At 65.5% G+C, this 114844-nt stretch carries 111 protein-coding genes (1 of these 111 cut by a window edge); 69 read left to right on the forward strand and 42 right to left on the reverse strand.

The genetic code is table 11. From position 1 onward, the window contains the following. The 29 genes from fliE to J6500_RS18265 form a co-directional block, all read left to right on the forward strand. Positions 1–118: flagellar hook-basal body complex protein FliE (fliE, locus tag J6500_RS18125; protein WP_225714209.1), on the forward strand; the 118-nt coding region annotated here is incomplete at its 5' end. A gap of 17 nt (positions 119–135) precedes the next feature. Next, positions 136–924 carry a flagellar basal-body rod protein FlgG gene (gene flgG, locus J6500_RS18130; protein ID WP_225714052.1) on the forward strand — a complete coding sequence of 263 codons (789 nt, stop codon included), beginning with the start codon at positions 136–138 and terminating at the stop codon, positions 922–924. A gap of 34 nt (positions 925–958) precedes the next feature. Further along, on the forward strand, positions 959–1411 hold the full coding sequence (flgA, locus tag J6500_RS18135; RefSeq protein WP_249781549.1) for a flagellar basal body P-ring formation chaperone FlgA: 453 nt from the start codon (positions 959–961) through the stop codon (positions 1409–1411). After that, a complete protein-coding gene (flgI, locus tag J6500_RS18140; RefSeq protein WP_225714054.1) occupies positions 1411–2547 on the forward strand; it encodes a flagellar basal body P-ring protein FlgI in 1137 nt (378 codons plus the stop codon). Before flgA ends, flgI begins: the two co-directional genes overlap by 1 nt. Positions 2548–2614: 67 nt before the next feature. Then, complete coding sequence (locus tag J6500_RS18145; protein WP_225714055.1) at positions 2615–3361, forward strand: MotE family protein; 747 nt, start codon at positions 2615–2617, stop codon at positions 3359–3361. Next, positions 3358–4053 carry a flagellar basal body L-ring protein FlgH gene (gene flgH / locus J6500_RS18150; RefSeq protein ID WP_225714056.1) on the forward strand — a complete coding sequence of 232 codons (696 nt, stop codon included), beginning with the start codon at positions 3358–3360 and terminating at the stop codon, positions 4051–4053. Before J6500_RS18145 ends, flgH begins: the two co-directional genes overlap by 4 nt. Positions 4054–4095: 42 nt before the next feature. Continuing rightward, entirely contained in the window at positions 4096–4539 is a 444-nt protein-coding gene (locus J6500_RS18155; protein ID WP_225714057.1) for a flagellar basal body-associated FliL family protein, read from the forward strand. Next, the gene (fliP, locus tag J6500_RS18160) at positions 4536–5270 is read left to right on the forward strand and encodes a flagellar type III secretion system pore protein FliP (RefSeq protein ID WP_225714058.1); all 735 of its coding nucleotides are present in this window, start codon (positions 4536–4538) and stop codon (positions 5268–5270) included. Before J6500_RS18155 ends, fliP begins: the two co-directional genes overlap by 4 nt. Positions 5271–5515: 245 nt before the next feature. Beyond that, on the forward strand, positions 5516–6424 hold the full coding sequence (locus J6500_RS18165) for a flagellin N-terminal helical domain-containing protein (protein WP_225714059.1): 909 nt from the start codon (positions 5516–5518) through the stop codon (positions 6422–6424). Positions 6425–6662: 238 nt separating this feature from the next. Beyond that, positions 6663–7574, forward strand: a complete 912-nt coding sequence (locus J6500_RS18170) for a flagellin N-terminal helical domain-containing protein (RefSeq protein WP_225714060.1) — start codon at positions 6663–6665, stop codon at positions 7572–7574. 283 nt (positions 7575–7857) lie between these two features. After that, positions 7858–9483, forward strand: a complete 1626-nt coding sequence (gene fliF, locus J6500_RS18175; protein WP_225714061.1) for a flagellar basal-body MS-ring/collar protein FliF — start codon at positions 7858–7860, stop codon at positions 9481–9483. Further along, positions 9480–10142, forward strand: a complete 663-nt coding sequence (locus J6500_RS18180) for a hypothetical protein (protein ID WP_225714062.1) — start codon at positions 9480–9482, stop codon at positions 10140–10142. Before fliF ends, J6500_RS18180 begins: the two co-directional genes overlap by 4 nt. 6 nt (positions 10143–10148) lie before the next feature. Continuing rightward, positions 10149–11465, forward strand: a complete 1317-nt coding sequence (locus J6500_RS18185; RefSeq protein ID WP_225714063.1) for a MotB family protein — start codon at positions 10149–10151, stop codon at positions 11463–11465. Next, positions 11462–12649: a chemotaxis protein gene (locus J6500_RS18190; protein ID WP_225714064.1), complete on the forward strand. Its 1188-nt coding sequence runs from the start codon at positions 11462–11464 to the stop codon at positions 12647–12649. Before J6500_RS18185 ends, J6500_RS18190 begins: the two co-directional genes overlap by 4 nt. Continuing rightward, positions 12646–13935 carry a flagellar hook-length control protein FliK gene (fliK, locus tag J6500_RS18195; protein WP_225714065.1) on the forward strand — a complete coding sequence of 430 codons (1290 nt, stop codon included), beginning with the start codon at positions 12646–12648 and terminating at the stop codon, positions 13933–13935. Before J6500_RS18190 ends, fliK begins: the two co-directional genes overlap by 4 nt. Further along, complete coding sequence (locus J6500_RS18200; protein WP_225714066.1) at positions 13886–14467, forward strand: transglycosylase SLT domain-containing protein; 582 nt, start codon at positions 13886–13888, stop codon at positions 14465–14467. The genes fliK and J6500_RS18200 overlap by 50 nt, the downstream gene beginning before the upstream one ends. A gap of 79 nt (positions 14468–14546) precedes the next feature. Then, a complete protein-coding gene (locus tag J6500_RS18205) occupies positions 14547–15770 on the forward strand; it encodes a flagellar hook protein FlgE (RefSeq protein ID WP_225714067.1) in 1224 nt (407 codons plus the stop codon). A gap of 34 nt (positions 15771–15804) precedes the next feature. Beyond that, on the forward strand, positions 15805–17283 hold the full coding sequence (gene flgK / locus J6500_RS18210; RefSeq protein ID WP_225714068.1) for a flagellar hook-associated protein FlgK: 1479 nt from the start codon (positions 15805–15807) through the stop codon (positions 17281–17283). Then, the gene (locus J6500_RS18215; protein ID WP_225714069.1) at positions 17280–18326 is read left to right on the forward strand and encodes a flagellar hook-associated family protein; all 1047 of its coding nucleotides are present in this window, start codon (positions 17280–17282) and stop codon (positions 18324–18326) included. Before flgK ends, J6500_RS18215 begins: the two co-directional genes overlap by 4 nt. Before the next feature lie 54 nt (positions 18327–18380). Continuing rightward, on the forward strand, positions 18381–18728 hold the full coding sequence (gene flaF, locus J6500_RS18220) for a flagellar biosynthesis regulator FlaF (protein ID WP_225714070.1): 348 nt from the start codon (positions 18381–18383) through the stop codon (positions 18726–18728). Further along, the gene (flbT, locus tag J6500_RS18225) at positions 18728–19138 is read left to right on the forward strand and encodes a flagellar biosynthesis repressor FlbT (protein ID WP_225714071.1); all 411 of its coding nucleotides are present in this window, start codon (positions 18728–18730) and stop codon (positions 19136–19138) included. The genes flaF and flbT overlap by 1 nt, the downstream gene beginning before the upstream one ends. 14 nt (positions 19139–19152) lie before the next feature. Further along, a complete protein-coding gene (gene flgD, locus J6500_RS18230) occupies positions 19153–19569 on the forward strand; it encodes a flagellar hook assembly protein FlgD (RefSeq protein ID WP_225714072.1) in 417 nt (138 codons plus the stop codon). A 3-nt stretch (positions 19570–19572) separates the two neighbouring features. Continuing rightward, positions 19573–19839: a flagellar biosynthesis protein FliQ gene (gene fliQ, locus J6500_RS18235; protein ID WP_225714073.1), complete on the forward strand. Its 267-nt coding sequence runs from the start codon at positions 19573–19575 to the stop codon at positions 19837–19839. Positions 19840–19923: 84 nt separating this feature from the next. Further along, positions 19924–22005 carry a flagellar biosynthesis protein FlhA gene (gene flhA, locus J6500_RS18240; protein ID WP_225714074.1) on the forward strand — a complete coding sequence of 694 codons (2082 nt, stop codon included), beginning with the start codon at positions 19924–19926 and terminating at the stop codon, positions 22003–22005. Further along, on the forward strand, positions 22002–22766 hold the full coding sequence (fliR, locus tag J6500_RS18245; protein ID WP_225714075.1) for a flagellar biosynthesis protein FliR: 765 nt from the start codon (positions 22002–22004) through the stop codon (positions 22764–22766). The genes flhA and fliR overlap by 4 nt, the downstream gene beginning before the upstream one ends. 45 nt (positions 22767–22811) lie before the next feature. Further along, positions 22812–23174, forward strand: coding sequence for a hypothetical protein (locus tag J6500_RS18250; protein ID WP_225714076.1), 363 nt, complete (start codon positions 22812–22814; stop codon positions 23172–23174). 13 nt (positions 23175–23187) lie between these two features. Continuing rightward, positions 23188–23634, forward strand: a complete 447-nt coding sequence (locus J6500_RS18255; RefSeq protein ID WP_225714077.1) for a rod-binding protein — start codon at positions 23188–23190, stop codon at positions 23632–23634. A gap of 55 nt (positions 23635–23689) precedes the next feature. After that, positions 23690–24169 carry a flagellar biosynthesis protein FlgN gene (locus tag J6500_RS18260; protein WP_225714078.1) on the forward strand — a complete coding sequence of 160 codons (480 nt, stop codon included), beginning with the start codon at positions 23690–23692 and terminating at the stop codon, positions 24167–24169. After that, on the forward strand, positions 24166–24624 hold the full coding sequence (locus J6500_RS18265) for a hypothetical protein (protein ID WP_225714079.1): 459 nt from the start codon (positions 24166–24168) through the stop codon (positions 24622–24624). Before J6500_RS18260 ends, J6500_RS18265 begins: the two co-directional genes overlap by 4 nt. A gap of 184 nt (positions 24625–24808) precedes the next feature. Here the strand turns inward: J6500_RS18265 and J6500_RS18270 are convergent, their stop codons facing one another. After that, positions 24809–25579 (reverse strand): response regulator transcription factor, encoded by a 771-nt coding sequence (locus J6500_RS18270; protein WP_225714210.1) that lies wholly within the window; start codon positions 25577–25579, stop codon positions 24809–24811. A gap of 813 nt (positions 25580–26392) precedes the next feature. Here J6500_RS18270 and J6500_RS18275 point away from each other — a divergent pair. Beyond that, a complete protein-coding gene (locus J6500_RS18275; protein WP_225714080.1) occupies positions 26393–27340 on the forward strand; it encodes a hypothetical protein in 948 nt (315 codons plus the stop codon). Positions 27341–27344: 4 nt separating this feature from the next. Here J6500_RS18275 and J6500_RS18280 read toward each other — a convergent pair whose 3' ends face one another. From J6500_RS18280 to J6500_RS18390, 23 genes are all read right to left on the reverse strand, one after another. Beyond that, entirely contained in the window at positions 27345–27923 is a 579-nt protein-coding gene (locus J6500_RS18280; RefSeq protein WP_225714081.1) for a MarR family transcriptional regulator, read from the reverse strand. Between the two features lie 240 nt (positions 27924–28163). Beyond that, a complete protein-coding gene (locus tag J6500_RS18285; RefSeq protein ID WP_225714082.1) occupies positions 28164–30524 on the reverse strand; it encodes a xanthine dehydrogenase family protein molybdopterin-binding subunit in 2361 nt (786 codons plus the stop codon). Positions 30525–30539: 15 nt separating this feature from the next. After that, positions 30540–30701: a 2Fe-2S iron-sulfur cluster-binding protein gene (locus tag J6500_RS18290; RefSeq protein WP_249781550.1), complete on the reverse strand. Its 162-nt coding sequence runs from the start codon at positions 30699–30701 to the stop codon at positions 30540–30542. Positions 30702–30720: 19 nt separating this feature from the next. Then, positions 30721–30885: a (2Fe-2S)-binding protein gene (locus J6500_RS18295; protein WP_225714216.1), complete on the reverse strand. Its 165-nt coding sequence runs from the start codon at positions 30883–30885 to the stop codon at positions 30721–30723. Positions 30886–30902: 17 nt separating this feature from the next. Next, positions 30903–31790 (reverse strand): FAD binding domain-containing protein, encoded by an 888-nt coding sequence (locus J6500_RS18300; RefSeq protein WP_225714084.1) that lies wholly within the window; start codon positions 31788–31790, stop codon positions 30903–30905. Further along, positions 31787–32800: an ABC transporter permease gene (locus J6500_RS18305; protein ID WP_225714085.1), complete on the reverse strand. Its 1014-nt coding sequence runs from the start codon at positions 32798–32800 to the stop codon at positions 31787–31789. Before J6500_RS18305 ends, J6500_RS18300 begins: the two co-directional genes overlap by 4 nt. After that, the gene (locus J6500_RS18310; RefSeq protein WP_225714086.1) at positions 32793–33809 is read right to left on the reverse strand and encodes an ABC transporter permease; all 1017 of its coding nucleotides are present in this window, start codon (positions 33807–33809) and stop codon (positions 32793–32795) included. Before J6500_RS18310 ends, J6500_RS18305 begins: the two co-directional genes overlap by 8 nt. Continuing rightward, positions 33806–35344 (reverse strand): sugar ABC transporter ATP-binding protein, encoded by a 1539-nt coding sequence (locus J6500_RS18315; RefSeq protein WP_225714087.1) that lies wholly within the window; start codon positions 35342–35344, stop codon positions 33806–33808. Before J6500_RS18315 ends, J6500_RS18310 begins: the two co-directional genes overlap by 4 nt. Before the next feature lie 65 nt (positions 35345–35409). Then, positions 35410–36513, reverse strand: coding sequence for a TMAO reductase system periplasmic protein TorT (gene torT, locus J6500_RS18320; protein WP_225714088.1), 1104 nt, complete (start codon positions 36511–36513; stop codon positions 35410–35412). Positions 36514–36614: 101 nt separating this feature from the next. Further along, positions 36615–38576, reverse strand: coding sequence for a hydantoinase B/oxoprolinase family protein (locus J6500_RS18325; protein WP_225714089.1), 1962 nt, complete (start codon positions 38574–38576; stop codon positions 36615–36617). A gap of 3 nt (positions 38577–38579) precedes the next feature. Next, a complete protein-coding gene (locus tag J6500_RS18330; RefSeq protein WP_312018225.1) occupies positions 38580–40604 on the reverse strand; it encodes a hydantoinase/oxoprolinase family protein in 2025 nt (674 codons plus the stop codon). A 172-nt stretch (positions 40605–40776) separates the two neighbouring features. Beyond that, positions 40777–41736, reverse strand: a complete 960-nt coding sequence (locus tag J6500_RS18335) for an AraC-like ligand-binding domain-containing protein (RefSeq protein ID WP_225714091.1) — start codon at positions 41734–41736, stop codon at positions 40777–40779. A gap of 109 nt (positions 41737–41845) precedes the next feature. After that, the gene (locus J6500_RS18340) at positions 41846–42811 is read right to left on the reverse strand and encodes a LysR family transcriptional regulator (protein WP_225714092.1); all 966 of its coding nucleotides are present in this window, start codon (positions 42809–42811) and stop codon (positions 41846–41848) included. Between the two features lie 217 nt (positions 42812–43028). After that, positions 43029–44006, reverse strand: a complete 978-nt coding sequence (locus tag J6500_RS18345) for a 5-oxoprolinase subunit C family protein (RefSeq protein ID WP_225714093.1) — start codon at positions 44004–44006, stop codon at positions 43029–43031. Next, on the reverse strand, positions 43996–44871 hold the full coding sequence (locus J6500_RS18350; RefSeq protein WP_225714094.1) for a 5-oxoprolinase subunit B family protein: 876 nt from the start codon (positions 44869–44871) through the stop codon (positions 43996–43998). Before J6500_RS18350 ends, J6500_RS18345 begins: the two co-directional genes overlap by 11 nt. Positions 44872–44914: 43 nt before the next feature. Beyond that, a complete protein-coding gene (locus tag J6500_RS18355; RefSeq protein ID WP_225714095.1) occupies positions 44915–46315 on the reverse strand; it encodes an acetyl-CoA carboxylase biotin carboxylase subunit in 1401 nt (466 codons plus the stop codon). Between the two features lie 16 nt (positions 46316–46331). Continuing rightward, complete coding sequence (locus tag J6500_RS18360) at positions 46332–46574, reverse strand: acetyl-CoA carboxylase (RefSeq protein WP_225714096.1); 243 nt, start codon at positions 46572–46574, stop codon at positions 46332–46334. A gap of 43 nt (positions 46575–46617) precedes the next feature. Next, a complete protein-coding gene (gene pxpA / locus J6500_RS18365; protein ID WP_225714097.1) occupies positions 46618–47346 on the reverse strand; it encodes a 5-oxoprolinase subunit PxpA in 729 nt (242 codons plus the stop codon). Positions 47347–47429: 83 nt separating this feature from the next. Beyond that, entirely contained in the window at positions 47430–48617 is a 1188-nt protein-coding gene (locus J6500_RS18370; protein WP_225714098.1) for an ABC transporter substrate-binding protein, read from the reverse strand. Between the two features lie 29 nt (positions 48618–48646). Further along, positions 48647–49720: a branched-chain amino acid ABC transporter permease gene (locus J6500_RS18375; protein WP_225714099.1), complete on the reverse strand. Its 1074-nt coding sequence runs from the start codon at positions 49718–49720 to the stop codon at positions 48647–48649. A gap of 3 nt (positions 49721–49723) precedes the next feature. Continuing rightward, positions 49724–50638: a branched-chain amino acid ABC transporter permease gene (locus J6500_RS18380; RefSeq protein ID WP_225714100.1), complete on the reverse strand. Its 915-nt coding sequence runs from the start codon at positions 50636–50638 to the stop codon at positions 49724–49726. Position 50639: 1 nt separating this feature from the next. Further along, complete coding sequence (locus J6500_RS18385; RefSeq protein WP_225714101.1) at positions 50640–51362, reverse strand: ABC transporter ATP-binding protein; 723 nt, start codon at positions 51360–51362, stop codon at positions 50640–50642. After that, complete coding sequence (locus J6500_RS18390) at positions 51359–52132, reverse strand: ABC transporter ATP-binding protein (RefSeq protein ID WP_225714102.1); 774 nt, start codon at positions 52130–52132, stop codon at positions 51359–51361. The genes J6500_RS18385 and J6500_RS18390 overlap by 4 nt, the downstream gene beginning before the upstream one ends. A 102-nt stretch (positions 52133–52234) precedes the next feature. On the opposite strand from J6500_RS18390, the gene J6500_RS18395 reads away from it, so the two are divergent. Then, complete coding sequence (locus J6500_RS18395; protein WP_225714103.1) at positions 52235–52516, forward strand: LysR family transcriptional regulator; 282 nt, start codon at positions 52235–52237, stop codon at positions 52514–52516. After that, the gene (locus J6500_RS18400) at positions 52494–52973 is read left to right on the forward strand and encodes a LysR substrate-binding domain-containing protein (protein WP_225714104.1); all 480 of its coding nucleotides are present in this window, start codon (positions 52494–52496) and stop codon (positions 52971–52973) included. Before J6500_RS18395 ends, J6500_RS18400 begins: the two co-directional genes overlap by 23 nt. A gap of 10 nt (positions 52974–52983) precedes the next feature. On the opposite strand, the gene gspD is transcribed toward J6500_RS18400, so the two are convergent. After that, positions 52984–55347, reverse strand: coding sequence for a type II secretion system secretin GspD (gspD, locus tag J6500_RS18405; protein ID WP_225714105.1), 2364 nt, complete (start codon positions 55345–55347; stop codon positions 52984–52986). A 330-nt stretch (positions 55348–55677) separates the two neighbouring features. Here gspD and J6500_RS18410 point away from each other — a divergent pair, with 330 nt between their 5' ends. The 10 genes from J6500_RS18410 to J6500_RS18455 all read left to right on the forward strand — a co-directional run bounded on the left by J6500_RS18410 (position 55678) and on the right by J6500_RS18455 (position 63847). Then, entirely contained in the window at positions 55678–57354 is a 1677-nt protein-coding gene (locus tag J6500_RS18410) for a GspE/PulE family protein (RefSeq protein WP_225714106.1), read from the forward strand. 4 nt (positions 57355–57358) lie between these two features. Then, positions 57359–58570, forward strand: coding sequence for a type II secretion system F family protein (locus tag J6500_RS18415; protein ID WP_225714107.1), 1212 nt, complete (start codon positions 57359–57361; stop codon positions 58568–58570). Positions 58571–58587: 17 nt separating this feature from the next. Next, the gene (gspG, locus tag J6500_RS18420; protein WP_225714108.1) at positions 58588–59097 is read left to right on the forward strand and encodes a type II secretion system major pseudopilin GspG; all 510 of its coding nucleotides are present in this window, start codon (positions 58588–58590) and stop codon (positions 59095–59097) included. 5 nt (positions 59098–59102) lie between these two features. Then, positions 59103–59567 (forward strand): type II secretion system protein, encoded by a 465-nt coding sequence (locus J6500_RS18425; protein WP_225714109.1) that lies wholly within the window; start codon positions 59103–59105, stop codon positions 59565–59567. Then, positions 59542–59952, forward strand: a complete 411-nt coding sequence (locus tag J6500_RS18430; RefSeq protein ID WP_225714110.1) for a prepilin-type N-terminal cleavage/methylation domain-containing protein — start codon at positions 59542–59544, stop codon at positions 59950–59952. Before J6500_RS18425 ends, J6500_RS18430 begins: the two co-directional genes overlap by 26 nt. Further along, positions 59949–60656, forward strand: a complete 708-nt coding sequence (locus tag J6500_RS18435) for a PulJ/GspJ family protein (RefSeq protein WP_225714111.1) — start codon at positions 59949–59951, stop codon at positions 60654–60656. Before J6500_RS18430 ends, J6500_RS18435 begins: the two co-directional genes overlap by 4 nt. After that, positions 60656–61564 (forward strand): type II secretion system minor pseudopilin, encoded by a 909-nt coding sequence (locus J6500_RS18440; protein ID WP_225714112.1) that lies wholly within the window; start codon positions 60656–60658, stop codon positions 61562–61564. The genes J6500_RS18435 and J6500_RS18440 overlap by 1 nt, the downstream gene beginning before the upstream one ends. An 86-nt stretch (positions 61565–61650) precedes the next feature. Further along, positions 61651–62628, forward strand: coding sequence for a PilN domain-containing protein (locus J6500_RS18445; protein ID WP_225714113.1), 978 nt, complete (start codon positions 61651–61653; stop codon positions 62626–62628). After that, positions 62625–63194, forward strand: a complete 570-nt coding sequence (gspM, locus tag J6500_RS18450; RefSeq protein ID WP_225714114.1) for a type II secretion system protein GspM — start codon at positions 62625–62627, stop codon at positions 63192–63194. Before J6500_RS18445 ends, gspM begins: the two co-directional genes overlap by 4 nt. Then, the gene (locus J6500_RS18455; RefSeq protein WP_225714115.1) at positions 63191–63847 is read left to right on the forward strand and encodes a hypothetical protein; all 657 of its coding nucleotides are present in this window, start codon (positions 63191–63193) and stop codon (positions 63845–63847) included. Before gspM ends, J6500_RS18455 begins: the two co-directional genes overlap by 4 nt. Positions 63848–63956: 109 nt before the next feature. Here J6500_RS18455 and J6500_RS18460 read toward each other — a convergent pair whose 3' ends face one another. Then, complete coding sequence (locus tag J6500_RS18460) at positions 63957–64448, reverse strand: prepilin peptidase (RefSeq protein WP_225714116.1); 492 nt, start codon at positions 64446–64448, stop codon at positions 63957–63959. Positions 64449–64553: 105 nt separating this feature from the next. Between J6500_RS18460 and J6500_RS18465 the strand changes: the two genes are divergently transcribed. The 4 genes from J6500_RS18465 (at position 64554) to J6500_RS18480 (ending at position 69950) form a co-directional block, all read left to right on the forward strand. Continuing rightward, positions 64554–65474: an EfeM/EfeO family lipoprotein gene (locus J6500_RS18465; protein WP_225714117.1), complete on the forward strand. Its 921-nt coding sequence runs from the start codon at positions 64554–64556 to the stop codon at positions 65472–65474. Further along, positions 65471–66847, forward strand: coding sequence for a cytochrome c peroxidase (locus J6500_RS18470; RefSeq protein WP_225714118.1), 1377 nt, complete (start codon positions 65471–65473; stop codon positions 66845–66847). The genes J6500_RS18465 and J6500_RS18470 overlap by 4 nt, the downstream gene beginning before the upstream one ends. A gap of 264 nt (positions 66848–67111) precedes the next feature. Then, positions 67112–69175 (forward strand): alkaline phosphatase family protein, encoded by a 2064-nt coding sequence (locus J6500_RS18475; RefSeq protein WP_225714119.1) that lies wholly within the window; start codon positions 67112–67114, stop codon positions 69173–69175. A 106-nt stretch (positions 69176–69281) separates the two neighbouring features. After that, positions 69282–69950: a hypothetical protein gene (locus J6500_RS18480; RefSeq protein WP_225714120.1), complete on the forward strand. Its 669-nt coding sequence runs from the start codon at positions 69282–69284 to the stop codon at positions 69948–69950. Positions 69951–69972: 22 nt separating this feature from the next. Here J6500_RS18480 and J6500_RS18485 read toward each other — a convergent pair whose 3' ends face one another. After that, the gene (locus J6500_RS18485) at positions 69973–71319 is read right to left on the reverse strand and encodes a cytochrome c peroxidase (protein WP_225714121.1); all 1347 of its coding nucleotides are present in this window, start codon (positions 71317–71319) and stop codon (positions 69973–69975) included. 365 nt (positions 71320–71684) lie between these two features. On the opposite strand from J6500_RS18485, the gene J6500_RS18490 reads away from it, so the two are divergent. Then, positions 71685–73472: an alkaline phosphatase family protein gene (locus J6500_RS18490; RefSeq protein ID WP_225714122.1), complete on the forward strand. Its 1788-nt coding sequence runs from the start codon at positions 71685–71687 to the stop codon at positions 73470–73472. A gap of 120 nt (positions 73473–73592) precedes the next feature. Here the strand turns inward: J6500_RS18490 and J6500_RS18495 are convergent, their stop codons facing one another. Beyond that, positions 73593–74228 (reverse strand): pyridoxamine 5'-phosphate oxidase family protein, encoded by a 636-nt coding sequence (locus tag J6500_RS18495; protein ID WP_225714123.1) that lies wholly within the window; start codon positions 74226–74228, stop codon positions 73593–73595. Positions 74229–74471: 243 nt separating this feature from the next. Between J6500_RS18495 and J6500_RS18500 the strand changes: the two genes are divergently transcribed. Then, a complete protein-coding gene (locus J6500_RS18500; protein WP_225714124.1) occupies positions 74472–75131 on the forward strand; it encodes a TetR/AcrR family transcriptional regulator in 660 nt (219 codons plus the stop codon). A 10-nt stretch (positions 75132–75141) separates the two neighbouring features. Here J6500_RS18500 and J6500_RS18505 read toward each other — a convergent pair whose 3' ends face one another. Next, the gene (locus J6500_RS18505; protein ID WP_312018224.1) at positions 75142–75279 is read right to left on the reverse strand and encodes a hotdog family protein; all 138 of its coding nucleotides are present in this window, start codon (positions 75277–75279) and stop codon (positions 75142–75144) included. Continuing rightward, positions 75270–77015: a phenylacetic acid degradation bifunctional protein PaaZ gene (gene paaZ / locus J6500_RS18510; protein WP_225714126.1), complete on the reverse strand. Its 1746-nt coding sequence runs from the start codon at positions 77013–77015 to the stop codon at positions 75270–75272. Before paaZ ends, J6500_RS18505 begins: the two co-directional genes overlap by 10 nt. A gap of 535 nt (positions 77016–77550) precedes the next feature. Here paaZ and J6500_RS18515 point away from each other — a divergent pair. Beyond that, complete coding sequence (locus tag J6500_RS18515) at positions 77551–78666, forward strand: branched-chain amino acid ABC transporter substrate-binding protein (RefSeq protein WP_225714127.1); 1116 nt, start codon at positions 77551–77553, stop codon at positions 78664–78666. 81 nt (positions 78667–78747) lie between these two features. On the opposite strand, the gene J6500_RS18520 is transcribed toward J6500_RS18515, so the two are convergent. Next, positions 78748–79152, reverse strand: a complete 405-nt coding sequence (locus tag J6500_RS18520; protein WP_225714128.1) for a GFA family protein — start codon at positions 79150–79152, stop codon at positions 78748–78750. Between the two features lie 135 nt (positions 79153–79287). After that, a complete protein-coding gene (locus tag J6500_RS18525) occupies positions 79288–79866 on the reverse strand; it encodes a TetR/AcrR family transcriptional regulator (protein WP_225714129.1) in 579 nt (192 codons plus the stop codon). Between the two features lie 81 nt (positions 79867–79947). Here J6500_RS18525 and J6500_RS18530 point away from each other — a divergent pair, with 81 nt between their 5' ends. The 4 genes from J6500_RS18530 (at position 79948) to J6500_RS18545 (ending at position 84788) form a co-directional block, all read left to right on the forward strand. After that, the gene (locus tag J6500_RS18530; RefSeq protein WP_225714130.1) at positions 79948–80262 is read left to right on the forward strand and encodes a monooxygenase; all 315 of its coding nucleotides are present in this window, start codon (positions 79948–79950) and stop codon (positions 80260–80262) included. A gap of 131 nt (positions 80263–80393) precedes the next feature. Continuing rightward, the gene (locus J6500_RS18535) at positions 80394–81443 is read left to right on the forward strand and encodes an aldo/keto reductase (RefSeq protein WP_225714131.1); all 1050 of its coding nucleotides are present in this window, start codon (positions 80394–80396) and stop codon (positions 81441–81443) included. Beyond that, positions 81440–82294, forward strand: coding sequence for an amidohydrolase family protein (locus J6500_RS18540; RefSeq protein WP_225714132.1), 855 nt, complete (start codon positions 81440–81442; stop codon positions 82292–82294). The genes J6500_RS18535 and J6500_RS18540 overlap by 4 nt, the downstream gene beginning before the upstream one ends. 157 nt (positions 82295–82451) lie before the next feature. After that, positions 82452–84788, forward strand: coding sequence for a Tex family protein (locus J6500_RS18545; RefSeq protein WP_225714133.1), 2337 nt, complete (start codon positions 82452–82454; stop codon positions 84786–84788). A 21-nt stretch (positions 84789–84809) separates the two neighbouring features. Here J6500_RS18545 and J6500_RS18550 read toward each other — a convergent pair whose 3' ends face one another. Then, positions 84810–86273 (reverse strand): catalase, encoded by a 1464-nt coding sequence (locus tag J6500_RS18550; protein ID WP_225714134.1) that lies wholly within the window; start codon positions 86271–86273, stop codon positions 84810–84812. A gap of 427 nt (positions 86274–86700) precedes the next feature. Here J6500_RS18550 and J6500_RS18555 point away from each other — a divergent pair, with 427 nt between their 5' ends. The 3 genes from J6500_RS18555 to J6500_RS18565 all read left to right on the forward strand — a co-directional run bounded on the left by J6500_RS18555 (position 86701) and on the right by J6500_RS18565 (position 89390). Next, positions 86701–87231, forward strand: coding sequence for a hypothetical protein (locus tag J6500_RS18555; RefSeq protein WP_225714135.1), 531 nt, complete (start codon positions 86701–86703; stop codon positions 87229–87231). Positions 87232–87340: 109 nt separating this feature from the next. Next, positions 87341–88033, forward strand: a complete 693-nt coding sequence (locus J6500_RS18560; protein WP_225714211.1) for a response regulator transcription factor — start codon at positions 87341–87343, stop codon at positions 88031–88033. Next, entirely contained in the window at positions 88020–89390 is a 1371-nt protein-coding gene (locus J6500_RS18565; protein WP_225714136.1) for a sensor histidine kinase, read from the forward strand. The genes J6500_RS18560 and J6500_RS18565 overlap by 14 nt, the downstream gene beginning before the upstream one ends. 115 nt (positions 89391–89505) lie before the next feature. Here the strand turns inward: J6500_RS18565 and J6500_RS18570 are convergent, their stop codons facing one another. The 3 genes from J6500_RS18570 to J6500_RS18580 form a co-directional block, all read right to left on the reverse strand. Then, positions 89506–89883, reverse strand: a complete 378-nt coding sequence (locus tag J6500_RS18570; RefSeq protein ID WP_225714137.1) for a response regulator transcription factor — start codon at positions 89881–89883, stop codon at positions 89506–89508. Continuing rightward, positions 89880–90746 carry a S1C family serine protease gene (locus J6500_RS18575; RefSeq protein ID WP_225714138.1) on the reverse strand — a complete coding sequence of 289 codons (867 nt, stop codon included), beginning with the start codon at positions 90744–90746 and terminating at the stop codon, positions 89880–89882. Before J6500_RS18575 ends, J6500_RS18570 begins: the two co-directional genes overlap by 4 nt. A gap of 97 nt (positions 90747–90843) precedes the next feature. Next, positions 90844–91857, reverse strand: coding sequence for an AraC family transcriptional regulator (locus J6500_RS18580; protein ID WP_225714139.1), 1014 nt, complete (start codon positions 91855–91857; stop codon positions 90844–90846). 255 nt (positions 91858–92112) lie between these two features. On the opposite strand from J6500_RS18580, the gene J6500_RS18585 reads away from it, so the two are divergent. The 3 genes from J6500_RS18585 (at position 92113) to J6500_RS18595 (ending at position 94528) form a co-directional block, all read left to right on the forward strand. Beyond that, positions 92113–92562, forward strand: a complete 450-nt coding sequence (locus J6500_RS18585) for a cupin domain-containing protein (protein ID WP_225714140.1) — start codon at positions 92113–92115, stop codon at positions 92560–92562. Between the two features lie 116 nt (positions 92563–92678). Next, on the forward strand, positions 92679–94172 hold the full coding sequence (locus J6500_RS18590) for a flavin-containing monooxygenase (protein WP_225714141.1): 1494 nt from the start codon (positions 92679–92681) through the stop codon (positions 94170–94172). 233 nt (positions 94173–94405) lie between these two features. Next, positions 94406–94528, forward strand: a complete 123-nt coding sequence (locus tag J6500_RS18595; RefSeq protein WP_225714142.1) for a helix-turn-helix domain-containing protein — start codon at positions 94406–94408, stop codon at positions 94526–94528. A gap of 60 nt (positions 94529–94588) precedes the next feature. Here the strand turns inward: J6500_RS18595 and J6500_RS18600 are convergent, their stop codons facing one another. After that, positions 94589–96043, reverse strand: coding sequence for a GH1 family beta-glucosidase (locus J6500_RS18600; RefSeq protein WP_225714143.1), 1455 nt, complete (start codon positions 96041–96043; stop codon positions 94589–94591). A gap of 271 nt (positions 96044–96314) precedes the next feature. Here J6500_RS18600 and J6500_RS18605 point away from each other — a divergent pair, with 271 nt between their 5' ends. From J6500_RS18605 to J6500_RS18635, 7 genes are all read left to right on the forward strand, one after another. Then, positions 96315–98987: a M1 family metallopeptidase gene (locus J6500_RS18605; protein WP_225714144.1), complete on the forward strand. Its 2673-nt coding sequence runs from the start codon at positions 96315–96317 to the stop codon at positions 98985–98987. A gap of 170 nt (positions 98988–99157) precedes the next feature. Continuing rightward, positions 99158–100807: an acetolactate synthase large subunit gene (locus tag J6500_RS18610; RefSeq protein ID WP_225714145.1), complete on the forward strand. Its 1650-nt coding sequence runs from the start codon at positions 99158–99160 to the stop codon at positions 100805–100807. 189 nt (positions 100808–100996) lie between these two features. Next, on the forward strand, positions 100997–102637 hold the full coding sequence (pgm, locus tag J6500_RS18615; protein ID WP_225714146.1) for a phosphoglucomutase (alpha-D-glucose-1,6-bisphosphate-dependent): 1641 nt from the start codon (positions 100997–100999) through the stop codon (positions 102635–102637). 21 nt (positions 102638–102658) lie between these two features. After that, the gene (locus J6500_RS18620; protein WP_225714147.1) at positions 102659–103615 is read left to right on the forward strand and encodes an NAD-dependent epimerase/dehydratase family protein; all 957 of its coding nucleotides are present in this window, start codon (positions 102659–102661) and stop codon (positions 103613–103615) included. Continuing rightward, a complete protein-coding gene (locus tag J6500_RS18625) occupies positions 103608–104483 on the forward strand; it encodes a dihydrodipicolinate synthase family protein (RefSeq protein ID WP_225714148.1) in 876 nt (291 codons plus the stop codon). Before J6500_RS18620 ends, J6500_RS18625 begins: the two co-directional genes overlap by 8 nt. Positions 104484–104595: 112 nt before the next feature. Continuing rightward, positions 104596–105687: a S1C family serine protease gene (locus tag J6500_RS18630; protein ID WP_225714149.1), complete on the forward strand. Its 1092-nt coding sequence runs from the start codon at positions 104596–104598 to the stop codon at positions 105685–105687. Positions 105688–105835: 148 nt separating this feature from the next. Next, positions 105836–108160 (forward strand): xanthine dehydrogenase family protein molybdopterin-binding subunit, encoded by a 2325-nt coding sequence (locus tag J6500_RS18635; RefSeq protein ID WP_225714150.1) that lies wholly within the window; start codon positions 105836–105838, stop codon positions 108158–108160. A 137-nt stretch (positions 108161–108297) separates the two neighbouring features. On the opposite strand, the gene J6500_RS18640 is transcribed toward J6500_RS18635, so the two are convergent. From J6500_RS18640 to J6500_RS18650, 3 genes are read right to left on the reverse strand one after another with little or no spacing between them, the layout of a single operon-like run. Next, the gene (locus tag J6500_RS18640) at positions 108298–109494 is read right to left on the reverse strand and encodes an acyl-CoA dehydrogenase family protein (protein ID WP_225714151.1); all 1197 of its coding nucleotides are present in this window, start codon (positions 109492–109494) and stop codon (positions 108298–108300) included. 11 nt (positions 109495–109505) lie between these two features. Continuing rightward, on the reverse strand, positions 109506–110651 hold the full coding sequence (locus J6500_RS18645; RefSeq protein ID WP_225714152.1) for an acyl-CoA dehydrogenase family protein: 1146 nt from the start codon (positions 110649–110651) through the stop codon (positions 109506–109508). Positions 110652–110656: 5 nt separating this feature from the next. Then, positions 110657–111514, reverse strand: coding sequence for an enoyl-CoA hydratase (locus J6500_RS18650; RefSeq protein WP_225714153.1), 858 nt, complete (start codon positions 111512–111514; stop codon positions 110657–110659). Between the two features lie 170 nt (positions 111515–111684). Here J6500_RS18650 and J6500_RS18655 point away from each other — a divergent pair, with 170 nt between their 5' ends. Genes J6500_RS18655 through J6500_RS18665 form a run of 3 tightly spaced genes read left to right on the forward strand, consistent with a single transcriptional unit; the run spans position 111685 to position 113694 of the window. Further along, positions 111685–112293 (forward strand): LemA family protein, encoded by a 609-nt coding sequence (locus J6500_RS18655; protein WP_225714154.1) that lies wholly within the window; start codon positions 111685–111687, stop codon positions 112291–112293. Between the two features lie 20 nt (positions 112294–112313). Further along, entirely contained in the window at positions 112314–113192 is an 879-nt protein-coding gene (locus tag J6500_RS18660) for a TPM domain-containing protein (protein WP_225714155.1), read from the forward strand. Between the two features lie 4 nt (positions 113193–113196). Next, positions 113197–113694, forward strand: coding sequence for a TPM domain-containing protein (locus tag J6500_RS18665; RefSeq protein WP_225714156.1), 498 nt, complete (start codon positions 113197–113199; stop codon positions 113692–113694). Between the two features lie 184 nt (positions 113695–113878). On the opposite strand, the gene J6500_RS18670 is transcribed toward J6500_RS18665, so the two are convergent. Together J6500_RS18670 and J6500_RS18675 are read right to left on the reverse strand one after the other, a co-directional pair. Beyond that, positions 113879–114493: a glutathione S-transferase family protein gene (locus tag J6500_RS18670; protein ID WP_225714157.1), complete on the reverse strand. Its 615-nt coding sequence runs from the start codon at positions 114491–114493 to the stop codon at positions 113879–113881. 133 nt (positions 114494–114626) lie between these two features. After that, positions 114627–114844: the final stretch of an MBL fold metallo-hydrolase gene (locus J6500_RS18675; RefSeq protein ID WP_225714158.1), read on the reverse strand. It continues 592 nt past the right edge of the window; the window shows 218 of its 810 coding nt (coding positions 593–810); the start codon falls outside the window, past its right edge; it ends in the stop codon at positions 114627–114629.

Raw genomic sequence — 114844 nt, forward strand, 5'->3', positions numbered from 1 at the left:
ATCGACGCGGCGCGTCGTGGAGGCGCTGATGTCGGCGGAGCAGGCGCTGCAAACCGCGGTCGCGGTGCGCGACAAGGTCGTGCAGGCCTACCAGGAAGTCGTTCGGATGTCGATTTGAGATGAAGGATTGAAGCTGTGAAATCGCTCGCCATCGCGGCCACCGGAATGAACGCGCAGCAGACCAACATCGAGGTCATCGCGAACAACATCGCCAACATCAACACCACCTCGTTCAAGCGGGCGCGGGCCGAGTTCACCGACCTGTTCTACCAGATGGATCGGATGCAGGGCGTTCCCAACGCCCAAGGATCGTCGCCGATCCCGGAGGGAACCAATATGGGGCTCGGCGTCCGTTCGGCCGCGGTGCGCAAGCTGCATATCCAGGGCGCGCTCACGCAGACCGGCAACACCTACGACATGGCCGTCAACGGCCGCGGCTGGTTTCAGATCCTGGGGCCGAACAACGAGACGCTCTATACCCGCGCGGGCTCGTTCAACACCAATCCGAACGGCCAGCTCGTCACGATGGACGGCTACCTGGTCGATCCCGCGATCACCGTGCCGCAGGGAACGGTCGAGGTTACCGTGAACCAGACCGGCGCGGTGTTCGCCAAGCTCGACACCGAGATCAACCCGCGCCAGATCGGCCAGCTCAATCTCGCCAACTTCGCCAATGAAGCGGGCCTCGAGCCACTGGGCGGCAATCTTTATCGTGAGACCCCGGCGTCGGGCACGCCGGTGGTGGGGCTGCCGGGCGACGCCGGCTACGGCAAGATCAACCAGCATTACCTCGAAGCCTCCAACGTCGATCCGGTCAAGGAGATCACCGAGCTGATCTCCGCGCAGCGCGCCTATGAGATGAACTCCAAGGTCATCCAGGCGTCCGACGAGATGGCACAGACGGTATCGAAGGGCATGCGCTAGTTCCGGTGCAACCATGTTGGGCAGGATGGGTTTGATGGCGCGCGCGATCGCTGCTGCATTGGCCGCGCTCGCTGTCGCGGGCGCAGCCGGTGCCGAGGAGCGGCGGCTTCCCGTTCCGGCGGTGACGATCCGGGCCGGCGAGGTGATCAAGGATGAGATGATCACCGAGCGCGCATTCGCGCCCAATCTGCTCGGTGTTGCGTTGTTCATCGATGCGCGCCCGACCCTGGTCGGGCGCATGGCGCGGCGCACGCTGCTGCCGGGCCAGCCGATCCCGAGCAACGCCGTCGAGGATCCCTGGGCGGTCGCAAGGGGCGCCATCGTCAAGGTCATCGTCGAGGACAGTGGCCTGTCAATCGTGACCTACGGCTCGGCGCTGCAATCCGGCGCGGTCGGCGCCCTGGTCCCGGTCCGCAATACCGACACCGGCGTGATCATCCGGGGCATTGTCCAGCCGGACGGCACCATAAAGGTCGTGGACGGATGATGACCCGCCTCTTGCTCGCGCTGGTGCTTGCCTGCTTCGCAGCCGGCGCCCAGGCTGCCGTCCGCATCAAGGACATCGCCGACATCAGGGGGCTGCGCGAGAACCAGATCGTCGGCTACGGCCTCGTGATCGGCCTCAACGGCACCGGCGACACGCTGCGCAATGCGCCGTTCACGGAACAATCGCTGCAGTCGATGCTCGACAATATGGGCATCAACGTGCGGAACGAGAACAACACGGGCGGCACCGGCAACACGACACGGCCGACGACGCTGCGCACCCGCAACGTCGCCGCCGTCATGGTGACCGCGGACCTGCCGCCGTCGATCGCACCCGGCGAGCGCATGGACGTGACGGTGTCCTCGCTCGGCGACTCCACCTCGCTGCTCGGCGGCACACTGGTGATGACGCCGCTGCGCGCAGCCGACGGCGCGGTCTATGCCGTCGCCCAGGGCGCCGTCACGGTCGCCGGCTACAGCGTCGGCGGCCAGGCGCAGAATGTCAGCCAGGGCACGCCGACGGCCGGGCGGATTCCGAACGGCGCGCTGGTCGAGCGCGAGGTGCAGGGTAGCTTGCACGAGATGGAGTTTCTCGTGCTCGAGCTGAAGAATCCCGATTTCGTCACCGCGACGCGCATTCTCGATGCCATCAATCGCTTTGCCGGCAGCCGCTACCGGGCGCAGATCGCCTTCGAGCGCGACTACAGGACGATCGTGTTGTCGAAGCCGCGCCACGTCGGCCCGGTCCGCTTCCTCGCCGAGATCGGCGAACTGACCGTCGAGCCGGATACGCCGGCACGCGTGGTGATCAACGAGCGGACTGGCACCGTCGTGATCGGGCGCGACGTCCGGATCTCGACCGTCGCGGTGACCCACGGCAATCTGACGGTCCGCGTCACCGAGCTTCCGGTGGTGTCGCAGCCGGCGCCGTTCTCGCAGGGCAAGACCGTGGTGGTTCCGCAGACCATCGTCGAGGCCAACGAGGCCGGCGCCCAGGTGGCGATCCTCAGCGGCGTCGACCTGCAGCGGCTGGTGCGCGGGCTCAACCAGATCGGCCTGAAGCCGTCCGGCATCATCGCGATCCTGCAGGCGATCAAGACCGCAGGCGCGCTCCAGGCTGACGTGATCGTGCAATGATGCGCAAGCGTCGTGCAAGCCTGGTCGCGCATGTAGGTCTTCCCGACCGAGATTCGCGCGCGGCCCGATGCTGAAACTGCAACCCGGAACAAAAGCCTTCGTCCTGCTTGCGATCGGCGCGCTCGTGAGCGCGTCATCCGCGCTGGCGCTGGACGATGCGAAGCCGTCGAAGCCCCTCGATCTGCTCGCCGGCTCGCGCCGCGCGGCGAGTGCGCAAAAGCCGCGCCCGCTGGCGGCCCCTGCGGTCGGCGACACCTCGATCAAGGCGACCGCCTGGGCCGCCGAAGACGCCGCGCCTTTGATCACCGGAGCTGTGCCGGCACCGGACAATCCGCCACCTGCCGCGCGAGCGGCCAAGACCGGCGGCGTTGCGTCGCCGAGGCCTGCGCCGGCTGCGGCCGTCCCGGCCGACAACGAGATCGCCCAGTTCTGCAGCAACGTCTCCGATCCCGCCGTCGATGCCCGGCTGGCCTGGCAATTGAAGGAATTGGAGAAAGCGGAGAACCAGCTCCGCGAGCGGATCGCGGAAGTCGAGGCCAAGCGGGCCGAATACGAGAAGTGGATGGCGCTTCGCGACGAGTTCCTGAAGAGGGCCGAGGCGAGCGTGGTCGAAATCTACTCGCGCATGAAGCCGGAGGCTGCTGCCACCCAGATCGCCGGCATGGCCGACGAGACCGCCGCGGCGGTGCTCGCGAAGCTGTCTCCGCGGAGCTCGAGCGCGATCTTCAACGAGATGGATTCGGCGCGCGCGGCGCACCTCGCCGACCTGCTCGGCGGCATGCGTCGCGTGGATGATGGAAAGTCGAGTCGATGAAGAAGCCGGTGCTGATCCTTGCCCTTTTGATGCTGTCCGGCTGCGCCCAGGATCCGTCGGAGGTGTTGCGCGGCCCGCAGCTCTCTCCGGTCGGCGACGGCTTGCGGACGCCGGCCTATCCGATCCCGGTGACGCCGCGGGTCCGCACGCCCGTCAGCTATCGCTCGACCTGGGACGATGGCACCGATCTCTACCGCGACCCGCGCGCCCGGCGCGTCGGCGATGTGGTGACCGTGGTCATTTCGATGCAGGACAAGGCCAAGCTCGACAACAAGACGGATCGCCAGCGCGACTCGCAGATCAAGTTCAGCCTCGACTGGCTCGCCAACATGGCCGGATGGGCCGACACCGGACAGGGCAACGCCAACCTGACCACCAACAGCCAGACCAAGGGCGTCGGCCAGATCGATCGTGCCGAGGACATCAAGCTGTCGGTTGCCGCGATCGTCACCGACGTGCTGCCGAACGGCAATTTGATGATCAGCGGCTCGCAGGAGTTTCGCGTCAATCTGGAGATGCGCGTGCTCAACGTCGGCGGCATCGTGCGTCCGCGGGACATCTCCCGGGGCAACACCATCACCTACGACAAGATCGCGGAAGCGCGGGTATCCTATGGCGGGCGAGGACGTCTGACCGACGTTCAGCAGCCGGGATGGGGACATCGGATCTATGACGCCGTGGCGCCGTTCTAAGCTTCGGGCCGGGCGCGCCGGATCGCGGAAGCGAGGCACGCTATGCGCTTGATCGCGGCCATATTGGTGCTGACCCTGATCGCGATCGGGGCCGGCGCCCTTTCGGGCTTCCATTTGCTCGGAGCCGCCGAACGCGCCGCCGATGCCAGGAAGAACGTCGCGCCGCCGCCGGTTGCGTCGGCCTATACCGGAACGGCACGCCTGCGCAAATTGTCTCCTGTCGTCACCAACCTCGCCGCACCCGCCAACAACTGGGCCCGTGTCGAGGCCTCCATGGTGACGGACAGCATGAACGACGAGGAGGCCGGCATCCTCGCCGCCCATATCAGCGAGGACATCGTCGCCTATCTCAGGTCGGCGACCGTCGCCCAGTTCGAAGGCGCGCGCGGACTTCAGCATCTCCGCGATGACCTGACCGAGCGCGCCAGCGTTCGTTCCTCGGGGAAGGTCCGCGAATTAATCATCGAGACGTTGGTGATCCAGTGAAAGTCGTCCTGCTTGCCGTGCTGCTGATCCTGCTGCCCGAGGCGGCGTCGGCCCAGATCCCGGACCTCAATTCGCTGCTGCCGGCGGGCGGCGGCTCGACCAGTGGCCGCATCATCCAGCTGATGGCGCTGATCACGGTGCTGTCGGTCGCGCCGGGGCTGCTGATCATGGTGACGAGCTTCACGCGGTTCGCCGTCGCATTGTCGTTCCTCAGGGCGGGTCTCGGCCTGCAAACCACTCCGGCGAACCTCGTCCTGATCAGCCTCGCGCTGTTCATGACGTTCTACGTCATGGCGCCGACCTTCGACCGAGCCTGGGACACCGGCATCCAGCCCCTGATGAAGAACGAGATCTCGGAGGAGGAGGCGTATTTGCGGATCACCGATCCGTTCCGCGAATTCATGCTGGCCCATGTCCGCGAGAAGGACCTGCAGACATTCGAGACCCTGGCCGCAGAGAGCTTCCGCAAGAAATTCGACGACAAGCGGATCGACATGCGCGTCATCATCCCGGCCTTCATGATCTCCGAGCTGCGCCGCTCGTTCGAGATCGGCTTCCTGATCATCCTGCCATTCCTGGTGATCGACATGATCGTGGCGACGCTGACGATGTCGATGGGCATGATGATGATGCCGCCGACCGTGATCGCGCTGCCGTTCAAGATGCTGTTCTTCGTCCTGATCGACGGCTGGAATCTGCTGGCGTCGGGACTGGTCCGCTCGTTCTCGTGAGCCTGCCGATCGAATCTCCCCACGACCGTTTGGTTACCAAAGCGCAAACGACTGTCTTTGCTATTTTGGCAAAGGCGTGCCGCCTCTTAAGCTGGCAATAACGTTCGGCTGGTACTTACCGAGCCCACGGCCGGTTGGACCCAACCCAAATCCAGTCCAAAGGCATGATGCCGCCCTGCCGTACCGGTGAAAGCCCGGTATGTCCCCTGATGAAAACGTAACGTGTACATAAAGGGACATCCTACATGTCAAGCCTGCTTACGAACTCGTCCGCGATGACCGCCCTGCAGACCCTGCGGTCGATCGGCTCGAACATGGCCACCACGCAGAACCGGATCTCGACCGGCCAGCGTGTCGCGACCGCGTCCGACAACTCCGCCTACTGGTCGATCGCGACCTCGATGCGCGCCGACAACGCCGCGCTCTCCGCCGTCTCCGACTCGCTCGGCCTGTCGGCTGCGACCGTCGACACCGAATACACCGCGCTGACCTCGGTGCTCGGCAGCGACGGCAAGAGCGGCCTCACCAAGCTGCAGTCGCTGCTGGTGGAAGCCAAAACCGCCGGCATCGACCGCAAGAAGATCCAGACCGAAATCACCCAGATCCAGCAGGACATGAAGAACACCGCCAACTCGGCGACCTTCAACGGGGTGAACTGGCTCAGCACCACCGCCACCACGCCGACCACGGTCAACCTGGTGTCGTCGTTCTCGCGCGTCGGCGGCACGCCGACCATCAACACGATCCAGGTGACCGTCGCCAACTACTCGCTCTACACCAGCACCCAGGCCGGTTTCCTGGATACGGTGAGTGGCGGTGCCTCGATCGACACCATCAATATCGGCGCGCTGACCGACTCGGCTGCCGACCAGACCACGCTCGATGGCTACATCGCGCAGGTCACCGGCGCGATCAATTCGGTCAGCCAGGCCGCGGCGGACCTTGGCGCCGTCAAGAACCGTATCGACAACAACTCGGACTTCGTCAAGTCGCTGATGGACTCCGTGACCAGTGGTATCGGTCAGCTGGTCGACGCCGACATGAACGCGGAGTCGACCCGCCTGCAGGCCCTCCAGGTCCAGCAGCAGCTCGGCGTCCAGGCGTTGTCGATCGCCAACCAGAACAGCCAGAGCCTGCTGTCGCTGTTCCGCTAAGCCGAGGCCGATAGACTAAGGTCGCGCTCTCCCGGGCGCGGCCTTTCCTTTTGCGGTACGGCCGAACCGCAGACCTGCGACGCAAGCCCCGCACAAGCTTCGATTCCTACCATCACCGGCACGACAGGTTGGGTCTCGATTCCTATCCGACCCAAAGGCATGACGCCGTTCTGCCGTACCGGTGCAAGTCCGGTATGTCCCCCGCCAAAAGCAAAACTCCATTCAAGGGACATCAAAGATGGCTTCCAGCCTGCTTACGAATACCGCCGCCATGACCGCGCTGCAGACCCTGCGCTCGGTCAGCGCCAACATGCAGATGACCGAAAACCGGATCTCGACCGGCCAGCGTGTCGCGACCGCGTCCGACAACTCCGCCTACTGGTCGATCGCGACCTCGATGCGCGCCGACAACGCCGCGCTCTCCGCCGTCTCCGACTCGCTCGGCCTGTCGGCTGCGACCGTCGACACCGAATACACCGCGCTGACCTCGGTGCTCGGCAGCGACGGCAAGAGCGGCCTCACCAAGCTGCAGTCGCTGCTGGTGGAAGCCAAGACCGCCGGCATCGACCGCAAGAAGATCCAGACCGAAATCACCCAGATCCAGCAGGACATGAAGAACACCGCCAACTCGGCGACCTTCAACGGGGTGAACTGGCTCAGCACCACCGCCACCACGCCGACCACGGTCAACCTGGTGTCGTCGTTCTCGCGCGTCGGCGGCACGCCGACCATCAACACGATCCAGGTGACCGTCGCCAACTACTCGCTCTACACCAGCACCCAGGCCGGTTTCCTGGATACGGTGAGTGGCGCTGCCTCGATCGACACCATCAATATCGGCGCGCTGACCGACTCGGCCGCCGACCAGACCACGCTCGATGGCCTGATCGCGCAGGTCACCGGCGCGATCAACTCGGTCAGCCAGGCGGCCGCCGACCTTGGCGCCATCAAGAACCGCATCTCGAACAACTCGGACTTCGTCAAGTCGCTGATGGACTCCGTGACCAGTGGTATCGGTCAGCTGGTCGACGCCGACATGAACGCGGAGTCGACCCGCCTGCAGGCCCTCCAGGTCCAGCAGCAGCTCGGCGTCCAGGCGCTGTCGATCGCCAACCAGAACAGCCAGAGCATCCTGTCGCTGTTCAAGTAAGTCCCGGCCTGCAAAAGGACCGTGCTCCAATGGAGCACGGTCCTCGCCGTGAGCGGCGAATGTAACGACACGCCTCCGAAAGCTCGGTATCATCCCCGGCGCAATGCGCCGCAAGCGGCCGCCGCGGTGATGCGCCGCGATGCAGTCCGGGCCCGTGATCGGATCCCGCAGACGTGCAAAACTGCAACTCCCGGCAAGCGAGCTGACGCCTCCGCTCCACGCGCAACCTTCAGACAAGGTTGGCGGCGGAATGTCCTCTGTAACCGCATTGGTACGAGGTCACATGCTCAGTCGCGCGCAGGTGCAGCAGCTGCTCAACAATCTGCTGGAGCTTGGGCCGCGACGCCTGATGGCCTTGGGGCTGATCGGCTTTGCGGTTCTCGTAACCGTGGTGGGCGGCGCGTATTATCTGAGCCGGCCCGAATTCGAAACCCTCTACACCGGCCTGACCCGCGAGGACGTGAGCCGCATCGGCGCCGCGTTGCGCGAACAGAACATCGCGTTCGACGTCAACGCGGCGGGAGATGCCGTTTCGGTCCGTCCCAGCCAGACCATGCAGGCCCGCATGCTGCTCGCCGAGAAGGGCCTACCGACCAGCGCCAATGCCGGCTATGAGCTATTCGACAAGATTGGCTCACTCGGCCTGACCTCCTTCATGCAGGAAGTGACCAAGCTGCGCGCGCTGGAAGGCGAGATCGCCCGCACCGTGCAGCTGATGAAGGGCGTGAAGGCGGCGCGGGTGCACATCGTGATGCCGGTGCGCGGCTCGTTCCGCGCCACGCAGCAGCCGCCGTCGGCCTCGGTGGTGCTGCGCACCGACGGTGCGATCGAGGGGCGCACGGCGCAATCGATCCGCCACCTCGTCGCCGCCGCGATTCCCGGCATGACGCGCGACAAGGTGACGGTGCTGGACGCCGACGGTTCGATGCTGCTTGCTGAAGAAGACGAGGCGAGTGCCGCGCCGACCAAGATGGCGAGCCTGCAGAAAATGGTCGGCCAGATGGTGCAGGAGAACATTCGCAAGGCGCTGACGCCCTATCTTGGCCTCGACAATTTCGAGGTCAGTGTCGCGCCGCAACTGTCGACCGACAAGCGGCAGATCAACGAGACGGTCTACGATCCGGAGGGGCGCGCCGAGCGTTCGGTCCGCAATGTCCGCGAGAAGGAGACGTCGCAGAACGCGGATCGCTCGACGCCGACCACGGTCCAGCAGAATCTCCCCGACCAGCAGGTCAACGCTGGCGGCACCAAGAATTCCAACGAGGAGAAGCAGCGCCGCGAGGATGTCACCAATTTCGAGGTGTCGTCCAAGACGACGACGACGGTCAGCGACGGCTATGCGGTCAAGAAGCTCTTCATTGCCGTATTGATCAACCGTGCGCGGCTGGTCGCCGATCTCGGCGACAAGACCAACCAGGCGATTATCGACAGCAAGATCGCCGAGATCAGCCAGCTCGCCGCCACCGCCGGCGGACTGGATCGGCAGCGGGGCGATCAGATCCAGGTCACGGCCGTCGACTTCGTCGAAGGCTCGCGCGAGCTGGCTCCGGTGCCGCCGATCGGCTTCGTGGAGATGCTGAACCGGCAGATGGGAAGCTTCATCAACGCGGCGACGATCCTCGCCGTCGCCGCGATGCTGGTCTGGTTCGGGCTTCGGCCGGCGGTCAACGGCATTCTGACTCACCGCGCACAGCAGGAGCAGGCCGAAGCCGTCGAGGCTGCGGCGCAGCTCGAAGCTGCCGCCCTGGCGCTGCCCGAGCAGGCAGACGGGGAGCTCAATCTGGTCGAGGACCTCGAGGGCAAGATGCAACGCACGCCGCAGAAGCGGCTGGAGCAGATCGTGCGTCTCGACCAGGCGCAGGCGGCTGCGATCCTTAAAGACTGGATGCGTCGGGAGGAGGCGGCATGAACGCGGCAATCGGAAAGCTCCTGGTCCAGTTCGACGCCAACGGCCGGGCGAAGCCCGCTGAGCGGCCGAAGCTCGCCGAGCCGGTGGTGAAGCCGAAGGAGGCGAGGCGCGAGCCGCCGCAGCAGCTTCAGCCGCAACCTCTCCCGCCACGGGCTGAAACGCCGCCGGTCAATCTCCTGGATGATGCCTACCGTCGCGGCTATGCCGCGGGGCTTTCCGAAGGTGACGCCAAGGTCGCGGAGGAACGTGTCCGCAGCGCGATCAGGCTCGGTGAAGAGCGCGCCAAATGGTCGGATCAGCAGGCGGCGGAAATCGTCAACGGCTTTGCGGCAGCCTGCCGGGAGATCGAGGTCAACATCGCCACCGCAGTTGCCCGGATATTGCACCCATTCCTCGCCGAGGCGGTGCGCGACAAGGCGGTTGCGGCGCTGGTCGAGCAGATATTCGCGTTGACCAGCCGCTCCCCGGCGCCGGTGTTTCGCATCACCGGGCCCAGCGACCTGCTCGACCTCGTCAAGGCGCAGCTCGATCAGGTCCAGCAAAGCGGAATCGAATATCAGGCTGCCGAGGTCAGCGAAATCCGCGTCGTTGCCGACCAGACCGTGATCGAGACGCAGATTTCGGCATGGACGGAGCGCCTGAAGGAAGCGCGCCGGTAGATCACGATGGACGACGTCAAACCAGAACTCGTGATCATCCGGCGGCGCAGCGCCTTCGAGGATGCGCCGCTGAAGGGCGGCGTCTGGAAGATCGCCTATGCCGACTTCATGACGGCGATGATGGCGTTCTTCCTGGTGATGTGGCTGATCAACGCGCTCAATCAGGACCAGCGTCAGATCGTGGCGAGCTATTTCAACCCGATCAAGCTTGCGGAGAACGCGCCGGCCCCGAAGGGGCTCAATGAGCCGATGAAGAAGGAGCCGTCGGCGGCCGAGGGCCAAGAGGGCAAGCGCTTGCCGGCGGGCACCAACGAGGAGCGTCGCGGCGATTCGCCGACCGCCGAGAAGCCGCCGTACTACGAGGAGAAGGTGCTGTTCCGCGATCCCTATGCGACGCTTTCCGAGATCGCTGCCGGGTCGAGCCGGGCGGCCGGGCAGCGCCGCGTCGGCGCTCTCGCCACCGCGGAAGAGGAAGGCTTGAAGGGCGGCGAAGCCTATCGCGACCCGTTCGATCCCGGTTACTGGAAGCTCGCCCCGCAAGCCGCGAATGACGCCGGGCGGGCGAGCGACGCCGAGCCTGATCCAAATTCCGCGACACCTGAGAATCCGGCAAGGGCCGATCGGGCTGAACCGCAAGCAGCGCGCTCCGCCAAGGCTGATGATCTCGGCTCCAGCGTTGCGGCGAACGCGCAGGCACCGTCTTCCGGGATGACGCCGCTGCTGCCGCCTGGGCAGGCGCCGTCATCGCCCAGCCGCGATGGCGGTGCCCAGACCAACGCGCAGGCGAACCTGCCGGCGAGCTTGCAGGCAAACTCCGCCGCCAAGGATGCGGACCAGCGCGACGCTGCTCAGCCGCCGCGGCCGACCGTCAAACAGCTGCAAGCCGCGATCACCGAGGCGCTCGCCGACATCAAGGCGGGAGCCGGACCAGCGGCGGAGGTACGTCAGGTCGAGGAAGGCCTGCTGATCAGTCTGACCGACGATGCGAGCTTCGGCATGTTCGCGGTCGGCTCCGCCGAGCCGCGTCCGGAGCTGATCCGCGTGATCGACAAGATCGGGCCGCTGCTGATGAAACGTCCAGGTCCGATCATTGTCCGCGGCCACACCGACAATCGGCCCTATCGCTCCGATGCCTACGACAATTGGCGGCTGTCGACGGCGCGGGCCCAGATGGCCTTTTACATGTTGGTCCGGTCGGGCGTCGACCCGCAGCGGATCGAGCACGTCGCGGGCTATGCGGACCGGCGGCCGAAGCTGCCGAGCGATCCCGCGGCTGCGCAGAACCGCCGCATCGAGATCCTGATCCGGGAGAAACGCCCGTGATCCGGCCGAGACGTCTTGCCAGCTTGCTGCTGCTACCGTTCGCCGCGGCTTCGGTGCACGCCGCCGCGGCGGAGCCTGCGCCGCTGTCAGGCGAGCCGTATGAGCTGGTTCGCAGCTTGCAGGCGGTCCAGGACGGCATCGCGCATGGCGATGTCGCCGCGCATAGCCGCCATCTCGCGCTGATCCGGCAAATCGGTGAAAAGCTGCTCGCTGCCGACGCGAGCGTGTGGAGCAAGCCGCAGAACGGCCAGGCCGTCGTCGTCTACCTGCTCAGCGGTGGCCCGCCGCAGATCGTCCGAAAGCTCCCGCGCGAGCGCATCAACATCGACGAAAGGCTGTTCAACGGCGCGCTCGCCTATGTCGAGGGACGGCAGGACGAGGCAAGGGAGCTGTTGAAGGACGTCAAGCCGCGCACGATCCCGCAGAGCATGGGCGGACAGATTGCGCTGGTGCAGGGCGCGCTGCTCGCTAATTCGGAAGCATCGGTTGCGATCGAGCGTCTCGACGATGCACGGCTGATCCTGCCCGGCACGCTGGTTGAGGAGGCAGCGCTGCGGCGCGAAATCCTGCTGGTCGGGCAGGCGGAGGATTTCGACAAGTTCGAGTTCCTGACGCTGGCCTATGTCAGGCATTATCGCAGCTCGGTTTATGCCGGTGACTTCTGGCAGCGATTCTCGACGGCGCTGGCGCAGTCCAGCCTTGCGCTGGACGAGCGCCGTTTCACGCGGATCGCGGCGCTGCTGGACCAGACCGATCGCGCCAGCCGTCTCAAGCTCTATCTCGTGATCGCGAAGGCCGCACTGGTCCGTGGACGGCTTGCGGTGGCGCGGCTCGCCGGCGAGCAGGCGCTGTCGCTCGCTCCGGATGCCGGTGCGGATCGTGAGCGGGCGCATTTCTTCCGTGCGGCGGCCCGGGTGTTTGCCGACGAATACGAAGGCGGCCTTGCCGAGCTGAAAGCGATCGATCGTTCCAAATTGCCGGAGCGCGATGCATTGCTGTTGAATGCGACGCTTCAGCTTGCGCTCGACATCCGCAGGCCGACGGCGGCATCGCCTGCCGTCGCCGCGAACAAGCCGCCGCCGACGCCGGCACGGCTCGATCTCGCATCATCGACGGCTACCCTTGCGCGTGCGCAAAAGCAGCTCGAGGACCTGGAGCTGCTCGCGAAGGACCGCCGGCCATGACGAAACTCAGTGGAACTTCGGGGCAGCCGTTCGCAGGGATCGCCGCAAGCATTGGCGCGCGCGGGACGTCCCGTCTCGACAAGAGCTCCGCCGTGGCGATGCCGGCGGGCAAGTCGTTTCACGACGTGATCCACAAAGTATCGGATCGCGCAACGCCGGCGCCGAACCAGCAGCCGGGCGACGACACGGTGAAGGCGCCGCCGCTGCGCTCGCGCCTGGCCCAGCCGGCCGAACGCGACGAGCCGACGCGCGAGCGTGTCGATCATGGCGAGGATAAGGCGCCGGCCAGGCATGAGGTATCCGAGCTGCCGTCGAAGGCGGAGATTCAGGGCCGGATCGACCTGCCCACCATCGCCATCGCCGGCCAGGAGCTTGCCGCCGTACCGGCCGTGAAGCCGCAGGCAGCACCTGTTGCAGACGATCGCAAAACTGCTCCCCCACAGATCGAACGGTCCGCCCGTGGTCGCGAATTGCCGGCTACGAGCGCTGCGAAGGCGTTGATGGCGGATATCGCCGAACCCGAAGCGCGCCCATCGCATCCATCGACGACCGCGCCGCAGGCAGCGACGCTGCCGCAAGGCAATGCACCCGCGCCAAGGACGATATCAGGCGCATCCGGCCTCGAAGCGGTCACGGCCCGTATCGAGCGTGCCGTCAAGTCATCGGCGCGGGAGACGCTGCCCGAAGCGACCAAGGTGACTGTGGTCCAGCAGGAGACGCATCTTCCACCTGTCGCGCAGTTCACCGCGAGCCAGCAGGTGGCGAAGGCGGTCGTCGCGGAACTGGAGGGAAGCGCGGCGCCGCCGGCATCCGCGGCGTCCAATCTCGCACTATCGCAGGACAACGCGCCGGACCAGCCGCTCAAGATATTGACGATCAGCCTCGAGCCGCCGGCGCTCGGCAACGTCACCGTGCGCCTGCGGCTGGTCGGCGCCGCCGTCTCCGTTCATCTTGCGGCGGATCGCAAGGATACCAGCCAGATGCTGGACCAGCAGCGCGACTCGATCCGCGAGCTGATGCAGTCCGCCGGCTACGTCGCCGACGTCGCGCCGGTCCGGCATGGCGCACTGGATGGATTCCAGGCCGGTGCGGGGCAGGCGCAGCCATCGCTTTCGGGACATCAGCCGGCGCCGAACGGACAGGGCACGGCAAATAGCTTCAGTGCGCCGTCCGACCAGTCGCAGAGCGGAGCGAAGCAGCCGCGGGACGAACGCCAGGCAGACCAGGAGACCCGTCATGAGCAGGATGTGGCGCCGCAGACTCGCCGCGGGCCTGTTTATCTGTAGTGCCACTGCCGCCGCAGCGGGCACCGACAACGCGCATTCCTGCGAGCGCGAGATGGCGCGCGCCGCACGGCTCCACGGCATTCCGCTCGGCATTCTCTACGCGGTCGGCCTGACCGAAACCGGGCGCCGCGGCGCGCTTAATCCCTATGCGCTCGGCGCCGAAGGCCAGACGGTGTTCGCCAAGAATCTCGACGAGGCGGTGGCGAGCTTCGAGGCGATGCGGCAGCGCGGCGTCAAGCTGATCGATCTCGGCTGCATGCAGATCAATCACTATTATCACGGCGACAAGTTCGCTTCGGTGCAGGCGATGTTCGATCCGGCCAGGAACGTCGACTACGCGGCGCGCTTCCTGAAGGAGTTGAAGCAGCGCGAAGGCAGCTGGACCATGGCGGTCGCCCGCTACAATGCGGGACCCAACAACCAGCCCGCGCAGAAGCGCTACATCTGCCACATCGTCGGTCACCTCGTGTCCAGCGGCTTCGGTGCGTGGACCGACAAGGCGCGCGCGCTCTGTCAGAAGGCGACGGCATGATGTTTCGCGCGCCGCAGGGCCAGCTTCGCGCAAGCAAGTGCGTGCATTGTCGTTGTAACCTACCAGAGGAGCTCCATCCATGAGCCTGTATGGCGTAATGCGCACCGGCGTTTCCGGCATGAGCGCGCAGTCCAACAAGCTGTCGACGGTTTCCGACAACATCGCGAACGTCAACACCACCGGCTACAAGCGAGCTTCGACCGAGTTCTCCTCGCTGATTCTGAAGAGCGGCTCGGGCAAATACGATTCCGGCGCGGTCGAGACCCAGGTCCGCTACGCCATCACCGATGCCGGCCATCTGCAATTCACGACGTCGACGACGGATCTCGCCGTGCAGGGCAACGGCTTCTTCGTCGTGTCCGATACCTCGGGCAACAACTTCCTGACCCGCGCCGGCGCGTTCGTTCCCGACAGCCAGGGCAACCTCGTCAACGCCGCCGGCTACCAGCTGATGGGCTACGATATCCGCAACGGCGCGCCGAACGTCGTCGCCAACGGCTACAACGGATTGCAGGTCGTCAACATCAATCAGATGGCGCTGCAGGCGCAGCCGTCGACCAAGGCCACAGTGGCGGCCAATCTGGATCCGAGCGCGGCGATCATCGCCGGACCTCCGGGACCGGGCGGATACACCTCGAAGACCTCGGTCGTCACCTATGACAATATCGGCAACGCGGTCACGCTCGACGTCTACCTGGCCAAGACCGGCCCGAATACCTGGCAGACCAGCATCTACAATGCGGCGACGGGAGCGGCGATGGCGGGCGGCACCAATACGTTCACCTTCGACGTCAGCGCGGCCGGCAAGGGTACGCTCGCGACGGCGAGCCCGAAGTCGCTGGCCGTGACGATACCCGGCGGCTCGGCCTTCACGATGGATCTCTCGGCCATGACGCAGGTTGCGGCGAGCTTCGACTTCAAGGCGACCGTGGACGGCAACGCGCCGTCGGCGGTCGAGAAGGTCGATATCGACGAGACCGGGCTGGTCACCGCGATCCTTCAGAACGGCGCCAAGCTGCCGAGCTACCGGATCGCGCTCGGCAATGTGCCGAGCCCCGACAACCTGACGCCGGAAGTCGGCAACGTCTATTCGACCAACCTGAAGTCGGGCAACGTGCAGGTCGGGTTTGCCGGCCAGGGCGGGCTCGGCTCGATCCAGTCCGGCGCGCTGGAGGAGTCCAACGTCGACCTCGCGGACGAGCTGACCTCGATGATCGAGGCGCAGCGCGGCTTCACCGCCAACTCGAAGTCGTTCCAGACCGGTGCGGACCTGCTGGACGTCGTCGTCAACCTGAAGCGCTGACTTCTCCAGCTTCGATTCCGGTCACGAGCACGCCATGTCCCTTACCGCCGCCCTCGACTCGGCCCGCGCCTCCCTGATGGCGTCGGGCGTCCAGTCATCGGTGATCTCGCGCAATATCGCCGGCTCCGGCCAGGTCGGCTATTCGCGCAAGATCACCATGCTGGACACGTTCCCCGGCGCCGGGGTCTATGTCGCGGCGATCCAGCGCGCCGCGAGCACCGGCCTGTTCACCAACGTCCTGACCGCGACGTCGGCCTCCGCCAAGCAATCCGCGATCTATGACGGGCTGCAGAAGATCGCGGCGTCCACGGTCGACGATCCGGAACTCGACCAGTCGCCGACCGCGCAGCTCAACAAGCTGAAATCAGCGCTGCAGCAATACGCGAACGCCCCCGATAACGCGACGCTGGCGCAGGCCGCCGTATCCGCCGCCAAGGACATGGCGAGCACGCTCAATCAGGCGACGCAGACCGTGCAGTCGGTCCGCGAGGGGGCCGACGCCGACATCGCGACCTCGGTCGCCGGCATCAACCAGCTGCTCGCCCAGTTCGACACCGTCAATACGGCCGTCGTGAAAGGCACGATCGCCGGCGACGATGTGACCGACTATCTCGATCAGCGCGACAGCATCGTTTCGAAATTGTCGCAGGAGATCGGCGTCTCGGTTTCGATCCGCCCCAATGGCGATGCGGCGCTCTATACCGATAGCGGGGTCGTGCTGTACGACAAGACGCCGCGCACGGTCAGCTTCGCGCCCACCAACGTCTATACCGCCGGCACCACCGGCAATGCGGTTTACATCGACGGCGTGGCGGTGACCGGCGCCAATTCGGTGATGCCGCTGAAGACGGGCAAGATCGCCGGCTTCGCCGAGCTCCGCGACAATGCGACGGTCACCTACCAGAGCCAGCTCGACGAAATCGCGCGCGGCCTGATTTCCACCTTTGCCGAAACCGATCAGTCCGGCGCGGGACTGCCCGATGTGCCCGGGCTGTTCACCTATCCAGGCGCACCGGCGATGCCGGCCAGCGCCACGGTGTTCACCGGCCTCGCCGGGACGATCAAGGTCGCGGCCTCGGTCGATCCGGCCGCGGGCGGCAACCCCAATCTGCTGCGCGACGGTGCGATCAGCGGCAGCCCAGCCTACAATTACAATACCGCCGGCAACGCCGGATTCTCCGCGCGCCTGCAGCAGCTGATCGGCGGCATGGACGCGCCGCAGCCGTTCGATCCGGCCGCCGGCGGCAAGCCGAGCGCGGGCGTGATCGACTTCGCCTCCTCGTCGGCGAGCTGGATCGAAAACCGGCGCAAGACCGCCGACGACGGCGTCCAGTACCAGAACACGCTGCTCGACCGCAGCACCTCGGCGCTCTCGAATGTCAACGGCGTGAACATGGACGACGAAATGTCGCTGATGCTCCAGGTCGAGCGCACCTATTCGGCGTCGTCGAAGCTGATCGCGACCGTCGACGACATGTTGAACAGCCTGCTTGCGGCCGTGGGGGCATCATGATGAGCGCGAACTACATCTCGACCTACATGCTCTCGTCGGCATTGAGGTATTCGATCACGAACAACCAGAGCCTGCTCAGCAAGGCCACCAAGGAAGCGACCACCGGCCGGTTTGCCGACGTCGGTCTGCAGCTCGGCGTCGGAACAGGGCGCGACGTCGCACTGCGCGCGGACATGAGCTTCATCGATCAGGTCGTGGACACCAACGGGCTGGTCAAGGGCCGTCTCGACGTAACCCAGAACCGCATCACGCAGCTCGGCACGACGGCGCAGGACTTCCTCAAGAACCTGATCGCCGCGCGCGATGCCGACAGCGGTGCGCGGATGATCCTGCCGAGCGCAGCCGCGAACCTGCAGGACCTGGTCGGCGCGCTCAACGCCTCCTACAACGGCTCCTATCTGTTCGGAGGACTCAATACCGAAAACGCTCCGGTCGCAACCTATACGGCTGGCTCGACCAGCAAGGCTGCTGTCGACGCCGACTTCCTCGCGACCTTCGGCTTCTCTCAGAGCGCCGCCGGCGTGAGCGGCATCACCCCGGCGCAGATGCAGAACTTTCTCAACACCAGCTTCGATGCGGAGTTCGCCAGCCCGGCCTGGAACAGCAACTGGTCGCAGGCCACCGACCAGGTGCTGGGCAGCCGCATCTCGACCACCGAGATCGTCGACACCTCGGTCAGCGCCAATCAGCCGGGCTTCCGCAAGCTGGCCGAGGCCTACGCCATGCTGAGCGATCTCGGCAACACTAACCTGAGCCAGGCGACGTTTCAGGTCGTGGTCGACAAGGCGATCAGCCTCGTCGGCGGCGCCATCAATGATCTTGCGGTGCTGGGCGGCAGCGTCGGCTCGATCCAGCAGCGGGTCTCGAACGCGACCGACAAGCTGAAGATCCAGCACGACATCCTCAATCAGCAGGTTGTCGACATGGAGAATGTCGATCCGACCGAGGCCTCGATCCGCGTCAACACGCTGCAGACCCAGATCCAAACGGCGCTCGCGCTGACTGCGCAGATGCAGAAGATCAGCCTCATCAACTATCTCTGAACCGGAGCTCTAGTCCTTGCCCCGTTATTCGATGTCCTGCGCAGAGTGGTTGAGATGACCTGGGAAGCTTATGAGGCGGTTGCCGAGGATTCCAGCTTCGAGGCGCGCGGCCGCGAGCGGATGGCGTTGAGCCAGGGGATCGACCGGCTGGAGCGGCTCGGCAAGGGGGGCCCGTTGAGTGCCGAGGATCGGATCGAGACCCTGCTCTATGTCAGGCGGCTGTGGGCGATCTTCATCGAGGATCTGTCGCATCCCGAGAACGGGCTTCCGGAGCAATTGCGCGCCGACATCATCTCGATCGGCTTGTGGGTCATCAAGGAAGCGGACCGTCTTCGCGAGGAACGCTCGAATGACGTGATGCACCTGGTCGAGATCAACCGCGTGATCCGAGACGCGCTCTGATGAAGGTATCCTTGCGCGCGGGTGAGCGGATCTACGTCAACGGCGCGGTGCTGCGGGTCGACCGTAAGGTCCAGCTCGAGCTCGTCAATGACGTGATGTTCCTGCTGGAAGCCCAGGTCATGCAGGCCGCCGACGCGACCACGGCATTGCGCCAGCTTTACTTCATCGTCCAGCTCATGCTGATGAATCCGACCGACGTCGCCGATGCGTCGGCACTCTACCGGCAGCATCACGCGGCGCTGCGGACGGTGTGCGAGAACAGACAGATGCTGGACGGCCTGGCCGCGATCGACGAGCTGGTCGGAGCCAACCGCTACTACGAGGCGCTCAAACGGATTCGGGCATTGTTCCCGGTGGAGCAGGCGATCCTGTCCGGCCCCGCGAACGATGCTCCATTCGAAGCTGCCTGATACCGGAGAGGCAAATGAACGTCCCCAGCGCGACCGACACCAATCGCACCCAGTCCACCTCGAACAGTTCCAGCGCGACCAAGTCGAGCAGCACGGTGGACTATAATACGTTCCTGCAGCTCCTGATCGCCGAGATGCAGAACCAGGACCCGACCAATCCGATGGATACATCGCAATATATGAGCCAGTTCGCGCAGCTGTCGTCGGTCGAGCAGGCCATGCAGACCAATTCGAAGCTCGACGCGCTGCTGTCCTCCTCGGCGCTGTCGCAGGCCGATGCGCTGATCGGGCGCACCGTGAGCTTCACCGACACCACGGGCACTGCGGTCACCGGCAAGATCGCGTCGGTCTCCATCAACACCGACGGCGCGGTCGCGACGCTTGAAAACGGTACCAAGGTCATGGTCGGACCGGGCCTGACCCTGAGCTAGGCCATGAACGAGAGGGACGCACTTGACATCGTCCAGGCGGCGATCTGGACGATCATCGTCGCATCGGGGCCCGCGGTCGGTGCCGCGATGCTGGTCGGCACCATCATCGCGCTGATCCAGGCACTGACCCAGGTCCAGGAGATGACGCTGACCTTCGTTCCGAAGATCATCGTCATCCTGCTCGTCGTGGCCGTCTCCGGTTCATTCATCGGCGCGCATCTGTCGACCTTCACCGAGCTGGTCTATTCGCGGATCGAGCACGGCTTCTGATCGGTTTGGACGCGGCCGCCGCCGCCACCCTCGCGTAAGCTTTGCCGGGCAGACTGCACAGCGGACCTATGCCGCCGGTGACTCATGGCCGATACGCTCACTGCCGCCCTTCCATCGCAGCGCCGTCTTGGCGCGGACGCCTTCTTCGCGGGCGGCATCGTGGTCATGCTCACGATCCTGTTCCTGCCGATCCCGCCGATCCTGATCGATCTGGGTCTCGCGTTCTCGATCGCGCTGTCGGCGTTGATCCTGATGGTTGCGCTGTGGATCCAGCGTCCGCTCGATTTCTCGGCCTTCCCAACCGTGCTGCTGATCGCGACGATCCTGCGGCTCGCCCTGAACATCGCGACCACCCGCCTGATCCTGTCGCGCGGCGGCGAAGGCGAGCATGCCGCCGGCTACGTCGTCGCCGGCTTTTCCAAGTTCGTCATGGGCGGCGACTTCGTCATCGGCCTGATCATCTTCGCCATCCTGGTTACGGTGAACTTCGTCGTGATCACCAAAGGCGCCACCCGTATCGCGGAGGTCGGCGCCCGCTTCACGCTCGATGCCATTCCCGGCAAGCAGATGGCGATCGACGCGGATCTGTCCGCGGGCCTGATCGACGATAAGGAGGCCCAGCGCCGCCGGCGTGAGCTCGAGGAAGAGAGTGCCTTCTTCGGCGCGATGGACGGTGCTTCGAAATTCGTGCGCGGTGATGCGATCGCCGGGCTGCTGATCACCGCGATCAACATTTTCGGCGGCATCGTGATCGGCGTCACCCACCACGGCCTGACGCTCTCGCGCGCCGCCGACGTCTATACGAAGTTGTCCGTCGGCGACGGCCTGGTGTCGCAGATGCCGGCCCTGATCGTGTCGCTGTCGGCCGGCCTCTTGGTCTCCAAGGGGGGGACGCGGGGATCGGCCGAGCAGGCGGTGCTGCGACAGCTTGGCGGATATCCGCGCGCAGTCTCCGCGGCTGCCCTGATGATGTTCGTGCTGGCGCTGCTGCCGGGGCTGCCGCTATTGCCCTTTGCGGTGCTCGGTGCCGTCATGGCGTTCGTGGGCTATTCGCTGCCGAAACGGCAGGCGGCCGAACGCCAGAAGGAAGAGGCGCGCAAGGGCGACGAGCGGGCGCAGACCGAGGCCAAGGAATCGGTCAAGGAATCGCTAAAGACGGCGGAGATCGAGCTTGCGCTGGGCAGCCAGCTCTCGGTTCACCTGCTGGGCGCGCGCGGCGAGCTCGCCCACCGCGTCAGCAAGATCCGCAAGAAATTCGCCAAGCAATACGGCTTCGTGATTCCCGAGATCAAGCTGACCGATAATCTGTCGATCGAGCCGAAGGGATACCAGATCCGGATCCACGATACGCGGGTGGCGCACGGCGAGCTCCGGCTTGGCGAGGTCCTCGTGCTCGCCGAGAAGGACCGCAAGCCCGACGTGCCCGGCGACGAGGTTGTCGAGCCAGCCTTCGGCATTAAGGCCCTGTGGATCGCCGACGCCTTTGCGGATGAGGCGAAGCGTCAGGGATTCAAGCCGGTCGACAATCTCTCGGTGCTGCTCACGCATCTGAGCGAGGTGATCAGGTCGAACCTTGCCCAGCTGTTGTCCTACAAGGACATGCGCGGACTGCTGGACCGGCTCGATCCGGAGTACAAGCGCCTGGTCGAGGACCTCTGTCCGTCGCAGATCTCCTATTCGGGATTGCTTGCGATCCTGAAGATCCTGCTGGCCGAACGCGTCTCAATCCGCAACCTGCATCTCATTCTCGAGGCGATCGCCGAGATCGCGCCGCACATCAGGCGCTCCGAGCAGGTCGCCGAGCACGTGCGGGTCCGGCTTGCCCAGCAGATCTGCGGTGATCTCTCGGACAGCGGCGTGCTGAACGTGGTTCGGCTCGGCAACCGCTGGGACCTCGCCTTCCACCAGAGCCTGAAGCGCGACGCCCAGGGCAACGTCATCGAATTCGATGCCGATCCGCGCTTGATCGAGCAATTCGCCACCGAAGCGAGTGCGGCCGTCCGCAAATTCACCGACAAGGGGACAAGCGTCGTGATGGCGGTAACGCCGGAGGCGCGGCCCTATGTCAGGATGATCCTGGAGCGGATCTTCCCGACCTTGCCGATCCTGTCCCATGTCGAGGTGGCGCGCAGCCCCGAGATCAGGCCGCTCGGAGCCGTGTCGTGATCGGCAGCCTTATCGGCAGTCTTGCGGACAGCGTGCTGGCGACGTTCATCGTGTTCTGCCGCATCGGCGCCTGCCTGATGCTGGTGCCGGGCTTCTCCAGCATCAACATTCCCGTTCAGGTCCGTCTGTTCGTCGCTGTTGTGACGACCTTCGCGCTGACGCCGATATTGGTTGCGGTGCTCCGACCGCTGCTGGCCGATGCCGCACCGCTCGCTCTGGCGTCGCTGATCTGCTCCGAACTCTTGATCGGCAGCGTCATCGGCATGGCCGGTCGCGTGTTCTTTCTCGCGCTGCAGACCATGGCGACGGCGACGGCAAGCGCGATCGGGCTCTCCAGCATTCCGGGAACGCAGGTCGGCGATACCGATCCGGCACCGGCGCTGGTTCCTCTGATCACGGCCGCGGTTACGACCATGTTCTTCATCACCGACCAGCATTGGCAGGTGCTGAGGGGTCTGATGAACTCCTACGACGTCTGGCGTCCCGGCACCAAGCTCGGCGGCGAGGTGGCGCTGGCGCAGCTCGTCAACCGCCTCTCCGAGGCATTCGTGCTGACGCTCCGGATCACCAGCCCCTTCATCGTCTATTCCGTCATCGTCAACTTCGCGGTCGGTCTGATCAACAAGCTGACTCCGGCGATACCGGTCTACTTCATCTCGGTGCCGTTCATCCTGTTCGGCGGATTCCTGCTGCTCTATCTGACCAGCGATGAATTGCTGACGCAGTTCATGATCGGCCTGTCGTCGTACCTCGCGGGATGACCGATGAAATCGCGCGCGGAAAAGCTCGGTCGAATGGTTTCGCTGATGAAGCTGCAGCTCCGGCTCGCGGAGTGGCAGCTGGCCCAGTTGCGGCAACGCGAGCACGATTTGCAGAACGAGGAGATCTATCTGGTGAACGCCCTCAACGATGCGAACCTGCCGGCCGGATCGTCGAGCGAGTCGATCTCGCGGCGTCTTGCGGTCACCGGCGTCAGCGCCCGTACGCTGCGGGCGGAGGCCGCGAGGCAACTCGACCAGGTCCACTCCGAAAGCCGCCGCGTGAAGCACCTCGAGCAGGTCGCAAGAGCGGCGGTGGCGGGCCGCCGGCGCGATGCGGAAGGGCTCACGCTCGAGGAGATCGCGGGCGTGCATCCGCCGATCCGTGGCCGGGCGTTCGGTAACAACTAGCCGGATCGAACAGATGATCGTGACACCGACACCGGACGTTGTCCTCGACGTGTTGGAAGCCGCCGATCCGGTGGCGCAACGCGCAGCCACCGCGAAGCTGGACGCGCTGAAGCTGTCGGATGTGGACTTTTCGAGCACGATGGCCGCAGAGGCGGGCAAGGCTACCGCGGCCAAAGGATTGCCGAATGCGGACGCGCCGACGCGGGTGATCAAGGCGGCCAACTCGGGCGAGGTTTATCGCAAGTTCGAGGCATTCGTGCTTCAGGTGTTCGTCGAGACGATGCTGCCGCAGAACACGCAGGACCTGTTCGGGAAGGGCACCGCCGGCGGCATCTGGCGATCGATGCTGGCCGAGCAGCTCGGCAATCAGCTTGCGCAGGGAAAGGGGATCGGCATTGCGCGGCAGCTTGCCGCCGCGCATCCGGCGGCCACGGACGGCGGACCGGACAAGGCCGGATAAATGGACTGGCTGACGAGAGAAGGATGATTCTCAAATGCACGCAGAGGGAGCAGCGATGAACATGCTGGCGGTGGTGGAACAGCAGGACGTGGAGATGGAGCACACGGCCGAGGCGGCATTGCCCGTGCTTCTGCCGGATGGCGGTGATGATGCCGCATCCGGCGTGGCCGACCTGTCGAGGCCGGACGACGCGCAGGGCGTGCTCGCCGCGATCAGGCGGCTGGAGATCGTGATCGAGGAGGAGACGCAGGCGCTCCGGGCCGGAAAGAAGATCGACTTCGATGATTTCAGCGCCCGCAAGAGCCGAAGCATGCTGGAATTCGTTCGCCTGATGCGGACGCAGCTGCATCCCGGCGGGGAGGCCGAGATCGCGGAGGAGCTGCAGAAGTTGCGCGGAAAGCTCGAGAGGAACCGCGCCGTTCTCGAGATGCACTACGATGCCGTCAGGGAGGTCGCCGAGATCATTGTGCGGGCGATCCGGGAGGCCGAGTCGGACGGCACCTATAGCGCCAGGACGCCGCAGGAGAGCAAATGATCAAATTGCTCCTGACCGGACTTTGGGTGTGCATCCTCACCGCGGGCGGCAGCTATGCGGTGGCCTATTGGAAGGAGAACCACGGCGTGTTGTCCGGCAAGGACGAATATCTCGAAGGCCTGCAGTACCAGAAGACGCGGGCGCTCAGCGTACCGATGGTCGAGAACGGCAGCGTGCAGGGCTACATCGTCGCGCGGTTCGTCTATACGGTCGAGGCGCGGACCATGCACCAGCTCTCCGTTCCGCCGGATCCGTTCGTCGTCGATGAAGCCTTTCGCAGGATCTATGCGGACGAGCGGCTGGATTTCAGGAAGCTCGCCCGCTACGACCTGTCGATCCTGACCGCGGCCATCAAGCAACGTGTCAACGAGCGCATGCACGCCGACGTGGTGCAGGATGTCATGGTCGAGGATTTCAATTACGTCTCGCGGGAGGAGTTCCAGGCGAAGCCCTAGTCTTAAAGGCATGCCGGTGAGTTTGCTTCGGCCCCTGCATCTGCCAGGCGCAGGGACCGAATCCGGTTCGGGTCAAGCCGTCGCTAAAGCGCGATGAGAGCGGGTCGAATCGTCATCGCGCTGTGGCTCTTGGTTTGCGCATGATCGTTCCGGAAAACCGCTTCGCACCTTTCCGGATCATGCGCTAGCTGCCGACAGAGTAGGCGGCGGGGCGCGCTTGCGGCCTGTTCATTAGGATGCTGACATCGCCGATTTCCGCCATCGGCATATCGCCGGCCGCGCGCACTGGAATGTCCAGCCGGTAACCGACGTAGCGCCGCGCGACGATGGCGTCGAAGCCGAGCCGGTCGCGCAGCTTCTTGCGCAGCTTGCTCACATGGCTCTCGATCACGCTCTCGTCGTAGGTCGATTCGAAGATGCCGTAGACCGCATTGAATATCTGCGTCTTGGTGATCCATTTGCCGTGATTGCTGACCATGTATTCCAGAATGCGCAGCTCGCGACGGGGCAGGCTGAGCGCCTGGCCGCCGATCTCCGGATCGCGGCCGTTGAAGAAGACCTGAATGCTGGTCTCGCACGGCCGCGGTGCGTCGCCGGCGCGCCGGCGCGCGATCGCCGCCGTTCGCGCCAGGATCTCGCGGAGGTGGATCGGAACATGCACCACGTCGTCCACGCCGGCCTCGAACAGCTCCAGCGTATTCTTGAGCATTTTCAGGGCGCTCATCGCGATGATCGGAGCCGAGGATCGCTTGCGCAGGACCCGCGGAAGACTTCCCCGCGCGTCGAAATCTCCGAGAAGAAAGGCGTCGACGGCTTCCAGATCCGCCTCGCTTGCGGATTGCAGCCAGTCTTCGAACTCACCGAAGGAGAAGCCGATCGACGAAACGCCTTCGCGAACGAGCCCTCCGATATAGCTGTTGGCCACGCTTTCGCGGTCATCAACGATTACATACATCAACATTCGCCCCTGTTTCGCACTTACCGACATCCGGCCGGGAAGAGTCCTGTGATGCCCCGGACGCATGAGCGGTCGTGCTGTTTGACGACATTCCCCCGCGAAAGGTTTGTTTTGATTGGATTTCGCGGGCAGCCCAACGCATTCAGTGCCTGCGGTCCGCAGGCCTGTTACTTTCACTCGATACTGGAAACGCTACGAAGTGAGGCTCGGCGGGTGCCCTTACGACGGCATCGCGGAGCAGATTGAGGAACGACCTAGATCAGCTGCGTCGAGTTGCTCATGTTTCCGAACACCGCTGGATCCCGTCGTTCTCTTCGCCAACTGGCAAGAGAATCACTTGATCTGACCGTGACAAATTGCCGAATCGCGATCAAGTGCGTGGCGCAAACATGTTGATTCGTTGGCTTTATGTTGTTGGTCTTTTCCGATTCATTCTTGATGTTTCAAAGCGCAATATTTGATTAGGCAGCCAAACTATATTTGCTGAATCTGCGTTCGATCTGTCACCGCAGCCGCAGAATCAAGGGCATCGCGTGCATGCGAGCGGAAGTCGCTGTTTGACTCCTCAGCGGGCTCTGCGACGGCGCCACGAGGCGCATGGTCGAATCACACGCCGCGAACGAGCTCGTGTTTGCACAAATCTCCACGGCTCTGTTGCATTGATGCCGCACTGCGGCACAGCCAGGCGGATGCGCTGGGTTCGCCCGCGCCGGAGGCTCGGAAGACGAGCGGATGATGACGCACCGGTTTCGGGCAAGCTTGGGATTCTAGCATCGTGCAGGAAGTCGAACCGAGACGGAGCATTTTCAAATGTCGTCCGATGGACAAGCTCGTCCCAATGGACCGGCAGACATGTCGGCCGCAGCGCAGCGTCGCGACGCGCGCGATCCCAGGGATCAGGACAAGCTTCAGCTGCAACGTGCTGCCGCGTCCGCGGCAGGCGGCAGGAGCGCCTCCGCTGCGGCCGATGAGGCGCTGGCCAAGGAGGCGCTGGAAGGGCTCAAGCGCATTCGCGCGAAGGCGCGGCTGGACAAGATGGCGATACCCAAGCCGGCGCCGGTTGCGGTGCGGCCGGCCGTGATCGTTGCCAAGGCGCCGGAGCCACGTCCTTCGTGGGTTGTGCCGCTCGCGGCCCTGGCCGTTTCCGTCGGTTTGGTGGTCAGCGTCTGCACCGGCGTGATCGCCTATCTGACCATGCAGCCGAGCCCGGGCAATGCCGCAGCCGCCGCCGAGATCAGAAACCTGCGCGAGACCGTCGCGCAGCTGCGCCGCCAAATTTCAGGCGTCTCCGACAATCTCGAGGGATTGCGGACGGCGGTTGATCTCTCGAGCAAGGCGACGAGCGATCGCTTTGGTCGCTTTGCCGAGAATCTGGACCGCATCGAGCGGGTCAATACCGCCTCGACAGCGAAGCTGGAAAGACTGGCCCAAGCCCAGACCCCCGCACCGGCTACTGTCGCATCGCAACCTGCGCCGCAGCCCACGACGGTGATGGCGTCGGCTGCCGCCACGGAGGTCACCGGCTCGATTGCGGCACCGGACCGCGCGCCGCCCAGGAAGGTGGTCAAGGGATGGTCCGTGCGCCAGGCCTATGAGGGCGTTGCGATCCTGCAGGGACCGTCCGGTGTGGTCGAGGCTATCCTCGGACAGCAGGTTCCCGGGCTGGGCCGCATTGAGGAGATCAAGGGAGAGAGCGGGCGTCTGGTGGTGCTGACCAGCGCTGGCGCAATCATGCCCGCGCGCAAGGTGCAACCCTGAGATCTCAGCGCTTGCGCTGTTCGAAGCTCGCGCATAGCAGCAGCGTCTCCGCATCGGCGATGGCGGCGCGGAACAGGCGGCAGGTAAAGTCCGCCGAGACTCCGCCTTCAGGGGATGGGCGGCTTTCCTTCAGGAACATGCAGCCTCGGCAAATGTCCGCACGATGCCGCTGATGCCCGGTATCGGACTGGTCGAGCGCGTGACGCAGCGTGTCGCGGAAGCCAACCCGGCGATCGTCGTCGAGCTGCGCGATGGCATTCACCAGAACGTTGAGGGGGTCGCGGGCCAGCAGCTTCTTGCCTTGCTGCGTCACGTCGAGCGTGACGGACCGCTTGTCCTTGGCGGAACGGCTTTTCTCGATGTATCCCCGTCCTTCCAGCTCGTTGATAATCAAGGAGGCGGTGCCCCGGGTTGTGCCGACATGGCTCGCCAGCGCAGAAGGCGTCCTGGAGAATCTGTTGGCACGTGCGAGAAAGCGCAGTGCCGTCCATTCGCGATCGCGCAGCCCGTGCCTTGTCTCCTCGAATAGGATAAGCCGCGCAAGTTGTCCGAGCAGCTCGATCGACTCGCGTGCCACGTCCATTGTCATGAGATCATCATCAAACCGGCTGCATCGCTGCAGCCACCCGCAATCGATTGGTGCATGGAAGAGCGGGCTCCCAGCGATCGCGTGTTGTCTGAGTTCGTTCGCGACACCGGATGGAACCCGGCAGCGGAACTAGAGCATCGCAGCAGAAGTTCGCGTAAACAGATCCACTAAAGTCTTCGAAGAGTTTGCATCAAATCCATGACGCGCCTGGGACGAACCCTTCCTGCAGTCAATTCACTTGCGACCATGCGGACGCACGAGGTTATCCGCCCATGCCTCGGCGATATGGGAAAAGGTCAGGTCCTGGTTTCGATCGAGCAGCAGCTCGAGCACGCGGGGCGGCGTCAGGGGAAGCTGCTGGACACGCTTGCCGGTGGCGTTGGCAACCGCGCATGCGATGGCTGCCCCGACATTGAGGATCGGCACCTCGCCGGCTCCCTTGGTGCCGAGCGGTCCGATCGACGGCGCGCCCTCATAGAAATCGATCTCGACCGGCACGACATCGAGCGCAAGCGGAACGCGATAGGTCTCGAAACCGCTCTGGCAGACGCGCCCGTTGCTGCCGATCGTGACTTCCTCGTGCAACGCGTAGCCCAGTCCCTGCACCACGCCGCCCTGGATCTGGCCGTGGATGGCGCGCGGGTTCAGCGCGCGTCCGACGTCCTGAACCACGCGATAGCTGAGCACCTCGACATGTCCGGTGTCCGGATCGACGGCGACCTCGCAGTCGTGGACCGCGAAGATGGGGATGTCGATCGCGTCGATGAAATGACCGGCGACGCAGCCGGGCATCGCCGGCACGCCGGCGCCGGTGAACGCGCCGGTGCCGGCGACCGGACCGCCCAGCGCCTGGGCGCGGGTCGCGACCTCCGCGACGGTGCGGCCGGAGCCGGGCGCGCCTGCGATCTCGATCCGCCCGTCGCGCATGACGAGATCGTCGGGGGCCGCCTCGAGCATCTCCGAGGCGACCTTCAGCAGTTTCGTGCGCACCTCCTGCGCTGCGGACAGGCTCGCCGCGCCGAGCGAGACCGTGGTGCGGCCGCCGCCGACGCCGACATCGTAGCCGGCCGCATCGGTATCGGCTGCGCGCACGATCACCTGGTCGGGCGCAATGCCGAGCGTGCCGGCGACGATCTGCGGCAGGCTCTGCATCATCGAACCCGATCCGATCTCGACGCCCGACGTCACCAGCGTCGCTGTGCCGTCGGCGTTCATGTTCACCGTCGCTGCCGACGGGCCGACGAAGACGAACCAGGTGCCGACGGTGGTGGCGCGGCCGTACAGCCGGCCATCGGTGCGTGCCGGCGGCGGGGCGGTTGTCCCGCGCAGCCGCTCCATCCGGTCGAGCATCGGGCCGAGCACGTCAGCCTCGAACACCTGGCCGGTGGCGCCGAGATCCTTGTCGCCGAGCACGTTGCGGCGGCGGAAGAGAAGCGGATCCATGCCGATCTTCGCTGCGATCTCGTCGGTGTGCCGCTCCAGCGCAAAGGTGTTATAGACGCCGTTGCAGCACCGGAAGGCGCCGTTCGGCGCCGTGTTGGTGTAGATCGCGCGCGAGACCAGCCGCACGCTGCCGAGCTTGTAGTTGCCGCCGAGCGTATGCGCGGTCATCGTGGTCAGGAAAATCTGCTCGCCGCCATAGGCGCCGCAATCCATCAGGACGACAGCCTCGCGGCCGACGATCTCGCCCTCGCGCGTCACCGCCGAGCGGATGCGGATGTCGGCATTCTCGCGGAACAGGCAGGTGAGCATTTCCTCCTCGCGCGAATTGGCGAGGCGCACCGGCCGGCCGCTGGCGCGGGCGAGCAGCGCCGCAAAAGGTTCGACCGCCATATCGAATTTGAGCCCGAAGCCGCCGCCGACCGGCGGCACCGTGACGCGGATCTGCGACGCCGGCACGCCGAGAATGCGCGCGGTCGCGTTGCGGATGCTCCAGGGCACTTGCGTCGACGTCTCGATGTGGAAGCGGCCGTCCTCGTAGCTCGCGACCACCGCACGCGGCTCGAAGGCGACGTGGTTCTGGCGGCCGACGCGAAAGCTGCTCTCGACGATCTCGACGTCGGGCCGGGCAAACGCGGCATCGACATCGCCGCGAACCACGGTCGCCTCCCAGGCGACATTGCCTTCGCGGGCGCCGCCTTCGAGCAGGACCTCGTAGTCGCGCCAGCCGGGATGCACCAATGGTGCTTCGGGTGCGAGCGCATCCGCCATGGTCAGGACTGCGGCCAGTGGCTCGATCTCCACCTCGATCGCGGCAAGCGCGGCCTGCGCTTGCGCTAGGGTGACCGCCGCGACCGCGGCGAGCGGCTCGCCATCGTAGCGGATCACGTCGCGGGCGAACAGCGGATGGTCGGCGATGCCGATCCCGACCATGCCGGGTGCATCTGCTGCGGTCACGATGGCGCGCACGCCCGGCATCTGCGCCGCCCTGGACGTGTCGAGACGAACGATCCGTCCCGACGGCACGCCGGCGCGCAGCACGCCGGCGTGCAGCATGCCCGGCAGGTAGCGGTCGATGGTGTAGCGCGTGCGGCCGCGCAGCTTGTCGGCGGCATCGCGCCGGCGCAGGTCCATCGTCGCGGAAACGTCGGACATGTGTGCGTCTCCCGGTTAGGTCTCGGCCAAAGCGAGCAGCGTCGCATCGACGATCCGCTCATATCCCGTGCAGCGACAGATATTGCCGGTCAGCGCCGCGCGAATCTCGTCGCGCGTGGCCTCTCGCCGGGTCGCCAGCAGGTGCGTCAGGCTCACCACCATGCCGGGAAAGCACATGCCGCACTGCACGGCATCGCTAGCCTCGAGCGCCGCTTGGATGCGGTTCAGCTTGCCGCCGATGGCGACAGACCGGCTTTGCACCGGTCAGATGCAGTTCCTCGCGCAGCACGTCGACGAGCGGAGTTAAGGGATCGGCAGTGGAGGCGACGCGGTCGCCGTTCACGATCAGGTTGAATCCCATGTGCCTCTCCGGAACATTCAGGAGCTGAGAGCTGCGATCGTCGCGCGGCGAACAAGGCCGGGCAGCACGCTGACGCGATACCAGGCCGGCGCATCCACGCCGTCGCGGCCGACGAATTCGCCGGCAAGCTCGGCAGCGGCGCGCGCGGCTGCCGCGGCGTCCAGCGGACGCCCGACCAGCGCCGCCTCGAGGCGCTCCCACCGCCGCGCGACCGGCTCGACAGAGCCGACCGCGATGCGCGCCGTCCGGACGCGGCCCGCTGCATCGATGCTGGCCGCAAGGCTCACGATGGCCACGGGATAGTCGCCGGCACTGCGCAGCGGCAGGCGGATATGGGCGCTCTTGCGCTCCCCCCGAGGCACGATGATCCGCGTCACCAGGCGGCCCGGTGCGAACGATGATCGGCTCCTGAGAAAATCCGCCAAGCTAACACGCTCGCGGACATCGCGGCCCGCGATCTCCACCTCGGCATCGAGGCAGAGCAGGGCCGGCACGCAATCCGCCGCGGCGAATTCCGAGGTCGAGAGATTGCCGCCGATCGTCGCCATCGAGCGGATCGCGGGATTGGCGGAGCGGCCGGCGGCATTTGCGAGGACAGCGAATTCTGGGAGACCGGCAAGGGCCGTCGCGAGCGCAACGTGCGTGACCGCCGCCCCGATCTCGACCGCATCGTTGCCGATCCGAACCGTCGTCAGTTCGGCGATCCTGCCGATGGCGACGTAGTGCGCCTTCATCTGCTCATGCCGGATCGGCGACCTCATGATCCATGTCCCGCCGGCAAAGGCAGAGCCAGCGGCACCGTATTCGTTGAGCGCATCGAGTGCGGCGGCGAGCGTCGGTGCGACATGGATCGATGTCGGCGTATCGGGCCTCTCGGTGCTCCGGATGGGAGAGCCTGTCGTCATTGGCGTTGCTCCAGCCGCAGCCGGTCGAGCAGCACGCCGATGATGACGATCGCGCCGAGCACGATCATCTGCACGTAGCCATCGATCCGGGTGAGGTTCATGCCGTTGGAGAGGATGGTGATGAAGAGGGCGCCGAGCACCGCGGTGCCGACCCCGCCGCGGCCACCCGCGAGGCTGGTGCCGCCGACCACGGCGCCGGCGATTGCCTGCAGCGAAAGCGCGCCGCCGAGGTTCGGCTCGCCCGATCCGGTCCGCGCCGTCATCATGATCGCGCCCAGCGCGGCAAGCCCGGAGCACAGCACGTAGGTCGCAACCAGGATGCGCCTGGCCGGCAGGCCGGCGACCGCCGCGGCGCGCGGATTGGTGCCGATCAGGTAGATCGAACGGCCGAATACGGTTCGTGACAGCATCAGGTGGAGCACGACGCCGACCGCCACGGTGATCACGATGGCCGCCGGGACGCCGAAGACGCTGCCGCTGTAGAAGATCTGCGAGAACGACGCCGGCACGCCTTGCACCGGCCGTCCCGACGAAAGCGTGGTCGCGATTCCGATCGCGATGTTGTAGCTGCCGAGGGTCGCGACGAACGGGTTGACCCCGAGAAGCGCAATAACCACGCCGTTGAAGAGGCCGCAGGCGATGCCGAGGGCGAAGCCGGCGCCGAGCCCGGCGAGCAGCACGACGCCGATGTCATGACCCGACGCCGTCGCGCCGGCCATCGCGAGCGCGGTGCCAACGCTGACCATCGATACAGTCGGGCCAAGCGCGAGGTCGAAACCCCGCGTCAGGATGACCACGGTCTGCGCCATCGCGAACAGGGCGAGATAACTGGTCTGCTGCGCGATGTTGAGCAGATTGGCCGGCGACAGCACCCCGCGGTCGACCGCGGCGAAGCCGAGCAGCAGCAGCACCAGCGCGACCGGCAGCACGGCGCTCCAGATCCAGCGGCCCGGCGCCAGCTTCGGGCGGTCCGTGTCCTTGGCGGCGACCGACAATTCGAGGTCAGACACGGGCCTTGCTCCGTCGGCTGAGTTCGTCCAGCGCCACGGCCGCGACCATGATGACGCCGAGGAAGACCGGCTGCAGCCGGGAATCGACGTGCAGCAGGTTGAGCGCATTGCCAAGGATGGTCAGGAAAAGCGCGCTGATCGCGACGATTTCAATACGTCCGACACCACCGCGCAGGCTGACGCCGCCGATTACGGCAGCCGCGATCGATTGCAGCATCATCCGGTCGCCGCCGAAGCTGGCCTGGCCGGAGCCGACCTGCGCCGTCAGCAGGATTCCGGTCAGTGCCGCAAGCACGCTCGAGACCACATAGGTGCCCACGATGTGGCGCTGGATCGACACGCCCGACACGACTGCCGCGTCGACATTGCCGCCGATCGCGTAGACGTAGCGGCCGAACAGCGTGCGCCGTTGCACGAACACCATCAAGGCGATCACGACCAGCGCGACATGGACGGCGGTCGGCAGCCCGAGTGCCTGGGCGCGTCCAAAACCCTTCACGAAGATTTCGGGCATGCCGTAGACCGGGATGCCGTTGGTGATCATGAGGCCGACGCCCGCGGTTGCCGACATCGTGCCCAGCGTCACCACGAAGCCGGAGACCTTGAGCTTGGCCACGCAGAAGCCGTTGAGGAGTCCAACCACCGCTCCGCAGCCGAGTCCGGCCGCAACGCCGCCGGCAATGATGAGGGGCGTGTTGCCGGGAAATGCGGCGGCTGTGGCTGCCATGGTCTTGGCAGTGACGACGCTTGCCAGCGCGACGACGGCGCCGACCGAAAGGTCGAAGCCTCCGGCGATGATTACCAGAGCCTGACCGCAGGCGACGATCGCGAGCAGGGACGCGTTGCGCAGGATGTTGAGGACATTGTTGATGCCGTAGAACTGTGGATCGACCGCCGACATGCTGGCCACCAGCAGCACCAGCAGGGCCGGCAGCAGCCCGATCCGGCCTGCGATCGACCGCGGGCCGATCGCGCTCTGCGGGCTTGCGGTAGCCAGAGCCGTGTTCATCCGACCTCCGCGGTGAGATGGTCGCGGAAGAAGCTCGACAGCACGTTCTGCTCGGTCTTCTCGGCGCCCGTCAGCTCGGCGGCGATGCGGCCGTGATGCATGACATAGAGCCGGTTCGACAGCGCCAGCACCTCGGGCAATTCCGACGACACCACGATCACGGCAGCGCCGGCCTCGACCAGGCGTTTCATGAACTGGTAGACCTCGAGCTTGGCGCCGACGTCGATGCCGACGCTCGGCTCGTCGAACAGGAACACGGTCAATTCACGGGTCAGTGCGCGGCCCAGCATCACTTTCTGGCGGTTGCCGCCGGACAGTGTGCCAACGCTCCGTTCGATGTTCGGCGGCCGCAGCTGCAACTGCTCCATGATGCCGGCGATTGTTGTGCGCTCGGCCGCCTGCCGCAGCACGCCGAAGCGGGCGAAGGCGGGCAGGTCGAGCACCGTCATCGACGCATTCTCGCGGATCGGGCGCGACAGCGCGAGGCCTTCGGCGATTCGGTTGGCGGGGAAATAGGCGATGCCGCGTTTGAGGCTTCGCCGGGGTGCGGGGAATTCGTAAGGCGCACCATCGATCCGGATCACGCCCGCTGTCGTGGGCTCGATACCGTAGATCGCACGGATCAACTCCGACTTGCCGCAGCCGACCAGACCGGCGATGCCGGTGATCTCGCCGGCCCGGGCATGGAAGTTCACGTCCTGTACGCTGCCGTCGGCGAGCGTCAGGTTCTCGACGTCGACCATCACTCTGTCCGGTTTATGCGCAATGGTCGGAAACAGCACGTCGATCTTGCGGCCGGTCATCAGCTCCACCAACTCGCTGTCGGTCGACCTTGCGGCATCGAGGGTCCGGATGTGGCGGCCGTCGCGCAGCACCGTCACGCGGTCAGCAAGAGTGCGGATCTCGCGCATGCGATGCGAGACGTAGATCAGCCCCACATTCTGGCTCTTCAGGCGCGCGATCAGTTCGAACAGCCGGCCGGTCTCGCGTTCGGTCAGCGACGCGGTTGGCTCGTCGAGGATCAGGAGACGTACGCGGCCGAGCAGGGCCTTGGCGATCTCGGCCATCTGCTGGTGCGCGCGCGAGAGGTCGTCAACGCGTTGCGACGGATCGATGTCGAAGCCGAGCTCGTCGATCAGGGCCTTGGCGCGCGTGCGCATTTCGCCTGTGCGCAGGATTCCGCCCTGTGTGACTTCGCGGCCGAGAAAGAGGTTCTCCTCCACGGTGAGACTCGGGATCAGCGAGAACTCCTGAAACACCGGACTGATGCCGATCGCGCGCGCGCGCTGCGGCGTCAGGTGGTGGATCTCCTCGCCGCCGAAGTGGAACGTGCCCTCGTCGGGCGGGAACGTTCCCGACACGACATTGATCAAGGTTGACTTGCCGGCGCCGTTCTCGCCGAACAGCACGTGAAGTTCGCCGGCGCGGACATCGAGATCGACGCGGTCGAGCGCACGGACACCGGTAAAACGCTTCGAGATGCCCCGCAATCGGAGCAGAGGCTCGGCCGGCATCGGGTCGATCTCGAAATCCATCCGCATCTCCGTGGGCCGCGAGAAGTAGGCGGAACACGCGCTCCCGCCTTACCGGTCGAGGCGGCTTACTTGGCCTTGACCGAATAGACCGGCGTCCAGCTCGCCGGTGCCAGCACGAGGTCCATCTGCAATTTCGGCACGGTGGTCCTGTCGATCACCGTGGCGACCGGCTGAACCAGGCTTATCACCGGCTTCTTCTCGATGAGACGCACCGCCTGGTCGATCGCGATGGCGCCTTCGCCAACGGGATATTGTGTAGCGAAGGCGAGGATGTCGCCGCGGTTCAGCGCGTCGAGCATGGCCTGGTTCTCGTAGGACGAGATGATCTTCAGGTCGTTGCGGCCGGCCTCTGCAACGGCGCCGATGGCCGCTTCGGCCGTCGGAGCGGTGCCCCAGATCACGTTCATACTGGGATAGGCCTGCAGCGCGTCCTGGATCAGCTGAAGCTGCACGGCAACGCCGGAGTCGCCGAACTTCTCCGCCAGGATCTTGGCGTTCGGGTTCTTGGCGACCGCCTTCTTGAAACCCTCGTTGAACGATTCCGCCCAACCCGAGCCGGCCGGGCCGGGAAACGTGACGATGTTGAGCTTGTCGCCGGGCTTGGTCTGCGCCAGCAGGCCTTCGCCGGTGACTTCGCCCATCGCGACGAAGTCGACATAGTTGGCCGCGGGTAGTGCGTTGGGCGGCAGCGGATTGGTGACGCCGACGACCGGCACGCCCTTGGCCTTGGCTTCCTCGAATTTCTTGCTGAGGCCCGCGCCGGAGATCGCGCCGACGATGATCGCGTCCGGCTGGCTCGCCATGCAGTCATCGAATTGCGAGAGCTGCTTGGGCAGGTTCTCGTAACCTCCGGCCTCATAGAGGTTCATGTTGACGTTCATCGCCTCGGCCTGCTTGACGATGCCGTAGGCGACGGCGACCCAAAAACTGTCCTTCATGTGCGGAAACAGGACGCAGAGCTTGTAGGGCTTCTCGGCCTTCGGCAGCGGCGTGTACTCCGCCGGCTTCGCCGTACCGGACGACGCATCGAAGATCTTCATCGGAAACCAGGGCGTCTCGGCGGCTGCAGCCGGCGTGGCTGCGGCGGCGAGAGCGAGGCCGGCGGCCATGCCGAGCACGGAACGGATCGGCCGGGGCCGGCGAGCGAAAAGGCACGTCATGATCGTCATAGCGCAATCCTCATGGTTGAAAGTGCAAGGGGCGACGACTTCGGATTCCACTCTTCAGGCATGTATCGCGCCGCCAAGGGCGGCGCGTCTGCCGAGGGCAGTCAGCTGGGCTTCCACAGCGCGACCGAGCGCCGCTCGAACACTTCGCGGAACTGGCGGGTGGATTCGGGAAGCAGCGCGCCGGTGCCCCAGTCGAGGATCACCGCGTGCTTGCGAATGGCATCAAGCGCGTCGATCGCGCCGCTGCGGAAGCGCTGCGCCACCAGTTCGGGATCCAGCCGGACGTCCGCAACCCGCTCGGCGCGGATCTTGGCGCGGAGCGCCTCGGTCGCGACCTTGTCGAGCTCATAATTGCAGAGCTCGGCATCGATCGTGTGCACCACGACGCCATAGTCCTTGGCGGCGCGCTCGACCGAGACATAATCGTCCTTGATATCCTCGATCACGAGGTTCGGATCGCGCTCCAGCGGATCGCCGAAGCCGCCGCCACCGGCGGTCGGGCGCGAGAAGACGTCGCCTTCGCCGATCGGGACATCCGAGAAGATCGAGCCGAGCCGCTCCTCGCTGGCGCTGCCGGCGCGCTTCAGGGTCAGGCCGTGCGGCATCGACGGCAGACCGCCTTCGATGCCCCAGACCACCGCGCGCTCGCGATCGCAGATGTAGGAGATCACGGTCTTCTCGGCCTCGAGCATTTTCGAGGTCTTCACCACGCCGGCGCCGCCGCGCCATTTGCCGGGCCCGGGGGAATCCTTGAGGATCTCGCATTCGGTGGTCAGGATCGGGTTGGCGCGCTCCTGGCCTTCGACCGGCTGCGACATCAGCCCGGTGCCGAAGCAGGCGGTGGTGACGTTGCTGCCGTCCTTGCCGTTGCGCCCGCCCCAGCCGCCGGGCAGCCAGTCGTAGAACATGAAGATCGGCTTGTCGGCGCTGCGGGCGTCGAGGCCGCCGGTCAGGAGATATTCGAGATTGAAGGCGCAGGCGAGCGCGCGCTCGGGCATCAGCTTCGACCACATCTCGTAGATCGAGTTCATGATCTTCTCGAATGGCATCAGGAAGCCGGTGACTGCGATCGGCCATTTGGCGTCGACGATCGAGCCTTCCGGCGCGATGATGTCGAAGCAGCGGTAGAAGCCGGAATTCAGTGGCAGGTCGGGGAAGAAGGTCTTCATGCCCGCGGCAACGGCGGAGAAGGTCGCGCCGAACGCCGAGTTGTAGATCGAGCCGATGGTCGGATGGCTGCCGGTGAAGTCGTAGATCGCGCGGTCGCCCTTGATCGTCATCTTGATGCGGATCGGGATCATGCCTTCGCCGCCGGCCGGATCGCGGTCGATGAAGTCGACCGTCTCCCATTCGCCGTCGGGCAGCGCCGCGATGCGCTGGCGCGCCGAGCGCTCGACATAGTCTTGCACGGCGGCAAGCCCGGTCTCGACGGTGTCGCGGCCATATTTGCTCACCAGCCGCAGGATCTCACGCCCGCAGACCGCGGTCGCTTCGGCCTGGGCCTGGATGTCGCCGATGATCGACGCCGGGTCGCGGGTGTTGGAGGCGATCAGATGCGCGACGTCCTTGCGCAGGCCGTTCTTGTCGAACAGGCGGACCGGAGTGATGCGCAGGCCCTCGCGGAACATCTCGCGGGCCGCGACGTCGAACGACCCGGGCACGCTGCCGCCGACATCGGACCAGTGCCCGTTGGACTGGCTGAAGGCGATGATCTTGCCGTCGGCGAAGATCGGGCGGATCAGTCGCACGTCGGAGAAGTGGGTGCCGCCGGCATAGGGATCGTTGATGGCGAATACATCGCCCTCGTGCATGTCGCCTTCGAAGTGCCGCATGACGTCCTTGCAGGTGAAATGCAGCGTGCCGACATGGACCGCGATGTCCTGGTTGCCTTGGGCGGCGCATTCGCCGTTGGCGTCATGCAGCGCGCTGGAGAAGTCGCGGTTGTAGATCACGAAAGAATAGCAGGTCCTCAACACCTGCTCGCCCATCTGGTCGACGCTGGTGATGAAGGAATTCTTCAGGACCTCGAAGGTCACGGGATCGAGCGGAAGAGCTCCGGTCATGGTTCACTCCTTCACGCGGATGATGATGTTGAGATATTTGTCGACCTCAGCGCTGGCGCCCGGCGGCACGACGGTGGTCGCATCGACCTGCTCGACGATTGCGGGACCCTGGAATGAAAAGCCGCAGGGCAGGTCGTTGCGCTGATAGACGGGCGTATCGAGCCCGTTGCCGTCGAACCAGACCCTGCGGCGGCCGACCGGCTCGGGGCTGACGCCGGTCGGCTCGTGAACGGCAAATTCGGCCTTGGGAACCACGCCGACCGCCTTCAGGTTGAGGCGGAAGAAGCTGACCGGCGCGCTGTCGCGGCGGAAATTGTACTCGCGCTGATGCTCGGCGTGGAAACTCTGCACGAGATCGGCGATGGCGCCGATCGGCCGCGGCGCGTTCACCGCCAGCGAACGCCACTGGCCGCGATACATCATGTCGATCGACCGCTGCAGCACGATGTCCTGTTCGGCGACGCCTTCGTGGGTCAGTCGCGCGAGCGCGGCCTGCTCCAGCGCCTCGAACTGCGCTTCGATGTCGGCAGCGTCGGCCTCGGCCGCGTCGACCATGCAGCTCTGGGAGAAATCGTGCTGCATGTCGACCAGGAGGCAGCCGAGCGCGGAGGTCACGCCGGGATTGGGCGGCACGATCACGACGGGGATCGCGAGCTCGCGCGCCACATCGACGCCGTGCAGCGCGCCGGCTCCGCCGAAGGCCACTAGCGCGAAATCGCGCGGATCGTAGCCGCGGCTGATCGAGATCAGCCGCACCGCGTCCGACATGTTGGCGTTGGCGACCTTGACGATCGCGTCCGCGGCCTCGTGCAGGCCGAGGCCGAACGGCTTGGCGACACCTTCTTCGACCGCCTGCTCGGCCAATGCAGGGTCGAGCTTCACCTTGCCGCCGGCGAGATCGGTGCCGAGGCGGCCCAGCGTCACGTTGGCGTCGGTGTTGGTCGGTTGCGTGTTGCCGTTGCCGTAGCAGGCCGGTCCGGGAAAGGCGCCGGCCGATTGCGGGCCGTTGCGCAGCGAGCCGGCCGGATCGGTCCAGGCCAGCGAGCCGCCGCCGGCGCCGATGGTGAGCACCTCGATCGAGGCGAAGCGGATCGGGTAACCGAACTCGATGTACCAGTCCTTGGTGATGCGCGAATGGCCCTCATAGGCCAGCGATACGTCGGTGGATGTGCCGCCCATGTCGAGGCCGATCGAATTGGGAAAGCCGCAGAGACCGGCGATATAGCGGCTGGCGATCGCGCCAGCGGCGATGCCGGAGCCGGCGAGGCGCGCCGCAAAATCCTTCACACTCGCCGGCGTCATCACGCCGCCGCCGGTGTGCAGCAACAGCAGATCGCGGGTGTAGCCTTCGTGGGCAAGCCGCTCGCCGAGCCGGCTGGTGTAGTTGACGACGACCGGGCTGACGACGGCGTTGGCCACCGTCGTCGAGAACCGCTCGTGCTCAAAGATCTCGGGCAGCACCTGCGAGGAGATCGAGACGGGGATGTCGGGCATCTCCGCCAGCAGGATGTCGCGCATGGCGCGTTCATTGGCGCCGTTGAGATAGGCATTCATGAAGCACACCGCGACCGCGGCAACGCCGCGGCGTTTGAGGATGCGGGCAACGTTGCGCGCGGCTTCGACGTCGAGTGGTTCGATCACCTTGCCGCCGGCATCGACGCGCTCCGGAACGGTGAGGCGGTCGCGCCGCGGCACGTAGGGCCGGACGACGTCCTTGTAGGTGTCCCAGAGGTCCTCCTTGTTGGCGCGCCGGATCTCGATGACGTCGCGAAATCCCTTGGTCGTGACCACGGCGGTCCGGGGCAGGCGGCGCGTGATCAATGCGTTAGTGGCGATCGTGGTGCCGTGCGAGAACAGCGCCACCTTGGACAGATCGATCGCCGCCTTGGAGACGCCGCCCATGATCCCTTCGATCGGATCCGGCGTCGAGGAAGTCTTCTCGATGCGCACGAGGCCGGTCGTCTCGTCCATGATGCAGATGTCGGTGAAGGTGCCCCCGACATCGACGGCCACACGAAGGTTCTGCACCATGCGTCTTCCTTTCCAACCAGCGTTTCGCCGATCTTAGGCAGGCGGATGGCTTGGGTTCTTGACGCTGAGCGCAGGAAGATTTGTGCGAGAGAGCGAACCGTGCGCGTGCACGGGCCGGCGGCGGTCTGCCTAAGATTCGGTCAGGCGGGCTGCCGGGTGATGGCCGTCGTCAGGCGTTGGCCGTGCGCGAGGTGGCGCGCGCCTCGCTCGGGGTGCAGCCGAACCGGCTGCGATAGTTGCGGCTGAATTGCGCCTGGTCGGCAAAGCCCCATTGGTAGGCGATTTCCGAAATGCTCTTGCGGCAGCTCGGATCGCGCAGCAGCGCGTCGCACATCGCAAGGCGCTGGTTGCGGATATAGGCGCAGACGGTCAGGCCCTCGCCCTCGAAAATCTGGTGCAGATAGCGCAGCGAGATGCCGCAGCCGTCGGCAATCATCTGCGGCGTGAGCCGCATGTCGTCGAGACGGGCGCGGATGAAATGCTCGCAGCGCAGCAGATGGCCGTTGCGCACCGAGGATGAATGGCCGGTGAGCACGCGATCATCGGATTCGATCGCCATCGCGAGCAGCTCGATCAGGTGTTTGCCCATCATCGTCCGCGCTGGATCGTCCATCTCCTCGATGCGCTCGCTGGCAAGCCGCAGCGTGTCGACGAACAGCGCACCGACGCTGCGGCTGGCGTCGAACTGCAAGGTCGCGAGCCGCTCGGGACGGGAAATGCGGGCGCGCAGCACCGCGCTCGGGATCTTCAGGCACCACAGCGCGGTCGGATCCTGATGGCTGAACTCGTAGGGCAGATGGCTGCGCTCGATCAGGAAAGCGCCGGGCCGGCAGTGCACCACCTTGCCGTCCTGCTCGAAGCGGATTTCGGCAAGTTCGGGCACCGTGATCAGGAAGGATTCCTCGCGCTCGTTCAAGAGATGCCGCTCATGGCGCTTGTACAGTAGGCCGTTGGCGATGTTTCGCGACACCGAGACCGGGCCCATCGACCACGCGCTGAGGCGTGCATTGAAGTCGCGCGTGCTGGGGAAGCGCAGATCCAGCGAGTAATAGGTCCGTGAAACGACCTCCTGCCAGTACTGGCGGCGGCTCTGCAACGGGATGTCGTTGGTCGTGTAGGTGACTTGCATGTCTCACTCCCCGCCGCCGGCTGTGCCTCCGGTCGTCGTGTCCCCTTGAGGTAAAGTTTGGCGAGGACAGCCCGACGGCGTCAAGTCGAATAATCCGCAAACAGATATCTCAGATTCCGATCGCCTCCTCGGTCCGGTGCCGGGGCTCGATGCTGACGGGCGGCCGAGCCGGCCCGACGCCGGCGACCGCAAAGCGCATGAAGTCACGGAACGCCTTGCCGGCTTCCGACAATTTGATGTCGCGGCGCCAGGCGAGGCCGATATCCATGCTGGGTACTTCGTCCTCGATGACGCGGGTCTCGATCCGCTGTCCTTCCAGCGACCAGGGCCGGTAGATCAGGTCGGAGAGAATGGCGATGCCCATGCCGCCCGCCACCATGGAACGCACGGCTTCGACCGAGGAGGTACGGAAGATCGTCTTCGGCTCCAGCGAGGCATTGCTCCAGTAGCGCATCGAGGTGCGCTTGGCCTCGTCGACGGTGAGCATGACGTAGGGATAGGTTGCGATGTCGGCGAGATGGACCCGCTCGGCTCGGGTCAGCGGATGCTCGGGCGCAAGCCACAGCCGGCGCGGCGATCGCAGCAATGTCTCACTCGTGAGCATGGCGTTGTCGCGCAGGTTCGAAACGAGCATCACGGCGAGATCCAGCGCGCCGTCGACCAGCGCCCGCTCGAGCACGTCGCGCGGCGCCTCGAACAGTTCGATCGTGATCCCGGGAAAGCTGGCCTGAAACCGCATCTGATGGCGCGGCAGGAAGTAGCCCGACACGGTGTAGGTGACGCCGATGCGGACCGTTCCGAACAGCGGCCCCGCGGACAGTTGCGTGCTGCGCACCGCCTCGGTGACGGCGGCGAGAATCTGGCGGCCCTGCGACAGGAAACGGCTGCCCTCCATGGTCACGCTGACGCCATTCGGCGTGCGCTCCAGCAGGCGCGCGCAAACGGTCGCTTCGAGCTGCTGGATAGCCGCGGTGACCGCGGATTGCGAGACGTTGAGGTCGATCGCCGCCTGGCTGATGCGCCCGGTCTCTGCGGCGGCGACAAAGTAACGGATCTGTTTCAGAGAAACGGACATCGCGGCGGTTCCGATGCTGCCTAACTCGTGAGCGGTGTTTCTCAGCCCGGGCATGTTCATTGCAACTCTCGTGCCGACCGCTGAAGATTGCGCGGCAATGCCGACCTCAGATATGAGAGGCTGCCAACCGACAGCCACAAGTTTAGAGCGCAAACACGCGCGATCGCCGCCGGCCATTGTTGGCCGCGATCATTTGCAGTTGGGCAGACCTCGGCGGTTAGGCCAAGGCGCTGCGAACCTTGCCGAGCAGTTCAGCCCGGTTCCTGCGTGCGGCGAGCGCCTGATCCATGTCGACCTTGACGAACTTCACCGGCGTGTTGGGTTGCAGCTGGCCGATGAGGTCCATGTCCGCGGCAATGACGGTGCCGACCATGAAATAGCCGCCGCCGGAGACTGCGTCGCGATGCAGCACGATCGGCTCGGTGCCGCCGGGAACCTGGATCGAGCCGTAGGGATAGCAGGCATCGGTGATGTTGGATGGATCGGAACCGGCGCCGAACGGCGGTTCGCGCGGCACGAATTCGAGCGGCTTGCCGCCCTTGAAGCGATAGCCGATCCGGTCGGCTTCCGGCGCGACCTTCCAAGTGTCGGAGAAGAAGCCGTCGCCGGCCGCTTCGGTGATGCGGTGCCAGTAGAGCCCGGGCATCGCCCGCAACTCGGTCGGCATTCCCGCCGGTTGCCCGCGCAGATCCTTGGCAAGCGTGCGGCCGTCCCTGCCCGCAGCGGCGGCGTCGCCGATCGGCAGTTCGTCGCCGGCCTCGAGCTTGCGGCCCTTGAAGCCGCCGAGCGCCCCGAGCGCGTAGGTCGAGCGCGAGCCGAGTACGACCGGCACGTCGATGCCGCCGGCGACGGCGATGTAGCCGCGTGCGCCCTGCTTGAGGAAGTCGAAGGAGAGGATCTGGCCGCGCTTCACCTTGAAGCTGGTCCAGCTTTCGCGCGGCTCGCCGTCGAGCTTCGGCGGCAGCTCGGCTCCGGTGATCGCGACCGTGGCGTCCTCGGTGAATTCGAGCTCCGGTCCCATGAACACCGCCTCGAGCACCGCAGCGCCTTCGGGATTGCCGACCAGCAGATTGGCGGCGACAAGCGCGTGACGGTCCATGCCGCCGGAGAGCGGGATGCCGATGTGATAATAGCCGGGACGTCCGAGGTCCTGCACGGTGGTCGCAAGACCCGGCTTCAAAACCTTAACGGCCATGGAGAACTCCATCGAGCTTGCTATTGTAGCCATCAATGTCGCGGTTGAACTCGGTCAGCGAGAACGAGACGTCGCGGATCGTGGGCGCGAAACGCCCGGCATCGACGTCGGCGACCGCGGCGTCGTAGGCGGCACGGTCGATCGGCTTCCACTTCACGATGTCGCCAGGCCTGAACAGGCACATGAAGTCGCGCAGATAGCTGATCTTCTGGTTGGGATCGTAGATCGGCATCGGCGTGATGCCGAACATCTGGTAACCGCCGGCGCCACGCACAGAATAGATGCAGCTGAAGCAGCCGCCGTGTCCGACCGTGAGCTTCGGCGTGTCCGTGCGCGGGCGGAGATATTTCGGGGCCTGGAGCTGCCGCTTGCGCTCGACCATCTGATAGAGGAACGGCAGGCCGGCGACGAAGCCGACCATCGAGACGAACCACGGCGCGCTGGAATGCGCCTTGATGAAGGCATCGACGCTGTCGAGGCCGTTGATGCGGGCGGCGTATTCGAGGTCGGTGCCGTCAGGGTTCTGATGGCGCTCGCGGAAACGCATCAAGGTCTCGTGCGTCCAGGGATCGTTATAGAGCACCGGGATCTCGATGATTCGCGTTTTGATCACCGGCTCCGATTTCTCGGATGCGGAATCCAGCCGCTTCAGCTCGGTGAGCAGATCATCGGGCTTGATCTGGTCGGGATCGAACTTGACCTGATAGGACGCGTTGGCCGGACAGATCTCGGTCACGCCCTTGATCTTGGCGTCGCGCACCGCATTGGTGATGAAGAGGCTCTTGAAGAAGGCCTCGAGCGACATCGCTTCGCCGACCTCGGCGAAGATGTGCTCATCGCCGCCGAAGGAAAATCGGGTTTGCATGGCTAGCAGCCTCCTGTTGCTGACGGGGCGGATTCTCTTGCGATCACGGCGTCACCTTCGCGGAGGGCGGCGGTGAGGTCATGGCGAGGGATGCGGCATGGGCCTCGAGCCACGGCTCGAGCCAGGCGGTGTGAAAGCGCCCGGCCTGCACGTCGGCGTCGCGCGCAAGCGCCTGGTGCAGGGGCTTTGTCGTGGAAATTCCCTCGACGCCGAGCCCGGCGAGTGCGCGCTCGAGCTTGCCGATCGCGCTTGGCCGGTCCCTGTCGTGCACGATCAGCTTGCCGAGCAGGCTGTCGTAGAACGGCGGCACCGTATAGCCCTGATAGAGCATGCTGTCGAAGCGCACGCCGTCGCCGCCGGGCAGGCTGAGCGCGCTCACCGTGCCGGGGTTGGGCAGGAAGTTCCGGGCGGGATCCTCGGCATTGATGCGGACCTCGATCGAATGGCCGCTGACGCGCACCTCGTCCTGGCGGATGCGCAGCGGCTCGCCGCCGGCGATCCTGATCATCTCGCGCACGAGGTCGATGCCGGTGATCATTTCCGTGACGGGGTGCTCGACCTGGATGCGGGTGTTCATCTCGAGGAAATAGAACTCGCCGGTCCGCTCGTCATAGAGATATTCGAGCGTCCCGGCGCCGCGGTAGTTGACGGCTCTGGCGAGCGCGACGGCCGATGCGCAGAGCTTCTCACGCACCGCCTGCGTCAGCGAGGGCGAGGGTGCCTCTTCCCAGACCTTCTGGCGGCGGCGCTGCAATGAGCATTCGCGCTCGAAGCAGTGGATGACGTCGCGTCCGTCGCCGAGGACCTGCACCTCGATGTGCCGCGCGCCTTCGACGAGCTTTTCGACATAGAGCCCGCCGTCGCCAAAGGCTGCGAGCGCCTCGGCCTGCGCCTGCGGCATCAAATGATGGAATTCCTCGGCCGACCGGGCGATGCGGATGCCCCGTCCGCCGCCGCCGGCCGCGGCCTTGATCATGACCGGAAAGCCGGTCCGCTCGACCAGCGCGAACGCAGCGTCCGCGGACTCGAGCCGTCCTTCGCTGCCGGGCACGGTCGGCACGCCGGCGGACGCGGCGGCCTTGCGGGCCGCGACTTTGTCGCCCATCAGCCGGATCGATTGCGCGGTCGGGCCGACGAAGATCAGCCCGGCCGCTTCGACCGCGGCGGCGAACTCGGCGTTCTCGGCGAGGAAGCCGTAGCCGGGATGGATGGCGTCAGCGCCGCTGCTCTGCGCGGCGGCGAGGATGGCAGCCTGGTTGAGGTAGGATTTCGACGCCTGCGGCGGACCGATGTCGACGGCCTCGTCGGCCAGCCTGACCGCGAGCGAATCCTTGTCGGCTTTGCTGTAGACCTGAACCGTCGCAATGCCGAGCTCGCGCGCTGCGCGATTGATGCGCACCGCGATCTCGCCGCGATTGGCTATGAGGAGCTTCTTGATCGTCATGGATGACCGGATCGCCTCAAACGTCGATTTCGGCGATCGGCTGGCCGGCCATCACGGCTTCCTCGTTCTCGGCCAGGAAGCGGACGATCCTGCCCGCCGCGCCGGCCTTCACCTCGTTGAACGATTTCATCACCTCGATCAGCCCGATCGTATCGGTGTCCGCGACCGCATCGCCGTCGTTCTTGTAGACCGGTTTGTCGGGCGCGGGCTTGCGGTAGAAGATGCCCGGAAGCGGCGAGAAGATCTGCTGTGTTGCCATGGTTTCCTCGTAGCTGATTGCTTGCTTGTTGGCGCGCTGCGGTTCAGCGCGCGGCGAGATAGGGGCGAACCGCCTCGCGAACCGCTTCCGCGATCGCGACGGCGTTGGGTGTGTCGGAGTGGATGCAGATTGAATCGGCGCCGACCATGATGTCGTTTCCGGCCACCGAGCGCGTCTTGCCTTCACTGATGGCCCTGGCGCATCGGCTTGCCGCGTCGGCGGGATCCTTGGCCTCATGCTCGCGCGTGATGATTAGGCTGCCGTCGCCATTGTAGTCGAGGTCGGCATAGTATTCGGCAACGAAGGTGTGGCCGCGCTGCTCATAGACCTTCTGATGCAGCGTTCCCTTCATGCCGAGCAGCGGCACCTTGTAGACGTCGGCGGCATCGGCGATGGCCTCGGCAATTTCCTCGCTGCGCGACGCCATGCCGTAGAGCGCGCCGTGCGGCTTGATGTGATTGAGCGGCATGCCCTCGGCATCGAGGAACGCCTTGAGTGCGCCGATCTGATACAGCAGACAGTTGCCGAGCTCCTCGCGGCTGATCTTCATCTCCCTGCGGCCAAATCCCTGCAAGTCCGGCAGAGAGGGATGCGCGCCGACCTTGACGCCGAACTCCCTGGCGAGCTGCACGGTCTTGCGCATATGATTGAAGTCGGAGGCATGAAAGCCGCAAGCAACGTTGGCGACGTCGATATGAGGCATCAGTGCCCTGTCGTCGCCCATCTTGTAGAGGCCGTAGGCCTCGCCCATGTCGCAGTTGATCACGACCATCTCTCGATTTCCTTCCAGCAGGCTGCTTCATACGATCCGAGGCACGGCCGCCCGGGACGCGCGTCCCAGGCGGCGTTGCCGACTTACTTGGACACCAGATAGTCGAGCGGGATCTTCTCCGAGATCGTCCACTGGTCGATCACCTTCGGCTTGCCGGCCTCGGTGTCGACGATCAGGTAACGGCCCTGGTTCTGGTGGTGGATGTCCTTGGTGAAGGTGCGCGGCCCGAACAGCGTGGGCTCGTTGTTCATCTTCTCGAGCTCGGCCACGACGGGCGCTGCATCCGTCGACTTGGCGCGCTCGACCGCCTTGGCCCAGACGTCGATCAGGACATAGCCTGGATAGACGTATTGGCTCGACGGATCGCCGCCGGTGACGTCCTTGTACTTCTTGTTGAACTCATTGACCTTGGGGTTCGGATCGTCGCCGTAAACCGAGCCCTGCACCGGGACATAGAAGTTCGAAAGGTCCGGCACGGCGTTCAGCCAATAGCTGCCGTCGACGCCCGAACCGTTCAGGATCATCGACTTGATGCCGGCGGCGCGGATCTGCTTGATGGCGGAGACGGCGCCCGGCATCATCGTGCAGAGCATGATGGCGTCGGGTTCTGACGGGAGGCTCTTGATGCGGGTGATCTGCGAGGCGATCGAAGCGTCGTCGTTCTTGAAGGTGTCGCTGCCGACCAGCTTGGCGTCCTTCAGGCGCGGCATCATCCAGTCGAAGCCGTCGCAGATGCCCTTGTTGTAGACGGTCCAGCTGTCGAGCAGGCGGTAGAAGCTGCGTGCGTTCTTCCTGGTGTAGGCCCATTCCGACATCGTCGCGCCCTGCACCGGCGCCAGCACCGAGGCCGAGAACGAGAACGGGCCGACGCCGGGGATGCCGGCCTTGATCGACTCGGCGCAGAGAAAGAAGGAGACCTTGCCGGCCGCCTGCGCCTGCAGCGCCGCCGGTGCGCCGAAATCGTAGTCGCAGGAGACGATGACGAGGTCGGCGCCCTGGTCGAGCACGGCGAGACCGGCCTTGGCGCCTTCGGCCTGGTCGGTCTTGGTATCGGCGAAGACGGGCTTGATCTTCTTGCCGAGCAGGCCGCCGGCCTTGTTGATCTCCTCGATCCGGATCAGGGCCGCATCCTGCGCCGGCTTGTCATAGGCCTGCATGAAGCCGGATGCAGCGGTCGCAAAACCGACGACGATCTCGTTCGCCGCCTGGGCCGGCGTGAACCAGAGCGTGGACGCTCCGGCCAGAACGCTGAGTATTGTCGTAAAACGCATGGTCCACTCCTCCAATTCTGCAAACAACGTCAGTTCGATTCCTTCAGCGCCGTCTGAACGGGTTGCGCCAGACGCTGCCGCAATAGCCATCCACGCCAGGCGAATTCCTGGTTGCGGGTCAGTCCGGTCGGTAGGTAGATCAGGATCACGATGGTGATGATGCCGATCGCGATCTCCTGGGCGCCGTTCGGCAAAGCCACGGTGTGGCCGCCCAGGCTGACGCCTTTCTCGAGATTACGGAACAGCTCGATCAGCACCGACATCGCGACCACGCCCGAGACGGCGCCGCTGAGGCTGTACATGCCGCCGACCACCAGCATCGACAGCGTGACGAAGGTGGTGCGCAGATAGAAGGCGCCGGGATTGACGATGCTGAGAAAGTGCGCATAGAGCGCGCCGGCGAGCCCGATGATGAAGGCGCTGACCACGAAGGCAATCAGCCGCTCGCGCACGATGTCGATGCCGGAGGCGCTTGCCGCGACGGATTCGTCGCGCGTGGCGCGCAGCGCGAGCCCCGAACGCGAGATCGAATAGAGATAGGCGATGGCGATGGCGACGGCGGCGCCGATCCATCCGATCCACACCGTCATGGTGGGCGGAATGCCGACGATCGAGCCCTGTCCGCCGGTCACCGAATCCCAGTTCGAATAGACGTTGTTGACGACACCGAGCAGGCCGAAGGTCGCGATCGAGGCGGCGATGCCCGACAGGCGCATGATGACGCGTCCGATCAGCAGCGCGAACAGCGCTGCGAACAGGCCGGAGATCGGAGTCGCCACCCACATCGGCAATTGGGTGTGCAGCAGCCAGGCCGGCAGCCCCTTGAGCGTGATCGACTTCATCACCGGCGGAATGGTGAGCCAGGCGGTCATGTAGGCGCCGAGGCACATGAAGCTGATATGGCCGAACGACAGCAGGCCCGAATTGCCGACGAAGACGTAGAGGCCGACCACCACCATGATGTTGATGAACATCTCGACTGCGGTGCGGTTGAATGCCCGGCTGCCGAACTGATAGCTGAGGCCGGCCATGATGAGCAGCGCCACGATCAGCACGATCGGCGTGATGATCGTTTGCCGGAACACGGACGGCCGCTGCGACATCGATCAGACCCTCTGTTTGGCGGATTTCGGTGCGAACAGGCCCTGCGGCCGCACCAGAAGGACAACGATGACAGCGCCATAGACGAAGGCGTCGCGGAACACCCGGGCGTCATGCGGCAAGGTCGCCTGGAACACGACGCTGGCTGCGCCGATCAGGAAGCCGGCGGCAACGGCGCCCGGAATGCTGCCGAGGCCGCCGATCACGGTCGCGATGAACGCGATCAGCATCACGTTGGCGCCCATGCCGATATCGGCGGTGCCGGAATTGGTTGCGAGGATCAGGCCGATCGCCGCAGCCAGCATGCCGCTGATGGCGAAGGCCAGCAGGATCACGCCGTTGGCGCGGACCCCGAGCATCCGGGCCATCGTGAAATTCTCGGCCGCCGCGCGCATTTCCAGCCCATAGCGCGTGCGCTTGAGGAACAGCACCAGCACGGCCAGTACGGCCAGCGTGATGATGATGGTCACGACCTGGAGCATCGGGATGTGGGCGCCGAAAAATTCGACCGGCAGGCCGAGGCTCGGCCACAGCGTGATCGATTTCGGCCGGCTGGAATAGAGCATCAGCAGGAGGTGGCGGATGACGAAGCCGAGCGCGAAGGACGCGATCATCATCGTCGCCGGATTGGCATTGCGGAAGCGGCGGAAAACGACGATCTCCGACAGGATGGACAATCCGGCTCCGATCACGAGCAGTAGCGGAATCAGCAGGTAGAACGGCAGCTGGCCGGCGAACACAATCGCCGCGGCATTGATCGACGGCCACAGCATGGCGAAGACGCAGAAGGCGATGAAATCGCCGTGGGCGAAGTTGACCAGTCGCATGACGCCGAAGATCAGGGCGATGCCGAGCGCGCCCAGCGCGTAGAGGCTGCCGAGGCTGAGCGCGTCGAAGATGATCTGCAGCAGCTCCCGCATCTCAGTGATCTCCGAACCCGAAATAGGCCTGCTTCAGGCGATCGTCCCTGACCATGTCGGCCGCGGGCCCCTCCAGCACGATGCGTCCACCGCGTATCAGCACCATCCGCCCGCCTGTCATCATGGCGCGGGTCGAACTCTGCTCGACGATCAGGAGCGTGAGCCTGCGCTGCGCCCGCAGCCGCGCCAGGATTTCGTAGACCTGGTCGATGATTTTCGGCGCAAGTCCGAGGGACGGCTCGTCGATGGCCATGACGCGCGGCGCGGCCATCAGCGCGCGGCCAATGACCAGCATCTGCTGCTGGCCGCCGGACAGCATCCCTGCCGGGCTGTGGCGGCGCTCGGCCAGCATCGGGAATTCCGCGTAGACCTGCTCCAGATCGCCGGCGATCTTCCTCCTGTCGGCCCGCATGCCGGTGCCGACCTTCAGATTCTCCTCGATCGTCAGCGCGCCGAACACGTTTCGCCCCTCGGGCACCAGCGAGAAACCGCGCCGCGCGATATTCTCGGGCGAGACGCCTGTCACATCCATGCCGTCGATCGTGATGGAGCCGGACCCCGGCGGAACGACGCCCGCGATGGCATTGAGCAGCGTCGACTTGCCGGCGCCGTTCGGGCCGGTGACGAACAGGATTTCGCCCTCGTCGATCTTCAACGTGACGCCGCGCAGCGCCGTGAGGCGCCCGTAGCTGACCGTGATGTCGTCGACGGCGAGCAGCGTCATGATGCGACCGCCTCGGGGGCTGCAATCGCCGGAATCAATTCGTCGCGCTGCGTGCCCATATAAGCGTGCCGCACTGCATCGCTGTCACGGATCTGTGCGGGCGGGCCGACCTCGATGATCTCGCCGGAATCGAGCACGAAGATGCGTTCGCAGAGTTCGAGCACGAGGCCGATATTGTGCTCGATCAGCAGCACGCCGACATTCAACTCGCCGGCGATCCGCCGGATGATGGCCGCGAGCTCGTGGCTCTCATGCTCCGACATTCCGGCCGCGGGCTCGTCGAGCAGCAGATAGCGCGGCGTGCACATGATGGCGCGGCCGATGGCGACGCGGCGCTCGTCGGTATAGGGCAGGGCGCCCGCGATGACGCCGGCGAGGTGCGAAATGCCGAGCCAGGCCATGACCCGCTCGGCTTCGGCGATCGCGACGGAACGGCTCAGCCCGAGGCCGACGCCGGTCACCTCCAGATTGTCCATCACCGGCAGATCGCGGAAAAGCCGGCCCGACTGGAACGTGCGCGCCAGACCTTTGCGCCGCAATTTGTGCGCTGCAATGCCGCTGAGCGGTTCGCCTTCCAGTTCGACCGTGCCGGTGCCGACCGGCTGAAAGCCCGTCAGCACATTAATAAGGGTGGTCTTGCCGGCGCCATTGGGGCCGATCAGCCCGGTGATGCGCCCTCGCGGCACGGCCAGCCTGACATTCGACAATGCCTTCAGGCCTTCGAACCGGACGCTGACGTCACGAGCGACCAATTCCAGGCTATCGGACATGATTCTCAACGCCTTCTCACGCATGGAGCGATGGATTGATTTTTCCGATCCACCGGGCGATTGTAAAATTCGAAAAATCGTTCACTGATATCGGAAATTTTGATGTCTTTGACGTTCCGTCAGGTTCGGCATTTCATCGCGACCGCCGAGACCGGACGCGTATCGGCCGCCGCGGCTGCGCTCAGCGTGACGCAGTCGGCGGTGACGGCGTCGATCAAGGCGCTCGAGGCCGAACTCGGCCGCAAGCTGTTCGATCGTCACTCGAACGGCGTCACGCTGACGTTTGACGGGCAGGAGTTCTTGCAGCGCGCCCGCGCCGTCGAGGCCAGCGTGTCGGATGCGATGCGTCGATGCGGCGATCATGCTGATCGCGAACCTGCATGACCGGCACTCCATTCGCTCGCGACTGCTGCTGCGCTCGCCGCGCCGTTTGTGGACCTGCGTCAATCATCCGCTGCTGCGCAAGGACAGCGTCAAGCTGGCCGACCTCGCCAGCGAGCCCTACCTGATGCTGACCGTCGACGAGGCCGAACGCTCTGCCATGCGTTACTGGCAGCCGACGGCGCGCGTTCCCAACGTCATCTTCCGCACGCTGTCGGTCGAGGCGGTTCGCAGCATGGTCGCGACCGGCATGGGCATCACCGTCCTGTCGGACATGGTCTATCGCCCCTGGTCGCTGGAGGGGCATCGCATCGATCTCAAGACGCTCGATGACGATGTCCACACCATGGATGTCGGCCTTGCCTGGAAGGACAAGGCCAGGCTGTCTCCGGCGGCGCGCGCGTTCTGCGAGTTCGTCGCGCACTCCTATCCCGGATCGGAGCCGGTTCAGTTCGACTGACCCCGGGCGCTCAGTGCACGCTGGTGGTCACGGCCGCATTGGTCGTCGAGGTCGCGATGCCGCCGCGCAGCCGCGAGCGGAGCTCCTCGGCTACGTTGCGCGCATCGGAACCGTCGCGGATGATCTGCGGGCGGATGAAGATGATCAGCTCGGTGCGCTGGGTCGCGTTGCTCTGGTGCCCAAACGCATCGCCGAGCCCCGGTATCTGGTCCAGCACAGGGATCGCGTTGCGCGAGCCGCTCTGCTGCTCGCTGATCAGGCCCGCCAGCAGCACGGTCTGGCCGTTGGCCACGGCGATCTGGCTCTTGACCCGCCGCTCCGACACCGTCGGCGTCAGGCTGTTGGCGCTGGTCGCGGGCACGTTGCTGATCTCCTGCTCGATATCGAGCCGCACCGTGCCGTTGACGCTGACGCGCGGCGAGACCCGCAGGATGATGCCGGTGTTGCGATAGTCGATGGTGTTGACCACGGTGTTGCTCGTGGTCAGCACCGTGGCGCTGCCGGTCGACACCGGGACGACATCGCCGACCTGCAAGGTCGCCACCTGGTTGTTGATCACGACGAGCGACGGGTTGGAGAGCACCTTGACGCTGGTGACGGCGTGCAGTGCATCCAGGATCATGCTCGGCTGCGTAGAACTTCCGATCAGGAAATTGAAGCCGGGGAAGGCCTGGTTGATGAAGGCATTGGTGAGCGAGCCGGCGACGGTGGTGGCGCCCGTCGTCGCGTCCGTCGTGGTGGTTGGGGCCGTGGTGGCCTGGGTGTTGAGGATCGAGCCGGTATTCGGCTTCAGGCCGAGATTCCGGCTGGTCAGGTAGGTCTGCACGCCGTAGGAGAGGGTGTTGTTCAGCGTCACCTCGGCGATCGTGGCGTCGATCGCGACCTGGAGCTGCGGCTCGTCGATCTGCAACAGCGTCGCCTCGATGATGCGGTAGTTGGCCTGATCGGCATAGATCAGCAGCTTGTTGTTGACGGCATCGGGCGTGATCCTGACATCCTGCATCATGGGCTGGCCGTTGCCCGAGCTGGCGCCGCGTCCGCTGTCGATCGCGGCGTCCTTGTTCTGGTTCTGAATGCCATTGCCTGCTTGCGCACCGGCACCCGCCGCGATGCCAGGCGTCGCGCCGCTCCCCAGACTGCTGCCGCGGGACGCGAAGCCGCCATTGGCGCCCGAACTGGAGTTGCCGTTGAGCGACAGCCGGTCGGCACTCGAGCTCGTGGTGGTCCCCGAGCCCGGCGCGAGCTGGCTGTCGGCGCTGTCGAGCAGGCTGGAGGAGGACCCGCCGAGGAACATGTCGGTCAGCACCTTGGCGATCTGGCGCGCGTCGCCGTATTTGACACGATAGACGTGGACCGTGGTGCGCGCGGTGTCGTTGCGATCGAGCCGCTTGATCCAGGTCGCGGCGGTGCGCAGCATCTCCGGCTTCTTGGTCACCACCATCACGGCGTTGAGGCGGGAGATCGGCACGAACTTGATCAGGTTCTGGCTGAGGCCATTCTCGCCGGAATCGACGATCTTCTCGAGCTCGGCAATGACGGGCGCGGGCGAGCCGCTCGAGATCGGAAAGATCCCGACCGACTGGCCGCGCATCCAGTCGACATCGAAGCTGAGCACGGTGTCGACCGCGGCGCGGCGCTCGGCGCCGGTGCCCTGGATCAGCAGGAGATTTCGCGTGGTGTCGGCGCGGACGGCGCCGGCTCGCGTGGCAAAGCTGTCCGTCAGCTTGAGCAGGGTCTGCGCCGATACATATTGCAGTGGAACGACCGAGACGCCGAAGCCGGGTTCGGGATTGGCCGCGGCGGCATCGACCTGGCCGCCGCCGACGGCGTCGCCAAGGGGCGTGAGCCGATAACCGGTCGTATCGTGCAGCAGCACGACGCCGCTGAGGCGCAGCGCATTTTCGAGCACGAACACCATATCGGATTTCGGTACTGGACGGACGGAGACCAGGCTGACCGTGCCCTGCACGCGCGGGTCGATCGTGTAGCCGACATGCAGGATGTCGCCGAGCACGACCTTGGCGACGGTAGCAACCGGTGTGTTTTCGAAATTGAGGTCAAAGCCGTTGCCGTTGGCGGTCGGCTGGGGCCGTGCGTCCGAGACGGCCGTCACCTCAGACCCTTCATACATCGCCGCACGAACGCTGCCGGCCGAACCGCCTGTTGCCGCCATCCCGTTCACGGTTTGCGGCTGCCGCGCCGACAGGTCCAGCGAGCGGACCTTGTCGGTGACGTCGATCTGCGCGCTGTCGACGCCCGCATCGCCGACTGTTGCGGAGTTGCAGGACGCCAGTAATCCCAGCGATGCCAGGACAAAGGCGGCCCCGAGGCCGCCACGGATCGTGGGGCGGCCCACCTTGCCTACGCGTTGCATGAAGCCCTTCGCTCTGACTGGCTATGTTTCTGAGTTTGTCTGACGAGATCGGCCCCTGCCCCGGGGCGGACTCTTAGCGATCGAACATGACAGAAATAAATTGGTTACATGATTGTCGTTCAGGACCATGAGCATCGCATCGGATCAAAGCGAGCGGTGTGTTGTCCGGGACACGCATGATGCCGTCTCAAAGTTTCTTGAACAGGACGGGAATCGTGACTTCGCACAGCTGTCATACTTCGGATCGATAACCGGTGGGCTGAGCGCATGCCGAAGGGGTCCGACATCGCGGCGCGAGCGCATCCGAAATCGTGCGACGGGACAACAAGAATGGCCAACGATCTGTCCGTGCAGTTCGTGGACTACCTCCGTCAGAACAAGCATCTCGCGCCGATCGAGGGGGGGCCCGACCGGACCGGGCGGGGTGCCGACTATCGGCAGTTGAAATTGTGGGAGGTCACAAGCCTCTCGCCGACCGAATTCGCCGACGAGGCCGCGCGCTTCTTCACCCTTGGCCGGATCGCGTTGCAGGAGATGATGGCGGCGGAGCCGCTGGTCGCATCGTTCTCGCCCCGCTTCCTGCGCGAGACCATGGTCTTTCCGTGCAGCACGGGCGATGGAACCAGGGTGCTTGCCATCGTCGATCCGACCGATCAGGCGACGCAGCGCGCGGCGCAGATCGTGCTCGGCACCGACATTGTCGTGAAAGTTGCGTCGTCGGAAGACGTTGCGGTCGCTTTGAACCAGAGCTTCAGCGCAGAGGAGGCCCAGCCGGCCGAGCCGTCGGCGGCATTGCCGCGCGAAGACGACATCGAAAGCCTGCGCGATCTTGCCAGCGGCGCGCCGGTGGTCCGCGCCGTCAACGACCTGCTGGAAAAAGCTGTCGAGCTGCGCGCCAGCGACATCCATATCGAGCCGTTTCTCGCCGGGCTGATGGTTCGCCTGCGGATCGACGGCTTGCTGCGGCCAGTCTCGGCACTGTCAGGCGTGCTGCCCCAGGCCGTGGTCTCCCGCATCAAGATCATCGCCAATCTCAACATCGCCGAACGCCGCTTGCCGCAGGACGGCGCGGCGCGGCTGCGCGCGGGACGCGCCGACATCGACATCCGCGTCGCGATCATGCCGACCCAGCACGGCGAGTCCGCCGTCATCCGTATCCTGCCCAAGGATCGCGGGTTGCTGGTCGTCGACAAGCTGGGATTCTCGCCGCCCGACGAGACCAAGCTGAGGCGGCTGCTCAAGCTGCCGCATGGCATGATCGTCATCACCGGGCCGACCGGCAGCGGAAAGACCACGACGCTCGCGACCATCCTCTCGATCCTCAACGAACCGACCCGCAAGATCCTGACCATCGAGGACCCGGTCGAATATGAGATCCCGGGCGTCAACCAGTCCCAGGTCAAACCGGCGATCGGCCTGACCTTCGCCACCGCGCTGCGCTCCTTCGTCCGCCAGGACCCTGATGTGATCATGGTCGGCGAAATCCGCGATACCGAGACCGCACATGTCGCCGTGCACGCGGCGCTGACCGGCCATCTTGTGCTGACGACGCTGCACACCGAAACCGCGGCGGCCGCGGTGCCGCGGATGCTCGACCTCGGCGTCGAAGGCTATCTGCTGCGCTCGGTGCTGCGTGGCGTGATTGCGCAGCGTCTCGTCCGTCAGCTCTGCGAGCGCTGCAAGACAGCGCGGCCGCTGGCGGCGGCCGATTTCACCGAGGATCCGAGGCTCGGCGCGCTCGGCTTCCGCGCCGACGAGATCGTGCACCAGCCGTGCGGCTGCGAGCGCTGCGGCGGAACCGGTTATCGCGGCCGCCTCGGCGTGTTCGAATTGCTCGAACTGTCCGACGAACTGCGCGAGTTGATCGGAGAGCGTACCGACGGCCTGAAGATCGACGCCATGGCGATCCGCGGCGGCATGACTACGATGCTTGCCGACGGCATTGCCAAATGCCGCGCCGGGTTGACGTCGCCCGCCGAAATCCTCCGCGTCACGACCGTGCGGTGACGCTGTGCCGAATTTTCGCTACCGCGCTCTCACCCAGACCGGCGAAGTCGTCAACGGCACGATTTCGGCGCCGACCGCGGCCGAGGTGGCGCGGCGGATCGAATATCTGAAGCTGCTGCCGATCGAAACCGTCGAGGACAAGCGCGCCTCCAGCGCCGGCGGCGGCCGTAGCCCGTTCGGCGGACCGAGTTCCGCCGAGGTGACCATCTTCACCCGCGATCTTGCGCTGCTGCTCAAGGCGGGCGCGCGGCTCGACGACGCGCTCGAACTGTTGTCAGGCGATGCCGATGTCGGGCGGATGCGTCCGGTGGTCGCCAAGATCCGGGCCGCGCTGCTCACCGGCGAGAGCTTTGCCGATGCGGTGGCCGATCATCCGTCGCTGTTCCCGCCGATGTACGTTGCCCTGGTGCGGGTCGGCGAAATCTCCGGCACGCTCGATACCGTGCTCGAGATGCTCGGCATCGAGCGCGCGCGTTCCGAGGCGATGCGGCGCAAGCTGACCGACGCGATGCAGTATCCGGTCTTCGTGCTGATCGCGGCGACCGGCGTGATGCTGTTCTTCCTCCTGTTCGTGCTGCCGCAATTCTCTAGCGTGCTCGGAGATTTCGGCGGCAAGTCGGATACGGCGCTTGCCAGCTTCATCGCGGTGTCTGATTTCCTGCGCGCCAATGCGACGGTGGCCAGCCTGACGGCGGCGGGCATGATTGCCCTTGCGTGGTGGCTGCTGCGGCAGGCGCGGGTGCGCGCCGCCCTGGCCGATGCCATCTCGCGGATTCCCGGCATCCGCAACGGCTTTCAGTTCTATCGCGCCAGCCTGTTCTGCCGCAATCTCGGCGTCCTGCTCGGCAGCGGCGTCAATCTCACCGCGGCACTGCGCATCCTGGTCGACATCATGTCGGTGACCGGGAGCGAAGCGAACTGGGCCGCCGCGGCCGACCGCGTCCGCCACGGCGGGAAATTGTGCGACGCGCTCGCCGCCGCCGACAATCTTCCCGCGATGGCGGTCCGCATGCTGCGGCTGGGCGAGGAAACCGGGCAACTGCCGGCCCTGGCAGGGCGGGTCGCGGAATTCTACGAAGCAAAATTGCAGCGCACATTGGACCGGGTGGTCGGCATCGTCGGACCGCTGGCGATCATTACCATCAGCACCGTCGTCGGCGGCCTGATCGTGTCGGTCATGACGGCGCTGCTCTCGGTCACGCAGCTTGTCAATTAGAGCAGGGGTCTTCGATCATGACTTGGCGCAACACCACCGCTGGACTGTTTGCCACCCGCGCAAAACCCGATGCGCGAAGGCCGATCCGCTCCGGCCAGGAGGGCTTCACCCTGGTCGAAATGCTGGTGGTGATCGCGATCATCGGCCTCATCATGGGGCTGATCGGACCGCGCGTCCTCAACTATCTCAGCGAATCCAAGGTCAAGGCCGCGCGGATTCAGCTGCAGAGCTTCTCCAGCGCGCTCGACCTGTTCTATCTCGATGCCGGCCGCTTCCCGTCCTCCGCGGAAGGACTCGCGGCGCTGGTGCGGCGCACGCCGGGCGTTGCGGCATGGAACGGGCCGTATCTGAAGGGCGGCAACGTGCCGAACGATCCGTGGAGCCATCCTTACATCTATCGCTCGCCCGGCGAGCACGGCCCCTACGACATCATCTCCTACGGCGCCGACGGCCAGGAAGGCGGCAGCGGCACCTCCGCCGACATCTCGCTGGAGAAGGCGACGGCCGCCGTCAACGGGAGCGAATGACGGCAATGAATGACGCGGCACAGCGCGGCTTTACGATGCTCGAGATGGTGTGCGTGCTCGCCATCATCGCGTTGCTGGCTGCCGTGCTGCTGCCGTTCATTCCGCACCAGACGTCGCGGTCGCGGTTGCAGGCCTATGCGCTGCAAGCCGCGACGCTGCTGAAGGCCGATCGCAATGCCGCGATCGAACGCAGCAGCAGCATCGCGACACTGGTCGATGCATCGAGCCGCGTGATCCATTCCGGCTCGTCGCGCATGATGGTGCGAATTCCCGAGGATGTGCGATTCGATGCCGTGCTGCCGCAGACCTGCCGGCGCCAGGCCGCGCTCTCGACCATTCGCTTCTTCCCCAATGGCGGCTCCTGCGGCGGCTCGATCGCGCTGACGCGGCTCGATGCCGGGTACGAAGTCCGCGTCAACTGGCTTACCGGAAGGGTCGAAGTCGTTGCTCGCTCCATCGCCGCCAATTAACCGCCCCGAGGCGGGATTCACCATCATCGAGGTGCTGGTGGCACTGGCGCTGGTGGCTGTCTCTGTCGTCGCGATCGGTGCCGTCATGGCCGGCAAGGTGCGCGGGGTGCGGGCGCTGGAGCAGCACGTCGCCCTGATGCAGGCGGCGCGCACCTTGATGACGGTCGGCATCCCGCGGCGCGCCGAGCTGCAAAACGGCACGTCGACAGGGCAGGCGGAAGGCTATCGTTGGACCATCGACGTCAGCCCGCTCGGCAATGGCTGGGATGTGCCCGGCGCCAACGTGGCGTGGACGCCGGAGCTGGTGAGGATCCGCGTCAGATCCCCGAGCGGAGGGTTGTCGGATATCCGCACCGTGCGGTTGATGCCGAGGCCATCGGAATGACCCCGTCACATCGCACCTCGCGGGCCCATGAGCGCGGATTTACCCTGATCGAGACCATCGTCGCACTGGCGCTGATGGGTCTGCTGCTGTCGGCGCTCGCCAGCATCACCGCGGAATTCCTGCCGAGTTGGAACCGCGGCCTCGATCGCATCCAGCGCAGCGAATTGATCGGGATTGCGCTGGAGCGGATCGGTGCCGATCTCGCGGCGGCGGAATTCGTTCCCGCCAACCGCCAGACCCGGCAGCCGCTGTTCGACGGATCGGAATTGTCGGTCATGTTCGTGCGCACATCCGTGGGACCAAATGCGGGCCCCGGCCTCGACATCGTTCGTCTCGGCGAGATCAGGGATCGCGGCGAGTTCGTCACCGTGCGCTCGCAGGCGCGGTTCACCCCGCTCGCCGACGGCGTATCGCTGTCGGAGCAGGTGCATCTCGGCGGCCCGGTGGTGCTGCTGCGCGCGCCCTATCGCCTGTCGTTCGCCTATGCAGGTCCCGATCGGGTCTGGAAGAACGTATGGCGGGACGCCGATCGGCTGCCGGCCATGATCCGCCTGACGGTGCGTGACGCCGGCAGCCAGAAGGTCCTTTCGGTCTCGACCATCGCGCCGATCCATGTCCAGATTCCGAGCGACTGCACCAAGCCGGACGGCAATTGTGGCGACAAGGGCAACTCGGACAGCGCTGCCGATCCGGGGAAGACATGATGGGTGCGCCCGGCAACATCCGTCGATCTTCGGCCAACCGCGGCTTCGTTATCGTCGCGGTGCTGTGGATCCTGCTGGCGCTCTCGTCGCTGGCCATCATCTTCTCGGCCTATCTTTCCGCATCGGTCCGTGCGCTGGCGGCCAACGACATGGCGTTGCAGACCGAGGCGCTGGTCTCGGCCGGGCTGGAGCTCGCGGCCTATCAATTGGCGCTGTCGGACGAGAAGGCGCGACCGCCCCGCGGCGCGTTTCAGTTCCGGCTCGACGAGTCGAGCGTCGAGGTGACGTTCACCTCGGAAGCGGCCCGCATCGACCTCAACTACGCATCGAAGACCACGCTGGCCGGCCTGTTCACGGTGCTCGGCGCGCGCAAGGACGCCGCGACCGAGTATGCGGATCGGGTGGTCGGCTGGCGAACGCGGCCTACGCCGGGCAGCGAGAACGTGGAAGCCGCGCGTTACAACGCACTCGGCTATGTGCCGAGGCAAGCGCTCTTCACCCATGTCAACGAACTGGCGCTGGTGGCCGGCATGCCGGCCGCACTGGTCGACCGTGCCTTGCCGTTCGTCACTGTGTTCAACGGTTCGCCGGATGTCGATCCGGCGATCGCGGCACCGGAAGTCGTCGTCGCCACCGGCGGCTCATTGGGTGACCAGGATGGATTTGGCGGACGCGGCCTGTCGTCGAACGGCGGTTTCGGGACGCAAGCTCCGAACCCACAGAGCGCGGCGTCGACGGCGCAAAGCCCGTGCTACCGGGTCGCGCTGACGATCCGGTTCCGCAATGGCCGCCGCACCACGTCCGAAGCGGTGATCGCGCTCGGTGACAAGGTCGAGCCGTATCGTGTGCTGTCGTGGCAGGACGATGTCGAGCCGAGGGCTCCGGTCCTGCGTCGCGGGAGGGGTTGATGGCCTTGTTTGCTGAAGCGCGACAATGGTTCGAGCAGTGGATCGGTGCCGTTGCGATCGCGGTTGACGGTGCCGCGGGACGATTTGTGCGCAAGCGCACCGTCCAGCTCGATGAAAATGCCGACGGCAGTTTCGCCGCCAGCATCGCGGCGTCGAAGGATGGTCGTGCTCCGGCGGCGCTTTCGCTACGGCTGGACCACGATTCGCCGCAGCCGCCGGCGGACTGGAAGACCGCGTTCGACGGCAGCCGCATCGAGGTGCGCTTGCAATCCGCGTATGTCGTGAGCCGCTTGCTCGATTTTCCGAGCCAGGCGGCCGATTTCCTCGACGGCATGGTCCGTGCCCAGGTCGATCGCCTGACGCCTTGGACTGCGGCGGAGGCCGTGTTCGGCTGGGGATCGCCGCAGCCGGTCTCCAACGACCGCATCGAGGTTGCGTTCAGCGCCACCTCCGCGGCCAAGGTCGATCCGCTGCTGCGGTTGGCGAGGACGGTGGGGGCTGCGTCCATTGTGGTGTCGGCACCGGCGGTCGGCAGTGACGGCGCGCCGCTGCAGGTGACGCTGCTCGACCGGCAGCTGCGAGGTCTGGCCGGGCCGCAGGTTCCACGCCTGCTGCGCATCGGCCTGGTCTCGACCGGGATCGCGGCGGCGGCCGCGCTGCTGCTCAACATCTATCTCGGCGGATCGCTGCAATCCCAGCGGGAGGACCTGCAACGCCAGATCTCGCAGCGCCGCGCCGCGCTTCGCATCGGTGCCAATGGCGAAACCGGGATCGGGCTGCTGGCCAAGCGCAAGCAGACGACGCCATCGAGCGTCATGGTGCTGGAAGCTCTCTCGCGCGTGCTGCCGGATACGACCTACGTCACCGAATTGCGCATCGAGGGCAGCAAAGTGCAGGTGATCGGCATGACGCAGGACGCGCCGTCCCTGATCCGCTTGCTGGAACAGTCGCCCCAGTTCACGCGCGCGACCTTTTTCGCCCCGACCACGCGCGCGGCGAATGAATCGGCGGAACGTTTCCACGTCGAAGCCAATATCACCGCCTATTTCGGATCCGGCTCATGAGCACATGGTCCCGTTCGCTGACATCGATCAGCACCACGCCGCTGGTGGCGGCGACGAGCTATCTCGGCCTGGCTGCCCTGCTGCTGTTCGTGGTGGTGACCTCGCTCACCGAGATCGTCGGCCTGCGCGGCGAAGTGGCGGCGACCGCTGCGCTGCTCGCGCAATTGGAAGGCCGGCCGAAGGCGAGCGCGCCGCCGGGAGCGGCGGCGATGCCGGCCGGCTCGGCCTATCTCGAGGGCGCCACCGTCACGGTTGCCGGCGCCAACCTGCTGCAGCGCGTCTCGGAGGCGGTGATCAAGTTCGGCGGCAACGTGTTGTCGACCCAGCTCGACGTTCCCAACATGCCGGCCAAAGCCGGCTTCATCAGCATGGTCGCAAGCTGCGAGATCGAGCAGCCGCAATTGCAGCAGGTGCTTTACGATCTCGAGGCCGGCATGCCGTTCCTGTTCATCGATCAATTGGTGGTGCAGCCGCCGACCGAAGGCGCAGCCAGGGATGCCGACCCGGGAAAGGGAAAGATGCGCGTGCTGCTCGGTGTCTCCGGACAATGGCGAGGCGCCAAATGATGCGGTACGTCGCAGCGATCCTCGCGCTCTGGGCCGTGTCGGTGCATCCCGTGCCGGCTGCCGTCTCGGACGTATCCGGCGACGCACTCGATGCCGGGCTGGTCGACGATACCCGGCTGGGCGGGCGGGTGCTGAGTTCGCCGCCGCCTGCCGAGCCACCGGTGACTTCGGAACCCGTGACGTCGGTCCGGGCGCCACCGCCGCTGGCGGCACCGGTGGCCCGCCCTCTCAGCGACAATCCGCTATGGGGCATCCCGCTCAAGACACTGTCCAACACGCGCGACCGTCCGGTGTTTTCGCCGTCGCGTCGGCCGCCGCCGCCCGAAATCGTTGCCGAACCGGTCGTCGCCAAGCCATCGCCACCGCGCCAGGCCGAGGTCGAGCCGCCGCCGTTGTCGCTGGTCGGCACCATCGCGGGAGGCGATGAAAGCTTTGGGATTTTTCTCGATCAATCCACCAAGGCCCCGCTGCGGCTCCGGATCGGCGAAGATTTTCAGGGTTGGAAGCTGCGCACCATCAACGGGCGCGAAGTGACGATGGAGAAAGATCAGCAGGGTGCGTTGCTGGCGCTGCCGCAACCCGGCACGGAAGGCAGTGAGAATCAACTCTTGCCGGTGAGCTCGGAGCGAAGGCCCTTCATCGTACGCCACTAAAGCATGATCGGGTAAAGTGCGAAGCGTTTTCCGAAAAGATCATGCTCAAACAAAGGGCTAAAGCGCGATGACGATTCAACCAAATCTCATCGCGCTTTAGCGGCGGTTGCTAGTTGAGGCCGAGCCATTGTTGCAAGGCAGGCGTCAGCAGCAGCCCGAGCGCAAGGAACGGACCGAACGGCAGCGAGCTCTGGCGCTTCATCTCGTGGCCCGCGAGCATCAGGCAGCCGGCGACGCCCAGCGCTGCGAGCGCGGCGATCAAAAGCAAGGTCGGAACTCCGGCAAGGCCGACCCAGATCGCGGCGGCGGCGAGAAACTTGACGTCGCCAAGTCCGAGCCCTTCGACGTGGCGCACGCGGAAATACAGGCGCTGGAATAGCCAGAACAGCAGGCCGACCAGGCCAGCGACGCCTGTTGCGGTCAACACGGCCATCGCGCCGTCGTCGATGGCGACGCGGATGAGACCGAGGACCGCGATCGTGAGATTCAGCCGGTCGGGAATGATGCCGTGGCGAAGGTCGATCCACGCGACGGCGCAGCAGAGCACGACAAGCGTGCCGTAACTTGCGAGGAAATAGAGAGCTTCGCGATCGATATGCATGGTGGCGAGAGCGGTGAGGGGGGGCGCGGTCGCGTTGTTGCAACAACTTGCCCGTGTTGAACAGCAGATTTCTCAATCGACCGGCAGATCCGACCTTGCGAGAAGTTGATCGTCGACGACAATGTCGGCATAGCAAAGATGCGACAAAGCAGCGCGCCTGTCACAAATCCGCATAGGATACCGACAATAGTCCGCATCACTGCGAGCCGCGAGCCCTCGCGGCGGATGAGTGGGTTGACAATGTACAGGATGCGAGTGGCGACGTGCCTTGCTCTGCTGGCCGCGTTGGCTGGCGCACGCCCGGCGAATGCCGGCGCGCTGGAAGAGGGAGCCGAGCGCTATCGGCCGTATTTGATCGACGGGGTCGGCAGCGCGCTGGCAGGCGCGCGTGCTTTGCAGGAGCGCGCGGCGGCGGCGGATTTGGCCGGTGCGAAGAAAGCCTGGCTTTCGGCGCGCGCTGGTTGGGAGCGCTCGGAAGTTTTCACCACGGGTTTCGTCCCCGAGCTCGATGCGCAGATTGACGCCTGGCCGAACGCCGAGAGCGGATTCCACGCCATTGAGGCGAAGCTGTTCGGCGCGGGCACCACCGACGTCAACGCCGATGCGGTGGCGTTGGTCGGCCATCTGAGCGATCTCAATGGTCGGCTGAAGGACATCAAGCTGACACCACAGGGGCTGCTGGACGGCACCGTGCGGCTCGCCTACGAGGTCGGTGAGAGCAAGGCTGACGGCGGCGAGTCGCGGATCAGCGGTACGTCGCTCGACGACATGCGTAACAACATCGCCGGCATCGAGTTCGCCTACCACACGATCTTCTCGGCTGCGCTCAACACCGTCGACGGTAAGCTCGACGAGATGGTGACCAACCGGATCGAGCGCCTCCAGGCGATCGTCGCCACGCCCGATCTTCCGCATGTCGACATCGCCGATCTGCGCCGCACCAGCGAGGAGCTGGTGGTGGCGCTGCAGGGCGCGTCGGCGAAGCTCGGCCTGCAGCGGCCGACCCTGGAGGCGCAGGCGCGATGACTTCGCTTCGGTTGCGGCTGACCGCGCTCGCCTGCGGTTTGATGGCCGTTGCATTGCTCGGGCGTGCGGTGGCGTTTCCGGTCGACGGCAACAAGACCGTGTTGCCTGCCAGCACCGAGCTGAACGAGGATGCGCTCGACAAGCCGCGCGAGGTGTTCCGCTCCGAGATCACCGGCAGCAAATCCTATCTCGTGAATCTCGGCGATCTCGCCTTCAATTCGCCGGGGCTGCTCGGTGAGGTGGCGCGGCAGGCCGGCGTGAGCTGCGGCACCTGCCACGTCAACGGCGCCAACAACGCCAAGTTCTTCATGCCGAAGATGTCGAGTCGTCCCGGCACCTTCGACACCACCGGTCCGCTGTTCAATCCGAAGGCCGACAATCTGGTGCTCGATCCGGTGCGGATCCCGAGCCTGCGCGGCGCCCGCTATCTCGCGCCCTATGGGGCCGACGGCCGCTTCGCCTCGCTGCGCGACTTCGTCCACAATGTCATCACCAACGAGTTCGCAGGACCGGAGCCGTCCCCGACAACGCTCGACGCGATCGTGGCCTATATCCAGGACATTGACTTCCTGCCCAATCAGGACCTTGGTCCCGGCGGACGGCTGGTCGGCAAGATCAGCGAATCCGAGCGCCGCGGCGAGGCGCTGTTCGCAAAGCCGTTCCCGCATGATCCGGCGATGAGCTGCGCCGGCTGCCACGTTCCGTCGTCCGGCTTCGTCGATCATCAACAGCACGACATCGGCACCGGCGGCCTGTTCAAGACGCCGACCTTGCGCAACGCCGACTTCAACGCGCCCTATTTTCATGACGGCCGCTTCGACAATTTCGCTCAGGTGGTCGACTATTTCGACCGGACCTTCGATCTCGCGCTTTCGGCGCAGGACAAGCTTGACCTCGTCGCCTATCTGACTGCCGTCGGCGACGGCGCGCAGCCCTATGAACGCGACGGCGCCGGCGCGACGTTGAAGGAGATCAACGACTTCTCGACGGTGCTCGCGACCGCGATCCCGGCCGGCGACAAGGAGATCGTTGCGCTGGCGGTCGATACGATCGGACGCGAGCTGCGCGAGCTCACCGAGCAATATCCCGATCGCAAGAATACCAGCGTGTCAGGCGGCGAGCAGCAGCGCGTGGTTGCTCGCAACAGTCTCAAGGAACTGGTGCTGACGCTGCGGCGAATCGATATGGCGGTCGCAGCGGGACGCCACGCCGACGCGGCGACCGAATTCAGGAACTATCGCTATTTGATGGCGGCGGCTGTTCCGGCAGTGCTGGCGAGCGCCGAGCCGTGGTCGCTGTTCAATCAAGACGTTCACGATCAGCATTATGCCGCGCTTCGTCAGGTGATGCAGTCGAAGCATCTGCGGCATTGAGCGATTTGAGATAGACCAAATCATTTTTCATGTCGGTGTGTGCGGCAGCCATCGCTGCATCGACCGTGCGTTGAAGACGATTGCGATCGCTGGTTGAACAGCGGGCAGTCGTCTTGATGCATTGATCATTGCGGGTGCGCGTGTCTCGCAGAAAATTTTGAACAGTTCGAAATTTCCTCTGCGCTTTCATGCCAACGATACGCCTGCGTCATATTGTCGCACTAGGGAGAGAGTGTTGCTAACTGCAAACACCCGAGGTCGACAATGGCTTTCAACGATAAAAGGAACTGGCGAACCAGCACGGCGCTCTGCGTAGCGTCTACGGTGCTCGTCGCAACTGCAGCGTATGCCGCTCACTATCCGGGCGGTCATAGCGATTGGGACAACCGCTCCCATCACAAACATCAGGACAACGGCAACAACGCCAAGCACGAGCATCACGGCGATAGCGATCATGGCAACAACGGCCATGGCGACAAGGTGAAGACCGCCTCGCCGATCAAGCACGTCATCATCCTGATCGGCGAAAACCGCGGCCTTGACCACACGTTCGGCATCTACAAGCCGAAGGGCAAGGGCCAGACCATTTCCAACCTATTGTCGAAGGGCATCGTCAACGAGGATGGAACGCCGGGCCCGAACTTCGCGCAGGCGCAGCAGTTCTCGGTCGCCGCCCAGAACTCGTTCTACATCGGCGCGCCGCAGATCGCGAAGTCGCCCTACAGCGCGACCAATCAGATGCCGCAGCCGAACACTGCGGGCACCCCGACCGGACAAAGCGATACCTCGCCGCCGTTCAAGACGATCGCTGAGGCGAGCGTCGAGAAGGACATGGATCCGGCCGATCTCGACATCCTCACCACCGGTTTCAGCGGTCTGCCGACCAATGTGCTGGACTCCCGCGTTCCCGGCGCTGGCTCGCTGACCGGACCGTTCCCGCTGCAGGGCCAGCAGATCAGCGACGACGACTACACCGGCGACACCACGCACCGCTTCTATCAGGACTGGCAGCAGGAAGATTGCAGCGCCGCCAGTGCGAACAAGAACAACAATTCGGGCTGCCTGAACGATTTGTTCCCGTTCGTGATGGCGACCTATTCGGCGTCGAACAAGAGCATGGGTAACTCGATGGGCTTCTACAATGCCCAGCAGGGTCAGGCTCCGGTGCTGAAGATGCTGGCCGACCGCTTCACGCTGGGCGACAACTTCCATCAGTCGTTCCACGGCGGCACCGGCGCCAACCACTTCATGCTCGGTACCGGCGATGCTGGCTTCTGGAGCGACGGCAACGGCAACCCGGCCACGCCGCCGGCTACCGCGATCGCCAATCCGAACCCCGTCGCAGGCACGGTCAACCGCTACACTGTCGACGGCAACTTCACCGATTGCTCCGACGTGTCCCATCCCGGCGTGAAGCCGATCGTGACCTATCTCAACAGCCTGCCGTACGCGGCGGAGCCGAACTGCAAGCCCAACCACTACTACATGCTCAACAACGTCAACCCCGGCTATCTGCCGAACGGTGCGCTGTCGGGCGGCAACAATCTTCCGCCGTCGCCGGTTCGCACCATCGGCGACGCGCTGATCGAGAAGAACATCTCGTGGGCGTATTATGGCGGTGCGTATAACGATGCCGTTGCGCTTTCCAACGCTGCGGTGGCCGCCAACCCGTCGAAGCCCGACCTCAATGCTGCCGCGCTGGCCGATCCGGCCCACGCACTCGGGGTCGCCTACTGCCAGATCTGCAATCCGTTCCAGTATGCGACCTCGATCATGGCAAACCCGGCCGTGCGCCAGGCCCATATCAAGGATACTGCCGATCTGATCACGGCAATCCAGAACAACACGCTGCCCGCGGTGTCGTTCGGCAAGCCGGATGGTCTGCTCGACGGTCACCCGCAGAGCTCGAAGGTCGATCTGTTCGAGGCCTACGCCCTGAACGTGCTCAACGCGCTGGACAACAATCCGGAGCTGAAGGCCGAGACCGCGGTGTTCATCACCTGGGACGAAGCCGGCGGTTACTGGGATTCCGGCTACATCCAGTCGATCGACTATTTCGGCGACGGGCCGCGCATGCCGATCCTGATCCTCTCGCCCTATTCGACGGGCGGCAAGATCTATCACAACTACGGCGACCACGTTTCGCTGTTGAAGTTCATCGAGCGCAACTGGGGCCTGCAGCCGCTCACGGTCCGCAGCCGCGACAACCTGCCGAACCCGACCTACTCGAAACAAAACGCGTATGTGCCGACCAACAGTCCGGCGCTGTCCGACCTGTTCGACGCGTTCGACTTCAGCAAGCCGGTGACGCTGTCCTACACCGAGTGATGACCGCACAATCGTCCAGGACGTGATCCCATCCACGACCAGCGCCGGCCGAACCATGGTTCGGCCGGCGCTGCCATATTGATGGTTCGCAATGAGGCAAGATGACATGATGGTTTTTGGGCGCAGGACGATCGTGACCCGGCTGGCTGCAGCGGCAAGTATCGCGCTTGCAGCGGCATCGGCGGCTGCGCAGCAATTCTCGGCCGATCTCGTCAGAACAGGCGGCGGAGCGACGGCGGCGGGACACCTGCGCGTATCGGGCGAGAAAGCGCGGATCGAAGCGCCGGCCGTTCCCGACGGCTTCTTTCTGGTCGATGCGACGAAGCCGACGGCTTATTTCGTTCGTCCGCAGGCGCGGGTGTTCATGGATTCGCGGCAGTCGAGCCCGCTCACCCGGACATTCGTCACGGTCGATCCCGACGATCCCTGCCGGCAATGGCTGATGATGGCGCAACTCGCCGCGGAGAAGCAGCCGGAAACCTGGCGCTGCGGGCGCGACGGCGAGGAGATGATCGGCGGCCGCAACACCGAAGTCTATCGGGTCGAGGCGGGATCAGGCCTCGGTTTCGTCGGCTGGGTCGATCGCGAACGCCGGTTTCCGCTCCGGATCAAGACCGCCGATGGGGTGATGATATCGGCCGATCACGTCCGCGACGAGCCTCAGCCGGCGCAATCCTTCGAGATACCGGCCGGCGCCAGAAAATTCGATCCGCAGGCGCTGATCCGCCGGATTCAGCAGAGCGATGTGAGGGTCGCGCCACCGGCCGCAGAATGAGCCGGCGGCCTGCCGGCGGGTGTCACTGCGATTGCTGGCTCGTCGTCAGCAGCATCCGGCCGAGGGCGTTATAGTGCCGCTCGTGCACGTCGTTGTTGAACAGCGACCATGGCTCGGCCTTTTTCAGCGCGATCGGAATATCGAAGCTGATGAGCTTGGAGAAGTTGTTGTACTCCGCCGTCGCCTCGTCGATGCGGCCGGCGCCGACGGCGAGGTCGATCCGGCGCAGGCTGAGCACGAGGTCCTTGAGGGCGGCGCGGGCCGCAAGCCGCTCGTCCCGTCCGCCGAGCGCGATATTCCTGATGTCGGGTATGCGCTCGGTGATTTCGCGCAGTTCGGCGCCGACGCCGGTGACGGCCAGCGACACCACGGCCTTGTCGGCGGCGGGGATCGCGATGTCGAGCACGCTCGACAGTTCCTGCACTTCCTTCATTCGGATCATGACGCCGTCCTTGCCGAACGGGCGGTCGGCGTCGCCGACGGCGTTCAGATAGGCGACCAGATCCTGTGTATCCTGCGGCGAGAGGTTGAGCTCGAACAGGCGGTCGAAATGGTCCACCACCTGCTCGTAACTGTCATATCGCCCGTCGTGGAAATAGGGCCCGTTGAAATTCGCGTTCAGCAGCGTAGGCGTCTTGACCAGCCCGCCCGAGCCGACGTCGTGCCGCACCTGATCGTTGAACGTTCCGGTGGGGATATGACAGGTGCCGCAGCTGAGTTGGGGCTGGTGCGGGAACGGCTTGAGGAACAGCTTTTCGCCGCGCCGCTCGGAATCGCTTGCCGCGTCGGCCAGCCGGCCGCCGGGCGTGATGCGCGGATTGGGCAGGAAATCGATGTCGTTGACATAGGCAACGAGGGCGTCGAGGATTTCGTCCGACGGCCGCGGTCCGGAAAATTCGTTGACGATGACATTATATACGAAGTCGCGCAGCGAGCCGATGCGACCGTCATGTCCGTACGGCGCCAGGAAACGGGCGCCGCGCAGGCTGGGGATCCGGACCGGATCGAGGATGCTGTTGAAGGTCTTGTGATTGAAGGCGAGGCTGGTGGTGTCGAAGGTGCCGGGGCGCGAGGAGGCGCCGGGCACGAACAGCTTTGCGTTCGAAGCGCCGTTGACGTGGCAGGTGCCGCAGCTCATTTCGGCCTGCCGGGCCTTGCCGCCCAGGATAGACGGCGAGTTGAAGGCGAGATCGCCGAGATTGACCATGTAGGACTTGCGGCCGCCGATCGCCTCCGAATGGAACAGCTCGCGCGGACGTGCCAGCGCATCTTCCGCGAACTCCGTGCCGGCCGGCAGCACGGTCTGGTCGCCGCCCAGCGGAAATGCAGCGACGGGCAGCGGCAGCAGCGTCACCGCGAGCGCTGTCAACGCGATTGCGATCGGCCTTACGGCGCGTTCCGCAGCAACTCTGCGACGTCCGCCGAATCCGCACGCAAGGAAATGCCGAGCCATCACGAGAAAATGCCCCCTGGAAACAAGCAATAATTGCGCAATCGCGGACGGAAGATGTCACGCAGATGACAGTTTCTCGTCGGCGGGATCACCGACAGCCCGTCTGGATAGACGAATGTTGTTTGCAGTTTGATGACGCCGGGGCACGAAGCGCAATGAATGTTGCGCGCGAATGAAAACATGTGATCGGGTGACAGCATGTCGCACATCGGTCATCGCAGCGAAATGTGTCTTGCGTAGCGTCAGACACATTCGTTCATCTTTCTAATCAGGAGAACATGATGCGGCTTTGGGGAGCCATTCCGGCGCTCGCAATTGTTGCTGGCGCTGCTGCCGTCTCGCCGTCGGCGAATGCTGAAAACATCGTCGACAAGATCATCGATCAGTTCAAGAACGAGGTCAAAGACGAGCTCAATGAGCTGAAGCACGGCGACCGCGATCATGACGGTGCCAAGCATTACAAGCACATCGTCATCATTTATCAGGAGAACCACAGCTTCGATAACCTCTACGGTCATTGGGGCGACGTGGGCCGCGACCGGATCAACGGCACCTCCGATGCCGATCCGTCGCACACCCTGCAGGTCCGCCAGGACAATCAGACGGTGTTCGGCTGCCTGCTGCAGAACGACGTCAACCTGACCTCGCCGTCGCCGCTGGCCACCAGCTGCACCGATACCACCGGTTCGGTGGCGATCCTCAGCGCGTTCAAGAACAAGCCGTTCGAGATCAACGCCTTCATCCCGACCTCGGCGACCACCTGTCCGAAGCCGCTCGGCACCTTTGCCGCCCACGGCTTCCTCAACGGCACCGGCGCGCCCGGCGGCTGCACCGAGGACATCGTGCACCGCTTCTACAGCGAACAGTACCAGATCAACGGCGGCCGGCAGAACCGCTACATGGTCGGCAGCGATGCCTCGGGTCTGGTGATGGGTTACTACGACACCAAGAAGCTGCCGATCTACACCTATCTCCACAGTCGCGGCGCGCCGAACTACGTCATCGCCGACAGCTTCTTCCAGGCTGCCTTCGGTGGCTCGTTCCTGAACCACCAGTTCTTCGTCGCGGCGGCCGCGCCGCAGTTCGCCGGCGCACCGAACGACGGCAGCGCCAACGACCTGCACTCGATCGTCGATGCCAACGGCATGCCGACCAGCACGCCGCTTTATACGCCGACCTCGACGGTGAAGGACGCACAGCTGACCGCCAAGTGCAACCAGGCCGGTCTACCTGCCGGGCTCGCTTGCGGCGACTACGCGGTCAACACCACGCAGCCGTTCTATCAGCCCTATTCGCCGGGGACGGCTGAAGCCCGCCGCCTGCCGCCGCTCAAGACGCCGAACATCGGCGACCGGCTCTCGGCCAAGAATATCGACTGGGCCTGGTATTCGGGCGGCTGGTCGAACGCCAATGGTGACATCGGCGCCTCCGGCTGGACCAACGGCACTGGCACCACCTGCGCCGATCCGAACCATCTCTCCACGGCGGTGTTCCCGAACTGCCCCGACGTGACCTTCCAGTTCCACCACCAGGCGCTCAACTACTTCGCTGCTTATGCGCCCGGCACCAAGGCCCGCAAGGACCATCTGAAGGACGAGGCGGAGTTCATCCAGGCCGCCAAGAACGGCACGCTGAAGCAGGTCAGCTTCATCAAGCCGATCGGCGAGGAGAACGAGCATCCCGGCTATACCAGCGAGTCCGAAGGCAGCCAGCATCTGGTCGACCTGATCAAGGCGATCACCGAAGGTCCGGACGGCAAGGACACGCTGATCATCATCACCTATGACGAGTTCGGCGGGCAGTGGGATCACGTGCCGCCCCCGCCGCACAACCGTCGTGGTGCCGACGCCAGGGCTGCGGATCAGTGGGGGCCGGGCACGCGCATTCCAGCGATCCTGATCTCCAAGCGCTTCGACCGCTCGGGTGTCGCACATGAGGACTTCGACACGACCTCGATCCTCAAGCTGCTCGAGAAGCGCTTCGATCTCGAGCCGCTGGTGACGCGTCCGGTGCGCAATCTCGCGGTGGCGCTGAAGGCCGCCGAGGGCCACGGCCACGGCGGACACTGACCACGTAATCGCAACCGGGCCCGCATCACGTCGTGATGCGGGTCCGGTGATTCTGGCGACCACATACTGCGGTTACTGCTCAGCTCTGGGTATCCTGGCTAGCATCGGCACCGGTCTCCCTCAGTACAATCTCGTCCGATACGCCTCTTCCATCACTTTTTCCGCGGTCTCGACCTCGATCGCGGCGGTCTGCTCGGCGATGATCCGCCCGAGCGTCGGGAAGCTGCTGCGCTCGACCTGCGCGGCGGGACTCCACAGCTTTGAGCGCATCAGCGCCTTGCCGCAATGGAAGTAGGCCTCCTCGACATGCACTTTGAGGCCGATCACCGGCGTGACGTTCTGCACGGTTAGCGGCGTCAGCAGATCCGGTTCCTGGGAGACCTCGGCGCGTCCGTTGACCCGCAGCGTCTCGTTGATGCCGGGCACCAGGAAGATCAGGCCGATCCCGGGTGAGGCCAGGATGTTGCCGAACGTATCGACCCGGTTGTTGCCGCGGCGGTCCGGGATCAGCAGCGTCCTGTCGTCGATCACGGCGACGAAGCCGGGCGCATCGCCGCGCGGGCTGGCGTCGGCATGGCCGTTGCCGTCGCTCGAGGCGACGATGAGGAACGGCGACAGCGCGATGAAGTCGCGGCAGAACTTGTCGAGATGATGGAGCACCTTCTTCTCGGCGAGCGGACTCACCTGCCCGAAATGGGTACGAAGATCCTCCTGTGACTTGACCTCCGGCTTGCCGCCTGCGCCCTGGCTGTCCATCACGAAACTCCCTTTCTTGGCTCCATGCTTGGGCTCCACCCTATCAGAAAGCCGCCCGGCAGGCGCCGTGCACGGGGACGCATGACCGGGGCGGCCATTTGCGCACAGCCATTGCGCAAAGCCCTGGAATTATCCGACCGGATGGTCAATAAATGAGCGGGGCAGGGCTGTCGGTGCCCGGCGTTTGCGTTATTGACTTGAATCCCGAAACGACGGCCGCACGGCCGGCTGGTGGAACACGACATGGCCCGATCGCGCGCCAAGGACTATGACGACAAGCGGCTCGCCATCCTGCGCCGCTCGGCCGAGCTGTTCGCCGCCGCGGGATATGTCGGTACCTCGATGAACACCATCGCGGACGCCTGCCGGGTCTCGAAGGCGCTGCTCTATCACTATTATCCCGACAAGGAAGCTATCCTCTTCGATATCCTCTCGTCGCATCTGCAGCGGCTGGTCGCGGCGATCGAGGAGATGAGCGCCTCGGCCGCGGAGCCCGTGGAACGCCTGCGCGCGATCGTCGGCACGCTGCTCGAGCTTTACCGGCATGCCGACGCCGAGCATCAGGTGCAGATCGCGAGCCTCAAGTTGCTGCCGAAGGACAAGCAGCAGCCGCTGCTCGCCAGCGAGCGGATCCTGGTCGAGATCATGTCGGATGCGCTGGCCGCGGTTGTGCCGGCGGCGAAGCAGAAGCGTGTGCTCAAGCCGCTGACGATGAGCGTCTTCGGCATGCTGAACTGGCACTACATGTGGTTCCGCGAGGGCGGGCTGATGACCCGTTCCGACTATGCTGATTTCGTCGTGCAGCTGGTGCTGGCCGGCGCCGAGGAAGCGGCCGCGGCCGTCAGCCGGCCGCGCGGCAAGGCGAAGCCGGCGAGCCGGAGCCGCCAGGCCGCGCTGGTCTAACGCGCGCGGCTCACGTCCGCATCGCGTTCATCGTCAGCAGCTCGTAGGTCGCCGCGGTCTCGCCGGTGCCGGTGGTGATCTCGACGTCCCACCGCACCTCGCCATATTGCTTGTTGCGCGGCGTCTTCTCCTTTGCGGTCAGCCGCACCTGGATGCTCTCTCCCGGCTGCACCGGTTTGACGAAGCGAAGCGAGTCCAATCCGTAGTTCGCAAGCACCGGACCGTAGTCGGGATCGACGAACCGATCTCGAGATCGTCGTAGTGATAGCGGAACGGATGCAGCTCGCCGTCGAGCACCGGGCTGCCCTTGAACCAGCGGCCGGTGACCCCGCTCAGCATGCGCGGCGAACCCTGCAGCGCGGTGCGCTGCATGTAATGCTGCAGGCTGCGCACGCCGCCCAGTTCCTCGCCGCCGCCGGCGCGGCCGGGGCCGCCATGCAGCATCTGCGGCATCGGCGAGCCGTGGCCGGTATGCTCGCTCGCGCAGTCGCGGTCGATGATGGCGACGCGGCCATGGAAGCTGCCGATGCCGAACGCGAGCTCGGTCGCGGCCGCGATGTCGTGCGAATAGATCGACGCGACGAGGCTGCCGCCGCCGCGATTGGTCAGCGCGATGGCTTGCTCCAGACCGTCGTAGCCCATCACGGTGCTGACCGGGCCGAACGCCTCGATCTCGTGCACCGCGGTTGCGGCCATCGGCTTCGCGCAATGCAGCAGCAGCGGCGGCACGAATGCGCCGCGCCTGGCGTCGGCATCGACCAGCGCGAAATTGTCGGGATCGCCGGCGACCAACTCGGCCTCGCTGCGCAGCTTCGCCACATGCGCCAGCACGTCGCTGCGCTGGCCGAGGCCCACCAGCGGTCCCATCCTGACCTTGTCGCTCTCGGGGTTGCCGACCGCGACCTTGCCGAGCCGCTCGCGCAGCGCCGTGATCACGGCATCAACCTGAGCCGCCGGCGCCAGAGCGCGGCGGATCGCGGTGCATTTCTGCCCGGCCTTCACCGTCATCTCCTTCGCCACCTCCTTGATGAAGAGGTCGAACTCCGGGCTGCCCGGCACAGCGTCCGGCGCGAGGATCGCGGCGTTGAGCGAATCCCGTTCGGCGATGAATCTGACAGCGTCGCGCGCGATTGCCGGATGCCGCTGTAGCTTCTGCGATGTATCGGCCGATCCGGTGAAGGACACGACGTCCTGGCAGGTGAGATGGTCGAACAGATCGCCGGTCGATCCGACGATGAATTGCAGCGCGCCCTCGGGCAGCACCTTGGACTCGGTGATGATCCGTACCAGCTCATAGGCCACATAGGACGTGATGGTCGCGGGCTTGGTGACGACGGGAACGCCGGCCAGCAGCGCCGGCGCCAGCTTCTCCAGCATGCCCCAGCACGGGAAATTGAAGGCGTTGATGTGCACCGCGACGCCGCGCAGCGAGGTCACGACATGCTGGCCGGCGAACGCGCCGCCCTTGGACAGGCCCTCGACGGCGCCGTCGAGCAGAAATTTGGTGTTCGGCAGCTCGCGGCGTCCCTTGCCGGCATAGCTGAACAGCGTGCCGATGCCGCCGTCGACGTCGATCATCGCGTCGGTGCGGGTGCAGCCGGCGTGGAACGAGAGCCGATAGAGCCGGTCCTTGTGCTGAGACAGATAGTCGGCCAGCGCCTTCAACAGGCCGGCGCGCTGGTGGAACGTCAGCTTGCGCAGATTGCCGCCGCCGACCGCGCGGCCATAGGCGAGGATCTCGCGCATCTCGAGATCGCTCCTGGTCGCGAGCGCGACCACGTCGCCGGTCACGGCACTGTGAATCTCAGCGGCGGGTTCGCCAGAACCCGTCCATTGTCCGCGGACGAAGCTGTCGAGTCTCATGACGTCTTGAGGCTGTGCCATCGAAGTCTCACCTGAGATCTGTGATCAATGATTGAGTCCGGCATGGCCGGCGGAACGTTCAATTCGGCGGCTCAAGCATCTCCGCTGAACTGCGGAGCGCGCGTCTACCTTCCGTTGCGGCTTCTACGACCGAGGTCGTACCGAATTACTATTAACCAACCGGACGGTCAATTATAATAACCGATCCCGCCGGAACGAGAATGCGATGCGCCGGCGATCCCGCGCGACATTGTGACGGGCGCCGCGGCCCTTCGTGATGGCGTCGGTCCCTCACATCACACTTGCAAGGGTCACACTCGCGCCAGCGCTTCACGACAGGCGCTCGCACAACGCTGGCCGATGCTGGAAAGCCTCCAGGCTGCAGCGATCTTTTGATTCCCGAACAGTCAATGCACGACAACGTGTTTCATATTGTTGCGCGATGTCGCATATCTCCAATCCCCGTCGCTTCGTCGGAGCCTGCCGGCGTCACGCATCCAATGGCAGTCCCCGATCATCGTTGCGATCGCGGCTTGAGACCATCGAGGAGAATGTGATGAAGTTTCCACTTCGAGGAGTTTGTCTTGCGTTTGGCGCCAGCCTGGCGCTGTCCGGCGCCGCCATGGCGCAGGACATCAGTGTTGCCGTGGTCGGCCCGATGACCGGTTCGGAGGCAAGCTTCGGCCTGCAGTTCAAGAACGGCGCTGAACTGGCCGTCGCCGACATCAACGCGGCCGGCGGCCTGCTCGGCAAGAAGCTGAAGCTGGAGATCGGCGACGATGCCTGCGATCCCAAGCAGGCCGTGTCGGTTGCCGAGAAGATGGCCAGCATGAAGATCCCGTTCGTCGACGGACATTTCTGCTCGTCGACCTCGATTCCCGCCTCGGATTCCTATGCCGAGGGCAACGTGCTGCAGATCACGCCGGGCTCGACCAACCCGCTCTATACCGAGCGCGGGCTGTGGAACACGTTCCGCGTCTGCGGCCGGGACGATCAGCAGGGCCAGGTCGCGGCCGCCTACATCATCAAGAACTACAAGGGCAGGAACGTCGCGATCATCCACGACAAGACGACCTACGGCAAAGGCCTCGCCGATGAGACGCGGGCGGCCATCAACGCCGCCGGCGTCAAGGAAAAGCTCTATGAAGCCTACACCAAGGGCGACAAGGACTTTGCCGCGCTGGTGTCCCGCTTCAAGCGCGAGAACATCGACTTCGTCTATGTCGGCGGCTACTACGCCGAGGCCGCGCTGATCTTGCGCCAGATGCGCGAGCAGGGCGTCAATGCGGTGCTGATGGGCGGCGACGCGCTGGTCGACAAGCAGTTCGCGGCGATCGCGGGTCCGCTTGCCGAAGGCTCGCTGTTCACCTTCTCGCCAGATCCGCGCAAGAAGGAGACCGCGGCCGCGGCCTTGAAAAAGTTCAAGGACAAGGGCATCGATCCCGACGGCTACACGCTCTACAGCTACGCCGCGTTCCAGATCTGGAGCCAGGCCGTCGCCAAGGCTCAGACCACCGACGCCAAGAAGGTCGCAACGACCATCAAGGCCGGCAAGTGGGACACCGTGCTCGGCAACATCAGCTACACGCCGAAGGGCGACATCACGCTGATCGACTACGTCGTCTACAAGCGTGACAAGGACGGCAACTACGCCGAGCTGGCCGGTCAGTGACCGCGCGCCGCGCACCGGCGCGGCTGCCGGCCGGTGTCGCGGCTGTTTCTTCCTGGTCGGCTGGCAGCGATTAACCCGCGGTCACACATTCTGCGCGAAGCGCGCCGCGCCCGCCACCGGGGCCAGCCATTTCACCGCGCGATCGGTGTAGATCTCCGCCTGGGGCTGCAGCCCTTCCAGACTGTCGAGCGTACCGGCCTTCACCACGACCTTGCCCGGCATCAACGCGGTTGTCGCGAACAGCGGCGACCCGCAGGTGCCGCAGAAATGCCGGTGCACCGGCTGGCCGCTGTCGCCCTTGTCGATGAACACACGGGTCTCACCGGACTGCTCGTAGTCGGCCTCCCTGACCACGAGGTTGAACGAGAACAGGCTCCCGCTCTGCCGCTGGCAGTGCGTGCAATGGCAGATCGCGATCGAGCGCGGCTCGCTCGTCAGCCTGTAACGCACCGCTCCGCAAAGACAGCCGCCTTTTCGACCCTGCATGATATGTCTCCGATACGATTTCAGCCCCATCCCCGTCATTGCGAGCGGAGCGAAGCAATCCAATCCATCTATCCCCGTGCCGAGGCGTGGATTGCTTCGCTTCGCTGGCAATGACGGGCGTGGATATATTTACCTTCAGACATCGCCGATCACGGCGTCGATGAACGTCGTGGCCGATTCCCGCAGCTGCTTGCGGCTGTATCCGGCCCGCTCCATTACGGCGAGCCCTCGCGTGAAGGTCACGATGACGCGTGCCAGCCGGTTGGCGTCGGCGACGCTTCGTCTGGCGGGCACGGCGCCGATCGCCTTGCCGATCAGCTGCTCGAGCCGGCTCAGCACGCCTTGCACGCGGCGACGCACGTCCTCGCTCGAAATCGCTGCATCGAGCGCAGTGCGTGTAGTCAGGCATCCCCGCGCCGGCGCGCCCTCCGTCATGTTGACGATGATCATGTCAAAGAAATTGCGCAGGCCAGCGGCAGGATCGCCCGAAGCTAGCGCGCTTCCGGCCGCGTGCAGGAACTGTTCGGCATACTGGTCGAACGCGCGCAGGAAGATCGCTTCCTTGTCGCCATAGGCATTGTAGAGGCTGCCGCGCTGCACGCCGGTCGCGGCGGCAAGGTCCTGCATCGTCGCGTCGTGTAGCCCCTTGCGCCAGAATACGTCGAGCGCGGTCGCGATCAACGCGTCCTCGTCGAATTGCCGCACCCCCACCATCCGGTCCGCTCCCTCGGTTCATTCTTGACATCATCGTCAATGTTGACATGATTGTCAAGAATGATCCCGCATGAGGTCCGTATGATTACCGCCGTCACTAAGTTCGTCTTGCCAAGTCCGATCACGCGGGAGGAAGCGCGCCGCACCTTCCTCAGCACCGCGCCGATCTATCGCGGCGTCCCGGGGCTGTTTCGCAAGACTTATCTGCTGTCCGACGACGGCACGACGGCGGGCGGCGTTTATTTCTGGAACTCGCGGCTGGAAGCCGAAGCGCTGTACACGGACTCCTGGCGCGCCCAGGTGCGGGAGAAATATGGTGTCGATCCGACGGTGACCTATTTCGAAAGTCCCGTCGCGGTCGACAATATCGCGGAAAAAATCCTTTCCGACGAGTAGGACGAATGCAGCCGGCGCGTGTGCCTGCGCCTGCTGCCCGCATGCCAATCGTGAAGAGCTCCCACCTTGTGCCGGGTGAGCACGCAAGGCTAGTCTACCTGCAAGCAAAAAGACTGCAGGGAGCCGTCACGATGAATCAACATCAATCCTCAGATCCGGCTTCCGTCCCCGTGTTGCCACGCCGCAGGCTCGGTCGCACCGGGCTCGACGTCTCCATCCTCGGCTTCGGCACTGCGCCGCTCGGCGATCTCTTTGCGCGGCTTGATGATGCCGCGGCGATCGCAGCCGCGGAGCGGGCGTTTGCGCTCGGCGTCAATCTCGTGGATTCCTCGCCGCTCTATGGCCATGGCCTCGCCGAGCATCGTTGCGGCACCGCGCTGCGGCGGGTGGCGCGCGACGGGATCGTGGTCTGCACCAAGGTCGGGCGCTGGATGGATCCGTTCCAAGGCCGCGGCGACGGCTCCAACTTCGCCGGCGGACAGCCGCATCGCGCGGTGTTCGACTATTCCTATGACGGCACAATGCGCTCGGTGGAGCAGTCGCTGCTGCGGCTCGGCACCGACCGCATCGATTTGCTGCTGATCCATGACGTCGACGTCTGGACCCACGGCGCTGATGCGATCGAGGCCCGGTTCCGCGAGGCGATGGACGGCGCCTATATCGCGCTCGACAAGTTGCGCGGCGAGCGCGTGGTCAAGGGCATCGGCATCGGCGTCAACGAGGCCGACATGTGCGTGCGCTTCGCCAAGGCCGGAACCTTCGACACCATGCTGCTCGCCGGACGCTATTCGCTGCTGGAGCAGCCGGCGCTCGCCGAATTCCTGCCGCTGGCTGAGACGCAAGGCATCGGCGTCATGCTTGGCGGCGTGTTCAATTCCGGCATTCTCGCCACCGGCGCGGTCGCCGGCGCCAAATATAATTACAAGGAAGCACCACCTGAGGTGATACAGAAAGTCGCCGCGATCGAACGCGTCTGCCGCATCCATGGTGTGGCACTGCCGATCGCGGCGCTGCATTTCGCCCTGGGCCATCCGGCGGTCGCGAGCCTCGTGCTCGGCGCGGTGACTCCCGAGGAAGTCGAGCGCAATGTCGCTGCCTTGTCGACGCCCGTCCCCCCTGCGCTGTGGCGCGATCTGAAGGCCGAGCGGCTGCTCGACGACGGCGCGCCGGTGCCGGCATGATGCGGATCGATGCCCATCACCACGTCTGGACGCTGGCTCGCGCCGATTACGGCTGGCTGACCGACAATCTTGCGCCGATCTATCGCGATTTCGGTCTGCCCGACCTGAAGCCGCATCTCGAGGGTGCGGGGATCGAAGGAACGATCCTGGTGCAGGCGGCGGCGACCGAAGCGGAAACCTCATTCATGCTCGACGTCGCCAAGGGCAGCGATCTCGTCCGCGGCGTGGTCGGCTGGATCGATTTCGATGCGGAGGATGCCGCGGCGCGCGTCGATGCGATCGCGGCGCGCGACCTGCTGGTCGGGCTGCGGCCGATGGTGCAGGATATCGCGGATGACGACTGGCTGCTGCGCGAGAGGCTGGCCGCGCCGTTGCAGGCGATGGCGCGCCACGGCCTCGTGTTCGATGCGCTGGTGCTGCCGCGCCATCTGCCGCGGCTGGTGCAGGTGGTCGACCGCCATCCCGATCTGCAATTCGTGCTCGATCATCTCGGCAAGCCGCAGCTTGCTAGCGGCGATATCGCGGCCTGGAAGGAGAGCATCGCCGATCTTGCCACGCGCGCCAACATCGTCTGCAAGCTGTCGGGCCTCGCCATCGAGGCGGCGCCGAACTGGCAGGTGGCGGATCTGCGCGAAGCGGTCGATCACGTGCTGGGGTGCTTCGGGCCGCAGCGCCTTTTGTGGGGCAGCGATTGGCCAGTGGTCAATCTCGCCGGCGGTTATGCGCAGTGGTTCGCGGCCAGCGAGACCTTGCTGGCTGATTTGTCAAGTAATGCCAAGAATGCGATTTTCGGCGGCAATGCGGCGCGCGTCTATTTGTCAAGTCGCGGCCGGCCACCCTCCCTGAAATAGATTCCCGCCGGCGCCAAATTTGATCCACAGCGCGCCTTGATGAATCATTCCGGGATGGTCCATAAGCGGCGTCCGCGTCGCCAGAGCAAGCCAATTTCTGAACGGCTCATGCTCAAACCAGAAGTCCCGGTGGCGCAACGGATTGAGAGAGACGAGCGTGGCAAAGATTCATCATCAGATTGCGCAGGAGCTGGGTGTTCGCGACGAGCAGGTCGAGGCGGCGGTGACGCTGCTCGACGGCGGCGCAACCGTCCCGTTCATCGCACGCTACCGCAAGGAGCTCACCGGCGCGCTCGATGATGCGCAGCTGCGTACGCTGGAGGAACGGTTGACCTATCTGCGCGAGCTCGAGGAGCGCCGCACCGCTGTGCTCAATTCGATCCGCGAACAGGGCAAGCTCGACGCCGCGCTCGAAGCCCAGATCATGGCTGCCGACAGCAAGGGCCGCCTCGAAGATATCTATCTGCCGTACAAGCCGAAGCGCCGCACCAAGGCCGAGATCGCCAAGGAGGCCGGGCTCGAGCCGCTCGCCGACCTCTTGATGGCGAAGCCCGAGAACGATCCGAACGACGCCGCCGCGCCGTTCGTCGACGCCGAGAAGCAGGTCGCCAACGTCGCCGCCGCCCTGGAAGGGGCCCGCGCGATCCTGGTCGAGCGCTTCGCCGAGGACGCCGATCTGATCGGCGCGCTGCGCGAGGAGATGTGGTCGAACGGCATCATGGCCTCGACCGTGCGCACCGGCAAGAAGACCGAAGGTGAGAAGTTCAAGGACTATTTCGATTTCAGCGAGCCGCTGACGAAGTTGCCGTCGCACCGCATCCTGGCGCTGTTCCGCGGCGAGAAGGAGGAGATCCTCGATCTCGCGATCAAGCCGGAGGCGCAGGAGCCGGTGGTCGGCGTGCCCAGCCCGTATGAGCTGAAGATCATGCATCGCTTCGCGATCTCCAACCAGGGACGCAAGGGCGACAAATGGCTGGCAGAGACGGTGCGCTGGGCCTGGCGCACCAAGATCCAGATCCATCTCAACATCGACCTGCGGATGCGGCTGTGGACGGCGGCTGAGACCGAGGGGGTGCGGGTGTTCGCCTCCAATCTGCGCGACCTCTTGCTTGCCGCGCCGGCCGGGGCGCGCGCCACCATGGGGCTCGATCCCGGCTATCGCACCGGCGTCAAGGTCGCGGTGGTCGATGCCACCGGCAAGGTGCTGGCGACCACTGCGATCTTCCCGCACGAGCCGCAGCGGCGCTGGGACGAGGCGCTCGCGATCCTCGGCAAGCTCGCGATCGAGCACGGCGTCGAGCTGATCGCGATCGGCAACGGCACGGCTTCCCGCGAGACCGACAAGCTCGCGACCGAGCTGGTGAAGCGTTTGCCGGAGCGCAAGATGACCAAGATCGTGGTCTCCGAGGCCGGCGCATCGGTCTACTCGGCCTCCGCCTTCGCCTCGAGCGAGCTGCCCGATCTCGACGTCACCATGCGCGGCGCGGTCTCGATCGCCCGGCGCCTGCAGGACCCGCTCGCCGAGCTGGTCAAGATCGATCCGAAGGCGATCGGCGTCGGTCAGTATCAGCATGATCTCGGCGAGGCCAAATTGGCGAAGTCGCTGGACGCCGTGGTGGAAGACTGCGTGAACGCGGTCGGCGTCGATGCCAACACCGCCTCGGTGCCGCTGCTCGCCCGCGTGTCCGGCATCGGGCAGGGGCTGGCGCAGAGCATCGTGCAGCACCGCGACGCCAACGGCCCGTTCAAGTCGCGCAAGGCGCTGAAGGACGTGCCGCGGCTCGGCCCCAAGGCATTCGAGCAGTGCGCCGGCTTCCTGCGCATCACCAATGGCGACGATCCACTCGATAATTCGGGCGTGCATCCGGAAGCCTATCCGGTGGTGCGCCGGATTCTGGAAGCGACCAAGAGCGATATCAAGGCGCTGATCGGCAACACCGACGTGGTGCGCGGGCTCAAGCCGCAGGCCTTCGTCGACGACACCTTCGGTCTGCCGACCGTGACCGACATCCTGCGCGAATTGGAAAAGCCCGGCCGCGATCCGCGTCCGGCGTTCAAGGCCGCGGTGTTCAAGGAAGGCGTCGAGGAGGTCAAGGACCTCAAGCCGGGCATGATTCTCGAGGGCACCGTCACCAATGTCGCCGCATTCGGCGCGTTCGTCGACATCGGCGTGCATCAGGACGGATTGGTGCACATCTCGGCGATGTCGAGGACCTTCATCAAGGACCCGCGCGAGGTGGTGAAGCCGGGCGACATCGTCAAGGTCAAGGTTCTGGACGTCGAGGTCGCGCGCAAGCGCATCGCGCTGACGCTGCGGCTCGACGACGAGGTCGGGCCGAAGAAGGAGAATTCAGGCCCGTCGCGCGATTTCTCGCGCGGTTCGGCCAAGATGACCTCGTCAGCCCCGCGCCGGCCGCAGGAGCAGTCCGGCGGCGCACTCGCCGACGCACTGCGCCGCGCCGCCGAGAAGAGCGGCCGCGGCAAGCCGACGTAAGGGCGCCGCTCGTCTACCTGGCTACAGCTCGCCCGCCGCAAACCGCTTCAGCGCATCCGCGACGCCCTTGCCGTAGGCCGGATCGGCCTTGCTGCAATTGGCGACGTGCCGCTCCTGGATATGCCGTGCGGCCTTGCCGACCTGGCGGGCGGTATTATCGAACAGCGCCTGCTGCTGCGCCGCGCTCATCTTGCGGAACAGATTGCCGGGCTGCTGCCAGTGGTCGTCGTCGACGCGGTGATCCCAGTGCGCGGCCGCGCCTGACAGCTCCAATGGCGGCTCGTTGAGCTGCGGCTGATCGCTCCATTCGCCCGCGCTGTTCGGCCAGTAGCTCAGTTGGCCGCCGAGATTGCCGTCGGTGCGCATCGCACCGTCGCGGTGGAAGCTGTGGAACGGGCATTTCGGCGCGTTGACCGGGATCTGGTGGTGGTTGACGCCGAGCCGGTAGCGCTGCGCATCGCCATAGGAGAACAAGCGCGCCTGCAGCATCTTGTCCGGCGAATAGCCGATGCCGGGCACCACGTTGGCCGGGGTGAACGCCGCCTGCTCGACCTCGGCGAAGAAGTTCTCCGGATTGCGGTTGAGTTCGAAATATCCGACCTCGATCAGGGGATAGTCCGCCTTCGGCCAGACTTTCGTCAGATCGAACGGATTGAACGGAAACGCCTTGGCCTGCGCATCCGTCATCACCTGGATGAACAGCGTCCAGCGCGGGAAATCGCCGCGCTCGATGCTCTCGTAGAGATCGCGCTGGTGGCTCTCGCGGTCCCGGCCGACCAGCGCCTCGGCTTCGGCGTCGGTCAGGTTCTGCACGCCCTGCCGGGTGCGGAAGTGGAATTTCACCCACGTTCGTTCATTGTCGGCATTGATCAAGCTGTAGGTGTGGCTGCCGAAGCCGTGCTGATGCCGGAAGCTCCGCGGGATGCCGCGCTCACTCATGACGATGGTGACCTGGTGCAGCGCCTCCGGCAGCAGCGTCCAGAAATCCCAGTTCATGTCGGCATCGCGCATCCCGGTGCGCGGGTGGCGCTTGATCGCGTGGTTGAGGTCGATGAAGCGCAGGGGATCGCGGAAGAAGAATACCGGCGTGTTGTTGCCGACCACGTCCCAATTGCCTTCGTCGGTGTAGAACTTCAATGCGAAGCCGCGGATGTCGCGCTCCGCATCGGCCGCGCCGCGCTCGCCGGCGACCGTCGAGAACCGCGCGAACATCGGCGTCTGTTTGCCGATCTCAGAGAAGATGCTGGCCTTGGTGTAGCGGGTGATGTCGTGGGTCACGGTGAAAATGCCGTGCGCGCCGGCGCCCTTGGCATGCATGCGCCGCTCCGGGATCACTTCGCGGTGAAAATGCGCCAGCTTCTCGATCAGCCAGACGTCCTGCAGCAGCGCCGGCCCGCGCGGCCCGGCGGTCAGGATGTTCACATTGTCCGTGACCGGCGCGCCGGAGGCGTGCGTCAGGAACGGTGGCTTGGTCTCGTCGCTCATCGAAGGCTCCTTGCGTGTCGAAGACAACGTTTCGCGATCCAGGCGCGCGAGGCCCGGGGCGAAACGTGTTTGCGTTGCTGGTTGGGCCACGGCCGGGCGCGCCGTGAGTGCGCGTCGGCCGATCGACCCGATGAAATCGAGGCCCTGAACTGCGCCTCTGCATGATCAACAATTAGAAATCCCGGCGCATCGACTCAACGCGGCAAGCCCGCCGAATCCAGCCAAATATCCGCTGATTCCGGCCAACAGCGATGGCACGCGCATGCCGACAGACGCCGCGCGCGCCGCGGCGACGATACCTCGTCGAAGCTAAATCCGGCGTCAGAATCTGGCGCATTTGTAAGTTGAAGTCGGGGGTGCACGCGCGTCTGCTTCTCTCGTCGCGGCGATGCGCTCGTTGCCGCGATCCTGATCAAGGAGATGTTCGATGAACAACAAGTTTCTCACCTGTCTCGCGGCAGCCGCGATCGGCGTCAGTGTCGCGCTCGCGCCTGCGGCGGCCTTTGCCCGAGGTGGCGGCGGTGGTGGTGGCGGTCATGGTGGTGGTTTCGGCGGCGGCGGTCATGGCGGCTTCGGAGGCGGCGGCTTCGGCGGTGGCATGCACGGCGGCGGTTTTGGTGGCGGCATGCACGCCGGTGGCTTCGGCGGCGGCATGCGTGGCGGCGGCGCCATGGCGTTCGCCAGCGGCGGCGGGGCACGTTTCGGTGGCGGTCCTGGCTTTGGCGGCGCCCGCTTTGCAGCCGCGCCGATGGGCCGTGCGGCGATCGGGCCGCACATTGCCGGCGGCGCATTCCACGGCGGTCATGGCTTCCATCACGGTTTCCACCACAACCGATTCCATCGCTTCGCCTTCGTCGGCGGGCCGTTCTATGGCAGCTACTACGACGGCTGCTGGCGCCGAACATTGACGCCTTACGGATGGCAGTGGGTCAACGTGTGCGGCGATACCTGGTACTAAGCTGCAACGAACCGCACTGTTGTCGCGGTCGTCGCCAGGCGTTCCAGCCTGCCCCAAATTGGGATAGTCTGGCGGCGGCCGTCGCGGGGCGCTCGGAGTGTTCGATACAATAACTGGAGCTCACCGCCGTATTCTCGTCGTCGAGGACGATCCGGAAACCGCGGGGCAACTCGCCGAGGAGCTCACCAGCAGCGGTTACGATGTCGATCTTGCGGCCAACGGCCGCGAGGCGCTGCATCAGGGCGCGGCGCGCGACTATGCCGTGATCACGATCGATCGCATGCTGCCCGACATCGACGGCATCGCGGTGATGCGCCAGATGCGCGACGACGGCATCGCGGTGCCGTTCCTCATCATCAGCGCGCTCGGAGAGGTGGATGATCGCGTGCGCGGCCTGCGCGCCGGCGGCGACGACTATCTGGTCAAGCCGTTCTCCTTCGTCGAACTGCTGGCGCGTCTGGAAGCGCTGGGCCGGCGCAGCGAGACTGTTGCCAAGGAGACCATCCTGCGGGTCGGCGATCTCGCGCTCGATCTGATCGCCCGAACGGCAAGCCGCGGCAGCCGCAAGATCCCGCTGCTGCCGAAGGAGTTTCAGCTGCTCGAATATCTCGTGCGCAACGAGGGCCGGGTGGTGTCGCGCGCCATGCTGCTGCAGCACGTCTGGGATCTGCACTTCGATCCCTCGACCAACATCATCGACGTCTATGTCGGCCGCGTCCGCCGCAAGGTTGACGACCAGCAAGCCTATCCGCTGATCCACACCATCCGCGGCATCGGATATTGCCTCCGTGCTCCTGGCTAAGACGCTCAGGTCCTCGACGTTCCGCCTGGCGCTGATCGCGATCGGCGCCTTCGGCCTGATCGTCGCGGCGATCTTCGCCTATGTCTACTGGTCGACGGTCGCCTATGTGCGCAGCGAATCCGACCGCGCGATCATGACCGAACAGACCAACCTGCGCGAGGCCTTTGCACGGTCGGGGCGCGACGGGTTGGTCGCGCTGATCGGCCAGCGCATCGCCGATCGGGGCTTCGCCGGTCACGTCTATCTCCTTGCCGGGCCCGATGCGGCGGTGCTCGCCGGAAACCTCAAGCAATGGCCGTCCGGCGCGGCCGCGCAGGGATGGACCGAATTCCGCGCGCCGATGTTGCCGGCCAATCCGCTGGTGCGCGCCGTGACGGAGCGGCTGGCGAATGGCGACGACCTCTTGGTCGGCCGCGACATCGGCGATCTTGACGGCTTCATGGCGCGGATCAGGGTGGCGGGCATCGCGGTTGCCGGGCTGATTGTCGTGCTGGCGGCCGTCGCCAGCATCGGGGTGACGCGGCGTACGGTCGGGCGCATCGAGTCCATTAATGCGACAAGCCGCGCGATCATGCTGTCCGGGCTCGATCGGCGCATCCCGCTGCGCGGTAGCCATGACGAGTGGGATCGCGTCGCCGAAAACCTCAACCTGATGCTTGACCGCATCCAGACGCTGATGGGCGACGTCAAGCAGGTCAGCGACAACATCACACACGATCTGCGCACGCCGCTGACGCGGATGCGCGGCCGGCTCGAGAAGGCCTATCACGCACAGCGGAACGGCGAGGCCGATGCGGCGCTGATCGGCGACACCATCGCCGATCTCGATACGGTGCTCAGGATGTTCGCCTCGCTGACGCGGATCTCCGAGATCGAAACGCGGGCGAGGCGAGTCGCGTTCCGCAGCGTCAATCTGGTCGAGATCGCCGGCGAGGTGGTCGAGCTCTACGATGCCGCCGCCGAGCGCGACGCCACCCGGCTCGATCTGGCCGGCGATGCTGAGGTCCTGTTGACCGGCGATCGCGACCTCCTGTTCGACGCCATCGCCAATCTCGTTGACAACGCCATCAAGCACGGCCGCGCCGGCGGGCGGGTGAGCGTGACATGCTGCAACAGCGACGAGGGCGCCGTGATCGCGGTCGCCGACAACGGCCCCGGCATCCCCGCCGGCCAGCACGACCGGGTGTTCAAGCGCTTCTACCGCCTCGAGCAGAGTCGCTACACCCCCGGCAACGGCCTCGGCCTCAGCCTGGTCGCTGCGGTGGCGAGCCTGCACGGGGCCCGCATCGAGCTACGCGACAATGCGCCGGGGCTGCTGGTGCAGCTGTATTTTCCGCCAGCAGCGAGTGGAACGTAGGTGGGCAAGTAAGCGTAACGCGACTCCATCTAAAGCTGTCGTCGCCCGGCTTGACCGGCTTGACCGGGCGATCCAGTACGCCGCGGCCTAGCGGCTCGATAACGACTACCCCACCTCACAAATTGATCACCCCGCGCCGGGCCGCATGCGCCACTGCGTCGGTGCGGCCGGTGGCGTCGAGCTTGTCGAGCAGGGAGCCGACGTGAAACTTTGCGGTGTGCACGGAGATGCCGAGACGCTGTGCGATCATCTTGTTGGAGGCGCCCTCGGCGAGCAGCGCCAGCACGTCGAGCTCGCGCGGCGTCAGCTCGAACTCGCCGGCCGCGTCCACGGCCTCGCGGCCGCGCACGACGATCGCCGCTGCGGCTTGTTCCCCCGGTGCAGCGAGGCGCAGGCCGGCGACGCCGCCGAGCAGCGTCGCCAGCCGGTCGGCCAGCGCGGGATCGTCGATTTCGAGCGCGATCACGACATCGGGCGAAGCGTCGTCGCTCACGTCCCGGGCCTCTCGCCGATCGTCACGTTGACATTCAGCGGCTCGCCGCCGCGATGCACCGTCAGCTCGACCGCCGTGCCGACGCTCTGCGGCCCGAGGCTGCGCGCCAGCGCCCGCACCCCGGCCAGCTGCTCGCCGTTGACCGCGACGATCACGTCGCCCTGCCGGATGCCGGCCGCCGCCGCTGGGCCGGCCTTGTCGACATTCATCACCATCGCGCCAAAACCGTCGTCGAGCCGCACCGGTTGCAGCCCGACGCCGAGATACCCGCGCGCGATGCGGCCGCTTGTCTCGAGCTGCGCTGCGACCCGCTGGATGGTTGCGGCCGGAATCGTCAGCACGCGCCGCGGGCCGAGCACCGCCATGCCGAACGGCGCGCCGGCGGCATTGAGCGCGAGACCACCCTGCTGGCTGTACCGCAGCCGGACGTCGAGCTCGATCCTCGCGTCGATCTCGCCGCCGCGCAGGCTGCGCCAGGCGGGGCCCGCGCGCGACACCATGCCGAGCCGCGCGGTCGCAGCGCCGCGGTCGGCCGCAACGACGACGGTCAGCGATCCCAACGCGGGGGTCTCGGCCGACAGCTTCGCCGGCGCGATGTCGCCATCGAACCGCAGCAGCGCGATGTCGGTGGTATGGTCGCGTCCGGCGATGGTCGCCTTTCGCGTGCTGCCATCGGTGAGCGCGATCTCGATCTCGCCGTCATCGGCGAGGGCTTCGTCGGCGGTGACGATAAAGCCTGGTTTCCAGACAAAGCCGGAGGCCCGCACACGATGCGAATGCACCGAGACGATGGCGGGCGCGGTTCGCGCGACGGTCTCCGAAAGGGCTGCTGAGAGCGAGGCGAGGGCGGTCGGGTCGGTCATGGGAAACTCCATTGGCTTCCCTCAATCTGGGATGCCGGAGCCGGCAGCGAAACTGGCCGGATGGGCAGGGGGCGGCCGAGCCGCCCGGAACCCGCGCTCAGCTGAGCCGGCGCAACGTTGCCTTCGGGGTTTCGCCGAATTTGGCGCGGTAGGCGCTCGCCATCCGGCTCAGATGGGTAAAGCCGAGGTCGAATGCGATATCGACGATGCGCTCGCCGGGCCCCGCCGACTTCAGCCGTGCATTGAGCTGGGCGAGGCGAATATCGAGCAGCATCTCGGAGACCGTGGTGCCGAAGTGGCGGCGGAAGCCGATCTGCAGCGCGCGAATGCCGGTGCCCGCGATCCCGGCGAGCTCGGCAAGATCGAGCGGTTCGGTGGCGCGGGTCTCGAGATAGGCCCGCGCCCGCTTCAGGGCGGCCGGCTGTGTCTCGGCGCGGCCGTTGAAGACGTCGATGGCGGCGCTCAGGCTGTGCCGCTGACCGTTCAGCAGGGCATTGAGCAGTGTCTCGCGCCACTCGACCGTCGCGATCGCGGACATTCTCCTGTGCGGCCCGAGCTGTTCGGCGTGCGTGACGAGGTGGTCGATTTTCACGGTCAGCGCCTGGCCGAGCGAGCGCGTCAGCGCGACCTCGGGCGCAAATTCGACCGGCCGAGCGGTCGTGCCGCCGAGCGCAGCGGCGCGATGCTCCACCAGCTTGCGGTCGAGCAGCACGATGAGCTGGGCGCAATCGCCACGCCAAATCATCTCGGTCGGAATGGTCGGCGACAGCAGCGATGCGCTGTGCTGCGGTCCGGTCGTCACCTCGCGCGCGGCGGTGCTGATCGCGGCCGAACCGTGCAGCGGCACCTGCAGCAGGAAGAAGCGATCGAGGCAGCCGGGATTGATCGCGACCGATCCGCCATAGGCGACATAGTTGACGGAGAAGCCGTCGAACGCCGCGCAATTGTGGATCGCGAAGAACTCCGCGTCCGAGCGATCCACCGGCGTCAGCCTATGCGGGCAGAAGATGCGGCCGACGGCTTCGGCGGCGTCGTCGACGCGTCCGGTTGCGACACGAGCGAAATCCTTCAGCCGCGTCGTCGCGAAAACCTCGTTGCCCGTCGCAATCACGCCGGCCGCCCCGGAGTTGTTTGAGGTCTAAAGCATCATGAGCCTAATCTATCCGCGGCCAAAGCGGAACGCCGTTTCAGCGCGCAATCTGCTCAATCGGGACGCAGCCTGGCGGCGAGGCGTCCGCGCCACCCGTGGGCTTTCGCATTGCAGCATAGTCGCATGAAGCAACGGATTCGTTTAGCGGCTAGACAGCCCCCGCGGCGGGCGACAGGCTCGGTGCCGGCAATGCGCATCAACACTGGAGAGGCTGACATGGGCGCGCTCGAGAAAGGCATCACCCGCAACGGCACCGGCTACGGCGGCAAGACCTGGAACATCCTCGGCCAGGTCTATTATCCGAAGGCCGTCACCGACTCGACCTTCGCATTCGAGACCAACAGCGATCCCGGCCAATTCGTGCCGGTGCACATCCACCCGACCCAGGACGAGTTCATCCTGGTGCAGGAGGGCGCGCTCGACCTCAAGCTCGACGGCGTTTGGGTGCAGGCCAAGGCCGGCGACCTCGTGCGCATGCCGCGCGGCATCCCGCACGGCTATTTCAACAAGTCGGATAAGCCAGCGCGGGCGCTGTTCTGGGTGTCGCCGATGCAGAAGCTCGAGGCGCTGTTCGACAAGCTGCACAATCTGCAGGACCCGGCCGAGGTGGTGCGGATCTCCGCCGAGCACGAGGTGGATTTTCTGCCGCCGGAAGCCAACGACTAGGCGCCGGCCGAAACTGACAATTGGGTACGCGATACGGCCATCGCCGGGCTGGTCCCGGCGATGACGGGGATGCGTGCGCCTGGCGAATGGCAGTTCACTCATTGCGGAGCGGAGTCATGATCAAGCAGAAGCATGTGTGCGTGATCGGTGCCGGCGTGTCCGGGCTCGCCGCCGCCAAGGCGTTTGCCGAGCGCGGCCACAAGGTATGCATCATCGAGCGCAGCGGCGATCTGGGCGGCGTCTGGGAGCCGGCGCGCTCCTATCCCGACGTGCAGACGCAGAGCCCGAAGGATCTCTATCGCTACACCGACAAGGCGATGCCGGAGTCCTATCCGGAATGGCCGAAAGGGCCGCAGGTCCATGCCTATTTGCGCGACTACGCTCGCAGCCACGGGCTCGATCGCGCGATGCGGTTCGAGACGAAGGTCGAGGCCATGCAGCGCCGGGCCGACGGCAGACCGGGCTGGACACTCGCGCTGCGCTCGACCGACGGCGCCAGCGGGCATGAGGATTTCGATTTCGTCGCCGTCTGCACCGGCCAGTTCAACGAGCCGCAGACGCTGCCGCTGCCCGGCGAGGACGGCTTCAGGGCGCAGGGCGGCCAGATCCTGCATTCCTCGCAATATGCCCATGCCGATCTCGCCAAAGGACGCAAGGTGGTCGTGCTCGGCGGCTCCAAATCGGCGACCGACATCGCGGTGAACGCGGTCAATTCCGGCGCCAGGGAGGTCACCATCGTGTTTCGCGAGCCGGTCTGGCGGATTCCTTACTTCGTCGGCGGGCTCGTCAACTTCAAGCGCATCCTCTACATCCGCGCCCAGGAGCAGATGTTCGCGAGCTGGGGCATCGGCCCTGCCGCGCGGCTCGCGCATGCGCTCGCCAAGCCATTCGTGTGGGCGAACTGGCGTGGCCTCGAGAGCATGCTGAAGATGCAGCTCAAGCTGAAGCGGTGCGGCATGGTGCCGAAGGAGCGGATCGAGGACGGCGTCAACTGCTCGGTGCCGATCGCGACCCCCGGCTTCTACCCGATGGTCGCCGATGGCCGCATCAAGGCGGTGCGCGGCACCTTCGATCGTTACGACGGCAACACCATCGTGATGAGCGGCGGCCAGCGCGTCGCGGCCGATATCGCGGTGCTCGCGATCGGCTACAAGCTCGGCCTGCCGTTCCTGGCGCCGGAGTATCAGGCCAAGCTGGTCGAGCCCGACGGGCAGTACCGGCTCTATCGCCTGATCGCCAATCCCGATCTGCCCGACATGGGCTTTGTCGGCTTCAATTCCAGCTTCTGTACCGTGCTGTGCGCCGATCTTGCCGCGAACTGGCTGGTGCGTTACGCCGACGGCCAGCTCGCACGTCAGCCAAGCGCCGCCGAGATGAACGACAACATCGCGATGATGCTGAACTTCAGGCGCGTCGAGCGCCCGGCCGCGGGCGTCTATGGCGGGCTGTGCGTCGCGCCCTACCATTTCAAGCATTTCGACGAGCTGCTCGCCGACATCGGCACCAAGGCGTCGCGCCGCAATCCGCTGGTCGAAAAATTCACGCCGCCCGACGCCGACGCCTATGCGCGCTTCCTCGCGACGGCGCCGGACTATAAGGCGGTGGCCTAGCCAGAAGTGACGAAGCGGAGGCGTGCGCCACCAAAACCTCGAAAACAACCCCATGCAAAGGAGCAGGCGGCCGCCGGCACCCGGAAAAAAGCTCGGAAAGGCCCTTGACGCGTCGGGCAACTCAGTGGTATTTTTTCATTATTCCGAAATATGCGGGCGGACCGGCACCACGTTCGCGCGCCATGTGATGGATCGCCGCCTCGACGGCGCCGCGCGCGACCTGAGGGCCGACGATGTTCGGCCGTGCGATCGGTGACTTCGCGTTCGACTGGGGCTTCCCAGAACTTTCGCATTTCACGCGGTGCTTCCGCCATCGCTTCGGCTGCACGCCGGGTGAATGGCGGCGTGGCGGCTAAGCGACGGTTTGGAAATCACCCTGCCGCGGCGCGGCGGCAGGCGGGGTGCGAAGACTGATGTCACACCCCGACCGCGTTGCGCGCGATCACGTCGCGATAGAACGCCGCGCTCAGCTTCGGTCTGCGCTCCTGGGTCTCGAAATTGACCCGATAGAGGCCGAAGCGCTTCTCGTAGCCGAAAATCCATTCGAAATTGTCCATCAGGCTCCATAGGAAATAGCCATGGACCGGGACGCCTTCGGCGGTCGCGCGCTGCAACTGGGCGAGGTAATTGCGCAGGAACATGATGCGGTCGAGGTCGTAGATCTGCCCGTCGGCATGCACCTTGTCCTCGCCGGAGGTGCCGTTCTCGCTGATATAGATGCTCTCGATGTTCCAAAGTCTCGCGGCAATCCGCGGCGCCCAGTAGATCACCTCCGGTGCGATGCGCAGCCATTCCGAGCTCATGTGCGGGAATGAGCCGGGCATCGGCAGCGGCTGCCAGCCCGGAGGCTTGTCGGTCGCGATGACGTAACACTGCGGCGCGTAGATGTTGAGCCCGACAAAATCGTTGGGCTGGCCGATGATCTTCAGCTCCTCTGCGGTGAATTTCGGCGCGTTCGCGCCGGCATAGGCCAGGAAACCTTCGGTGTACTTGCCTTCGAGCACGACGCCGAGAAAGCCGGAATTGAGTTCGCGCGTCGCAATCTCGGTGGCGCGGATGTTCTCCGGCGCGTTGAACGCGGGCACGCAGGCGGTGATGTTTTCCGCCGGTCCGACCCGCGTGCCGGCGCGGCCTTTAGCGCGGATCGCCTGCACGGCGAGGCCATGGGCCAGCGCGACATGGTGGCGCGCCTGGTTGACCTCGGCCGGCGCCAGCTTCAGCCCCGGCGCATCGATGCCGAGAGCATAGCCGAAGGGGAGGAAACGTCCGACCTCGTTGAGGGTGAAAATGTTCTTCACCCGGTCGCTCAGCCGCCCGGCGACATGACCCGCATAGTCGGCGAACGCCTTCGATGTGTCGCTGGAGCGCCAGCCGCCGACGCGGTCCTGCAGCGCCTGCGGCAGGTCCCAGTGATAGAGCGTGGCGTAGGGTTCGATGCCGTTCGCCAGCAACTCGTCGACCAGGCGGTTGTAGAAGTCGAGGCCCTTCGGGTTCGGCGCGCCGGTGCCGTCCGGAAACACGCGCGGCCAGGCGATCGAGAAGCGATAGGCCTTCGCGCCGAGCTGCCGGATCAGGCCGACGTCTTCCTTGTAGCGATGATAGTGATCATTGGCGCGATCGCCGGTGGTGCCGTCCTCGATCTTGCCCGGTGTGTGGGCGAACGTGTCCCAGATCGATTTGCCGCGGCCGTCCGCGTCGACAGCGCCCTCGATCTGATAGGAGGAGGTTGCCGTGCCCCAGACGAAACCCGCCGGAAAGCTGGCCCCGTCCGGCGCTGGCACGCCATCCGCCGCCGCAGCGGGCGCCGCCAGGCCGAGCGCAGAGAGGCCAGCGAGGCTTGCAAACTGCCGGCGCGAGAAGTTACCGAACATTGCTGGCCCTCGTCGTGTCGAACTGGTGATTGGAGATATGCCTTGCGGGTCCGGTGAAGAACGTCAATTCCATGATTGGGCCACTGCCGTTTTAGGTCGGATGCAGGTTAGCCTTCCATCGTAGGGCCGAGCAACAAGCGCGCGATGGCGCGGCACCGGATGTCAATGTCGCAGAGTTTTCAGTTCTGTGGCGACATTTTCTCCTCTAGATTGCTTGCTAGGTCCTTCCGGGACGATAGCCCAAAATGCCCGTCTCGATGAGGCCAGCGCGATGAACCAGCCTGCAACTCCTGTCGGAAGGGCGCCGTTGCGCCATCTCGTGGCGGCGGCAGCCGTGCTGCTGAATCTGGTGACCGCCGCTCATGCCGAGCAGACGTTCGCGTTCGATCGCGCGCCCGGAAAGCTGCCGAAGACGGTCATCCCGTTGAGCTATGCGATCGAGCTGACCCCGGATCTTGCAAGCCTGGCGCTGCCGGGCGTCGAGACGATCGAGGTCGAGGTTCGCGCGCCGACGACGCAGCTGACGCTGAACGCGGTCAACACGAATTTCGGCGAGGTCAGCATCGACGACGGCGCGCAGCGCGCGCAGATGACGAGCGATGCCGCCGCACAGACGGCGACGCTGACGTTCGCCAAGCCGCTCGCGGCTGGCCGCCACACGCTGCGCATCGCCTTCACCGCAGAGATCAACAAGTTCGGCGCCGGCCTGTTCGTGGTCGACTATCCGGCCAAGACCGGCACCAAGCGGCTGCTCTCGAGCAAGCTGGAACCGGCGGACGCACGGCGGATCTTTCCGTGCTGGGACGAGCCGGCGTTCAAGGCGAGCTTTGCGCTGACCGTCGTGATCCCGCGCAATCTGCTGGCGGTCGGCAACATGCCTGTGACCAGCGAGGAACCGGTCGCCGGCAATCTCAAGAAGGTCGTGTTCGCGCCGACGCCGAAGATGTCGAGCTATCTGTTCGTGCTCACCGTCGGTGAGCTGGAGCGCGCCTCGATCGATGTGGACGGGGTCACCATCGGCGTCGTGACCACCGAAGGCAAGAGTGGGCAGGGCCGCTTTGCGCTCGACAGCGCGGCAAAGCTGCTCGCCCACTACAACGATTATTTCGGCGTGAAATACCCGCTGCCGAAGCTCGACCTGATCGCGGTGCCCGGCGGGTTCGGCGGCGCGATGGAGAACTGGGGCGGCATCACCTTCTTCGAGAGCCGACTGCTGTTCGATCCGGCGACCAATGCGGAGACGGCGCGGCGCGGCATCTTCGGCATCATCGCGCATGAGATGGCGCATATGTGGTTCGGCGACCTTGTCACCATGGCTTGGTGGGACAATCTCTGGCTCAACGAGGGCTTTGCCAGCTGGATGGCCACCAAGGCGTCGCAGCAATACTATCCGCAATGGCAGAGCTGGCTGAACGGCTACGGCGGCAAGCAGTTTGCGTTGAGCCTCGACGCGCGACGCACCTCGCATCCGATCCAGCAGCCAATCGCCGACCACAGCGAGGCGGTCACGGCATTCGATGCCATTACCTACAACAAGGGCCAGGCCCTGATCCGCATGCTCGAGAATTATCTCGGCGAGGCGCAATTCCGCGCCGGCATCCGCCAATACATGGCTGCGCACGCCTACAGCAACAGCACGACCGCCGATCTCTGGCAGGCGCTGGAGAGCGCCGGCGGGAAGGCGATCACAGGTGTCGCTGCATCCTTCACCGAGCAGGACGGCGTGCCGCTTGTCGTCGCCGAGACGGATTGCGACGGCACGGCCCAGCGCCTGACGCTGCGGCAGGAGCGCTTCGTGATCGCGCCGCTCGGCGCGGCCGCGGCGGAGTTGCCTGTGCGAAACTGGCAGATTCCGGTCGCGATCGGGCCGATCGACGGCAAGCCGTTCGACGAGATCCTGCTGCAAGGCAGCGCCGTGATTCCGGCCGGCGCCTGCGGCGATGCGATCAAGGTCAATCTCAGCGACATCGGTTATTTCAGGGTCGAATACGGCCCGAAGAACCGTGGCGCGCTGCTGAGCGCGTTCCCGCGAATGCAGGTCGACGACCGGCTCAACATCATCACCGATAGCTGGGCGCTGGTGCAGGCCGGCCGCGCCGAGCCGTCATCGTACCTCGCACTGCTCGATGGGCTCGATCCCGGCGATCACCGCACGGTGTGGGATCAGGTGATCTCGACATTCGCCGCGCTCAATCGCCTGTCGCGCGGCCATGAAGAACGGCCGCTGATCCAGGCCTATGCGCGCGCGAAGCTGCGGCCGGTGCTGCACCGGCTCGGATGGAACGGCAGCGGCGCGGCCGACGACGACAACGCGCTGCTCCGCGCCAGCCTGATCTCGACGCTCGGCGATCTCGGCGACGAGGCCGTCGTCGCCGAGGCGAAGCGGCGGTTTGCAGCGTTCCTGCTCGATCCGGATGCGCTACCGAATTCGTTGCGCGACGCAGTCACCCATGTCGTCGGCATCACGGCCGACCGCGCAGCCTATGACGGGCTGCTGGCGCTGGCGCGCAAGAGCACCGTCACCAATGAACGCCTGCGCTATTATTTCGCCACCGCCAGCGCGCGCGATCCCGAACTGGCGCGGGCGACGCTGGCCCTGACGCTGACCAGCGAGCTGCCGGACACGATCGTGCCGGGCATCATCTCGACGGTGGCATCGTCAGGCGAGCAGCCGCAGCTCGCCTGGGATTTCGTCCAGGCCCATTTCGATGCGCTATTGGCAAAGCAAGGGCCGAACTTCCGCGACCAGTTCGTGCCTAACTTCATGACCAATTTCACCGACGAGGCCCATGCCGCCGAGCTCGCCGCCTTCGCGCCGTCGCAATCGACCGGCGGCGGCCGGGTGATGGTGGCGCGGGCGCTGGAATCGATCGCGATCTCCGGCGGCCTCGTGGTGCGCCTGCTGCCCGCCGTCGAGGACTGGATCCGGGCACACAGGCCGTGAAGCGCGATGGGGTCGGGCTGAAATCATCATCGCGCTTTGGCTTTTGTGTGAGCATGATCTTTTCGGAAAACCGCTTCACACTTTTCCGGATCATGCTCTAGGGACTCCCCGACGACATGCGATGCCGCTATGCTCGGCAGGCGGCATGCAATCCAAAGTGCGAGGCTGACATGGTCAAAGGTTCCGATTTGCTGGTCGCCGCCCTCGAGAACGAGGGCGTGGAGCGTGTGTTCGGCGTTCCCGGCGAGGAGAATCTCGACGTCGTCGAGAGCCTGCGCACATCGTCGATCAAGCTGATCGTCACGCGGCACGAGCAGGCCGCCGCCTTCATGGCCGCGACATATGGCCGGCTCACCGGCAAGCCCGGCGTCTGCATCACGACGCTCGGACCGGGGGCGCTGAATCTCACGACCGGCGCGGCCTATGCGTTGCTCGGCGCGATGCCGATGGTGATGATCACGGGACAAAAGGGCATCCTGAGCAGCCGGCAGGCCAAGTTCCAGATCGTCGACATCGTCAGCACGTTCCGTCCGCTGACCAAGCTGTCGCTGCAGATCGTCTCGACCGCCACGATCCCGACGCTGGTGCGCGATGCCTTCCGGATCGCGATGCAGGAGCGGCCGGGACCGGTGCTGCTCGAACTGCCGGAGGACATCGCGGGCGAGCAGGCGGAGCCGACCGCGATGGTGCCGCCGCATCCGATCGAGATTCCGGTGGCACATGCCGCCGCGCTCGACCGCGCCGCGGACATGATCCTGAAGGCACAGCGGCCGCTGATCATGCTCGGCGCCGCGGCGTCCCGCCCGCGCAGTACCGCCGGCATCGGTGATTTCGTGCGCCGGACGAGGATTCCGTTCTTCACCACGCAGATGGGCAAGGGCACCGTATCCGGCGGCACAAACCTCTATATAGGCACCGCCGCGCTGAGCGAGCGCGACTACGTGCATGAGGCGATCGACCGCGCCGACCTGATCATCGCGATCGGCCACGACACCATCGAGAAGCCGCCCTTCATCATGGGGCCGAAGGGGCCGCAGGTGATTCATGTCAGCTACACGCCGGCCAATGTCGAGCAGGTCTATTTCCCGCAGATCGAGGTGATCGGCGATGTTGGCCCGAGCCTTGCTCTGCTGGCCGATCGGATCGAGGGCAAGCTGCCGCACGCCAGCGCGCTGCACAGCCTGCGTGAGGGTATTTTGGCGAAGATCACTGATCGCGCCACCGAGGGCCGCTGGCCGCCGACCCCGCAGCGCATCGTGCATGACGTGCGGCAGGTGATCCCCGAGGACGGCATCGTCGCGCTCGACAACGGCATGTACAAGATCTGGTTCGCGCGCAATTACCGCACGCTGCTGGCGAATTCGCTGCTGCTCGACAATGCGCTGGCGACCATGGGCGCCGGGCTGCCGTCGGCGATGATGGCGGCGATGCTCTATAAGACACGCGTGCTCGCGGTGTGCGGCGACGGCGGCTTCATGATGAATTCGCAGGAGCTCGAGACCGCGGTCCGCCTCAAGCTCAACCTCGTGATCCTGATCCTGGAAGATTCCGCCTACGGCATGATCCGCTGGAAGCAGGCGGTCGATCATTTCCCGGATTTCGGCCTCACCTTCGGCAATCCGGATTTCGTCAAATATGCGGAGAGCTACGGCGCGAAGGGCTCGCGGATCGAGAGCACCGAGGCGATCATCCCGACGCTGGAGCGCGCCTTCGCCGGCGGCGGCGTGCATCTCGTCGTGGTTCCCGTCGACTATACCGAGAACAAGCGGGTGCTAGTCGACGAGCTGCGCGAGAAGGTCCAGCAGATCGATGTGTCATAGCGGCATGATCCGGAAAAGTGCGAAGCGGTTTTCCGAGAAAGATCATGCCAAAACAAGAGCCCATCATCGCGGCTGGTGAGGAACGAAATGCCGTCGGCTTGATTGGAAGTGAGCCATCATGGTAGCACGCCACTCGTGCTGATGGTCGGCGATATCAGGCGGTCTTTCCTGAACGATAAGTGAGGTCACGTGACTGCACCAAATCCTGCCGCCGGAAAGCCGATTGATCCCGCCTCGCTCGCCAATGTGCCGCGGCTGGTCACGGCCTATTTCGCCGGCAAGCCTGACGCGAGTGACCCCGCCCAGCGCGTCGCATTCGGCACCTCCGGCCACCGCGGCTCGTCGCTGAAGAATTCGTTCAACGAGGACCACATCCTCGCCACCACGCAGGCGATCTGCGACTACCGGCGCGAGAAGGGGCTGACCGGCCCGCTGTTCATCGGCATCGATACCCATGCGCTGGCCGACCCGGCGCTGGCGAGCGCGGTCGAGGTGTTCGCCGCCAACGGCGTCGAGATCATGATCGACGCGCAGGGCGGCTACACCCCGACCCCGGTGATCTCGCACGCGATCCTGAGCTACAACAAGGGTCGCAGCACCGGCCTTGCCGACGGCGTCGTCATCACGCCGTCGCACAATCCGCCGGAAGACGGAGGCTACAAGTACAATCCGCCGCATGGCGGTCCGGCCGACACCGACGTCACCGGCGTGGTCGAGAAGAACGCCAACCGTTACATCGAGGCTGGCCTCAAGGGCGTCGCGCGGATGCCTTACGATCGCGCGCGCAACGCGGCGACCACGCATCTGCACGATTACATCACGCCCTACGTCGCCGATCTCGGCAACACCGTCGATCTCGCGCTGATCAGGTCGGCCGGCGTCAAGATCGGCATCGACCCGCTCGGCGGCGCCGCAGTGCATTACTGGCAGCCGATCATCGCGCGCTACGGCATCGATGCCACCGTGGTCAACGCCACGGTCGATCCGACCTTCCGCTTCATGACCGCGGACTGGGACGGCAAAATCCGGATGGATTGCTCCTCGCCCTATGCGATGGCGAGCCTGATCGGAATGCGCGACCGCTTCGACGTCGCCTTCGCCAACGACACCGACGCCGACCGCCACGGCATCGTCACCCGCTCGAACGGGTTGATGAACCCGAACCATTTCCTCGCCACCGCGATTTCCTATCTGTTCGCGCACCGGCCGCAATGGAGCAGGGACGCCGCGATCGGCAAGACCATCGTGTCGAGCTCGATCATCGATCGCGTGGCGAAGAAGCTCGGCCGCAAGCTGGTCGAGACGCCGGTCGGCTTCAAATGGTTCGTCGAAGGACTCGGCAGCGGAAGTTTTGGATTCGCCGGCGAGGAGAGTGCGGGCGCCTCGTTCCTGAAGCGCGACGGCTCGGCCTGGACCACCGACAAGGACGGCATCATCCTCGGGCTGCTGGCTGCGGAGATCATCGCCAAGACCGCCCGCGATCCCAGCGAACTGTTCAACGAGCTGACCGCCGAGTTCGGCGTGCCCTATTACGAGCGCATCGATGTTGCGGCAACGCCGAAGCAGAAGAGCGCGCTGAAGGCGCTCGGGCCCGACCAGCTCAACATGACCAGGCTCGCCGGTGACGCGGTCAGCGCCGTGAGGACCAGGGCGCCGGGCAACGACCAGCCGTTCGGCGGCATCAAGGTCGAGAGCGCCTCCGGCTGGTTTGCCGCGCGTCCGTCCGGCACCGAGGACGTCTACAAGATCTACGCCGAAAGCTTTCGCGGGCCGGATCATCTGAAGCAGATCCAGAGCGACGCGCAGGCCGCGATCGCCAAGGTGTTTTGAGAAGCAGGGCCGGCGAACGTCATGCGTGTCTTGTTGACGGGCTCCTCCGGCTGGCTGGGGCGTTTCCTCGCACCAAAGCTGCGGCAGGCCGGCCACAGCGTGGTCGGCCTCGACGTAGTTTCCGGCGCGGCGACCGGCATCATCGGCTCGGTGGCCGAACGATCCGTCGTCGATCGCGCGTTCGCAGATCACGGCATCGAGGCCGTGATCCATGCCGGCGCCCTGCACAAGCCCGACATCGCGCGATTCGCGCCGCAGGCCTTTGTCGACGTCAACGTGTCAGGCACGCTCAATCTGCTGCAAGCGGCGATCGCGGCGGGACATGATCGTTTCGTCTTCACCTCGACGACATCGCTGATGATCTCGCAGGCGATCCGCGACGAGGAAGGCGCGCACGCCGTTTGGCTCGACGAGAGCGCGGGCCCGCTCGAGCCGCGCAACATCTATGGCATCACGAAGCTGGCTGCCGAAGGGCTGTGCCGGCTGTTCAGCAAGGACCACGGCCTGAATTGCGCGGTGCTGCGCACCAGCCGCTTCTTCCCGGAGGATGACGATACCATCCGCGACATCCATGGCGAGAACCTGAAGGCGACCGAGCTGCTGTACCGCCGGCTCACGGTCGAGGACGCCGCCGACGCGCATGTGGCGGCGCTGGAGCGGATCAGCGGCTTCGAGGTGTTCGTGATCAGCGCGCCGACGCCGTTTGCGCGCAGCGACGTCGCGGCGCTGAAGACCGATGCGGCTGCCGTGATCGCGCGGTATTTCCCCGATGCGCCTGACCTGTTCGCGCGGCGCGGCTGGCGCCTGCCGACATCGATCGGCCGCATCTACGATGCCGGCAAGGCCGAACGGCTGCTCGGTTTCCACGCCGCGACCGATTTTGCTGCCGTGCTCGGCGCCTTGCGCAGCGGCGCGCCGCTTCCCTTTGCGCACGATCCCGACTATGTCTCGCCGTCAACGAGGCTGGCTCATGGCTGATTTCCACGGCGTCTTTCCGTATCTGGTGTCCCCGGTCGACCCCGCCGGCCATGTCCGCACCGAGGTGCTGGGCCGGCTGTGCGACGATCTGATCAAGGCCGGCGTCCACGGGCTGACGCCACTCGGCTCGACCGGCGAGTTCGCCTATCTCAACAACGCCCAGCGCATGCAGGTGGTGCAGACCACCATCGAGGCTGCAAACCGCCGCGTGCCGGTGGTCGCCGGCGTCGCGGCCACGACGACGGCGGATGCGGTGGCGCAGGCCAAGGCCTATCAGAAGCGCGGCGCGGACGGCATCCTCGCGATCCTTGAAGCGTATTTTCCGCTTCATGACGCGCAGGTCGAGGCCTATTTCCGCGCCATTGCCGACGCGGTCGACATTCCCGTGGTGATCTACACCAATCCGAATTTCCAGCGCTCCGATCTCACGCTCGACGTGATCGCGCGGCTCGCCGCGCATCCGCGCATCGGCTACATCAAGGATGCCTCGACCAACACCGGTCGGCTGCTGTCGATCATGAACCGCTGCGGCGACGGCCTGAAAGTGTTTTCGGCCTCGGCCCATATTCCGGCCGCGGTGATGCTGATCGGCGGCCACGGCTGGATGGCGGGCCCGGCCTGCATCATCCCACGGCAGAGCGTCGAGCTCTACAATCTGTGCCGCCGCACCCGCTGGGACGAGGCGGTCGCCTTGCAGCGCAGGCTCTGGCGCATCAACGAGGCCTTTGCCCGCTTCAACCTCGCCGCCTGCATCAAGGCGGGGCTGGCGATCCAGGGCTACGACGTTGGCGACCCCGTGCCGCCGCAAGCGCCGCTGACGGCCGAGCAGCGCAAGGTGGTCGAGGCGGCGCTGCGCGATCTGGGCTGAGAGATCCAAGGCTGGGCGTCAACGAGGCCGCGCGTCAATATGTCGGGCATTCCGCCTTGGCCGCGCCGGAAACCTCTGCTGTTCCGGGGCGTTTGTTGCATGGAGCACACCCATGAATAGGCGCACCGCTATTGCCCTGGCCGTCGTCGCGGCCGTTCTGCTGGTCTTTGCGGCCAGCAACATCCGGCAGGGGCCCTGGATCGGCTCGCCCGTCCGCGCCGTCACCGAGCGCGGGGCGCTGTCGGACGCCGAAAAGGCCAATGTCGAGATCTTCGAGAAGGTCTCGCCGTCCGTCGTGCAGGTGGTGACGCAGACCGCCGCCGATCCGCTCAGCGAGGAGCAGGAGGGCGGCGGCTCGGCGTCCGGCACCGGCATTGTCTGGGATGGCGAGGGTCACGTCGTCACCAACAATCATGTGGTGCAGAACGCCAGCCAGGTCGCGATCCGCTTCGCGTCCGGCGAAGCGGTGCGGGCCGAAATCGTCGGCACGGCGCCGAACTACGATCTGGCGGTGCTGCGGATCCGCAGCGCGCGCAAGCTGCCGCCGGCAGTCGCGATCGGCAGTTCGGCGGACCTCAAGGTCGGGCAGTTCGCCTTTGCGATCGGCAATCCGTTCGGGCTCGACCAGTCGATGTCCAGCGGCATCATCAGCGCGCTCAAGCGCAGGCTGCCAACGTCGAGCGGCCGCGAGATCTCCAACGTGATCCAGACCGACACCGCAATCAATCCCGGTAATTCGGGCGGACCGTTGCTCGACTCCGCCGGCCGCCTGATCGGCGTGACCACAGCGATCCTCTCGCCGTCCGGGTCCAATGCCGGCATCGGCTTTGCGATCCCCATCGACATCGTCAACCGCATCGTCCCCGAACTGATCCGCGACGGCCGGGTGCCGACGCCGGGGATCGGCATCGTGACCGCGAACGAGGCGGTCGCCACCAGATTGGGCGCCGAGGGATTGATCATCGTGCGCACGGCCCCGGGCTCGCCGGCCGAGCGCGCCGGGCTCCGCGGCGTCGATCGCGCCACCGGCGATATCGGCGACGTGATCACCGCAGCCGACGGCAAGCCGGTGCATCGGCTGTCCGACCTCACCGATGCGCTCGAGCAGGTCGGCGTCGGCAAGAAGGTCCGCCTCAGCGTGCAACGCGACGGGGCAACGCGCGACGTCGAGGTCGCCATCACCGATATCGGCCGGACGCAATAATATAGTCGCCGGCCGGCCAACTGCCACCGCATTCGTGCTGTCGCGTCATCGCGGACGGGATGTCCGTTCTCCCGCCGCGCGCGGTTGTCAGGGCGGCAAAATCCGCTAAAACCCCCGCCGAATTGTTTGAAGCGCGAAGGACATCCTGATGAACATTCTTCCCGGCAATCTACGTTTTGGTGCGGGTCAGCCGGTCAAGCGTCTGGAAGACCAGCGGCTGGTCACCGGGAAGGGACATTTCATCGACGACAAGCCGGAAGACGGCGCGCTGTGGCTGCACGTGGTGCGCTCGCCGCATGCCCATGCCAACATCAAGGCGATCGACGCCAAGGCGGCGCTGGCGATGCCGGGCGTCGAGGCCGTCTATACCGGCGCCGACCTCGTCAAGGACGATATCGGCACGCTGCCGACGCTGGCGATCTTCAAGCGGCCGGACGGCTCGCCGATGACGGTGCCGCCGCGGCGCCTCTTGGCGCATGAGGTGGTGCGGTTCGCCGGCGAGGCGGTCGCAGCAGTTGTCGCGACGTCGCGCGTGCTGGCGCAGACCGCGGCCGAAGCCATCGAGGTGGATTACGAGGTGCTGCCCTCGGTGGTCGATCCGGTCGAGGCGATCAAGCCGGGCGCGCCTTTGGTGTGGCCGGAGGCGCCCGACAACATCGTCGCTGCGATGAGCTATGGCGATGCCGCCAAGGTCGAGCAGGTGTTTGCAAGCGCCGCGCACACGGTGTCGCTCGACCTGGTCAGCCAGCGCCTGGTGCCGTCGGCGATGGAGCCGCGCTCGACCATTGCCGAGATCGAGAAGAAGACCGGCCGGCTCTTGCTGCACGTGCAGTCGCAGACGCCGGGCTCGACCCGCGACCTGCTCGCCGAATCCATCCTGAAGCGGCCGAAGGACTCTGTGCGCGTGCTGGTCGGCGATATCGGCGGCGGCTTCGGCCAGAAGACCAGCCTCTATCCGGAGGACGGCATCGTCGCCTATGCGGCGACCAAGCTGAACAGGAAGGTCCGCTGGCGCGGCGACCGCACCGACGAATTCGTCGGCGGCACCCATGGCCGCGACCTCACCTCGACCGGCGAGTTCGCGCTCGACGCCAAGGGCCGCGTGCTGGCCTACCGGGTGCGCTCGATCGGCGGCACCGGCGCCTATTCCTCGGGCACCGGCAACATCATCCCGCTGGTGCTGGGCCCGTTCGTGCAGACCGGCGTCTATGATCTGCCGCTGGTGCATTTCGAGGTGAAGTCGGTGATGACCCACACCGCGCCTGTGGGCGCCTATCGCGGCGCCGGCAGGCCCGAGGCGGTGTTCATCGTCGAGCGGCTGTTCGATGCCGCGGCGCGCCAGATCGGCATGGACCCGCGCGCCATCCGCAAGGTGAACTACATCAAGCCGGCGCAGCTGCCCTACACCAACGCGGTCGGGCAGGTCTATGATTCCGGCGCCTTCGCGCACATGCTGCAACGCGCCTCCGAACTCGCCGACTGGGACGGCTTTGCCGCGCGCAAGAAGGCGGCGAAGAAGAAGGGCCTGCTCTACGGCCGCGGCCTGACCAGCTACATCGAATGGACCGGCGGCCGCGCTCACACCGAGAAGGTCTCGCTGCACGCCACCGCCGAGGGCCGCATCATCCTGCATTCCGGCACCATGGCGATGGGACAGGGCCTCGCCACCACCTACACCCAGATGATCGCCGACAGCCTCGGCATCGCCATGGACAAGATCGACGTGGTGCAGGGCGACACCGACCTCGCCACCGGCTTCGGCAGCGTCGGCTCGCGCTCGCTGTTCGTCGGCGGCACCGCGGTCGCGGTGTCCTCCAGCGACATGATCACCAAGGCGCGCGAGAAGGCGTCGAATCTCCTGGAAGCCTCCATCGAGGACATCGAGTACCGCGACGGTGTCCTCACGGTTGTCGGCACCGACAAGCGCATCAGCCTGTTCGAAATCGCGAAGAAGGAGAACGGCGCCAAGCTCTCGGTCGAGAGCGAGGGCGAGGTCGACGGGCCGAGCTGGCCGAACGGCACCCATATCTGCGAGGTCGAGATCGATCCCGAGACCGGCGTCACGCGCGTGGTGCGCTACACCACGGTCGACGACGTCGGCGTCGCGGTCAATCCGATGCTGGTCACCGGCCAGATCCATGGCGGCGTCGTGCAGGGCATCGGCCAGGCGCTCTATGAGGGCGTCGCCTACAGCGAAGAGGGCCAGCTGCTGACCGCGAGCTACCAGGACTACTGCGTGCCGCGGGCCGGCGACATCCCGCCGCTCAACGTGACGCTCGACGGCTCCGCGCCGTGCAAGACCAATCCGCTGGGTTCGAAGGGCTGCGGCGAGTCGGGCGCGATCGGCGGCCCGCCTTGCATCACCAACGGCGTGATGGACGCGCTGAGCGAGCTCGGGATCAAGCAGCTCAACACGCCGCTGACGCCGTCGAAGATCTGGCAGGCGATCCGCGATGCGAAGGTGGGGCTGTAAGTAGCGCACTCTCTCGCCACGTCATTCCGGGGCGCGCGTAGCGCGAGCCCGGAATCCATTGAGCCGCACGTTCCGTGCTGAAATGGATTCCGGGCTCAGCCCTGCGGGCTGTCCCGGAATGACGGGCAGGGAGCGGGCTACAACCCCAGCACCATCTTCGCGATGATCTCGCGCTGGATCTCCGACGATCCGCCGAAAATCGTATACGCCCGCCCGTTGAGATATTCCGGCACCACCGGCAGCAGCTCCTCCGGAATCACCGGCTCGTGGTTGAGCTTGTAGAACGGCCGCGCCGGCTCGACGACGAGGCCGTCATTGCCGATCACGTCGACGCCGAGCCGCGTCACCGCCTGGCGGATCTCACTGACGCGGAGTTTGATCAGCGACGACACCGCGCCCGGATTCTGCCCGGTCTGCAGCGCCGACAGCACCCGCAACTCGGTCATCTCCAGTGCATCGATATCGACCTCGACCTCGGACATCCTGAGCGCAATGTCGGGATCGTCGATGGCGCGGCCGGTGACATCGGACGCTGCGAGATCGGAGATCGTCTTCAGCGCTTCGCGCAGTTTTGCGGACGCGATGCCGGAGCCGCGCTCGAATTCGAGCAGGTATTTGCCGTAGGTCCAGCCCTTGCCCTCCTCGCCGACCCGGTTGGCCACCGGCACGCGGACGTCGTCGAAGAAAACCTGGTTGACCTCATGGTCACCGCCGATGGTCAGGATCGGGCGCGTGGTAATCCCAGGCGTCTTCATGTCGATCAGGAGGAAGCTGATGCCGTCCTGCTGGCGCTCGCCGTCATTGGTGCGCACCAGCGCGAACATGCGGTTGGCGTGATGCGCGTGCGTGGTCCAGATCTTGGTGCCGTTGATGACGTAGTCGTCGCCGTCGCGCACCGCGCGGGTCTTCAGCGAGGCGAGATCGGACCCGGAGCCGGGCTCGGAATAGCCTTGGCACCAATAGTCCTCGCCTGAGAGAATCCGCGGCAGATAGAAATTCTTCTGCTCCGGCGAGCCGAAGCCGATGATGACGGGGCCGACCATCTTGACGCCCATCACGTTGACGTTGGGCACGCCGGCCCGGGCGCATTCGGCTTCGAAGATCCAGCGCTGCGCCGGCGTCCAGTCCGGTCCGCCATGCTCGACCGGCCAGCCCGGCGCGCCCCAGCCCTTCCGGTGCAGCGCCCGCTGCCAAGCCATGCCAATATCGGGGTCGGAGAACACCGACGGCGTCAGCGCGGTGGCGCGCTTCATCTCCGGCGTCAGGTTGGCTGATATGAAGTCGCGGACCTCCTGTTCGAAGGCGCGTTCCTCGGCACTGAAGGTGAGATCCATTGCGCTCTCCGTTAATCCTGCATGCGGCCGCTGAGCGTGGCGTGGCGTCGATAATGATAAGCACTGCCGCCGAACAGCGTGTCGAAGGCGAGCAGCCGCTTGAAATAGGCGCCGATGTCGAGCTCCTCGGTGACGCCCATGGCGCCGTGCAGCTGCACCGACTGCTCGGCGACGAAGCGTGCGCATTTGCCGATCTTCGCCTTCGCGCCGGATGCCGCGCGGCTGCGCTGCAGCGGTGCGGCGTCGGCCATCAGCGCGGCGCGCAGCGCCATCGAGCGCGCCTCGTCGACCTGCATCGCCATGTCGGCGAGGCGGTGGCGGATCACCTGGTTGGCCGACAGCGGCCGGCCGAACTGCTTTCTCATCCTGGTGTATTCGAGCGTGGTGTCGAGCAGCGTCTGCATGATGCCGACGGCCTCCGCGCCGAGCGCCGCCATCGCGCGATCGACCACCGCTTCGATCGCAGGCAGCGCGTCGCTGCCGTCGCCGAGCAAGGCGTCTGCAGGAAGCTGCACGTCTTTCAAGTCGAGGCTGCAACCGCGCCCACCGCCAAGCCGGGCGTAATCGCGCAAGCTCAGCCCAGGCGTTCCTGCCGCGACCACGAACAGGCCGAGCTTGCCGGAGGCGCCGTTCGCATTGGCGATCTCGGCGGAGACGATGATCTGGTTGGCGGCGGCGCCGTCGAGCACGGCAATCTTGCTGCCGTTCAATCGCCAGCCGTCGGCCGTCCGCGTGGCCGTCGCCTCGACATGGGCGAGATCGAAGCGCGCGGCGCGTTCCGAATGCGCGAAGGCGAGGTACAGTGCGCCTTCCGCGACCTTGGGCAGGATCGCCTGCTTCTGCGCCTCGGTGCCGCATTCCGCAACCAGGGCCGCGCCGATCACCACCGTGGAGAGAAACGGTTCGGACACCAGCCCGCGTCCGAACGCTTCCATCAATATCCCGACCTCGATCGCGCCGCCGCCGAGTCCGCCGTCGGCCTCGCTGATCGGCAGCGCCAGCCAGCCGAGCTCGGCGAACCGCTTCCAGATCGCGGGCGAGAAGCCGAGCGGATCGTTTGCCGCCGTCTTGCGGTGATCCGCGGTGAACGTCTCGGCCACGAAGCGGTCGGCACTTTCGCGCAGCAGGCGCTGCTCGTCGCTGGGGGTGAGGTCCATCGGGTCTACTTCACGTTGGCGTTTTTCTTGACGGAAGGATGCAGGCCGGCAGGGTCCACCACCATGCCGAACTCTTGCAGATTGTGCGCATGACAGAGCTGATGCAGCGCGAAGGCCTGGTCGATCGCGGCGGGCTGTCCCATGATGTCGGTGGTGCGGTTGACCGCCTCTTTGCTCAGCTTCAGCGCGAAGGCGGGCTTGGCCGCGATCCTGCGCGCCAGCGCCAGCGTGAACGCCGACAGCTCGCCGCGCGGCACGACATGGTTGACCATGCCGAGGCGATGCGCCTCCTCGGCGCTCCAGACATCGGCGGTGAACAGCATCTCCTTGGCCTTGCGCGCGCCGAGCTCCCAGGGATGCACGAACCACTCGACGCCGCACACGCCCATCGTCACCACGGGATCGCAGAACTCGGCGTCGGTGCTGGCGACGATGAGGTCGCAGGCCCAGGCCAGCATCAGCCCGCCGGCGATACACTTGCCGTGCACTTCCGCGATGGTCGGCTTTGCCAGGTTGCGCCAGCGCCGGGTGATCTGCAGGTAGATCTCCTGCTCGCGCGCGAAGCGGCCGTGGGCGTTCGGCTCGGCGAAGCCGCCCCAATTTCCGACTGGCGGGAAATCGACGCCGGCCTGGTTTTTCCCGGTCGGCCGCAGGTCATGGCCGGCCGAGAAATGCGGGCCGTTGCCGGCGAGGATGATGACCTTGACTGCATCGTCCTGCACCGCCCGGTCGAAGGCGGCGTTGAGGTCGTAGGTCATCTGCAGGTTCTGGGCGTTCCGCGCCTCCGGGCGGTTCATCACGATCCGCGTGATCGCGCCCTCCGGCCGCTCGACGACGATTGTCTCGAATTGTTCTGACGCCATGGATCCTCCCGGGATCGATTTTGTGGATCGATTTTCTTGGCATGATGAACAGCGCGGGGAGGGATAGGCAAGAGCCATCATTTGCAGGAGACGGCGCGAAAAACCGCCACACGGGATTACCCGGCAAGAATCTGGTACGGTGACCGTGAAATGCACCCGGGAGGACATTCATGCGCAAGCTTTGGACCGTGCTGGCAGCGCTGGCGACGTTGAGCCTGACCAACTGCGGCTACAACGCGATCCAGACCAATGACGAACAGGTCAAGTCGAACTGGTCGGAGGTGGTGAATCAGTACCAGCGGCGTGCTGACCTCGTGCCCAACCTGGTCAACTCGGTGAAGGGCTTTGCGCAGCAGGAGAAGGACGTGCTGCTCGGCGTGACCAACGCGCGCGCCAAGGTCGGCAGCATCCAGGCGACACCGGAGGTGCTCAACGATCCCGCCGCGTTCCAGAAGTTCACGCAGGCGCAGGGCGAGCTCACCAGCGCGCTGTCGCGGCTGTTGGTCGTCACCGAGAACTATCCCCAGCTCAAGTCGGACGCGCTGTTCCGTGACCTGATCGCCCAGCTCGAAGGCACCGAGAACCGCATCACCGTGGCCCGTAACCGCTACATCAAGTCGGTGCAGGACTATAACGTCGGCATCCGTACCTTCCCGAACAATCTCACCGCGATGATGTTCGGCTACAAGGAGAAGCCGAACTTCAGCGTCGAGAACGAAAAGGAGATCTCGACCGCGCCGAAGGTCGATTTCAGTCCGACGCCGGCACCGTCCAAGTAGCGGCGGGCGATCAGACCGCGATGGCTGCCGCGCGCGTCATCCTGCTCGCCTTGCTGCTGGGCTTCGTCTGCCCGGCACTGGCCGAGGTCGCGGTGCCGCAGCTCACCGGCCGCGTCGTCGACCAGACCGGGACGCTGTCGTCGGGCGATATCGCCTCGCTGACGGCCAAGCTCAAGGATCTGGAGTCCCGTAAGGGCAGCCAGATCGCGGTGCTGATCGTGCCGACCATCGGCGAGGAGACCATCGAGCAGTTCTCGATCCGCGTCGCCGAGGCCTGGAAGATCGGGCGCAGGAAGATCGACGACGGTGCGCTGCTGGTCGTTGCCAAGAACGACCGACGCTTACGCATCGAGATCGGCTACGGCCTCGAGGGCGTGCTGAGCGACGCCATCACCCACCGCATCATCGACGAATACATCACGCCGAAATTCAAGGCCGGCGATTTCGCCGGCGGCATCTCGGCCGGCGTCGACCGCATGATCGGCCTGATCGACGGCGAAAAACTGCCGGCGCCGGAGCCCGAGCACTGGCAGGCGCCCAACCTGGTCGATCTCGCCAATCCGGTCGCGATCTTCGCCGTGATCATCGTGGCGGGCTTTTTGCGCGGATTGCTCGGCCGTCTGCTCGGTTCGGTCGCGACCGGCGGCGTCGTCGGCGTATTCGCCTGGATCGCGGTCGGCTCGCTTGCCACCGCCGTCGTGGTCGGGCTGTTCGGCTTCGTTGCAGCCTTGATCTTCGGCGGGCTGAATTTTGGCGGGCCGGTGGTCGGTTCGGGACCCTATCGCCGCAGCGGCGGTTATCCCGGCGGCTGGAGCGGCGGCTCGGGCTCGGGCAGCAGCGGCGGCTTCAGTGGTGGCGGCGGCAGCTTTGGCGGCGGCGGCGCCTCGGGGAGCTGGTAGGCACATGGGCATCAAGCGCATCGCCAGACATCTCATCGCGCACCGCTGGAAGGTGCGGCGCGACTTTCCGCCCCGCGTGCTTGCGGCGATCGAGCGAGCCATCAAGGCCGGCGAGGCCACCCACGGCGGCCAGGTCCGCTTCGTCGTCGAGGGCGCGCTCGACGGCGTGCCGCTGTTCCACGACCAGCCGGCGCGCGAGCGGGCGCTCGACGTGTTCTCGCATTTGCGGATCTGGGATACCCATCACAACAACGGCGTCCTGATCTACCTGCTGCTCGCCGACCGCGACGTCGAGATCGTCGCCGATCGCGGCATCGACGCCAAGGTCGGCCACGCCGGCTGGGAAGCGATCTGCCAGGCGATGGAAGCGGAGTTTCGCGCCGGCCGCTTCGAGCAGGGCGTGATCAAGGGGATCGAGGCGGTCTCGCGCGAGCTGGCAAAGCATTTTCCGCATGCGGCCGGCGGCCCCAACGAGCTGCCGGACCAGCCGGTGGTGATCTAACTAATTAGATTGCTCTCTTCCTGTCATTGCGCGCCAACGGATCGGCGCAAAGCGCCGCCCGATGACAGGCTCGGCGAAGCGATCCATCTCACCACTTGCTGGCAGGCATGGATTGCCTCGTCGCTTCAGCGCAAAATTGCTATGCAATTTTGTCGCGAGCTCCTCGCAATGACGGAGGGCTGGATCACGCCTTCACCGACTCCCGCGCACCGACGCGGTTGAACCAGGCCACGATGTTGGTATTCGACTGGTCCAGCGGCTGGCCGACCTGGTTGCCGAAATCGAGCCAGCAATACAGCAGGATGTCGGCCAGCGTGAAGCGCTTGCCGCAAATGTAGTCGCGGCCGTCGGCCATCTGGTCATTAAGCCATTTGATGCGGTTTGCCGCAATCATCTTCAGGCCGGGCGACGCCTCCGGCGCCACCGGAATCCGCTTCTCGAAGAACTTCAGCGCCTCGCCGAAGCGGTAGCCGTTGGCGAGCGGCTCGGCGATGTTGAGATCGACGCGCCGCGTCCACATCCGGCACTCGGCGCGCTCTTCCGGCGTTGTGCCGATCATCGCGGGCGTAGGGTGCTTCTCCTCCAGATATTCGCAGATCGCGGTGATCTCGGAGAGGTAGTTGCCGCAGTCGAGCTCGAGTGTCGGCATCTGGCCATGCGGATTGCGCTTCAGATGCGCTTCCTCGCGGTTCTCGCCCTTGCGCAAATCGATGGTCTGCTTGGGTATCTCGATGCCCTTCTCGGCCATAAACATGCGCACAATGCGCGGGTTCGGCCCGATCGAGTCGTACAGCTTCATGGTCCTCGCTCCCTGTTTTCAAGGCGTTGTTGTTGCCGCTGTTGAACAGGCCGGGCCCGGATTTGTCAAATCGGAGCGGTGCCCCTCCACGTCATTGCGACCGGTTGGCTCGCAATGACGCTGAGGCGCGCCTTCAATCGTCGAGCTTGTTGAGGTCGCGCACCGACTGCATGATCGGCTCGAAATTGGCACGCGCATCGAGCGCGTCGAACAATTGCGCGGTGTCCTCGAGCAGGGCGTGTGAGCGCTGCAGCGCGACCCGCACGTCGTCCTGCGGCGTGTCGGACAGCCGGCCGTGGCCGGACAGCAGGATCTTGGCGTTCAGTCCCTTCAGCCGCTCCAGCGACTGAA

Origin of the sequence: Bradyrhizobium semiaridum (genome assembly GCF_020329505.1) — a bacterium.
Classification (GTDB): Bacteria; Pseudomonadota; Alphaproteobacteria; order Rhizobiales; family Xanthobacteraceae; genus Bradyrhizobium; species Bradyrhizobium semiaridum.

Bases quoted from the DNA above. Each gene is read 5' to 3' on its own strand.
- J6500_RS18215 (WP_225714069.1), top strand. From the start codon at position 17,280: ATGATGAGCGCGAACTACATCTCGACCTACATGCTCTCGTCGGCATTG.
- J6500_RS18155 (WP_225714057.1), top strand. From the start codon at position 4,096: ATGCGCTTGATCGCGGCCATATTGGTGCTGACCCTGATCGCGATCGGG.
- J6500_RS18610 (WP_225714145.1), top strand. From the start codon at position 99,158: ATGGTCAAAGGTTCCGATTTGCTGGTCGCCGCCCTCGAGAACGAGGGC.
- J6500_RS18660 (WP_225714155.1), top strand. From the start codon at position 112,314: ATGGCTGCCGCGCGCGTCATCCTGCTCGCCTTGCTGCTGGGCTTCGTC.
- pxpA (WP_225714097.1), bottom strand. From the start codon at position 47,346: ATGGTCGTGATCAACTGCGACATGGGCGAGGCCTACGGCCTCTACAAG.
- J6500_RS18290 (WP_249781550.1), bottom strand. From the start codon at position 30,701: ATGTGCTTTCCCGGCATGGTGGTGAGCCTGACGCACCTGCTGGCGACC.
- J6500_RS18585 (WP_225714140.1), top strand. From the start codon at position 92,113: ATGGGCGCGCTCGAGAAAGGCATCACCCGCAACGGCACCGGCTACGGC.
- J6500_RS18490 (WP_225714122.1), top strand. From the start codon at position 71,685: ATGCGGCTTTGGGGAGCCATTCCGGCGCTCGCAATTGTTGCTGGCGCT.
- flbT (WP_225714071.1), top strand. From the start codon at position 18,728: ATGAAGGTATCCTTGCGCGCGGGTGAGCGGATCTACGTCAACGGCGCG.
- J6500_RS18380 (WP_225714100.1), bottom strand. From the start codon at position 50,638: ATGCGGGAGCTGCTGCAGATCATCTTCGACGCGCTCAGCCTCGGCAGC.
- fliK (WP_225714065.1), top strand. From the start codon at position 12,646: ATGACGAAACTCAGTGGAACTTCGGGGCAGCCGTTCGCAGGGATCGCC.
- J6500_RS18495 (WP_225714123.1), bottom strand. From the start codon at position 74,228: ATGGACAGCCAGGGCGCAGGCGGCAAGCCGGAGGTCAAGTCACAGGAG.
- J6500_RS18395 (WP_225714103.1), top strand. From the start codon at position 52,235: ATGTCTTTGACGTTCCGTCAGGTTCGGCATTTCATCGCGACCGCCGAG.
- J6500_RS18340 (WP_225714092.1), bottom strand. From the start codon at position 42,811: ATGTCCGTTTCTCTGAAACAGATCCGTTACTTTGTCGCCGCCGCAGAG.
- J6500_RS18410 (WP_225714106.1), top strand. From the start codon at position 55,678: ATGGCCAACGATCTGTCCGTGCAGTTCGTGGACTACCTCCGTCAGAAC.
- J6500_RS18425 (WP_225714109.1), top strand. From the start codon at position 59,103: ATGAATGACGCGGCACAGCGCGGCTTTACGATGCTCGAGATGGTGTGC.
- J6500_RS18460 (WP_225714116.1), bottom strand. From the start codon at position 64,448: ATGCATATCGATCGCGAAGCTCTCTATTTCCTCGCAAGTTACGGCACG.
- fliQ (WP_225714073.1), top strand. From the start codon at position 19,573: ATGAACGAGAGGGACGCACTTGACATCGTCCAGGCGGCGATCTGGACG.
- gspM (WP_225714114.1), top strand. From the start codon at position 62,625: ATGAGCACATGGTCCCGTTCGCTGACATCGATCAGCACCACGCCGCTG.
- J6500_RS18595 (WP_225714142.1), top strand. From the start codon at position 94,406: ATGTTCGGCCGTGCGATCGGTGACTTCGCGTTCGACTGGGGCTTCCCA.
- torT (WP_225714088.1), bottom strand. From the start codon at position 36,513: ATGACGATCATGACGTGCCTTTTCGCTCGCCGGCCCCGGCCGATCCGT.
- J6500_RS18665 (WP_225714156.1), top strand. From the start codon at position 113,197: ATGGGCATCAAGCGCATCGCCAGACATCTCATCGCGCACCGCTGGAAG.
- J6500_RS18670 (WP_225714157.1), bottom strand. From the start codon at position 114,493: ATGAAGCTGTACGACTCGATCGGGCCGAACCCGCGCATTGTGCGCATG.
- J6500_RS18315 (WP_225714087.1), bottom strand. From the start codon at position 35,344: ATGGATTTCGAGATCGACCCGATGCCGGCCGAGCCTCTGCTCCGATTG.
- J6500_RS18400 (WP_225714104.1), top strand. From the start codon at position 52,494: ATGCTGATCGCGAACCTGCATGACCGGCACTCCATTCGCTCGCGACTG.
- fliF (WP_225714061.1), top strand. From the start codon at position 7,858: ATGCTCAGTCGCGCGCAGGTGCAGCAGCTGCTCAACAATCTGCTGGAG.
- J6500_RS18280 (WP_225714081.1), bottom strand. From the start codon at position 27,923: ATGGACGTGGCACGCGAGTCGATCGAGCTGCTCGGACAACTTGCGCGG.
- J6500_RS18650 (WP_225714153.1), bottom strand. From the start codon at position 111,514: ATGGCGTCAGAACAATTCGAGACAATCGTCGTCGAGCGGCCGGAGGGC.
- J6500_RS18255 (WP_225714077.1), top strand. From the start codon at position 23,188: ATGATCGTGACACCGACACCGGACGTTGTCCTCGACGTGTTGGAAGCC.
- J6500_RS18285 (WP_225714082.1), bottom strand. From the start codon at position 30,524: ATGTCCGACGTTTCCGCGACGATGGACCTGCGCCGGCGCGATGCCGCC.
- J6500_RS18180 (WP_225714062.1), top strand. From the start codon at position 9,480: ATGAACGCGGCAATCGGAAAGCTCCTGGTCCAGTTCGACGCCAACGGC.
- flgH (WP_225714056.1), top strand. From the start codon at position 3,358: ATGAAGAAGCCGGTGCTGATCCTTGCCCTTTTGATGCTGTCCGGCTGC.
- flaF (WP_225714070.1), top strand. From the start codon at position 18,381: ATGACCTGGGAAGCTTATGAGGCGGTTGCCGAGGATTCCAGCTTCGAG.
- J6500_RS18625 (WP_225714148.1), top strand. From the start codon at position 103,608: ATGGCTGATTTCCACGGCGTCTTTCCGTATCTGGTGTCCCCGGTCGAC.
- gspD (WP_225714105.1), bottom strand. From the start codon at position 55,347: ATGCAACGCGTAGGCAAGGTGGGCCGCCCCACGATCCGTGGCGGCCTC.
- J6500_RS18200 (WP_225714066.1), top strand. From the start codon at position 13,886: ATGAGCAGGATGTGGCGCCGCAGACTCGCCGCGGGCCTGTTTATCTGT.
- J6500_RS18295 (WP_225714216.1), bottom strand. From the start codon at position 30,885: ATGGGATTCAACCTGATCGTGAACGGCGACCGCGTCGCCTCCACTGCC.
- J6500_RS18525 (WP_225714129.1), bottom strand. From the start codon at position 79,866: ATGGTGGGGGTGCGGCAATTCGACGAGGACGCGTTGATCGCGACCGCG.
- J6500_RS18170 (WP_225714060.1), top strand. From the start codon at position 6,663: ATGGCTTCCAGCCTGCTTACGAATACCGCCGCCATGACCGCGCTGCAG.
- flgA (WP_249781549.1), top strand. From the start codon at position 959: ATGGCGCGCGCGATCGCTGCTGCATTGGCCGCGCTCGCTGTCGCGGGC.
- J6500_RS18455 (WP_225714115.1), top strand. From the start codon at position 63,191: ATGATGCGGTACGTCGCAGCGATCCTCGCGCTCTGGGCCGTGTCGGTG.
- J6500_RS18635 (WP_225714150.1), top strand. From the start codon at position 105,836: ATGAACATTCTTCCCGGCAATCTACGTTTTGGTGCGGGTCAGCCGGTC.
- J6500_RS18355 (WP_225714095.1), bottom strand. From the start codon at position 46,315: ATGACGATCAAGAAGCTCCTCATAGCCAATCGCGGCGAGATCGCGGTG.
- J6500_RS18590 (WP_225714141.1), top strand. From the start codon at position 92,679: ATGATCAAGCAGAAGCATGTGTGCGTGATCGGTGCCGGCGTGTCCGGG.
- J6500_RS18435 (WP_225714111.1), top strand. From the start codon at position 59,949: ATGACCCCGTCACATCGCACCTCGCGGGCCCATGAGCGCGGATTTACC.
- J6500_RS18640 (WP_225714151.1), bottom strand. From the start codon at position 109,494: ATGGATCTCACCTTCAGTGCCGAGGAACGCGCCTTCGAACAGGAGGTC.
- flgK (WP_225714068.1), top strand. From the start codon at position 15,805: ATGTCCCTTACCGCCGCCCTCGACTCGGCCCGCGCCTCCCTGATGGCG.
- J6500_RS18600 (WP_225714143.1), bottom strand. From the start codon at position 96,043: ATGTTCGGTAACTTCTCGCGCCGGCAGTTTGCAAGCCTCGCTGGCCTC.
- J6500_RS18480 (WP_225714120.1), top strand. From the start codon at position 69,282: ATGATGGTTTTTGGGCGCAGGACGATCGTGACCCGGCTGGCTGCAGCG.
- J6500_RS18550 (WP_225714134.1), bottom strand. From the start codon at position 86,273: ATGAGCGACGAGACCAAGCCACCGTTCCTGACGCACGCCTCCGGCGCG.
- J6500_RS18205 (WP_225714067.1), top strand. From the start codon at position 14,547: ATGAGCCTGTATGGCGTAATGCGCACCGGCGTTTCCGGCATGAGCGCG.
- J6500_RS18470 (WP_225714118.1), top strand. From the start codon at position 65,471: ATGACTTCGCTTCGGTTGCGGCTGACCGCGCTCGCCTGCGGTTTGATG.
- J6500_RS18655 (WP_225714154.1), top strand. From the start codon at position 111,685: ATGCGCAAGCTTTGGACCGTGCTGGCAGCGCTGGCGACGTTGAGCCTG.
- J6500_RS18145 (WP_225714055.1), top strand. From the start codon at position 2,615: ATGCTGAAACTGCAACCCGGAACAAAAGCCTTCGTCCTGCTTGCGATC.
- J6500_RS18165 (WP_225714059.1), top strand. From the start codon at position 5,516: ATGTCAAGCCTGCTTACGAACTCGTCCGCGATGACCGCCCTGCAGACC.
- J6500_RS18265 (WP_225714079.1), top strand. From the start codon at position 24,166: ATGATCAAATTGCTCCTGACCGGACTTTGGGTGTGCATCCTCACCGCG.
- J6500_RS18630 (WP_225714149.1), top strand. From the start codon at position 104,596: ATGAATAGGCGCACCGCTATTGCCCTGGCCGTCGTCGCGGCCGTTCTG.
- J6500_RS18520 (WP_225714128.1), bottom strand. From the start codon at position 79,152: ATGCAGGGTCGAAAAGGCGGCTGTCTTTGCGGAGCGGTGCGTTACAGG.
- J6500_RS18325 (WP_225714089.1), bottom strand. From the start codon at position 38,576: ATGACCGGAGCTCTTCCGCTCGATCCCGTGACCTTCGAGGTCCTGAAG.
- J6500_RS18575 (WP_225714138.1), bottom strand. From the start codon at position 90,746: ATGACCGACCCGACCGCCCTCGCCTCGCTCTCAGCAGCCCTTTCGGAG.
- J6500_RS18310 (WP_225714086.1), bottom strand. From the start codon at position 33,809: ATGAACACGGCTCTGGCTACCGCAAGCCCGCAGAGCGCGATCGGCCCG.
- J6500_RS18500 (WP_225714124.1), top strand. From the start codon at position 74,472: ATGGCCCGATCGCGCGCCAAGGACTATGACGACAAGCGGCTCGCCATC.
- J6500_RS18440 (WP_225714112.1), top strand. From the start codon at position 60,656: ATGGGTGCGCCCGGCAACATCCGTCGATCTTCGGCCAACCGCGGCTTC.
- J6500_RS18375 (WP_225714099.1), bottom strand. From the start codon at position 49,720: ATGTCGCAGCGGCCGTCCGTGTTCCGGCAAACGATCATCACGCCGATC.
- J6500_RS18250 (WP_225714076.1), top strand. From the start codon at position 22,812: ATGAAGCTGCAGCTCCGGCTCGCGGAGTGGCAGCTGGCCCAGTTGCGG.
- J6500_RS18185 (WP_225714063.1), top strand. From the start codon at position 10,149: ATGGACGACGTCAAACCAGAACTCGTGATCATCCGGCGGCGCAGCGCC.
- J6500_RS18370 (WP_225714098.1), bottom strand. From the start codon at position 48,617: ATGCGTTTTACGACAATACTCAGCGTTCTGGCCGGAGCGTCCACGCTC.
- J6500_RS18275 (WP_225714080.1), top strand. From the start codon at position 26,393: ATGTCGTCCGATGGACAAGCTCGTCCCAATGGACCGGCAGACATGTCG.
- J6500_RS18300 (WP_225714084.1), bottom strand. From the start codon at position 31,790: ATGACGACAGGCTCTCCCATCCGGAGCACCGAGAGGCCCGATACGCCG.
- paaZ (WP_225714126.1), bottom strand. From the start codon at position 77,015: ATGGCACAGCCTCAAGACGTCATGAGACTCGACAGCTTCGTCCGCGGA.
- J6500_RS18385 (WP_225714101.1), bottom strand. From the start codon at position 51,362: ATGACGCTGCTCGCCGTCGACGACATCACGGTCAGCTACGGGCGCCTC.
- J6500_RS18335 (WP_225714091.1), bottom strand. From the start codon at position 41,736: ATGCAAGTCACCTACACGACCAACGACATCCCGTTGCAGAGCCGCCGC.
- J6500_RS18540 (WP_225714132.1), top strand. From the start codon at position 81,440: ATGATGCGGATCGATGCCCATCACCACGTCTGGACGCTGGCTCGCGCC.
- J6500_RS18475 (WP_225714119.1), top strand. From the start codon at position 67,112: ATGGCTTTCAACGATAAAAGGAACTGGCGAACCAGCACGGCGCTCTGC.
- J6500_RS18390 (WP_225714102.1), bottom strand. From the start codon at position 52,132: ATGTCCGATAGCCTGGAATTGGTCGCTCGTGACGTCAGCGTCCGGTTC.
- J6500_RS18605 (WP_225714144.1), top strand. From the start codon at position 96,315: ATGAACCAGCCTGCAACTCCTGTCGGAAGGGCGCCGTTGCGCCATCTC.
- J6500_RS18555 (WP_225714135.1), top strand. From the start codon at position 86,701: ATGAACAACAAGTTTCTCACCTGTCTCGCGGCAGCCGCGATCGGCGTC.
- J6500_RS18350 (WP_225714094.1), bottom strand. From the start codon at position 44,871: ATGCAAACCCGATTTTCCTTCGGCGGCGATGAGCACATCTTCGCCGAG.
- J6500_RS18535 (WP_225714131.1), top strand. From the start codon at position 80,394: ATGAATCAACATCAATCCTCAGATCCGGCTTCCGTCCCCGTGTTGCCA.
- gspG (WP_225714108.1), top strand. From the start codon at position 58,588: ATGACTTGGCGCAACACCACCGCTGGACTGTTTGCCACCCGCGCAAAA.
- J6500_RS18515 (WP_225714127.1), top strand. From the start codon at position 77,551: ATGAAGTTTCCACTTCGAGGAGTTTGTCTTGCGTTTGGCGCCAGCCTG.
- flhA (WP_225714074.1), top strand. From the start codon at position 19,924: ATGGCCGATACGCTCACTGCCGCCCTTCCATCGCAGCGCCGTCTTGGC.
- flgI (WP_225714054.1), top strand. From the start codon at position 1,411: ATGACCCGCCTCTTGCTCGCGCTGGTGCTTGCCTGCTTCGCAGCCGGC.
- J6500_RS18360 (WP_225714096.1), bottom strand. From the start codon at position 46,574: ATGGCAACACAGCAGATCTTCTCGCCGCTTCCGGGCATCTTCTACCGC.
- J6500_RS18270 (WP_225714210.1), bottom strand. From the start codon at position 25,579: ATGTATGTAATCGTTGATGACCGCGAAAGCGTGGCCAACAGCTATATC.
- flgD (WP_225714072.1), top strand. From the start codon at position 19,153: ATGAACGTCCCCAGCGCGACCGACACCAATCGCACCCAGTCCACCTCG.
- J6500_RS18620 (WP_225714147.1), top strand. From the start codon at position 102,659: ATGCGTGTCTTGTTGACGGGCTCCTCCGGCTGGCTGGGGCGTTTCCTC.
- J6500_RS18260 (WP_225714078.1), top strand. From the start codon at position 23,690: ATGAACATGCTGGCGGTGGTGGAACAGCAGGACGTGGAGATGGAGCAC.
- J6500_RS18530 (WP_225714130.1), top strand. From the start codon at position 79,948: ATGATTACCGCCGTCACTAAGTTCGTCTTGCCAAGTCCGATCACGCGG.
- J6500_RS18345 (WP_225714093.1), bottom strand. From the start codon at position 44,006: ATGGCCGTTAAGGTTTTGAAGCCGGGTCTTGCGACCACCGTGCAGGAC.
- J6500_RS18645 (WP_225714152.1), bottom strand. From the start codon at position 110,651: ATGGACCTCACCCCCAGCGACGAGCAGCGCCTGCTGCGCGAAAGTGCC.